General features: G+C 64.3%; 61 protein-coding genes. 27 read left to right on the top strand and 34 right to left on the bottom strand.

Going from position 1 to position 91239, the window contains the following annotated elements; all coding sequences use genetic code 11:
* From LN996_RS05825 to LN996_RS05810, 4 genes are all read right to left on the bottom strand, one after another.
* The coding region (locus LN996_RS05825; protein ID WP_231339497.1) for a LacI family DNA-binding transcriptional regulator at positions 1-545 on the bottom strand (545 nt) is incomplete at its 3' end.
* An 85-nt stretch (positions 546-630) separates the two neighbouring features.
* Positions 631-2289, bottom strand: a complete 1659-nt coding sequence (locus LN996_RS05820) for a sugar ABC transporter substrate-binding protein (RefSeq protein ID WP_231339496.1) — start codon at positions 2287-2289, stop codon at positions 631-633.
* A gap of 82 nt (positions 2290-2371) precedes the next feature.
* Complete coding sequence (locus tag LN996_RS05815; protein WP_231339495.1) at positions 2372-3295, bottom strand: carbohydrate ABC transporter permease; 924 nt, start codon at positions 3293-3295, stop codon at positions 2372-2374.
* 42 nt (positions 3296-3337) lie between these two features.
* A complete protein-coding gene (locus LN996_RS05810) occupies positions 3338-4372 on the bottom strand; it encodes a sugar ABC transporter permease (RefSeq protein WP_231339494.1) in 1035 nt (344 codons plus the stop codon).
* A gap of 216 nt (positions 4373-4588) precedes the next feature.
* Between LN996_RS05810 and LN996_RS05805 the strand changes: the two genes are divergently transcribed.
* Positions 4589-5602 carry a formylglycine-generating enzyme family protein gene (locus tag LN996_RS05805; protein ID WP_231339493.1) on the top strand — a complete coding sequence of 338 codons (1014 nt, stop codon included), beginning with the start codon at positions 4589-4591 and terminating at the stop codon, positions 5600-5602.
* 17 nt (positions 5603-5619) lie between these two features.
* Here the strand turns inward: LN996_RS05805 and LN996_RS05800 are convergent, their stop codons facing one another.
* The 5 genes from LN996_RS05800 to LN996_RS05780 all read right to left on the bottom strand — a co-directional run bounded on the left by LN996_RS05800 (position 5620) and on the right by LN996_RS05780 (position 11731).
* Complete coding sequence (locus tag LN996_RS05800; protein ID WP_231339492.1) at positions 5620-6177, bottom strand: DUF5666 domain-containing protein; 558 nt, start codon at positions 6175-6177, stop codon at positions 5620-5622.
* Positions 6178-6251: 74 nt separating this feature from the next.
* A complete protein-coding gene (gene gatB / locus LN996_RS05795) occupies positions 6252-7760 on the bottom strand; it encodes an Asp-tRNA(Asn)/Glu-tRNA(Gln) amidotransferase subunit GatB (protein ID WP_231339491.1) in 1509 nt (502 codons plus the stop codon).
* Positions 7760-9313, bottom strand: coding sequence for an Asp-tRNA(Asn)/Glu-tRNA(Gln) amidotransferase subunit GatA (gene gatA, locus LN996_RS05790; protein ID WP_231339490.1), 1554 nt, complete (start codon positions 9311-9313; stop codon positions 7760-7762). Before gatA ends, gatB begins: the two co-directional genes overlap by 1 nt.
* Before the next feature lie 4 nt (positions 9314-9317).
* Positions 9318-9614: an Asp-tRNA(Asn)/Glu-tRNA(Gln) amidotransferase subunit GatC gene (gatC, locus tag LN996_RS05785; RefSeq protein WP_026541440.1), complete on the bottom strand. Its 297-nt coding sequence runs from the start codon at positions 9612-9614 to the stop codon at positions 9318-9320.
* Between the two features lie 620 nt (positions 9615-10234).
* Positions 10235-11731 carry a CitMHS family transporter gene (locus LN996_RS05780; RefSeq protein ID WP_231339489.1) on the bottom strand — a complete coding sequence of 499 codons (1497 nt, stop codon included), beginning with the start codon at positions 11729-11731 and terminating at the stop codon, positions 10235-10237.
* Between the two features lie 198 nt (positions 11732-11929).
* Between LN996_RS05780 and LN996_RS05775 the strand changes: the two genes are divergently transcribed.
* Positions 11930-13636 (top strand): sensor histidine kinase, encoded by a 1707-nt coding sequence (locus LN996_RS05775; protein ID WP_231339499.1) that lies wholly within the window; start codon positions 11930-11932, stop codon positions 13634-13636.
* Positions 13629-14288, top strand: a complete 660-nt coding sequence (locus LN996_RS05770) for a response regulator (protein WP_231339488.1) — start codon at positions 13629-13631, stop codon at positions 14286-14288. The genes LN996_RS05775 and LN996_RS05770 overlap by 8 nt, the downstream gene beginning before the upstream one ends.
* A gap of 21 nt (positions 14289-14309) precedes the next feature.
* Here the strand turns inward: LN996_RS05770 and LN996_RS05765 are convergent, their stop codons facing one another.
* Positions 14310-15215, bottom strand: a complete 906-nt coding sequence (locus LN996_RS05765; RefSeq protein ID WP_231339498.1) for a LysR family transcriptional regulator — start codon at positions 15213-15215, stop codon at positions 14310-14312.
* 74 nt (positions 15216-15289) lie between these two features.
* On the opposite strand from LN996_RS05765, the gene LN996_RS05760 reads away from it, so the two are divergent.
* Both LN996_RS05760 and LN996_RS05755 read left to right on the top strand, forming a co-directional pair.
* Positions 15290-16822 (top strand): aminotransferase class I/II-fold pyridoxal phosphate-dependent enzyme, encoded by a 1533-nt coding sequence (locus LN996_RS05760; protein WP_231339487.1) that lies wholly within the window; start codon positions 15290-15292, stop codon positions 16820-16822.
* 117 nt (positions 16823-16939) lie between these two features.
* Complete coding sequence (locus LN996_RS05755; RefSeq protein ID WP_231339486.1) at positions 16940-18388, top strand: amino acid permease; 1449 nt, start codon at positions 16940-16942, stop codon at positions 18386-18388.
* A gap of 73 nt (positions 18389-18461) precedes the next feature.
* Here LN996_RS05755 and LN996_RS05750 read toward each other — a convergent pair whose 3' ends face one another.
* Positions 18462-18857 carry a RidA family protein gene (locus LN996_RS05750; protein WP_231339485.1) on the bottom strand — a complete coding sequence of 132 codons (396 nt, stop codon included), beginning with the start codon at positions 18855-18857 and terminating at the stop codon, positions 18462-18464.
* A gap of 57 nt (positions 18858-18914) precedes the next feature.
* The gene (locus tag LN996_RS05745; RefSeq protein WP_231339484.1) at positions 18915-19427 is read right to left on the bottom strand and encodes a GNAT family N-acetyltransferase; all 513 of its coding nucleotides are present in this window, start codon (positions 19425-19427) and stop codon (positions 18915-18917) included.
* Between the two features lie 469 nt (positions 19428-19896).
* On the opposite strand from LN996_RS05745, the gene LN996_RS05740 reads away from it, so the two are divergent.
* From LN996_RS05740 to LN996_RS05720, 5 genes are read left to right on the top strand one after another with little or no spacing between them, the layout of a single operon-like run.
* Complete coding sequence (locus LN996_RS05740; protein ID WP_231339483.1) at positions 19897-21006, top strand: ABC transporter substrate-binding protein; 1110 nt, start codon at positions 19897-19899, stop codon at positions 21004-21006.
* A 2-nt stretch (positions 21007-21008) separates the two neighbouring features.
* Positions 21009-21923: an ABC transporter permease gene (locus LN996_RS05735; protein ID WP_231339482.1), complete on the top strand. Its 915-nt coding sequence runs from the start codon at positions 21009-21011 to the stop codon at positions 21921-21923.
* The gene (locus LN996_RS05730; RefSeq protein ID WP_231339481.1) at positions 21899-22621 is read left to right on the top strand and encodes an ABC transporter ATP-binding protein; all 723 of its coding nucleotides are present in this window, start codon (positions 21899-21901) and stop codon (positions 22619-22621) included. The genes LN996_RS05735 and LN996_RS05730 overlap by 25 nt, the downstream gene beginning before the upstream one ends.
* A gap of 31 nt (positions 22622-22652) precedes the next feature.
* Positions 22653-24020: an LLM class flavin-dependent oxidoreductase gene (locus LN996_RS05725; RefSeq protein ID WP_231339480.1), complete on the top strand. Its 1368-nt coding sequence runs from the start codon at positions 22653-22655 to the stop codon at positions 24018-24020.
* Positions 24020-25054: an aldo/keto reductase gene (locus tag LN996_RS05720; protein WP_231339479.1), complete on the top strand. Its 1035-nt coding sequence runs from the start codon at positions 24020-24022 to the stop codon at positions 25052-25054. Before LN996_RS05725 ends, LN996_RS05720 begins: the two co-directional genes overlap by 1 nt.
* A gap of 19 nt (positions 25055-25073) precedes the next feature.
* Here LN996_RS05720 and LN996_RS05715 read toward each other — a convergent pair whose 3' ends face one another.
* From LN996_RS05715 to LN996_RS05625, 19 genes are all read right to left on the bottom strand, one after another.
* The gene (locus LN996_RS05715) at positions 25074-26282 is read right to left on the bottom strand and encodes an AAA family ATPase (RefSeq protein WP_231339478.1); all 1209 of its coding nucleotides are present in this window, start codon (positions 26280-26282) and stop codon (positions 25074-25076) included.
* A gap of 10 nt (positions 26283-26292) precedes the next feature.
* Entirely contained in the window at positions 26293-27117 is an 825-nt protein-coding gene (locus tag LN996_RS05710; protein WP_231339477.1) for an inositol monophosphatase family protein, read from the bottom strand.
* Positions 27114-29402: an NAD-dependent DNA ligase LigA gene (ligA, locus tag LN996_RS05705; RefSeq protein ID WP_231339476.1), complete on the bottom strand. Its 2289-nt coding sequence runs from the start codon at positions 29400-29402 to the stop codon at positions 27114-27116. The genes LN996_RS05710 and ligA overlap by 4 nt, the downstream gene beginning before the upstream one ends.
* A gap of 42 nt (positions 29403-29444) precedes the next feature.
* Complete coding sequence (locus tag LN996_RS05700; protein ID WP_231339475.1) at positions 29445-30041, bottom strand: hypothetical protein; 597 nt, start codon at positions 30039-30041, stop codon at positions 29445-29447.
* A gap of 88 nt (positions 30042-30129) precedes the next feature.
* Positions 30130-34584, bottom strand: a complete 4455-nt coding sequence (locus LN996_RS05695) for an FtsK/SpoIIIE domain-containing protein (RefSeq protein WP_231339474.1) — start codon at positions 34582-34584, stop codon at positions 30130-30132.
* Entirely contained in the window at positions 34581-35285 is a 705-nt protein-coding gene (locus LN996_RS05690) for a hypothetical protein (protein ID WP_231339473.1), read from the bottom strand. The genes LN996_RS05695 and LN996_RS05690 overlap by 4 nt, the downstream gene beginning before the upstream one ends.
* Before the next feature lie 45 nt (positions 35286-35330).
* On the bottom strand, positions 35331-37043 hold the full coding sequence (locus LN996_RS05685) for a serine/threonine-protein kinase (protein WP_231339466.1): 1713 nt from the start codon (positions 37041-37043) through the stop codon (positions 35331-35333).
* Positions 37040-38965, bottom strand: coding sequence for an FHA domain-containing protein (locus LN996_RS05680; RefSeq protein ID WP_231339457.1), 1926 nt, complete (start codon positions 38963-38965; stop codon positions 37040-37042). Before LN996_RS05680 ends, LN996_RS05685 begins: the two co-directional genes overlap by 4 nt.
* Complete coding sequence (locus LN996_RS05675) at positions 38952-39887, bottom strand: PP2C family serine/threonine-protein phosphatase (protein ID WP_231339447.1); 936 nt, start codon at positions 39885-39887, stop codon at positions 38952-38954. The genes LN996_RS05680 and LN996_RS05675 overlap by 14 nt, the downstream gene beginning before the upstream one ends.
* A complete protein-coding gene (locus tag LN996_RS05670; RefSeq protein WP_231339432.1) occupies positions 39884-41488 on the bottom strand; it encodes an RDD family protein in 1605 nt (534 codons plus the stop codon). The genes LN996_RS05675 and LN996_RS05670 overlap by 4 nt, the downstream gene beginning before the upstream one ends.
* Positions 41478-43958 (bottom strand): transglutaminase family protein, encoded by a 2481-nt coding sequence (locus tag LN996_RS05665; RefSeq protein ID WP_231339424.1) that lies wholly within the window; start codon positions 43956-43958, stop codon positions 41478-41480. Before LN996_RS05665 ends, LN996_RS05670 begins: the two co-directional genes overlap by 11 nt.
* Entirely contained in the window at positions 43955-45358 is a 1404-nt protein-coding gene (locus LN996_RS05660; RefSeq protein ID WP_231339421.1) for a DUF58 domain-containing protein, read from the bottom strand. Before LN996_RS05660 ends, LN996_RS05665 begins: the two co-directional genes overlap by 4 nt.
* 51 nt (positions 45359-45409) lie before the next feature.
* Positions 45410-46381, bottom strand: coding sequence for a MoxR family ATPase (locus LN996_RS05655; RefSeq protein ID WP_231339420.1), 972 nt, complete (start codon positions 46379-46381; stop codon positions 45410-45412).
* 71 nt (positions 46382-46452) lie between these two features.
* Positions 46453-52641 carry an Ig-like domain-containing protein gene (locus tag LN996_RS05650; RefSeq protein ID WP_231339411.1) on the bottom strand — a complete coding sequence of 2063 codons (6189 nt, stop codon included), beginning with the start codon at positions 52639-52641 and terminating at the stop codon, positions 46453-46455.
* Positions 52642-52798: 157 nt separating this feature from the next.
* Positions 52799-58915 carry an Ig-like domain-containing protein gene (locus tag LN996_RS05645; protein ID WP_231339397.1) on the bottom strand — a complete coding sequence of 2039 codons (6117 nt, stop codon included), beginning with the start codon at positions 58913-58915 and terminating at the stop codon, positions 52799-52801.
* Between the two features lie 322 nt (positions 58916-59237).
* Entirely contained in the window at positions 59238-60416 is a 1179-nt protein-coding gene (locus LN996_RS05640) for an adenylate/guanylate cyclase domain-containing protein (RefSeq protein WP_159708448.1), read from the bottom strand.
* On the bottom strand, positions 60406-60999 hold the full coding sequence (locus tag LN996_RS05635) for a PH domain-containing protein (RefSeq protein ID WP_231339383.1): 594 nt from the start codon (positions 60997-60999) through the stop codon (positions 60406-60408). Before LN996_RS05635 ends, LN996_RS05640 begins: the two co-directional genes overlap by 11 nt.
* Positions 60992-61912, bottom strand: coding sequence for a biotin--[acetyl-CoA-carboxylase] ligase (locus LN996_RS05630; protein ID WP_231339375.1), 921 nt, complete (start codon positions 61910-61912; stop codon positions 60992-60994). The genes LN996_RS05635 and LN996_RS05630 overlap by 8 nt, the downstream gene beginning before the upstream one ends.
* Before the next feature lie 95 nt (positions 61913-62007).
* Entirely contained in the window at positions 62008-62886 is an 879-nt protein-coding gene (locus LN996_RS05625) for an NAD(P)-dependent oxidoreductase (RefSeq protein WP_231339366.1), read from the bottom strand.
* 203 nt (positions 62887-63089) lie between these two features.
* Here LN996_RS05625 and LN996_RS05620 point away from each other — a divergent pair, with 203 nt between their 5' ends.
* From LN996_RS05620 to LN996_RS05580, 9 genes are all read left to right on the top strand, one after another.
* Positions 63090-64673 (top strand): acyl-CoA carboxylase subunit beta, encoded by a 1584-nt coding sequence (locus LN996_RS05620; protein WP_105693983.1) that lies wholly within the window; start codon positions 63090-63092, stop codon positions 64671-64673.
* A complete protein-coding gene (locus LN996_RS05615) occupies positions 64670-64915 on the top strand; it encodes an acyl-CoA carboxylase subunit epsilon (protein ID WP_231339364.1) in 246 nt (81 codons plus the stop codon). Before LN996_RS05620 ends, LN996_RS05615 begins: the two co-directional genes overlap by 4 nt.
* A 66-nt stretch (positions 64916-64981) precedes the next feature.
* Positions 64982-66664 carry a DUF885 domain-containing protein gene (locus LN996_RS05610; RefSeq protein ID WP_231339352.1) on the top strand — a complete coding sequence of 561 codons (1683 nt, stop codon included), beginning with the start codon at positions 64982-64984 and terminating at the stop codon, positions 66662-66664.
* 742 nt (positions 66665-67406) lie between these two features.
* A complete protein-coding gene (locus LN996_RS05605) occupies positions 67407-68840 on the top strand; it encodes a dicarboxylate/amino acid:cation symporter (RefSeq protein ID WP_231339335.1) in 1434 nt (477 codons plus the stop codon).
* Between the two features lie 91 nt (positions 68841-68931).
* Complete coding sequence (locus LN996_RS05600) at positions 68932-69381, top strand: YbjQ family protein (protein WP_231339329.1); 450 nt, start codon at positions 68932-68934, stop codon at positions 69379-69381.
* 141 nt (positions 69382-69522) lie between these two features.
* A complete protein-coding gene (locus tag LN996_RS05595) occupies positions 69523-70248 on the top strand; it encodes a TetR family transcriptional regulator (RefSeq protein ID WP_231339327.1) in 726 nt (241 codons plus the stop codon).
* A 1-nt stretch (position 70249) separates the two neighbouring features.
* Positions 70250-72643 (top strand): MMPL family transporter, encoded by a 2394-nt coding sequence (locus tag LN996_RS05590; RefSeq protein ID WP_231339326.1) that lies wholly within the window; start codon positions 70250-70252, stop codon positions 72641-72643.
* Between the two features lie 27 nt (positions 72644-72670).
* On the top strand, positions 72671-73330 hold the full coding sequence (locus tag LN996_RS05585) for a nucleoside triphosphate pyrophosphatase (RefSeq protein ID WP_231339320.1): 660 nt from the start codon (positions 72671-72673) through the stop codon (positions 73328-73330).
* Positions 73331-73448: 118 nt separating this feature from the next.
* Entirely contained in the window at positions 73449-75317 is a 1869-nt protein-coding gene (locus tag LN996_RS05580; RefSeq protein WP_231339309.1) for a biotin carboxylase N-terminal domain-containing protein, read from the top strand.
* Here LN996_RS05580 and LN996_RS05575 read toward each other — a convergent pair.
* Entirely contained in the window at positions 75256-76665 is a 1410-nt protein-coding gene (locus LN996_RS05575) for an MFS transporter (protein ID WP_231339304.1), read from the bottom strand. The genes LN996_RS05580 and LN996_RS05575 overlap by 62 nt on opposite strands.
* 294 nt (positions 76666-76959) lie before the next feature.
* Here LN996_RS05575 and LN996_RS05570 point away from each other — a divergent pair, with 294 nt between their 5' ends.
* The 4 genes from LN996_RS05570 to LN996_RS05555 are packed head-to-tail and all read left to right on the top strand — an operon-like array spanning position 76960 to position 82907.
* Positions 76960-78372 carry an MFS transporter gene (locus tag LN996_RS05570; RefSeq protein WP_231339302.1) on the top strand — a complete coding sequence of 471 codons (1413 nt, stop codon included), beginning with the start codon at positions 76960-76962 and terminating at the stop codon, positions 78370-78372.
* The gene (locus LN996_RS05565; RefSeq protein ID WP_231339300.1) at positions 78373-80583 is read left to right on the top strand and encodes a molybdopterin oxidoreductase family protein; all 2211 of its coding nucleotides are present in this window, start codon (positions 78373-78375) and stop codon (positions 80581-80583) included.
* Positions 80580-82142 (top strand): FAD-dependent oxidoreductase, encoded by a 1563-nt coding sequence (locus tag LN996_RS05560; protein ID WP_231339294.1) that lies wholly within the window; start codon positions 80580-80582, stop codon positions 82140-82142. The genes LN996_RS05565 and LN996_RS05560 overlap by 4 nt, the downstream gene beginning before the upstream one ends.
* A 27-nt stretch (positions 82143-82169) precedes the next feature.
* A complete protein-coding gene (locus LN996_RS05555) occupies positions 82170-82907 on the top strand; it encodes an MBL fold metallo-hydrolase (RefSeq protein ID WP_231339283.1) in 738 nt (245 codons plus the stop codon).
* A 6-nt stretch (positions 82908-82913) separates the two neighbouring features.
* Here the strand turns inward: LN996_RS05555 and LN996_RS05550 are convergent, their stop codons facing one another.
* Positions 82914-83810, bottom strand: coding sequence for a LysR family transcriptional regulator (locus tag LN996_RS05550; RefSeq protein WP_231339266.1), 897 nt, complete (start codon positions 83808-83810; stop codon positions 82914-82916).
* 120 nt (positions 83811-83930) lie between these two features.
* On the opposite strand from LN996_RS05550, the gene LN996_RS05545 reads away from it, so the two are divergent.
* Positions 83931-85346 (top strand): M20 family metallopeptidase, encoded by a 1416-nt coding sequence (locus LN996_RS05545; protein ID WP_231339265.1) that lies wholly within the window; start codon positions 83931-83933, stop codon positions 85344-85346.
* Positions 85347-85375: 29 nt separating this feature from the next.
* Positions 85376-86707: an MFS transporter gene (locus LN996_RS05540; RefSeq protein ID WP_231339262.1), complete on the top strand. Its 1332-nt coding sequence runs from the start codon at positions 85376-85378 to the stop codon at positions 86705-86707.
* 104 nt (positions 86708-86811) lie between these two features.
* On the opposite strand, the gene LN996_RS05535 is transcribed toward LN996_RS05540, so the two are convergent.
* Positions 86812-88221, bottom strand: a complete 1410-nt coding sequence (locus tag LN996_RS05535) for an NAD(P)H-quinone dehydrogenase (RefSeq protein ID WP_231339257.1) — start codon at positions 88219-88221, stop codon at positions 86812-86814.
* Positions 88222-88343: 122 nt separating this feature from the next.
* On the opposite strand from LN996_RS05535, the gene LN996_RS05530 reads away from it, so the two are divergent.
* Complete coding sequence (locus tag LN996_RS05530; protein ID WP_231339255.1) at positions 88344-89144, top strand: purine-nucleoside phosphorylase; 801 nt, start codon at positions 88344-88346, stop codon at positions 89142-89144.
* A gap of 472 nt (positions 89145-89616) precedes the next feature.
* On the top strand, positions 89617-91215 hold the full coding sequence (locus LN996_RS05525) for a glycoside hydrolase family 68 protein (protein WP_231339253.1): 1599 nt from the start codon (positions 89617-89619) through the stop codon (positions 91213-91215).
* Positions 91216-91239 lie beyond the last annotated feature (24 nt).

The following is a 91239-nucleotide window of genomic DNA, read 5'->3' as shown; positions in this document are numbered from 1 at the left end:
CCGTGGAGCAGGTGCTCCACGGCCATGCGGCAGCCCGGCCCGGCGATGGAACGGATGACGTCGAAGCCCTCCGCTTTTACTTCCTCGTCGAAGACCACCAGCGTGGTTCCGTGCTCGGCCAGTTTCCGCAGGGCGTCCCGCTGGTCGGGACGGACTGCGTCCACGAACACGGCGTCGGCGTTGTGGGTGCCGAGCACTTTGACCCAGTCGGCGTCGCCCAGGATCATCGGAGTGATTCCCAGCGGGACCGCAGCCTTCTGCACGGCCTCGATGACGGACAGGGACCAAGGATCGGACAGCATGGTCAGCGACAGGATGACCGTATTGGTCCGGCCGGTCCGGATGGCCCGGGCCGCCTGGTTGGGGCGGTACCCGAGCCGCTCCGCAGCCGCCTTGACCTTCTCCGCCGTCGGATCCGACACCCCAGGTCCGCCATCGCCGCGGCGCCCCGACAGCACATAGGAAACCGTGGCCGTGGAAACTCCCGCCAACTCGGCCACCATACGTATGGTGGGCCGGATTCCGGTGGTGCTCGCTTTTGCCATGGTTCCCCCTGCTGGTGTTCTTCGTCTTACGCGTTGGTGCGTTCTTGGTCTGGTCCGTGTTGGTTTGGTCCGTGTTGGTTTGAGGCTAGCTCCTGAACACCGGCACGTTGGGGTCCAACGCGGCCTGGTACTCATCGCGCATCTTGTCGCCGCCTTCGCTCTTCCAGCGTTTGACCGCGTCCTTGAGCTCGTCGATCTTGGCGCGGCCGGTAATGATGTCCACTACCTTGTCGCGCAGCTGCTTGGTGATCTTGGCGCCCACCTTGGCGTTGGTGTCCGAGTAGGAACCGTTGGTGGGGTTCCGCCAGGCGAACTCAAGGAGCTTCTCCTCCTGCTGGCTGACATACCGGGTGTCGTCGTCGAAACCGGGGTTGAAGATGACGTTCTCCGGGCTGGACATGATGTTCAACGCCGACACCAGTCCGGGGGCGTTGGTTGTTCCCGTTTCGGTGCGCGCCGGGTTCCCGGAGCCGTCGATCGTGTAGTCCTGGCCGAGCTCGCCGAAGTTCTTCTGCATGTACTCCACGGTGCCGAACGGTGCGGACAGGTAGTTGATGAGCGAGAGCAGCTCGCGGATCTTGCCCTCGTCGGCCTTCTTGAACGGGGTGAAGCCCACCGTTCCGTAGCCCATGTCGTACACCGGTTTGACCTTGCCGTCCGCACTGAACGGAATGAGGACATCGAACTGGGCGGTCTTGTTCAGTGCACGGTAGCTGCGGATGTCGTGCGGGCCAACCACCACCTGGGCGGCCACGCTGCCGTTGGCGACGCGCGAACGGATGTCGGTTGCCTTGGAGTCCGGGTAGAAGACGCCGGCTGCGAACATCTTGGCCGTGAACTCCACGCCGGCCATGTATTCATCGGTTTCGTACAGGTGGGTCAGCGTGCGGTCCTTGTTGACGGCCCAGCTGTTCGGGGCGCCAAACCATTCGGTGACCATGTGGAGTGCATTGATATAGGCAGGTTCGAGCGCGTACTGCTGGTCCCCCGGTCGGGTCAGCTCCTTGGCCTTCTCAAGGAATTCGTCGGCGCTGGCCGCTTCGAAGCCGCCCACCTTGGCCCACATGTCGTGGTTGCCCAGGTACACCTGGCCAAAGGGGGTACTCGGGATGGGAGCTCCCCAGATCTTGCCGTTCACGACGGCGGTCTTCCAGGAATCGGGCTTGAGTGCGGCCAGGTTGGGGTACTCCAGGACGGCGTCACCGGAGAGGTAGGGCGTCAGGTCCTGGAACTTGGCTTCGAGCATGGGTCCGACGTTGGGGATGCCCTGGTTCGGCGGAACCCACATCATGTCCGGGAGATCGTTACTGGCCAGGACGGTGGCGAACTTGGCCGGGTAGCCGTCTCCGATGTCTTCGGCGATCTGGAGCTCCAGGTCGCCGCCGAGCTTGGCGTTGAGTCGCTGCCAGAAGGGGTTGTCCTTCATGCCAGGGCTCATGGTGTCGAAGGTTTCGGTGAGACCGGTGACCTTGCCCTTGAGCGGCGGCGTCTTCACGGACTGCACAGCGGTGGGCAGCTTGAAGTAGCCGGCTTGGAGGCCCTTGGCGTTGCCCGCGATGTCCGGGGTGACGCCAGTGAATTCCTTGTATGTGGGCAACTTGACCGAAGCTGAGGCAGCGGCGCCTCCGTTGCTCGCGGCTCCGCCACCACCACAGGCGGACAAGCCTGCGGCGGTCACGGCCAAGCCTGCGAGGCCAAGGAAACCGCGGCGGCTGAATCCGGCCTGGGAGGTAGTGCTCGTCATGGCATAACCCTTTCTGGTTACTTGCTTTTTGTCTGGGGGTTTTGGGTGTTTGGGCTTGTGGATAGTGGGCTTCGGGGCGGGACTAGCCCTTGACTGCTCCGGTGATGACGCCCTTGGCAAAGTGCTTCTGGAGGAACGGGTAGACCATCAGGATCGGGACGAGCGCCACCACGACCACTGCCATCTGGATGGACTGCGGTGGCGGTGTGGTGGTGATTCCCAGCTGGTCCGCCGCGCCACTGCCCTGGACCACGAAGTTGCGGAGCAGCAACTGGATGGGCCACTTGCTGTGATCGTTGATGTAGAGCAGGGCGTTGAAGAACGAGTTCCAGAAACCGACGGCGTAGAACAGCCCGACGACGGCGATCACGGCTTTGGACAGCGGCATCACGATGCGCCACAGGATCTGCCAGTCGTTGGCGCCGTCGATCCTGGCGCTTTCGATCAATTCACCCGGAATGTTCATGAAGAACGAGCGCATCACCACGAAGTTGAATGCTCCGAAGATGCCCGGGAGGATCAGCGACCAGAGGGAGTCAAGCAGTCCCAGCTGGCGGATCATGAGGAATGACGGGATCAGGCCCGGCGCAAACAGGAGCGTGAACAGGACTGCGAGGATCACAGGACGGCCAAAGAGCACCGTCCGGCTGGTGGCATAAGCCATGGTGATGGTCACGAACAGGGCCAGGATGGTGCCCACCGCCGTGACCAGCATGCTCACGCCGAGTGACTGCAGCACCATGGGGCCTTTGAAGATGGTGGCGTAGGCCTCCAGCGTGGGACGCTCCGGCCACAGGACAAAACCTCCGGCCTTCACGAGTTGCTCAGTGTCGGCCAGCGACGTTGAGACCACCAGGAGGATGGGCGTCAGAATGGACAGGCTGAACACGATCAGGACCACTGCCTTGACCGTTTGGTACAGGGCGGAAGGCTTTTCCTTCCATACCGGGCGCTTGGGGTTGTACGTAAGTTCCCGGGGTTTTCTAGCGAAAAGTGTTGTTGCCATGGGGTTCTCCTTGTGCGGCAGGCGCGCGGGTCAGCGGGGCTTTCAGCGCACTTGTTTTGCGAAGATTCCGTCTTCGCCGAAGCGGTGGGCAAGTTTGTTGGCGCCGTAGATCAGCAGCGCACTGACCACGCCCTTCGCGAGGCCGGCCGCGGCACCTGAGCTCCAGCCGCCTCCCACTACGCCGGTGTAGTAGGTGAAGGTGTCCAGCACTTCCGCGGCTCCAGCGCCCACTGCGTCACGCTGCAGGATGAACTGCTCAAAGCCGACAGAGAGGATGTCGCCGATGCGCAGGATGAGCAGGAGCACAATGACGGGCCTCAGGCCTGGGAGGGTGATGTGCCACATCCGGCGCCAGCGGCCTGCACCGTCAGCCGCCGCAGCCTCATAGAGGGAAGCATCGATGCTGGCGAGGGCCGCCAGGAAGATGATCATTGCCCAGCCCGCGTCCTTCCAGATCATCTGGACGACCACCATGACCGGGAATGTTTCCGGGTTGGTCATGAAGGGAATGGGATCCATGCCCCAGTCCCGGAGAAGGTTGTTGACGAAGCCTGCGCCGCCCAGCATTTGCTGGAAGAACGCGATCACCAGCACCCAGGAAAGGAAGTGCGGCAGGTAGGCGATGCTCTGGAAGATCCGGCGGACCCGGGTGCTGATCAGTGAATCCACAATCAGCGCCAGCACCAGCGGCACCGGGAAAAGGAAGACCAACTGCCAGGCGGCCAGGTACAAGGTGTTCCAGAAAGCGTGGATGAAGTCCGGATTGCCGAACAGATCCACAAAGTTCTGCCAACCAACCCACAAGCTGTCGCCGATGCCCAAGTAGGGCTGGTAGTCCTGGAACGCGATGACGTTGCCCAGGATGGGGATGTAGAAGAAGAGCAGCAGGAAGGCCACACCCGGGACCATCATGAGCAACATCTGCTTGTCGCGTCGCAGGCGGGATCGGAAACTCTGCTGCGGGGGCTTGCTTCGCTTCCGCTTCTTCGCACCGGATCCGGGGGTGTCTCCACCTGCCGGGGCCGGGACTCGGCGAGCTTCGGGCAATGCCGGAGCCTGTTCCGTCGTCGAGTTCATGCTGTCTCCTCAAGTGCTGAGGCCGAATCAGCAATGTGATTCAAGCCACGCTCGTTAACCGTTTAACAAACCATAAGTGACGCGCATCTCTTTTTGCAAGATCATGATCGAAACTGACCGCAGAAATCATTTTTCATCATTCCGACGGCTTCCCAACCAGCCGGAAACGCGGCCCCGCTAAAGTACAAGCAGGTGGAATTCACACAGGAGGTGGAAATGGCAGATTGCTGCAGCCCAGGCGCCGACGCCCGGGAACACTCGACGTCGGGGATGACGCTCCCCCTGCGTACCGTGGGCGGACAGCGGAACGTGCGTGCCGCCGTCGAGCCTTCCGCAAGCAGTCCCTCAGCGTCCAAGGAAACAAACGACGTCGGCATCCCCGCCGGGACCTTCGCGATGGGCGACCCCTTCGGCGAGGGCTATGAAGCCGACGGCGAGTCTCCAGTGCACCACGTGTCCATTTCAGGCTTCCGGATCAGCGCCACCACCGTCAGCAACGAGGATTTCGCGGCGTTCGTGGACGCCACCGGGCATCGAACCGAGTCGGAAACGTTCGGAACATCGGCAGTGTTCCATCTGGCCGTCAGAGCCGCCACGCAGGACATCCTCAACCGCGTCAACAACGTGCCCTGGTGGCTCAACGTCCGTGGAGCCGACTGGGCACACCCTGCAGGACCGCGCTCGCACTGGTCCGAAATCCCGGACCACCCCGTAACCCATGTGTCGCACAACGATGCCCTGGCCTACTGCGAGTGGGCCGGCCGGCGGCTGCCCACAGAAGCTGAGTGGGAATATGCGGCCCGGGGCGGGCTGTCGGGACAGCGCTACCCCTGGGGCAACGAACTGCACACCGATGAGCCAGGCGAGGCTGCCCACAACTGCAACATCTGGCAAGGCGAGTTCCCTTCCCGCAACACGGTGGAGGACGGCTACCTCACCACGGCACCCGTGCGTTCGTTTGCCCCCAACGGCTACGGTCTGTACCAGACCAGCGGGAACGTATGGGAATGGTGCAGCGACTGGTTCCTGCCCAAGTACTACAAAACGTGCCTCGCAGCAGGAACCGTCGAAGACCCCCAGGGGCCCACGATTGGCCGCGGCAGGGTGATGCGCGGCGGCTCGTACCTCTGCCACGATTCGTACTGCAACCGCTACCGCATCGCAGCACGGAGCTCGAACACGCCGGACTCAGCCAGCGGCAACCTCGGATTCAGGACTGTGGCCCTCTAACTGATTGGCGCTGTAGCCTACTTGGGCCCGTGGCCCCTGTGCCCGTGGCCGCCTTTGAGGCCGGCAGGCAACTCGCCCGATACCACCCTGGTAGCCGTGACGGTATCGCCGTCCTTCGTCCCGCTGATGCGCACTGTGTCGCCAGGTTTGAGGTCGGCAGCCGTGGCCGACGGCAATGTGGGCCGGCCCCTGCCATTCCTCAGGTCCGAAGTATCAGCAGGCACCTTGGCGATCCGTGTCTCCGCCTTGAGCACGTACCGCTGGGCAAAGCCGTCCTCGCTCTTCACTGTCACTTCGGAGTCGCTGACGGTCTCGATGGTTCCAAGCTGCGTGACAACGGTGCGGAAGGTGCCGTCCTGTTGCTTGACGACGTGCTCGCCATGGATTGCCTGCCCACGCCCCTCGGTGGACTTGGCTTTCGTCGTCGCGGACGGACTGGGTGAAGCAGAGGTGCTCGACGGCGAAGGGCTGGGTTGGGTGCCCGCCCACACAGCGGCGGCCCCGCCGCCGGTCAGTGCGACGGCGATCCCGCCGGCAAGGAGGCCCTTACGAAGGCCTGGTCTGAGAGTGGCCATGCATCCATTGTGCGCCCAAAGCACAGTAGGCCGCAGTAAAAACTGCGGCCTACTGTGATGCTTGAAGCGGGTGCTTAGCCCTCGACGCCGAGCTTCTCCAGGATGAGCTCGCGGACTCGTCCGGCGTCGGCTTGGCCACGGGTGGCCTTCATGACGCCGCCAACGATTGCGCCGATGGCCTGAACCTTGCCGCCCCGGATCTTCTCCGCCACGTCAGGCTGTGCTGCCAGTGCGGCGTCGATGGCTTCCAAGAGGGGGCCGTCATCGGACACAACGGCCAGGCCGCGCTGCTCGACGATCTCCGCCGGGGTACCTTCGCCGGCGAGGACGCCGTCCAGGACCTGGGTGGCCATCTTGTTGTTGATCTTGCCGTCTTCGACGAGCTTGTTCAGCTCGACGATGACCTGCGGAGTGACGCCCAGCTCGGAAGGATCGACGTCGGCAACCTTGGCGCGGCCAACGATCTCACCCATCCACCACTTACGGGCAACATCTGCGGACGCACCGGCTGCGATGGTTTCCTCGATGGAGTCCATGACACCGGCGTTCACCACGTCACGGAACTCCAGGTCCGAGTAGCCCCAAGCTTCCTTGAGGCGCTTCCGGCGCTCGGCCGGCGGCTCGGGAAGGGTAGCGCGGAGCTCCTCCACCCACTCACGGGACGCGACGACGGGAACCAGGTCCGGCTCCGGGAAGTAGCGGTAATCGTCAGCATCGGACTTGGGCCGGCCCGACGTCGTCGAACGTGTGTCCTCGTGCCAGTGGCGTGTCTCCTGGATGACCGGTTCGCCGGAATCCAGGACGGCAGCGTGGCGCTGGATTTCATAGCGGACGGCGTGCTCGACGGCGCGCAGCGAGTTCACGTTCTTGGTTTCCGAACGGATACCGAAGCGTTCCCGGCCGTGCGGGCGCAGGGAAACGTTGGCGTCGCAACGGACGTTGCCGCGCTCCATCTTGGCATCGGAAACACCAAGGTTCTTCACGATCTCGCGAACAGCAGCGACGTACGCCTTGGCCAGCTCAGGCGCACGGCTGCCCGCGCCCTCGATCGGCTTGGTGACGATCTCAACCAGCGGAACACCCGAACGGTTGTAGTCCACCAGCGAGTAGTCGGCACCCTGGATGCGGCCCGCGGCGCCACCCATGTGGGTCAGCTTGCCGGCGTCCTCCTCCATGTGGGCGCGTTCGATCTCCACGCGGAAGACCGTGCCGTCCTCGAGCTCGATGTCGAGGTATCCGTCGTAGGCGATCGGTTCGTCGTACTGCGAGGTCTGGAAGTTCTTCGGAGTGTCCGGGTAGAAGTAGTTCTTCCGGGCGAAACGGCAGGACTCGGCGATCTTGCAGTTCAGGGCAAGGCCGATCTTGATGGAAGACTCCACAGCCGTCTTGTTCACTACCGGAAGGACGCCGGGCATGCCCAGGTCAACCTCGTTGACGTTGGTGTTCGGCTCGTCACCAAACACGTTCGGCGCGGAGGAGAACATCTTGGTCTTGGTGTTGAGCTCCACGTGGACCTCGAACCCCAGGACGGGATCGTACTTCTCCATGGCCTCTTCGAAGCTCAGGGTTGCGTCGACGGACATTAGTTGGAACCTCCGGCGGTGGTTGAAGCTGATGAAAGCTCAGGCGCCTGCGCAAGCATCGGGCCGCCCCACTTCTCTTCAAGCATGGTTTCGAGGACCGCACCCACGCGGTACAGGCGGGCATCCTGGCGGGCCGGAGCCAGCAACTGGATACCAACGGGCAGGCCGTCTTCATCAGCCAGTCCACCCGGCAAGGACAAGCCCGGGATACCGGCGAGGTTGGCCGGGATGGTTGCGACGTCGTTCAAATACATTGCCAGCGGATCATCCAGCTTCTCCCCCAGCTTGAACGCCGTGGTGGGCGCCGTCGGGGAGATCAGGACATCGGCCTTGGCGAAAGCGGCGTCGAAGTCGCGTTGGATCAGCGTGCGGACCTTCTGCGCCGAGCCGTAGTAAGCGTCGTAGTAGCCAGCGCTCAGTGCATAGGTACCCAGGATGATGCGTCGCTTCACCTCGTCGCCGAAGCCGGCGGCGCGGGTAGCACCCATGACGCGCTCGATGGTCATGGGACCGTCCTTGGGCAGCACGCGCATGCCGAAGCGGACACCGTCGAACTTGGCCAGGTTGCTGGACACCTCGGACGGCATGATCAGGTAGTACGCACCCAGGGCGTACTTCAGGTTGGGGCAGGAAACCTCGACGATTTCAGCACCGGCATCCTTCAGCAGCTGAAGGGACTCGTTGAAACGGTTCTCGACGCCGGCCTGGTAGCCCTCGCCGTGAAGTTCCTTGACGATGCCGATCTTCATGCCGGCCACGTTGCCCACGCGGGCCGCAGCAACAAGGTCATTGAAGGGATCGGTCAGTGACGTGGAGTCAAACGGATCGTGGCCGCCGATGACTTCCTGCAGCAACGCCGAGTCCAGCACCGTACGGGAAACCGGGCCGATCTGGTCCAGCGACGACGCCATGGCAATGGCACCGTAACGGGACACTGCACCGTAGGTCGGCTTCACGCCAACGGTTCCGGTGACTGCACCGGGCTGGCGGATTGAGCCACCGGTGTCCGTCCCGAGCGCAAGCGGCGCTTCAAAAGCGGCGACGGCGGCAGCGGAGCCACCGCCCGAACCGCCCGGAATCCGGTCCAGGTCCCACGGGTTGCGGGTGGGGCCGTACGCAGAGTGCTCCGTGGAGGAGCCCATGGCGAATTCATCCAGGTTGGTCTTGCCCAGGATCGGCATCTTGGCCGCGCGCAGCTTCTTCACCACGGTGGCGTCGTACGGGCTGTTCCAGCCTTCAAGGATCTTCGAACCAGCCGTCGTCGGCTGGCCAATCGTCACGATGAGGTCCTTCACGGCGATCGGCACACCAGCGAGGGCATGCAGCTCTTCGGCGGCGGAACCGCCGGCAGCGCGGGCAGCATCAACCTCGGCCGCAACAGCCAAAGCCTCTTCGCTGTTGACGTGCAGGAAGGCATGAACCTGGCCGTCGACGTCGGCAATGCGGTCAAGGTGCGCCTGCGTTACTTCGACGGCGGTAACCTCGCGGGAAGCCAGCTTGGCAGCGAGATCGGCAGCGGAGTGGCGGATGAGTTCGTTCTTCAGATCAGTCATGTGATTAGCCCTCATCCAGGATTGCCGGGACCTTGAAACGGTTCTCGTAAGCATCCGGAGCACCGGACAATGCCTGCTCAGCCGTGAACGTGTGGCCCACAACGTCCTCACGGAACACATTGGTCAACGGAATCGGGTGCGACGTCGCCGGGACGTCCTCCCCCGCAGCTTCGCTCACGCTCTTCACCGAATCCACGATGACAGCAAGCTCAACAGCCATCCTGTCCAGTTCTTCGGCACTCATTTCAATGTGAGCCAGACGCGCAAGATGCGCGACGTCGTCACGGTTGATCGCAGCCATGGATCTCCCCTGCAAAGTTCAAATGGTTTTCCGAACCAGTCTACTTGTCCATGCGCCCCTGCTGGACGCTGCGCTGGCGCGCAGGGCGAGTGGTTGAGTTCGGTGGCTGCCCGCAGACGATCCTTTGGTCGCTCGCTCGTTCCTCGCTTAGACGCGACCGGCAGGATGTCTCCGGTCCGCCGCCTATTGCCCATCTCACCTTGCGGTCGGCACCCACCCCACTTCTGGACCCAACCACAAAGACGGCTGAGCGGACCATATGCACTTTGCTTTTCCGTTGGGTTGGGCCGTGGGCTGGGTGGGCTTGATCGCGTCACCGGGGTAGACATCCGTGTGGCCCTTCACACGGAACGACCCAGGCATCCGGGTGCTGCGCGGGCTGAAGCGGGCGCCCGGAAGCGTGCGTCCAAGCGAGGCACGAGCGAGCACGCGGAGGGGGGGGGGCCGGGGGGGGGCCCCCCCCGCGCGGCCGCGGGGGGGGCCGCCGGCGCGGGGCCGCCCTCCGGAGGATGTCTGGGTCCTTTTGCACCGGAGGGCGACCATTTCAGGCCGCCCTCCGAAGGATTGTTTGGGCCGGTTTGCGCCTGCGGCGCACCCGGGTTGGGGTGCTGCGCGGCGGGTTAGCCGATGCCGATGGCTCCGGTCAGGACTCCGACTGCCAGCATGACGATCGAGACGACTGCCGTGCGCCACAGGACCTTTTTGTGGTGGTCGCCCAGGTCAACCTTGGCGAGGGATACCAGCAGGAGGATCGCGGGGACCAGGGGGCTTTGCAGGTGGAACGGCTGGCCAGTGATGGAGGCGCGGGCCATGTCTGCTGCATCCACCCCGTAGTGGGCGGCGGTTTCGGACAGGACCGGGAGGACACCGAAGTAGAAGGCGTCGTTGCTCATGAAGAAGGTCATCGGGATGCTGAGCAGGCCGGTGATGACTGCCATGAACGGACCCATATCGGCGGGGATGATCTGGACGAGCCACTCGGACATTGCCTTGACCATGCCGGTGCCATTGAGGACACCGGTCAGGACTGCGGCTGCCATGACCATGCTGACGACGGCGACGATCGAGGGTGCGTGCGCGATCAGCTGGGCGCCCTGGTCCTTAACCTTGGGGAAGTTGACCAGCAGGGCGATGGCGGAGCCGACCATGAACACAAACGGCAGCGGAACGACGTTGGCTACCAGGACCACCATGACGGCGACGGTCAGGCCCAGGTTGAACCAGAACAGCTTGGGCCGGAGGGTCTTGCGGTTGGGGTCAAGTGCGGTGTCAGCCATGGCGGTGTCGTGGTCGTCCACCAGGGTGGCCGGGTCTTCGAGGACCGCGACGCCGGAGCCTCCGCCGGTGCCCGGCTTGCCTGCCGGCGTGGTGGAGCTGTTGCGACCAAAGCCGAAGCGGCCCTTACCCGAGCCCGAACCGGCGGCGACAGATCCGCCGCGGCCAGTGCCGCCGTCGAACGCTTCCGAAGGATCGGCGACGTCGCCCCAGATCTCAGGGGCGGTGGTGCGGAGGCGGTTGCGTTCCTGCAGTCCGAGCAGCCAGGCGAAGACCAACACAACGATGAGGCCAACGATGAGCGAGGGGACCATGGGGACGAAGACATCGTTGACGTCCAAGTGCAGCGCGGTGGCTGCGCGGGCCGTGGGACCGCCCCACGGCAGGATGTTCATGGTGCCGTTGGCGAGGCCGGCGACACATGTGAGGACCACGGGGCTCATCTTGAGCCGCAGGTAGACGGGGAGCATCGCGGCAGTAGTGAGGATGAAGGTGGTGGAGCCGTCGCCGTCCAGGGAGACTGCTGCGGCGAGGATCGCGGTGCCGAGGACAACCTTGGCGGGGTCGTTGCCCAGCTTGCGCAGGATGAACTTCACCAGGGGGTCGAAGAGTCCGACGTCGATCATCAGGCCGAAGTAGATGATGGCGAACATGAGGAGCGCGGCCGTCGAGGTCATGGACTTCATCGAGTCCATCACCATGTCGCCGATACCGAGGCCCGCCCCGGCGAACAGGCCAAAGACGGTGGGGACGATGATCAGCGCCAGAACGGGCGTCAATTTTTTGGTCATGATCAGGACCATGAATACCGCAATCATTGCGAATCCAAGCAAAACCAGCACGGCCGGCTCCTTACTACTGTGAATGGCGCCACGTCGGTGTGATGCGCACTACAGACGATATGGTGGCGCCCGTCACTGGCCGGGGTTTCCGGGAATTGTTGGGAATACTGCTCGTTGCGAACGTTTTGCGCATTGTGCTCAGTGCTTCAATGGAGCTGGACGAAAGGAGCAAGGGTGCCGCGATTCAGCAGGGTCAGTATGCGTTTCTCCACCCAAACACTTCTCCTCCAATTGGGAGTTGTCTTGCTGGTGGTTCTGCTCAGCGGTGCTGTCCACGGCTGGCTGGTCTACGAACGGATCGGCACGGAAGCCGAGAACCAAGCACTCACCCTCGCCAGGACGGTTGCCGCGGATCCGGATATCCGGGCCGGCGTCCAAGAGATCAGCAAGGAACAGGGAACGCCTCCCCGGGAGGTCCTCGCCGCCGGTCCCCTGCAGGCTGCAGCCGAAGCCGTCCGGGTCCGTACTGGTGCCTTGTTCGTGGTCATCACGGACGAAACCGGCCTGCGGCTGGCCCACCCCGAAACGGCGCGGCTTGGTGAACGGGTCAGTACCGACCCGTCCGTCGCCCTGGGCGGCGAAGAAATCACGACGCGCAACACGGGCACGCTGGGGCCTTCTGCCGGTGCGAAAGTTCCGGTCTACGGTCCAGGGGGTTCAGGAGTGATTGTTGGCGAAGTCAGCGTCGGCTATTCCGTGGAGTCCCTCAGCAACAGCCTGGCCCGCGACATCGTGCCCATTGCCCTGACCGCCGGCGGCGCCCTCCTGGCGGGCGTGCTGGCATCGTTCCTGCTCCGCCACCGCCTGCAACGCCTCACCCTGGGTTTGGAGCCCGAGGAAATCAGCACGCTGGTCCACGACCAAGTAGCAGTTCTCCAAGGCGTGGACGACGGCGTGATCGGCATCGCCGCGGATGGCCGCATCTCAGTGTTCAACGCAGCTGCCGCCAGGCTCCTGGATATGCCCGATGCCACCGGACAGGACTGGGCAAGCGCTGCCGTACCCGAACAGCTGAGGCAGCTCACCCAACCGGCAGCCCGCGATGCTGAGGCCGTGGAGATCGTTGCAGGCGGACGCGTACTGGTGGCCAGCGCGCGCAAGGCCTGGCACCGGAAGGAAGACCTCGGCTGGGTTGTCATGCTGCGCGACCGAACGGAACTGCAGCAGCTCACCCGCCAACTGGATGCCGTGGGAACCATGTCCACCGCCCTGCGTGCGCAGCGCCACGAGTTCGCCAACCAACTCCACACCATCGCCGGTTTCATGAGCATCGGACAGTACGATTCCGCCAAGGAGTACCTGGCCCGGACCTCCGCCACGGGACCATTGAAGTTCCCCGTGGAGCAGGCCGAACTCCTCCAGGACACGTATTTGCAGGCCTTTATTGGCGCCAAAGGGGTGGAGGCTTCAGAGCGCGGCGTGACCCTGCGCATCGGGCCAGAGACACTGGTCCGTGGACACGTTGCCGATCCCCAGGACGTGACCACCGTGCTCGGCAACCTGATCGACAACGCGGTGAGTGCCGCCGTCGCCGGTTCCGCCACGGAACGGTGGGTGGAAGTTGAGCTGCTGGACGACTTCCCTGACCACGACGCCACCCAGGACGGCGGCACCCTGCACCTCGTGGTGGGTGACTCGGGCGACGGTTTGGGGAGCCTGGAACCTGAGGAAGTCTTCGCCGAGGGATTCACGACGTCGGAACAACCGGTACGCTCGGGGGCTGGACAAGGTTTGGGGCTGGCTTTGGTGCGGCAGCTTGCGCGGCGGCGCGGCGGAGATGTGCGCGTACTGGAATCGGGCACCGCTGGCGGTCCGGGCGCCGTTTTCATGGCAACCATCCCCGGCGTCATGGATTCCGCAGACGCCGGTGCGGGCTCAACGGTGAGGGAGGACAGCAGTGGCTGATGATCTGAGGGTGTTGATCGTGGATGACGACTTTCACGTCGCAAGGCTCCACGCCGCCTATGTGGATTCGGTAGCCGGTTTCATGGCCCTTGCCCCGGCAGGCTCGGTATCCCAAGCCCTTCAGGCGATCCATAGCCTGCGCCCGGACCTGGTGTTGCTGGACGTGTACTTACCGGACGGCTCAGGCTTGGACCTGCTGGGCCAGCTGGACGTCGATGCCGTGATGCTCACTGCTGCCTCTGACGCGCAGTCCATCAAGGTCGCACTGCGCCGCGGCGCCCTGGGGTACATGCTCAAGCCCTTCACCGCGGAGTCCCTTTCCCAACAGCTCAGGTCCTACGCGCGGTATCGCCGGATCCTCGGCCAGCAGACCGCCGTCGATCAGACAACCATTGAACGTGCCAAGCGCTCCCTGATTCCCGGTGACGTCACGCCGGCCGCCAAACCCCGGTCCGCCACGGAAGCGGCCGTCCTGGAATCGTTGGTTGCCGGCGAGCAATACTCCGCAGCCGAGGTCGCGGAGAGGGTGGGCGTTTCCCGCGCCACAGCGCAAAGGTACCTGTCCTCGCTCGCGGACGATGGCGCCGTCGAAATCCAACTCCGCTACGGAAGCACGGGCCGCCCTGAACACCGCTACGGTGTCCCGGGCTAGCCCAAGTAAGTAGCAGGTGCCTTAGGCTGAGACGGTTCCGGACGTCCGTTCCCGGAGGAGCTTTTCGAGCAAGGTGACCGCCCGGGGCACCCCCCGGTTCAGGGTAATGAACGAGACCCGCCGTTTGCCGAGGTCCTGGACGGTGGGGCGCAACGTCACATCGAATCGTGTATCAACAGCGGTCTCGGTGCTCAGCGCAAGCCCCAGCCCCTGCGCCACGAGCCCATGGATCATGTTGAGGTCGTCCGTGCGCATGAGCTCCCGCGGCCGGTGGCCCACCAGGCTGCACGCTCTTTTCAAGACCCGGTCCGAGGCCTCATTGTCGTTCCTGCTGTGGATCCAGGCTTCGCCTTCCAGTTGCGCGAAGTCCAGCACCTCCTGGGCAGCCAATCCGCTGTTCCGCGACAGCATCACCCTGTAGGGCTCCAGCAGCAACGGCATCACAGCGAGATCCGCGGAGCCGAAGGCGGGATCGTCCGCAGCTTCGTAGATGAGCCCGGCGTGGACGTCCCCGGCAAGGAGCATCCGCACCACCTCCGTGGGCTCGGCCTCAATGACCTCAACACGTACCCGCAAGCGTTCCTGCAGTTCCGCGATAGCCGAGGGCAGCAGCCTGGATCCGATGGAGGCGAAGGTGCCCACGCGCAGGGTGACCAGGCCGGCCTCGCGCTGTTCTGCCACGAGCCGCTCGGCTTGGCCGACCTTTTCCAGGATCTGCGCAGCCTCATCCGCGAATGCCGTCCCAAGGGGCGTCAGGGTGGCGCCGCGCCGGTCGCGTTCCACAAGGCGCACATCGAGGTGGCGCTCCAGGGTATTGAGGTGGTGGGTGACCGTGGGAACCCCGTAGCGCATGGCTTCGGCGGCCTTGGTGAGGCTTCCATGCTCCCGGATGGCTAGCAGGACGCTGAGTTGCTGGAGATTGATCATCACATACTCACTATGTTGAACCGTAAGAAAACATGATATTCCCTAGATGATGTGAACTGACTAACGTTCTGGTCATGCCCTTGATTTCCCCTTCCGACGCCCAAGACGCCGCCGTCGCATCCGAATCCATTTCCGCGCTGCAGTCCACCACCCCGTACGCCGATGCACTGCGTTCCCTGGCCAGCCACGCCTGGCAGCGCCTGCACGTCCCAGCCCACCAAGGGCACGTCCACAACGCCCCCGGGGTCGCAGCCCTGGTGGGCCCGGAGGCCTTGGCACTGGACTTCCCGATGCTGTTCAGCGGCATCGATCAGCATGACTGGCGGCTCGTGTCCTCCGGACGGGAGACTCCCCTCGTGCAGGCCCAGGCCCTTGCCGCCGAAGCCTGGGGAGCGTCCAGGACCTGGTTCCTCACCAACGGCGCTTCCGGCGGAAACCACATCGCCACAACTGTAGTCCGTGCCCTCGGCAAGGAGTTCGTCGTGCAGCGCAGTGTCCACTCAAGCGTGATCGACGGCATCACCCATGTGGACCTGGAGCCGCATTTCGTGCAGGGGGCTGTTGACGCCGGACTCGGCTCCGCGCACGGAGTCACCGCTGAACAGGTTGAGGAAGCCCTGAGGGCCCATCCGGGCAGCGCAGCCGTGTACGTGGTCAGCCCCAGTTACTTCGGCGCGGTGGCAGACATCACCGGGATCAGCGCTGTGGCGCACCGGTATGAGGTTCCGTTGATCGTCGATGAGGCCTGGGGGTCGCACTTTGGCTTGCATCCTGCCCTGCCCGTCAATGCCGTCCGTGCCGGCGCAGACCTGGTCATTTCCAGTACCCACAAGGGCGCCGGCTCCCTGACCCAGTCCGCCATGCTGCACTTGGGGCACGGTCCCTATGCCCGTAAACTGGAATCCTTGGTAGACCGTGTGGTGCGCTCCTTCCAATCCACCAGCTGCAGCGCGCTGCTGCTGGCGTCGTTGGACGAAGCCCGTCGCCATCTGGTCATGGGCGGCCCGGAAATGATCGGCAAAGCCGTGGAATCCGCCGAAGCCATCCGCGCGGCGGTGCGCGCCAGCACCCGTTTCCGGGACGCCACCCCGGACATCCTGGCCAGCCCCGACGCCGTGGCCTACGACCCCTTGAAGATCGTGATCGATACCCGCGGTGCCGGGATCACCGGGACCGATGCGCAGTACCGGCTGATCCGGGACCACCGCATTTACTGCGAGCTTGCCACGCCCGCCGCGCTCCTGCTGCTGGTGGGCGCCACGGCACCGGCCGACGTTGGACGCATCCTGACGGCGCTGCACTCACTGCCCCAGGCGGAAAGCGAGCCGGAGCGGATGCGTGCGCTTCCTCCCGCTGGCGAACGCCGAATGGGCCTTCAGGCGGCCTTCTTCAGCGCAGTGGAGACCGTCCCCTGGCAGGAGGCCGAAGGCCGCATCTCCGTGGATTCACTAGCCGCCTACCCGCCGGGTATCCCGAACGTGCTACCTGGTGAAGTGCTGGGTTCGGGGTCGATCGCCTTCCTGCGTGGCACCGCGGCAGCCCCGTCCGGCTACGTCCGCGGGGCGCACGATCCAGCGCTGGATTACTTCCGGGTCGTCGCCCGCTAAAGCCCCGGCACTCCTTCGAAGCACACCACAGCTGAATCCCGCTCCTCACGGCGCGCACCTGCGTGCCGTGATCCGGCCTGCCCGGAAACAAGGAAATCCCCACCACAGGAGGACACTATGTCCGCATCAACCATCGCCCACGCCCCCCGCGACGAACTCGAACGTGGCCTGAAGAACCGGCACCTTCAGCTCATGGCCATCGGCGGCGCCATCGGCACCGGCTTGTTCATGGGCTCAGGGAAAATGATCAGCGTCACCGGGCCGGCGGTCATCTTCGTCTACCTCGTGATCGGCTTCATGATCTTCTTCGTCATGCGTGCCCTTGGCGAGCTGCTGCTTTCGAACCTGCATTACAAGACCTTCGGAGATATCGCCAAGGACCTGATCGGGCCGTGGGCCGGGTTCTTTGTCTCCTGGACGTACTGGTTCTCCTGGGTGGTGGCGTGCGTGGCGGACATTGTGGCCATCACCAGATACGTGGCCTATCTGGACCCCGGCATCCCCACATGGGTTCCTGCGCTCATCGCCTCCCTTGTGCTGATCGTGCTCAACTTCCAGCCCGTGAAGTTCTTCGGCGAGACTGAATTCTGGTTCGCCGTGGTGAAGATCGTGGCGATCGTCGGGCTCATCGCCACGGGGGTGGTGCTGCTGTTCACCGGCTTCCAGAATCCTGATACCGGCACCCACGCGTCCCTCTCCCACCTTTGGGAGCACGGCGGCATGTTTCCCTTCGGCCTCAGCGGTTTCATCCTGGGCTTCCAGATGGGAATCTTCTCCTTCATCGGCGTCGAGCTGGTGGGCACAGCCGCGGCGGAGACCGAGTCGCCCAGGAAGAACCTGCCGCGGGCGATCAATTCAATCGTGGCACGGATCCTGGTCTTCTACGTCGGTGCACTGACCATCATCATGACCATCACCCCGTGGGACCAGATCGAACCGGGCAAGAGCCCTTTTGTGACCACTCTCGCCTACGCTGGCCTGGGGATCGCCGCCCTCGCCATCAACCTTGTGGTGCTCACATCCGCGGCCTCCAGCGCCAATTCCGGACTCTACTCCGGCACGCGCATGCTTTACGGGCTGGCCAAGGACGGCCACGCCCCGAAGGGATTCGCATGGACCAACAGCCGGGGCGTGCCCGCCAAGGCGGTCTTCTTCACCAGCGTCTTCCTGTTCGCGGCCATCCCCCTGCTGTTCGCCGGGGACAACGTGGTGGCGGCCTTCACCTTCGTCTCCTCCGTCTGCGCAACCTTGGTGCTGTTTACCTGGGGCTCGATCGTTGTGAGCTTCATCCTCTACCGCCGGCGGTTCCCGGAACGCCACGCAGCCTCCGGCTTCCGGATGCCCCTGGCACGCGTGGCACCGTGGACGGTTCTGGTCTTTTTCGTCTTCATCGCAGCAACGCTGTTCGTCGGGGAGGACACCCGACTGCCGTTCCTGGCCACACCGCTGTGGTTCGTGCTGCTGGCCGTACTGTGGCAATTGAAAAAGCGCCGCCTCCAACGCGCCGGGCTGCCCCTGACTTCACCAGTGCCCGTGGTGCCTCACCCGCTCGACGACGAGCGATGAGCTGAGGCCCTGACATCGCCTCGTGATGTCAGGGCCTCAGTTGTACTTCGCAGTGCACTTGGGCGGACGGAACTTAGTCGGCGGACTTCTGCGCCACGAGCTCAATCTCCACGAGCATTTCGGGGTCGAGGAACGGCAGGACGTGCACCAGTGCCAGGGTCGGACGGATCTCGCCGAAGACCTCACCGTGCGCACGGCCGGCGTCTTCCCACTTGCTGATGTCCGTCAGGTACAACTTGGACTGGACCACGTCCTCGTAGGAGAAGCCAGCCTCCTCCAGAACGGCACCCAGCTTCTCCAGGATGTACTTGGTCTGCGAGTAGAAGTCGTCGCCAACAATCCCCGGTTGACCATCAACGACCCCGCTGGCTGCCGTAGCTGAAATGAAGAGGGTGTTGTCCACCTGGACTGCGCGGGAGTAACCAAGGGTCTGTTCCCAGACCGAACCCGTGCCGAATGTCTTGCGCATGCCGCGCCTTTCCTGTCGCTTCGCGCGGTCCGGTGACCGGCGTTTACGAAGGAAACTTTATGACTGTGGGAGGTCCAGCCGGTAAACGAACAGCTTTATGTCGGTGCCCGGGACAAACCAGTCACGGTGCGGCGCGCGGTCAAAGCCCGTACGTGCGTACAGGGCGTTGGCGCTTTCCCACGTGGCGCCCGTCGTCAGGGACACAGCCTTGATGCCGTCCATGGCCTTGGCTTGGTCGACGACGGCCTGCACCAACGCACGGCCCGCGCCGGAGCGCTGGACTGCCGGATCCACCACCAGGGTACGGAGTTCCAGCTCGTCGTCGAGGCCGATGTCCGAGAAGCCGCCACCTGCCGGTGCTGCCGTCACGGAGCCGATGACCTCGCCGTTGCGCTCTGCCACCAGGATCTCAGCGTGCTCCGCGCGGCCGGCCACGTCCTGGAGCTTCTGCAGGTATGGGTGGTCGGCGTCGCCGTAGTACCCCGCGGTGACGTAGGACTCCTGCGTAATGCGGGCAACGGCGTCGTAGTCTTCGGGCAGGGCGGGACGGACGGTAATCGGCGAAAGCACCTACCAATGGTAGTCGCGCCGCACGTGCGCACAGCGCCAAAAGCCCCTTTCCGTGATGGAACTATCAGTCGTGAACGGAACCCACGACGCCGGTTGAGGGCGTCTTGTTGATCAGATGGACAACCGACGGGGTGCTTTTGTGTTGCCTCCCATGGCGTCGGATGGAGTTCCGTTGCTCGCGGTGAACCCCGGTTTCGTGCTGTTGCGGGGACATGTCGAAACGCTGGCGCAGGGCGTGGCGGGCGTGCTTGAGTTGCCACACGGCCAATGACTGACGCCCGCACACCGTGCCGACTTTCGTAGACAGAGAACAGGAGGAACCGATGCCCACCACCGTTTTCCATGCATACGCAACGCAGGCTCACTCCTGCTGTCCATCCCGCCTTCAGAACTAGCGATCTGCACCGCTGCCCCGTCGATACCCTTGGCTCCGGGCTGCAGCGACCCTCCCGCACCTGAAAGGCTTTACATGTCCCCCGCGTCCCTCCGCGCCCAAAAACTCCCCACAACACCCCCGAACCGCCGCCACATTCTTGGCGCCCTCCTCGCAATTCCCGCCCTCGGGCTCCTGACAGCCTGCGGCGGAGCAGCAACCGCCGGCGGCGAGGCCACGCAGGCCGCACAAGTGACGGCCCCGCTGGCAACGACTGTCCCGGAAGGCACCACGCTTGTTGTGGGCGATCCCTCCGTGCAGGTCGCCCTCGAGCTCTCCGGCTTGGACAAGAAGCTCAGCTTCCCCGTGAAATTTGCCAACATCTCCGGCGGCCCCGCCACCACCGAAGCGTTCCGGGCCAACGCCCTGGATGTGGGCTCCGTGGCCGATATCCCTCCCATCCACGCCACGTGGACCGGGCTGGATGTCCGCATCGTCGCCAGCGTCTACCGCCAGGACGCCGTGAACCACCCGTTGTACGAGCTGGGTGTGGCACCCGACGCGGGCATCACGGACCTCCAAGGGCTCCGCGGCAAGAAGATCGCGTACAGCCCAGGGCAGGCACAGGGCGCCCTGGTGCTGCGAATCCTCGAGAAGGCCGGCCTGCAGCAAAGCGACGTGAAGCTCGTGGAACTCCCCAGCACCGGCGACACCTACTCCACTGCCCTGTCCAGCAAGCAGGTTGATGCCGCTCCGCTGGGAGGCGTTCAGATCAAGCGTTACCTGGCCAAGTACGGCGCCGACGGCGGAACCACGCTGCGGCACGGCCTCCGGGACGATCCCGGCCACCTCTACGCTCCGGCCAAGGTGCTGGATGATCCCGCCAAGGCTGCGGCGCTTGCCGAATACGTCGAAATCTGGGGCCAGGCCCAACGGTGGATCCAAGACCACCCCAAGGAATGGCTCCAGGGCTACTACGTCAACAACCAAGGGCTTTCCGTCGAGGATGGCCAGTACCTGATCGATGCCGCCGGCGAGCGCGACCTTCCCACGTCATGGACCGACGCGATTGCCCGGCACCAGCAGACCATCGACCTGCTTGCCCGCGAACAGAAGAAGCCTCAGTTGGACGCCGCCAAACTCTACGACCAGCGCTTCGAGGCCATCGGCGGCACGGCGTACGCTGCCGCAGCGAAGGTGGCGTAGCCATGACCACCACTGCTGCCCTCCGAGCGACGACGGTCACCGCTCCCCCGTTTAAAGGCGACGCCGGCACTCACCCGGGTGCCGCCGTCGAACCCCACCTCGACCCGAACCTCACCGGCCGCCCCGACATCCGGCCCACGAGCCGTCGCCTGGGACCTGGGAAGCGCCGGCGATTTGCAGGCCTGGTGGGTCCCGCCGCGCTGATCCTGTTGTGGGTGGTCGCCTCGGCGACCGGTTTGTTGGACCCACGCATCCTGTCCGAGCCGTGGACCGTGGTTTCAACGGCCGGCGAACTGATCGCAGATGGCCGGCTCCAGGAGAACCTGGCCATCTCGGCCCAGCGCGCTGGTTTGGGGCTGTTCTTCGGCATCGTAGTGGGAGCCGTCCTGGCCGTCCTGTCGGGCCTGAGCCGGGTGGGTGAATCCCTGATCGACGGCCCGGTGCAGATCAAGCGCGCCATTCCCGGACTGGCCCTGATTCCCCTGCTGATCCTGTGGTTCGGCATCGACGAAACCATGAAGGTCCTCACCATCACTCTGGGTGTGTTTGTCCCGATCTACCTCCAAACCCATGCCGGGTTGCGCGGCATCGACCTCCGCTACGTCGAACTGGCACAAACCGTGGGCCTGAGCCGGGCCGGGTTCATCCGGCGCGTTGTCCTGCCGGGAGCTTTACCAGGGTTCTTCCTGGGACTTCGATTCGCCGTCACCGGTGCCTGGGTCTCCCTCGTGGTGGTCGAACAGATCAACTCCACCAGCGGCATCGGCTACATGATGGAGCTCGCCCGCACCTATGGCCAAACCAACATCATCGTCCTGGGCCTGGCCGTCTACGGCGTCCTGGGTCTGCTCTCCGATGCAGCCGTCCGGCTCCTGGAACGAAAGGCATTGTCATGGCAACGCACACTGGCGGGCTAACTACGGCGCGCCCCTCCTACGAGGTCTCCGTCCGGAACCTGATTCGCAGCTTCGGACCCAAAGGTGTCCTCAACGGCGTCGACCTCGATATTGCCCCGGGCGAGTTCGTCGCCCTCCTGGGTCCGAGCGGCTGCGGCAAAAGCACCCTGCTCCGCGCCCTCGCCGGACTGGACCGCGACGTCCGCGGCAGCGGTGTGGTGAAAGTCCCGGAGCAGGTGTCCGTGGTGTTCCAGGATTCGCGCCTGCTGCCGTGGGACACCGTGCTGGGCAACGTCACGCTGGGACTCAAAGATCACGACGCCGATGCCCGCGGTCGCCGCGCACTCACCGAGGTGGGACTCGCCGGCCGCGAAAAGGCGTGGCCTCACGAACTGTCCGGCGGTGAGCAGCAACGCGTCGCCCTGGCGAGGTCGCTGGTACGGGAGCCCCGGCTGCTCCTGGCCGACGAACCCTTCGGCGCCCTCGATGCCCTGACCCGCCTGAAAATGCACACCCTCCTGAAGGAGCTCGTGGCCGCCCATCGCCCGGCGGTACTCCTCGTCACCCACGACGTCGACGAGGCCATCACACTGGCCGATCGCGTCATCGTCCTCCAAGGCGGCCGTGTCGCCTTGGAGCGCACCGCCGGAACCGCCGTCGACCATTCATCGCTGAGGGGCGAACTGCTCGAAGCCCTCGGCGTCCACGCTGCCGCCTGAAACCCCCCTTATCCGAATCAAGGAGAAACCCATGTCTGAACCCCAGCGCCACCTCCACCTCAACGCCTTCCTCATGAGCACCGGCCACCACGAAGCCTCATGGCGGCTTCCGGAAAGCGATCCCCTGTCCTCCACCAAGGTGGAGCACTACCAGCACCTGGCCCGCACGGCCGAACGCGGGAAGCTGGACTCCATCTTCTTCGCGGACTCCCCTGTCCTGTTCGGCGAAGTGGGCCGCCGCCCCGCCGGCAAGCTGGAACCCACAGTGCTGCTGACTGCCATCGCCGCAGCCACGCAGAAAATCGGGCTGATCGCCACAGCCTCCACCACCTACAACGACCCCTTCAACCTGGCCCGCCGCTTCGCGTCGGTGGACTGGGTCAGCGGCGGCCGCGCAGGCTGGAACGTCGTTACGACGGCGGGACCGGACGCCGCGCGCAACTTCGGCGTAGATGACCAACCGGCCCATGCTGTCCGCTACGAGCGGGCCGCAGAGTTCATCGAGGTGGCCCAGAAACTCTGGGACAGCTGGGAAGACGACGCCGTGCTGGCCGACAAAGCCGAGGGTGTCTGGGGCGATGACAGCAAGATCCGCGCCATCGAGCACGAGGGCAAGCACTTCCGCGTCCGCGGACCGCTCAATGTCCCGCGTTCACCGCAGGGCCACCCACTGATCGTGCAGGCGGGGTCCTCGGAAGACGGCAAGAAACTGGCCGCGCAGTACGCAGAAGCCGTGTTCACCGCACACCAAACATTGGCCGACGCCCAGGCCTTCTACACAGACCTTAAGGCGCGCACCGCTGCAGTGGGCCGTGACCCCGAAGGCATCAAGATCCTGCCGGGCATCGTCCCGGTGATCGGCTCCACGGAAACCGAAGCGCTCAAGCTTGAGCGCGAACTCGACGAATTGATCAAGCCTGAATACGCCCGGGAACAGCTGGCCAAGACGCTGCGCTTGAAGCCCGAAGACCTCCCGCTGGACCGCCAACTGCCCGCCGACCTGCCCTCGGAGGATGAGATCGAAGGAGCCAAGAGCCGTTACACCCTGATTGTGGAACTGGCGCGACGTGAGCAGCTCACCGTCCGGCAGCTGATCGGCCGCCTGGGTGGCGGGCGTGGCCACCGCACGTTCTCCGGCACGCCCGAGCAAGTTGCCGACGCCATCCAGGACTGGTTCTTTGCCGGCGCAGCTGACGGATTCAACATCATGCCGCCGGTCCTCCCCTCGGGACTGGAAATCTTCGTGGACCAGGTGGTGCCGATCCTCCAGCAGCGCGGCCTGTTCCGCACGGAATACACCGAGTCCACCCTCCGCGGACACTACGGACTCGCCCGTCCCGAGAACCGCTTCGCCGGATCCGCCGCGCAGCAGCTCACGTCCATCGGGTCGGCCTTCTGATGACCGAATACCGGAACCTTGGGCGGACCGGGGTCAAGGTCAGCCAGCTGACATTGGGAACCATGATGTTCGGAGCGATCGGCAACCCGGACCACGACGACAGCATCCGCATCATCCACCGGGCGCTGGACGCCGGCATCAACCTGGTGGACACGGCCGATGTGTATTCGCAGGGTGAGTCCGAGGAAATTGTGGGCAAGGCCCTGCAGGGACGGCGGGACCAGGTCATCCTGGCCACCAAAGTCCATGGACGCCTTGGCGAGGACGTGAACCAGGCCGGCAATTCCCGCCGCTGGATCATCCGCGAAGTCGAGGACAGCCTGCGCCGCCTCCAAACGGACTGGATTGACCTCTACCAAGTACACAGGCCCGAACCTGATACGGACATCGACGAGACACTCGGTGCCCTCAGCGACCTCGTCACCCAAGGCAAGATCCGCTATATCGGCACGTCAACGTTCTTGCCGGGCCAGATCGTCGAAGCCCAGTACGTGGCGCGGGAACGCCACCGCGAGCGGCCGGTCACAGAGCAGCCGCCATACTCGATCCTGGCCCGCGGAGCGGAGCGTGAAGTGCTCCCGTTGGCGCAGCAGCACGGGCTTGGGGTCCTCCCATGGAGCCCGCTCGCCGGAGGCTGGTTATCCGGCAGGATCCAGCCCAACGGCGGTCATCTTCCGTCGAGCCGCGCGGGACGCCAGCCGGCCCGGCACGATCCGAACCTGCCTGAGAACGCCCTCAAAACGAAGGCCGTCCTCGAGTTGACCGACCTGGCCGAGCAAGCTGGGCTGTCACTGATCCACCTCGCCCTGGCCTTCGTGCTGGAACACCCGGCAGTGACCTCGGCGATCATCGGGCCGCGTACCCTGGCACACTTGGAGGCAGCCATCGGGGCGGACAAGCTCAACCTGTCCCCCGATGTCCTGGACAGGATCGATGAGATCGTACCGCCGGGGACCACCCTGAACACGGCTGACGCTGGGTACGAGCCGGTGTGGCTGACTGACCCGGCCCGGCGTCGCCGTTCCTCTCGGTAGCGTCCCAGCGGGGCGTGTTTCAGCGCTTGGGCCAGCTCCACAGCGGACCTTCCAGTGAGCCGAGGCCCCTGATCCGGGTCTCGCCCACCTCCTTGTAAAGCTCATGCTCATGCGCGGCTCCGCTCTCCCGGAGTGCTTTGAGCAAGGCCTCCGAGTGGGTCACCACGATCATCTGGCTGTTGGCACTGGCCTGGACAATCAGTCCGGCCAGTGCCGGCATCAGGTCAACGTGGAGGCTGGTCTCCGGCTCGTTGAGGACCATGAGCTCCGGGGGCCGCGGCGTCAGCAACGCTGCGGTCAGCAGGAGGAAGCGCAGCGTCCCATCCGAGAGCTCGGCAGCCTTCATGGGCCGCAGCATGCCAGGCTGCCGCAACTCGACACTGAAGCGGCCGTCGTTGACCGCGATCTCCAGCCGGCTCCCGGGAAAAGCATGATCGACGGCGGCATCCAACTGCCGTTCGAAGCCCACTTCCCGCAGCGTCTGCAGAGCGGCCGCGAGGTCCTTGCCGCTGTGGTGCAGTACGGGTGTGCGTGTTCCGAGCTGCGCTTGCCGCGCGGGAGCCTCCGTATCTGTTCGGAAGTGGTCGTAGAAACGCCATGAACGTACCGAGTCCCGGACCCGCAGCACTTCAGGCGCCCTGTCCTGGTCCGAGACTTCCGTCAGCATGCTCTGGAAGGTGTCCAGCCGCCGGGACAACTCCGTCCACTCGCCATCCGGACCCCGCAACTTAGCGAGGCCCCCTTTGCGGTCCACCAACAGGGAACCCGGCCTTGCCACGGGACCGGAGAATATCTGTTCCCGCTTAATTTCAGGATCCAGGCTGAACGCCGAGGGGCGGGGCCGGCCGGTTTCCTGATCAAAGCCGGCACCGCTGGAGGAAGGCATGCCAAGATCAACCAAGTACCCGAAGTCGTCGCCGGAATACCCTAGTTTCAGGTTGACGGACTCCCGCCGGACCGTTCCCTGGACAGGGACGTCACCACGGCGCATGGCCTCGCTGATGGACTCGGGTCCAGCCCAAAGCGTGGAAGCCAGACCACCGTCCCGGGCCAATGAGCCCACCACATTGCCGGAATCGCCTCCGGCACACTCCGCCAGCAGCCTCAAGGCCCGGTAGAGCGAGGACTTGCCGCTCCCGTTCGCCCCGGTCACGACGTCCAAGCCATGCAATTCCATGGTGAGGTCCCGGACGGACCGGTAATTGGCGATGGCGAGCGTTGTGATCACGGTTTGATGATTACAGCGGGAATTTGCCGGACAGTTCCAAGGTGCCGGCACACATCCACGATGCAAGGCGGTCCTCGGCGGTGGGTCCGCCGTCGAGGGGGCTCTCAAGGCGCGGCCGGCGTACCCAGCAACCAGCCTCTTCAGCGATCAGTGCACCGGCGGAGAAGTCGTGCTCGTTGAGTCCGCGTTCGCCGTAGGCATCGAAGGTTCCATCTGCCACCAGGCAGAGATCCAGCGCAGCGGACCCCAGGCGCCGAACATCGGCAAAGCCTTCCATGAGCTCGGCCAAGCCGGCAGATTGGCTCGCCCGGGTCGCGGGGTCATAACTGAAGCCCGTGGCCAGGATGAGTCCTTTGCGACCCGGGACCGGTCCGGCCAGCCGTGCGGTCTCTCCGGCCGCTTCCAACCAGGCTCCTTGACCGCGGGCCGCCGAATAGACGCGCCCCAGCGCAGGCGCGTGAACGACGCCGGCCAACCAGACGCCGTCGGAATCCGCTACCGCAACAGAGGTGGCGTAGTAGACGATGTTGCGGATGAAATTGGTGGTCCCGTCAAGGGGATCGATGGACCAGCGGTAACCCGAAGGCTGTTCGGGCCTCGTGGTGCCGTGCTCCTCCCCCGTAATGGTGTCGTGGGGACGCTCTGCAAGGATGGCGTCGCGGACCGCATTCTCCGCCGCGACATCAAAGGCCGTGACCCAGTCTCCGGCCTCGCCCTTATTGCTGGTTTCCAGGCCATCGCCGCCGGTGCCGCCGACGGACCTCTGCGCGAGCACTGCAGCCCCCGCCGCGGCCGCACGTTGAGCTACGGCCAACAGCTCCGTCACGTCCGTCATTCGGAGACCGCCTCGGCAGCGTCCGCTTCGGGTGCTGCTTCAGTGTCCGCCTCAGCCTTTGCGGGCCCATTGGCAAGGAGTTCACGGAACCCGTCCTCGTCCAGCACGGGAACTCCGAGCTGCTCCGCCTTGTCCAGCTTGGTTCCTGCGCTTTCGCCGGCCACCAGGTAGCTGGTCTTCTTGGAAACAGAGCCTGACGCCTTCCCGCCACGGATGATGATGGCTTCCTTGGCTTCGTCGCGGCTGTAGGTGGGCAAAGTACCGGTGACAACGATGGTGAGGCCTTCCAGTGTCCGGGGCATGGAGGTGTCCCGCTCGTCCTCCATCCGCACACCGGCGGCAGCCCAGCTGTCCACGATCTCGTTGTGCCAGTCCACGGCGAACCACTCTTTCAGGGCGACCGCAATGGTAGGGCCAACTCCATCTACGTGGGCCATCTGGTCTTCCGTGGCGTTGCGGATGGCATCCATGCTCCCGAAAGCCGTGGCCAATGCCCGCGAAGCAGTTGGGCCCACATGCCGGATGGAGAGCGCTACCAGGACACGCCAAAGCGGCTGCTTCTTGGCTTTCTCCAACTCCCCGAACAGCTTCTCAGTGGTTGCCGTTGGCTTGGACGGGGACTTGGCCGTGCCCTTGGTGTAGAAGTACGGAACAAGTTCGTACTCGCCCGTACCCACACCCTTGGAACGCTTCTCCCTGCGGATCAGCACGTCAGCGAGGTCCTCGCGCGTCAGGCTGAAGAGTCCCGCCTCGCTGGTCAGCGGTGGCGTCACAGGCTCGGCGGGCTGAGTGAGTGCGATGGCTGCTTCCCACCCCAAAGCTTCAATATCGAAAGCACCACGGCCCGCGAGGTGGAACACACGCTCACGCAGTTGAGACGGGCACGACTTCGCGTTGGGGCAGCGGATGTCCACATCGCCTTCCTTGGCCGGCGCCAGCGGGGTGCCGCAGGAGGGGCATTCGGTGGGCATCACAAATTCCCGGACCGGTGGGACCTGCTTGTCGCGCAAGGCCAGCACGGGGCCCACGATTTCGGGGATGACATCGCCGGCCTTACGAAGGATCACGACGTCCCCGATCATGACGCCCTTGGCCTTGACCACGTCCTGGTTGTGCAGCGTAGCCATGCCCACCGTGGAGCCTGCCACTTTCACGGGTTCCATCAAACCGAAAGGAGTCACACGGCCGGTGCGGCCAACGTTGACGGCGATGTCCAGAAGTTTGGTGTGGACTTCTTCCGGCGGGTACTTGTACGCAGCAGCCCATCTGGGGACCCGGGAGGTGTAGCCGAGGGCCCGCTGGGTGGCGAAGTCGTCGATCTTGACCACGATGCCGTCGATCTCATGCGCGAGGTCGTGCCGGTGCTCGCCGTAGTGCCCGATGAACTCAAGGACCTTTTCAAAGGAGTCCAGGACCTTAAGGTACGGGCTGGTCGGCAGGCCCCATGCTTCCAGGAGCTTGTAGGTTTCGGACTGGCTCTTGGCCTCGAGTCCTTCGCGGGCGCCGATGCCGTGGACGTACATGCTCAACGGCCGTTTGGCAGTTTCTGCCGGGTCCTTCTGGCGCAAGGAACCGGCGGCTGCATTGCGGGGGTTGGCGAGGGGGGCTTTGCCTGCGGCCACGAGGGTCTCGTTGAACGCAACGAATGCCTTGGAGGGGATGAACACCTCACCCCGGATCTCCACCTCCGACGGGTATCCGGACCCGCTGAGTTCCCTGGGGATCTCTTTGATGGTCAGGACGTTGTGGGTGATGTCTTCGCCAGTGGTGCCATCGCCGCGGGTGGCCGCGCGGACCAGTTTGCCGTCCCGGTAAAGCAGGTTCACGGCAAGGCCGTCGATCTTCAACTCCGTCAGCCAAGCGATGGGCGGGACGGAATCTCCGAGCTTCGCCACAGATGCTTCTGCCTTCCGGACCCAGGCTTCGAGCTCGTCCAATGAAAAGACGTCATCCAGGCTGTACATCCGCTGCAAGTGCTCCACGGCAGCGAACGCCGAGGAGACTTCGCCGCCTACTTCCTGCGTGGGAGAGTCATTCGAGACAAGTTCCGGGTGAAGGGCTTCCAGCTCCTCCAGACGCCGGTACAGTTCATCAAATTCGGCATCGGATACCGTGGGTGAGTCTTCCTGGTAATAGGCATACCGGTACTTGCGGACGAGGTCGGCCAGTTGCTCGTACTCATCGCGCAACGACTCCGAAGGCGGAGTGCCCTCTGCTTCCACGACGGCGGCAGCCGCCTCTTCACCTGTGGTTTCTACCGGATTCGCAGTTTCTGGTGTGCTCACACGTCTATCTTGCCGCAAGCCAACGACATTATTGCGGTGCCGCTAGTGCGACGAGAGCCGGTTCTTGCTCCACAGCGCGAACGCCAGGCCTCCCAGGCCCACAATCAGCACGCCGCCCAGAATGCCGAACAGGCCCAGCATGTTGGGCCCCTCGATGGAATTGCCGGCCAACACGGCGGCCTGTGTTTCCTTGCCCTTGTCCACCGGGGTGTTCCAGTTGGAGGACTTCGACGGACTTGGGCTGGCGGAGGTGGCACTGGCGCTCGGAGCAGCCGACGGCGTCGCTGACGCCACGGTGGCCTCGGGGGTCTGGGCTGCTTCGGACGGGCTCGACGCCGGACTGGCCGGTTGGGGTGCCACCTTCACCGGGGCCTGGGTCACCGCTGGGCGTGGCGCCTCCACCGTTGGCGCCGGTGCAGGCGCATTCTGAGTTTCCCGCACCCGGGTTGGTTCCGGCTTCGGCGTCGGCTTCTTGTCCGCTTCCGGGGCCAGCGCAGGCTGCGTCGGCGACGGGTCGTCGGCCCCTTCGCTGGGAGCGCAGGAAAACTTCCCGTCGCAGGGAGCAGCGTGCGCGGCGGCAGCGGGTGCCAGGAGCAAGCCGGCAGCCAACAGAACGGCAGGGACAACGGAGTGTCGCATGAAAGTAACCTCAGTTGGGGCGTTGGGGCGTCCCGGTTTGGGGGTGTTTCGTGAAATCCTCCTACATCCCCCTGCGCTGCGGCAAATCCTAGCTCCGGTTTTCCGGCGGCATGGCGATTTGCAGCTTACGTACCTTTCCACGTCCCACGATGTATCCGCGACCCGGAATAAAGTCGGTGCTGATGCGGCCCAGGGAGGTGTTGAGGAGGCTGTCGCCCTCCACGTCCCCGGGGTTGAGCAGCAGTCCACGGCGTCCGGATTTGAACGGCTGGGCCAGGGACCAGGCTTGGGACCACGTGGACGTTTCGGACTCGCCCACCACCCACTGGTCGGCCTTGATGGCCGCCGTGACCAGGCGCCCGACACCGGATTCCGCCAACGTGTCCGTGAACTCCGTCAGGCCCTCAATGAAGATGGCCATGCTGCCGGGGTTGTCCGAGGCCTTGTCGATCAGGTCGTCCACGACGTCCGAGACCTCGTCCGGCCCCACGAGCGAGCGGCTCCAGATGTTCAATGAAGCAACAGCGGAGCGGCGTGAGCCGATGTAGATGAGGTCCGTCCGTGGGTTGGAGCGCCGCAAGGCGTAAGCCAGGGTAACCAACGCGACCGTGCGTCCGGCACCCGGAGGGCCGGCCAGGAGGAGCGACCCCTTGGCGGCGATGGCCGCCGAACCCAGCGTCTCGTCGTCGACACCAATGACGGGGTTGTCCGGAGCGCCGGCGGGCAGGATATCCAGGTCCACCAGTTCCGGAAGGCGCTGGATCTGCGGTGCCTGCTCGAGTCCCTGCCTGAGCATCGCCTGGCTGAGCTTGGCCACTTCGCGTGCCTGCAGGGCCAGGTTCGAGTTGCCGCCCAGCACGGCCAACTGGACTTCGAGACCATCCAGCAAGCCACGCCCGGGAGGCGAAGCGGCGTTGAGGACATCCTTGGGGACGTCGAGGGTCATGTAGTCGTCTTCGGAGCTGAGGCGCAGGACCAACCGCTTCTGGATGGAAGCAAGGAGCGACGCCGGAACGGAGTTGGTGCGGTCACCGCTCACTACCAGGTGGATACCCAGGGGACGGCCGTCAGTGGCCAAGGTCAGGAAGATGTCCCACAGCGCGGACAGCTTGCTGTACTCGTACCCTTCGCGGAAGGAGGACATGCCGTCCACCAGGATGAAGATGCGCTTCTCGTCCGGCCGGTTGGCCAGCTGACGGTATTCGACAATCGTGGAGGCCCGTACCTCCGCGAACCGGGCTGCCCGGTCGTCGGCTACTTCCTTGAGCCAGCGCAGCAGGCGGCCCACGCGTTCGACGTCGTCGCCGTTGATGATTTCGCCAACGTGCGGAAGGCCGTCCAGCATCTTCAGGCCTGATGACCCGCAGTCGATGCCATACACGTGCACGGGACCACCGCGGGGCGTGACCGCCGCGGCGATGGCGATGCTGCGCAACGCCGCCGACTTTCCGGATCCACCCGTTCCGTAAACGGCCATGTTGCCGTCCTTGTCCGGTTCATAGAACACGGTGGGCTGGTCCTGGTGCGCGGGATCGTCGGCGACACCGAGCAGGAGCCGCTCGTCCGTCCGCGGGTTGGGGAGCTTGGAGAAGTCGTAGGTGGTCGCGAGCTCGTTGAGCCACGGCTTCCGGGGAGGCTCGATGGACAGGACGTCGGCTGCGCGGATGATGTTTCCGGTCATCCGGGCAATGTCGTTCGGTCCCGCCGGCTCTTCCTCAACTTGGGCCACCAGCGGCGGTTCCCAGGTAGGACCGGAGCCGAAAGCCATCTCCACGATGTCGATCCGGGGACGCTGCGGCTTGTCCGTGGTCCAGCCGCCGGCGTAACCGGTTTGGAAGCCCTGGATGCGCCCTGGTCCAGTCTTCGCGGCGCCGCGGCCCGGGATGGAGGGGTCAAAGTAGGCCGCGGTGGGCACGCCCAGGATGTCGGTTGCGTCCACTTCATCGGCCATCCGGAGCGCGACGCGGAGGTTGGTGTTGGCACGCAGGTTGTCCTTGATGACACCGGCAGGGCGCTGGGTGGCCAGGATCAGGTGCAGGCCCAATGAACGTCCACGGGCAGCGACGTCCACCACGCCGTCGACGAACTCGGGAACCTCGGTAGCCAAGGCCGCAAATTCGTCCACGATGATGATCAGGTAGGGCGGCGCCTCAGGATCGGCTTCACGTTGGAGCGCCAGCAGGTCCTTGGCCTTTTTACGGTTCAGGAGCCGTTCACGGTAGTGCAGTTCCGCGCGCAGGGAGGTCAGGGCCCGGCGGACCAGGTGCGGGGACAAGTCCGTCACCAAGCCCACGGTGTGCGGCAGGTGCAGGCAGTCAGCGAAGGCCGCGCCGCCCTTGTAGTCCACGAACAGGAAGCTGACCCGGTCCGGGCTGTACGCCGCGGCCATGCCCATCACCCAGGACTGGAGGAACTCGGATTTGCCGGCACCGGTGGTTCCGCCCACCAGCGCGTGCGGTCCCTCGTTCTTGAGATCCAGGTAGAACGGCTCCACGCCCTTGGAACCCACCAGGGCACGGAGGCTGCCGTTGTCCTTGCGGTTGGGTACCGCTGTTGCGTGGACGGAGTTGTTCTCCTGCCAGCGCTCCGCCACAGCCTGCGGATTGTCCATGAGCTCCTTGCCGATCAAGGTGGCATAGGAGACGGCCCGCGGGAGGTCGGAGTCGTCGTCGAGCGGGTTTCCGACGTCCACCAGCGGCGACATCATGCGGGCCAGTTGCGTGGCCAGTTCCGCATCGAGGCTTTCGCAGCTCACCGGGTAGGTGTGGCGGCCCAGACGGACCTGGCCTGTGGTGGTGCCGTGGTCGCCGTCGACGGAGAGGAAATCACGGCACGCCGCCGGGAGGGACTGCACGTTGGCGGCAACCCACATAACGTGAACGCCGTAATCGGGTCCGCGTTCCACCAAGCGCGTGAGGCGTCCGCGGTCCACGGGAGCATCGTCCTCGACGATCACCAAGACAGCCGGAACCACGGGGCCGGGGATTTCTTCGTGCTCGTCCTTGAGTCCGGGCCGCGGCTGCGGGCCTGGCTCCTTCGCCATGGATTCGCGCTCTTCCACCAGGTTTTCGAGGCGGGACAGCAACGCGGCACCGGCTCCGGGACCTGCGGCGAGGTGGTCGCCGGACAGCGGACTGTGGCCTGAACCGACGTGCGGGAGCCACTGCAGCCAGTCCCAGCGTTCACGGGAACGGGCAGAGGTCAGAGATGTCAGGACAACCTCGGCCGGCGAGTGGAGGCCTACCAACTGGAGCACCATGCCCCGGGCAACGTCGTCCACCACGCTGCGGTCCCCTGCCACGCCGAACGAACCCGAGGTCCGCAACTGCGAGACGATCGGTACGCCGCCGATGACGCGGACCTCCCGCAGGCAGTCCTGGATTTCCCTCATGTATTGGGGTTCGGTCTCGTTGGCGCCAGGCTCGTCAAAAGGAATCCGCGACGGCGCGGAGCCCAGCCCGAACCGGACACCCAGGAAGTGCTGGTGCTCAGGCCGGTTGGTCCACAGGAGCGGACCAAGCTTGTAGATCGCGTCGACGGTGTCGCTCACGGAAGGTGCTTCCTGCAGCCTGACGGCCCGCTCAATATTCTGCTGCCGGTCGATGTCCTCGCGGAACGCCAGCATGGACGCTTTGAACTGCTTGTGGCCTTCCTTTGCCTGGCGCTTGCTCTGCATCTTGTGGTCCACATAATGGCCCACGATGAACAGCGGCATCATGGCCATAAAGAGGACCGAGAGCAGGTTTTGGGTCACGGCGAAGAGCACGCCGCCCATCAGGAGCGGCGCCACCAGCATGATGTACGGGAACGGCTGGTGCTCAGGTCGCTTGGGACCGGCCGGCGGCACGCGTTTGGGAGACTCGAACCTCGGCAGGACACGCGGTGACCGGTTGAAGTCCACCAATGGCGACGACGGGCCGCCGCTGTGGTTCCGCGACAAGGCAACCACTCCCACGGTGGTGTCGCCCAGTGTCACGGTGTCCGAGGATTGCAGGGTTGCCCTCGTGACGGGCAACCCGTCCATGAGGAGGCCGTTGGCGGAGTTCGTATCCACGATCTCCACGGTCTCGCCCACAGTGACGCGCGCATGGCGCTTGGAGGTCAGTGGGTCGGAGAGACGGATGTCGGCGTCGCGGTCCCGGCCGATGTAGCTGGTGCCGAAAGGCAGCGAAAATTCGCGTCCGACGTCGGGCCCTGACATCACGCGCAACGTCGCCGCTGCCGGTCCCCTGTTGGTGCCGGCCGCGTGTCCGTTCGATGCGAACTGCTCGCTCACCTGCGCGAGCGAAACCTTGGAACCGGGCCGCAGCCCGGACTCGAGCAGGTTGTCGGTGGGCCTCAGGACGTGGCCGGACAGGCCTCCGCCAACAAACGCTTCGTCCACGCTGATGGACAGGTTCGACGGCGGCTCGGTCCCCTTGCGTACGGGGTCCGCAGCCCAAAGCTCCGTGGCAATATCAGCAACCGTGGCACGACCATCCACCGTTACGGCGAGGTCCTTTGCTTCCGCAGGGTCGCGCCGCAAGGTCAGGCGAAACTTCATCCTTCGTCGACTCCAGTCATTTTTTCAAGGAGGTGCAGGTCGGCCGGTGTCACCAGGTGCGATGTCACGGCATGCTCCACCAAGCGTGCGCGGCGATTCGTGGCGAGCTTCCCTGCACCACCTCGCAGCCCAACGACGCCGACGCGGTCCAGTTTGTCGCACACGTTGTCCAGCTTGCGGTTGAAACGGGTCAACGCCCAGCCGAGCCGCTTCGCAGCCTCCGCAGAGGAAGGTATGGCGCTGAAGCCCGTGCCTTCGCGTCGCAGCATCGGTTCAGCCAAGGCAACGATGAGGGCCTTCTGCGAGTCGGTGAACACCACGGGGCCGATGGTGGTGTCCCCCGCTTGGTCCTCGTCACGGGCCTCGTGCCTGAAGGAGGGCGTCTTCAAATGGACAGCGAACTCGTAGGTGGTGGGGCCGGCGGTGAAAATGACGTTGGTATGGCTGAACACCAGCGGGATCCGCGCACCGGGCGCAAGCCAGGCCTGCATCCCGCCGGAACCGTCCGCAATGGTGGCAGAGAGCATGCTGCCCACGTTGCTGAGCCACCACATACCGTCGTAGCGGGCAATCTGCAGGAAGCGTCGGTGCAGGTAGGGGTTGTCGTCCACCTCCAGGTCACCTTCACGGCCGATGTCGAAGATGTCCTCGTCGGATGGTTCGTACCATTCCCCACAGAAATCTATTGTTAGATCCCCCATGATCTGTGCCTCCTCAGTCGGCAGTAAACAAGTTTCATGTGCCGGCTACCCGTCCAGGCAGGCGATCGAGGCCGGGCCCTCAGGCGATGCGCTGCCGTCAGCCCGGACAATGATCACCTGGACGCAAATGGGCGGCTCACCGAATCCGGAGACAAAAGCCTTCTCGGTCCGCGTCGTTTCGTAGGCGCCGTCAGCTTTGGCCGACTTGGTGCGCCATTTGTAGGTATCGCCCTCTTTTGGCTGCGGATTCTTCCAGGAGAAGACGATGATGTTCGGATCCGTCGTGTCGCGCGCCGCGGCCAGGGCTTCGACATCAGGGACGCTGCCGCTGTCCAAAGCATCGGCCGGGGGCTTGCTCGCCGTTTCAGTCGGGGCCACTTTCGGCTGGGCCGAGGAACCGAGAACCATGCCAACCACGACGGCGACCACCAGGACCGCAGCGCCCGTCGCGGCGAGCCACAGGTTGCGTTTGCTGTGGTCCGCTGGTGAGGCGTCGTCTTCCGTCGTCGACGCCCCTGCGGACGCCGCGGAGCGGCTGACGGTTGCGTCGACGTCCGGCTGGTCCGGCGGTGTTTGCCAGCCGCGCAGGACAGTGGACTCTGCCACCGCGGGTTCCTCCACGGGGCTGTGGTCCCGGACGGGCGCGTGGAATTGCGGCGGGGTTTGCTGGGCGTGGGCCGGGGTTGCCGGGACCGTTTGCGGCGCGTCGGCAGGATGGGCGGGAGACCGGGTAGCGCCGGGAACAGTGGAGGGGAAGGTCCGCGCCGGGAAGGTTGGCGCAGAACCCGTGGTGGCAGTTCCTGATGCGTCCGGATCGATGGACGCGATGCTCCGGACCCGGGTTTCCTCGAAATTGTCATCCGGATGCTCATCGACGTGGCCCGGTTCTTCAAGCACTTCGAAGGGCGTTACTGACAGGTTCAGCTCTGTCTGGATGCGCTGCAACGCCAGGGCAAAGGCGTGCGCCGACGAATAACGGGACTCCGGAGCCTTCGCCATGGCCGTGGCCAGGACGAGTTCCAGCGACTCGGGCACGTCAGCACGGCCCAGCCTGGGCAGGGATGAGTTGGTGATGCGCGAAATCAGTTCGCGCTGTGAGTTGTCCTGTCCTGGCAAAACGAACGGCGAGCGACCGGCCAGGAGCGTGTAGAGGGTGGCGCCCAGCGCCCAGATGTCCACGGGAACACCGTCCACGGCGCCACCACGGAACTGCTCCGGCGGTGACCACGGAATGGACATGCCGGCGTCGTCCTCGGTATCCGCGCCGATGGTGCCGGAGATACCAAAGTCCGTCAGGGCAGGCCGGTTGTAGTCGGTCACCAGGATGTTGGCCGGTTTGATGTCCCGGTGGACGATCCCGGCCCGGTGCGCGGTCTCGACGGCGGACGCCACCTGGATGCCGACGGCCAGGACCTCGTCCACGCTGAAGCGCTGACGGCGGTACCGGACATCGAGGCTCGGCCTGGAGCAGTACTCCATGGCGAGGTAGGAGTGGCCGTTCTCCGTGATCTCGGCCTCGAAGATCGTCACGATGTACGGATGCGACGACAGCTGGGCCATCAGGTTCGCCTCGGACTCGAAGCGTCGGCGTGCGCCCTCGGTCTTCAGGTCTGAGAGCAGCACTTTGACGGCCACTTTACGGCGGGGCCTGTCTTGTTCGTACAGGTACACATCCGAGAAACCACCGGAGCCGAGCAGGCTGACGTACTGGAACCCCGGAATGGGTGGAGGCGGCGCGGGGGGCCTCTTGGAACTCAAAGAATCTCCTCGAAACGCAATGAAATGTCGTCACCCAGTTCGGCGATGTCGCCGTCCAGCAGGATGGCCATTTCGTTTTGGGCCAGCCGGCGGGGTGCCTGGCCTTCCCTGATCAACACTGTTCCGTTGGTTGCCTTCAGGTCGCACAGCATGACGTGCCAACCCTCCAACCTGACCTCCACGTGAGAGCGGGAGATGTCCCCTCCGGGACTCTCCACCTGCACCAGCCTGGGCATGGTGCCGCCTTGGACACGGGAAACGGAGGGCTGCCGGCCGATGATCAACGACTGGTCAAGATCAATCAGTTCGCCGGTGGAAAGACGCATGCGGCCAAGGCGCGGACGCGGGACCTGTTCGGCATCGCCGGCCAGGGCGGTGCCGCACACGGAGCATTGCGGGTATGTGGGCGGGTTGGCATGCCCTTGGGAGCACACCCTTGCCAAAACCCGCGGCCCGTTGGGAGCAGGCGACTGTACAGATGCGACGGCAGCTTTGGCGGCGTCCTCATCATCACTGGGGAGGCTGCTTTTCATGATGGTCTGGCCGTCGTGGTCTGAGTCCTCATCCTCGGGAGCAGCCACGGGTGCAGGCGGCCAGCCGGAGGGCATTTGCGGCGCCGGCCCGGCACCAAGTCCGGACGGAACCGCGGGCTGGGCGCTGGCAGCTGCGCTCGTGGACGCGCCGCTGCGCAGCCACGGGACGGATTCAATCAACCCACTGCCGTGAACTGCTGCCGGGGTCTGCACAGCTGGTTCAGAAGCCGGTGGTTCCCCAACCTGCGACTCCTGAACCGGTGGTTGCAGGGCGGGCCCAGCAGGCGCCGGAGCATCCGGCCCTTTGGACACCGGAGCATCGTGGTCATCGGAGTCGTCTTCCACCCGGACAGCAGCGTCTTCAATGTTGCGCATCACCGTCTTGTCCCATAAGTGGTCGTAGTTGGTGGTGTTTTCCAGCGCGGGAACCATGGGGTCCGTGGTGCTGGTGTGGACGGGAGCCCCGGACTCCTCGGGGTCTTCCCGGACGGCCGGTTCCTGCACAGCCGTTTGTTCGGCGTCCGGTTCGCCCTGCGAGGCAGGTTCCGCCACGTCAGCTTCGTCTGCCGGGGACGGTGCTTCGGCGGAGGACGGCTCTTCGGAGGGGAGATCTTGTTCCGCAGCGGATTCATCAGCAGCGGATTCATCGGCGGCAGCGGCGTCATCGGCAGGTTCATCCACCGCAGGCAGTTCCGCCGCAAGCCCCAGGTGGCCGGGTGCGATGGTCAACCCGAGGTCCGCCTCGGTGTAGCCGATCATGGTTTCGTCGGAAACCCTGTCCGACGCGGCGTGCTGGACTTCCTGGGCCGGTGCAGGCTCCCGTGCTGATGCAGGCTCCTGGGCTGGAACGCTGGCGGCAGAAGCAACGATAGCGGCAGGGACCGCCAGCGCGGCGTCGCGTCCTGGCCCGATGGGGGCAACGTCGAGTACTGACAGCAGCACTACCCCCTCGGTCAAGGGAAGGCCGTCCAAAGGCAGGGTGCTTGGTGGCGCTTCGGGGGCAGCACTGCCACCAATGCGGACGCTGTAGGACGAAACACCGGCGAGTCGACGCTCGGTCCAGGTGGTGACGTCACGACCGGTGAGCTGTTCCGGGCCTGATGCCAACTGGACCAGCAATTCGAGATCACCACGGAGGAACACCCGGAGTGCGTCTTTGGAGTCTATGATCCCGAATGGAGGGATGCGGCTCAGCGAAACACCGAAGGCGTCCGTCACCTCATGGAGGACCTCGTGGGCCTCGGGCGCGGACTCCAGTAACTCCCAGACAGTGTCAATCAGGGCGTGGGGCGTGTCCGGCCCCAAAAGCACCACGGTTCCGTTGCGGACAACACCAAACCATTCGCCCTGCTGGTAACGGACTGGCGAAAGGCGGTTATTGCTTGCCATCTATGCCTTCCTCCTGACCTTTGGGGTGGTCTGCGCCAAGGGCATCGGTGCCGTCAACCCAGGCCCGCGGCAGTGTGTCTTCCTCAACTTCGGTCTCCGCCTCCGGGCGGGGCGCGGTGGTAGCGATGCCGGCGTCGTTCAGGACGTTTTTGGCGTCAACCACAATCACGGTGACGTTATCCCGGCCGCCGCTCCTCAGGGCGGCCTGGATCAGTGCGTCAACTGCGTCTTGCGGATGGGCCACTGTGCTGAGGATGCGGAACATGTGGTCATCCCCCAGCTCGCCGTTGAGGCCATCCGAGCACACCATCATCCGGTCGCCTTCCTGAATGGGAAGCAACCAGAAATCCGCTTCGGTTTCGTCGCCCGTGCCCAAAGCGCGGGTGACCACATGGCGGCGGGGATGAACGGCGGCCTGTTCCGGGGTGATGTCGCCGGAATCCACCAACTCCTGCACCTCCGAGTGGTCCACGCTGACCTGGGTGAACTCGCCTTGGCTGAGGCGGTAGGTTCGTGAATCGCCGATGTTCATCACCAGCCAGTAGGGCAGGCCCATCTGCTCCACCACCACCACGCCGGACAACGTAGTTCCCGCACGGGCTCCCGTGGCCTTTCGGATGGCGGCGTCAGCCTTCAACAGGCATGACTGCAGGTCCGCCGCGGAAGCAGTTCGTACACCCGCAGCGAGCTCCGGGGCACTGCCCAAAGTCCGGACACACATACCGCTGGCAATTTCGCCGGCCTCGTGCCCGCCCATGCCGTCGGCTACCGCAAAGACAGGGTCCGCGGCGATGAAGGAATCCTCGTTCAGCTCCCGGCGCAGGCCGCGGTCCGTCCCGTACCCGTAGCTCAGGCCAAAGGATGACGCGCCAACGGCGGCACCTGCTTCGGCATTGGCAGGGGTAGCCGGCTGTGAATTCATGCTTGTCCTAGGTGGAAGGAACGGTCCCCAAAATGAACGGTGGAACCGGGACGGACCAGGACTGCCTGGCCTGGGTGGAGCCGTGTCTGAAGTCCATCGGGCGTGGTGACGGCACTGCCGTTGGTGGAGTTGCGGTCGGTGACCCAGACGCCGTCGCCGTCAACCCGCAGGTGCAGGTGGGTCTTGGAGATGGACCGGCCGGGGTCGGAGACGGGCAACAGTTGCTCCACGACTTCGCCGGGCTGCGGTGCCGGGTTCCGTCCGAGAAGGACAGACCCGCCGAGCTGGACATCCTGCCCGTCATCAATCCGGATGCGGAGAACGGCCTGCGCGCGCGTGGTTCCCGGACGCATTTGGGTGCGCTCCACGTCGTCGTCGGGATGGGCCGGAGCCCCGGTGGCCGCCGACGGAATCACAGCGGCAGGCGGCTGGATCATGCCCCCGGGCTGCTGGGCCCTGGCCGCAGGCTGCTGTGTCACAGGCTGCTGTGTCATAGGCTGCTGGGTCACGGGGGCCTGCTGCGGTGCAACGGGCGTCGGCCGGGGTGCTGCCGGTGGGCGCCACTGGTTGGGATCGTGCGAGGGCTGCGGCGTGGCAACCACAGGAACAGCCTGGGCAGGCACGGCCTGCCCAGCGCCGGAAGAAGTGGCCATGGGCGAAGCCCCGGAAGGAACCGGAGACGCTACCGCCTGCACCGGCGGAAGGTCCATGGGGGCGAAACTGTAAGGACCTTGGATGCCACCGGTGGCAACAGGATTGCGTCCAGCGTTGACATCGAACACCAAGGACTTCGCGGCCTTGTCCTGCCAGCCGCGCAACTTGCCGTTCTTGTCCCAGGCGCTGGAGACCACCACGAGGATGGCCCAGACGACGCCGAGGAACATCAGCGGCAGGCCGATAAACAGGACCAGGTCAATCAAGCCGAGGGCAGAAAGAATGACCGAGGCAATCCCGCCGAGGAGCAGGACCCCGCCAGTGATGATGCCACGGACAAAAACGGCACCGGCGCCGGGAGCATATCCGTCAGCGTCCGAACTCCGAATGCCCATGAGCTGGTTGCCAATGGTGTTGCCGGACTTGGCCTCGAGCGCAAGCAACACGAAGGTGTACACCACCGTCACACCCAGGCCAATGCTGCCCAGGAGGACCAAGAGGCCCGTGTCATAGACAATGAAGCCGTTCCTGCGGGTTTGGGTGATGCCCGCGATTCCGATTGCGAAGCTGGTGGCCAGGACCGCGATGGGGCCCAGCCAGTCCAGCACGGCGGCGCCAAGGCGCTTCCCGGCAGACGCGGGCACCAAGTCGAGCTTGGTAGTCATAGTGGTCCCTCCCCCTGGCCCCGGCATTCCGTCCGGCGTTGTGGTCATTCCCGGATGTACCGGCAGCGTGGGCGACGCCGGCGCCGACACTACCGAGATACTACCGGGATTGGGCAGGCCCTGCCGGGTGGCGAACTCCAAGGCAGCCTTCCGGGCGTGGTTGATGTTCCCTTCCTTGCGGGCTCCGCGATTGTTAAGCGGGGATCCACATTGGGTGCAGAACGCTGCCCCCGGACGGACCGCATGCCTGCAGGCCGGGCAAAGTTCGGCCTCATTGTTCATCCGTGGTGTCCTTCTTGAACGGCAAGGTAAAGCGGCGGCGGACCTTGGGATCCGTGGGTACCTGGTTCCGGCGGCGCAGGGCTGCCCGGCCGTCGGACAACAAGGACCGCGGCGAGAACCGGGCCTGCTGCCGTTTCCAGAATCCGACGCTTCCCGTGATGTCGGTCAGCGACGAATCCACAATCTCCCAGTACTCCTTGACCTCGTCCTCGCTCGGCTGGCCGGCACCGAACACGGCGGCGTCGGCACGGTGGGCGAGAATCGTGGTGGTGCTGCCGGCAGTCGGGAAGGCATCCGCGAGGACCGTGGCCGATTCGCGCCGCGTGGACTTCGTGTCGATCGACGCCCCCATGTCGGTGGCGAGGCTGATCACTTCGTTCCAACCGCCCCCGACCCGCTGGGCGGGATGGCCGTCACGGAAACGCGCCTTCCGGCGTCGTGCTTTCAACAAGATGATGAGCAGCAGCGGCAAGGCGAGTATCCCCAACGGAATCAGCGCAACACCGATGGCTGCCAGCAACGGACCCCAAAACAGCCAAGGGTTGTTCTTCTTTTCGTCCGCATCCAAGGCATCCGGCGTGGAGTCCGGCGGCAGGTCCGCGGGTTCCTGTGGCGGGGGCGGCGGCTGCAGCACCTGCGGCTTGGGCTTGGACTTGTTCTCCGGGTCCGGCGGGATGGGCACATTGTCCTTGGGCGGGGTGGGATCAAACGAAACCCAACCCACTCGGTCGAAGGCCACCTCAACCCAGGCGTGCACGTCCTTACCGGTGATCTTGACGTCGCCGGCACCGTTTTCAGGGCTCTTGGGGTCCGGATAGAAACCCATCACCACGCGGGACGGAATGCCCAAGTGACGGAGCATGAGCGACATGGACACGGCATATTGTTCGTCGTCACCGAGCATCTGTTTGGCGGAGAGCATATTGCGGACGCGGGCCGCACTGTGCCCGGGGAGGCTGGGAAGCTGTCCTTCTGTTACCAAGCCATTGCTGAACGCACCGCTCTTCTGGAAGTGCGCCTCAATCTGCCGGACGCGGTCGATGGCGGTGGGCGCATCAGCCGAAAGCTCGTTGGCCTGCGAGGCGATGATCGGGGGTACTTCCTCGGCTTCCGGCAGCGTCAGCTTCGCAAAGTCGTACTGCGTCAACTGGCCGTGCTCCAGTGTCCCGGGGTCGGAAACCTGAACCGTGTAGTTATCACCCTTGGCCAGGCCCTTGGTGGTCACTGCCGTGTCGGTCCCCGCGTTGAAATAGAGTCCGGACGCAGCACCTGAGGTATCTGCGAAGCTCATCCCGGTGGTGTGCCGTCCGCCGGGAACGAAGTAGCCCTGGTAGTCCTCGATGGTGATGTCCAGAGCGTAATTGGTGCCCTTCACCGGACTCCCCGTGTCAGCCAGCGTGTTCAGCGAGCGGGCATCGCCTACCTTGCTGAAGTTGCCGGAGCTGTTGGGGTCCATGGTGTAGTTCAGTCCATTGAAGGCATCCAGGGCCGCCAGGCGGACGCGGGCATCCTTGGGCAGGCCCTTGACCGTGAACAGCGTGCTGTCCTTCTCGTCCTTGACGAAGTTCCGGAAGCTGGCCAGGGGGGTGATGTAGTCGCGGGGATCGAAGGGCGGGACGATCGTATTGCGCAGCACCTTCCGGTCATCGCTGGCACTGACCAGCGGAGACGCAATGGCGGTGACGCCGACAGCGACGGCGATCACGGCTGCAGCAGTCCCCAGGCGGCGGAGTTGGCCGCGGCGGGCAACACCGGCGTCGGAATCCGGACGGTTGGCCGAGACCGTCTTGGTGCTCCGCTGTCGGAGGACGTCCCGACGGAAGGTCGCCCAGACGATCGAGACGATGGTCAAGGAGACGCCGCGTTCGACGTTGAGGAAACCGGCGTTGGTGCTGAACGCGATACCCGTGACAAACAGGACCAGGACGGGAAGCAACGGCCAGTACGGGCTCTTCAGGCGCCACGTCAGCAAGCCGGCGGCAAGTGCCGTGAGCAGTGAACTGAGGAACGGCACAATCAGCATGCCGTTGGCCGTACCCACGGGCACACCGACAGTCAGCATGTCCTTCCAGGAAAACACGACGCCCAGCAGCAGCGTCCGCAGCGAATCGAGGCTGGGCAGGACGCCGAAGACGGCCGAGTCCGGCACAGCCAAGGCGGAACCGAACAGCATGTAGGCGCCGAAAGCCAGGGCGGCAGTGATCAGCAACCCCAGGCGAAGGTGCGCGTTCAGGACAGCAATGCCCAATCCCAGCAGCACGCCGCCCAGTCCGGCGACCAGGTAGCGCGGGTCTCCCCCAAAGCTCAGGCTGAAGCCAAGGACACCCAGGAAAAGCAGCACCACCAGCGCGCCGCAGTCAACGGCGAAGTGCCACAAGGGGCGGCCGTCAGCGAAAATCGATCCGCCGGTGGCGCGGCGGGTGGGCTTGGCGGCGCGGGGACGCTCGCGTTGGTTCGGCGCGGTGCTCATGCTGCCGCCTTTCGAAGAACAATGGCCAGATCGTCCAGGTCACCAACGGTGAGGACCGTCAGGTCCGCGATGTTGGCCCTCGACGGCGCCGCGCCGGGTTGTACGCGCACTGCCAGGCTGCGGACCCCGGGAGGCACGGAGGCGGCGCAGGTACGGAGTTGGGTTGCTGTCACGTGGCTGCCCACGACGAAGAAGACGACGGAGGCGTTCGGGACGGCGTCGGACAGGTTCCGGGCGAGGTCGACGGCGGTCTTCCGCATCGGCGCCCCGACAATCCGGGTGGCGTCGTCCAGCAGGTTGCGGCCGGTTTCGCAGCGGAGCGGTCCTTTTTGGGTCAGGACGTCGAGGTCGCGCTGTTCACTGATGGCCTGGCGCCCGATGGATGCTGCCACGGAGATGGCCATCTCGAACTCCGGTTCGGAGTCGTATTCATCGGTGTTGGTGGACAGCGCGATGGCGAGGTGCGCGCGGCGTGTTTCTTCGAACTGGCGGACCATGAGCTTGTTGGTGCGTGCGGTGGTCTTCCAGTGGATATGGCGACGATCGTCCCCGGGAACATAGTCGCGCAGGGCGTGGAAGGACACGTCGGCGCTGGAAAGCTCGGTGGTGGGCATGCCTTCAAGGTCGCGGATGAAGCCTGCTGCCGAGCTGCCCAGCGACACCGTGCGGGGATGGACGTACAGGTCCACGGGCTCTGTCCACATCACGCGGCGGCGCAGAAGGTGGAGGGGGTCGGCGCGCACCGAACGGACCGGGCCCACCACGATCACGGCACGCCGGGCCGTGGGGATGGTGAACAGGTCCTCGTGCACCTGGGCCGGCTTCATGCGCGGCAGATGGAACACGGCGGTGTTGGCGCCGACGGGCAGTTCCAGTGATGCGGGCAGCAGTGGCCTGGTGGATACGTTGGATACCGCAATGCTGCCTACGGCGTCGTCGCCCACAGCCACGCGGGTCCGGGCAAGGTCCAACACCACACCGTATGCCGAACGGCCAACGATGAATGCGATGGCCAGGACGAACAGCAGGAATGCCACCATGGCTGCCGACTTGGCCTCCTGCCAGCCCCAGGCCTGCCCGGCCCACCACAGCCCGATCGCAGCGGCGAGGACTACCCAGCCCAACAGACTCACCACGGACAGGACCGGCCACGCGAATTTCAGCCAGACGGCACGGACCTTGCGCCATGCGGGCGAAAGGAACTCGCCGGCCGTGCCTGCGGCTTCGGCCCACACGGCCGCCGGGTGGAGAGCTCCGGATCTGCCTGGTTTCCCGGAACGACCAGGACGGTTGACCGGTGCGTTGCCGGACGTGCGGGCGCCGCGAATCTTGCCGTTCACTGCCGCCGCAGCGCGCTTGAACGAGTCAGCAGCCCTTGTCAGGGGTGTGCTGGAGGACATGTGGAGGCCTTTGTTTGAGCTGGGTGCAGGACTGGCTTATGCGGTTGTGGGTTACGCGGTGGCGCGTTGCTGCGGAGCAGCTACGTCGGCCAGGACCCGGGTGAGCACAACCTCAGGCGTAGCACCGGAGAATTCGGCTTCCGGATCCATCACCAAACGGTGCGTCCACACCACGGGTGCAAGTTCCTTGATGTCGTCCGGGAGCACGAAGTTCCTGCCCTGCCCTGCAGCCCACACCTTCGCAGCGCGGACCATGGCCAGGGCTCCACGAACCGAAACGCCGAGGCGCGTCTCTGAGGCGTTGCGGGTCTCCTCGCACAAGCGCGAAATGTACTCAAGGACTGCCGTATCAACGTGCGTAGTTGCTGCGAGGTCTGCCATGTCGGCGACGGCCTGAGTGGTGATGAGCGGGGTCAGTTCCTTCGACCGGTCCTTCAGGTTCGCCCCACCGAGCAAGCGCACGGTGGACGCGTGATCCGGGTAGCCGATGGACGTCTTGATCAGGAAGCGGTCCAGCTGTGCCTCCGGCAGGCGGTAGGTGCCTGCCTGCTCAATCGGGTTCTGGGTTGCCAGCACCATGAAGGGGCGCCCAGCCTCGTACGTGGTTCCATCCACGGTCACGCGCGACTCTTCCATGACTTCCAGCAACGCGGACTGGGTCTTCGGCGAGGCACGGTTGATTTCATCGGCCAGGACGATGTTGTTGAACACCGGCCCCTTGTGGAACTCGAACTTCTGGGTCTTCTGGTCGTAGATGGTCACACCCGTCACATCGGACGGCAGGAGGTCCGGCGTGAACTGGATACGGTTGTGCGAACCCTGGACCGTTGCTGCCAAGGCACGGGCCAGCGAGGTCTTGCCCGTGCCCGGCGCATCTTCAAAGAGAACGTGGCCCTCGGCCAGCATCGCGGTGAAGGTCAGCCGGATGACGTGCTCCTTGCCGAGGACCGCCTTGCCCACGTTGGCCACGAGCTTCTCGAACGTTTCTGCAAACCACGCGGCCTGCTCGTTTGTCATGGTCATGGGTTGATCCTGTTCCTTATGTATCGGTGGGGTTTGACGTGATGTTGTTTGTTGGTGCTGGCCCGAGCAGGCTAGCAACCGCCCGGCCTGGTTCCGCGGAGATCCACAGTGGTGGACTTCACATACCAACCCGGGTGGCTGCCTTGGGTGACGCGGTACCAGGGCGTGCCGTTGTTGTAGATGTCCTTGGTGCAGTTAACGTTCAACCACCCCTCCGAACTTGAGACCCAGCCAACGCCGCAGGACGGACCGCTGGGGTTGTAGGTGTCTGTTCTTCCTGGCTGGCCAGGGCATGTGTTGTTGTGAGCCTTGACCTCGCCTGCGGGCGGGTCCGGCGGCGGGGGCGCAGATCCGCTGCGGGACGTGTCGCTTCCGACGTTGCCGGCCTGGCCACCGCTGATGGCGCGGACTCTCAGCGTTTTTGTTTCGCTGAAGCCCACGGTCGTGGAGAAACTCCGCTGCCCGGTGTCAGTCCATCCGCCGCCGTCAAGGCTGTACTGGTAGCCGGTAACCGGCCTGCCGTTGCCGCTGGGCTGGTTCCACGTCCAGGACACCGTCTTATCGCCGACGCCGCTGCTCTTGCTGCCGGTAACAGTCGGCGCCGCCGCAAGCCCATAGGGATTCACGGTGTTTGATGCCGGACTCCTGTCGCCAGGCGTGGGGTTTCGCGAGGAGACTGCCCACACCACCACGGCCGTGTCCTGGCCATTCGGTGCCGCTATGACGCCGCCGCCGGCGGGGATGGCTCCACTGCTGGCGCCGGACGTCAGGGCATACCTATAGCTGATCTCGTTGGCGGTGGCTCCGTTGCGTTCCTTCTGTGACAGTGGGTTGAAGGCCACGCGGATCTTGCCACCGGCCGCATTGGTTTCCAGCAGTGCCGCCGTGGGCGCGGCAACAATACCGGGCTTGCCCGCAGCACGGATTGCCGCTGACTGCTGGCTGACCCCACTGACGCCTGCCTTGTTGGTTGCTGAAACAGTGAAGGTGTAGTCAGCTTCGCTGTTGGTCACGGTGACATTTTGCGAGGTCGCCCCCACCGACTGCGTGGTCACTACGGCCCCGCCCCGGTACGTGGTCAACGTGTAGGCGGACACGGCGTCACCGTTGTTGTTCGGCGCGGCCCAGCTGACCTGGAGTTGGCTTTGGTCGCCAAGAGACCCAGCGCCGGACACCGACGGTGCAGCAGGCGTGGCCGGCACGCCAGCGGGAGTTTCCGCGGCGGAGTAGGGGCTCCACTCGGATGGTTCCTTGGCGTCGTTACGGGCAAGGACACGGACCTTGTACGCCACGCCGTTCGTCAGTCCGGTCCACACATGGCTGTTGCCGGTGAGGTTCTGGATCTGGGGATTCTGCCCGGCCGGGGCAGGCGAGATCTCAAGATCGTAGGACTTGATGGGCGAGCCCTTGCTGGCCGGGGGAACCCAGGCAACCGAAAGTTGCTTGTCACCAAACTTCAGTGTGGGAGCAATCGGAGTATCAGGCTTGACATCCGGACGGACCTCGGCAGACACCGGAGAACGCTCGGATTCATTGATCGCATTGGTGGCGGTGACGGCAAAGTGGTACTTCACGTTGTTGGTCAGCCCGGTCAACGTACACGTATTCGCGGGGCAGTCCTGCTTGAAGCCGTTCTCCCCGTACACCGTGTACTTGGTGATGGGTGAGCCACGATCAGCCGGCGCGTTCCATGTCAGCAACGCTGTCTGGTCGCCCACGCTTTGAGCCAGAGGCGTGGTGGGCGGGGCCGGTTTGTCCTTGACGGTGAGGCGGATACGGGCCGTGGCGTAGCGGGAGGTTTCGCCCGTCTTGTCGCCCACGACGTAGGCAACAACCATGGTCCCTGTGAAGCCCGACGACGGAGTGACGGTGACGTTTCCGCCGCTGGCCTCTGCCGTGCCTTCGCCTGTCTCGGTGACCGCTGAGATGATCTTCAGCGGCGTATCCGGGAAGGGGTTGGAGTCGTTCGCCAACGCATTGACCGTGACGGACTTCCCGGATTGTGCATCCGGTTCAACGTCGTCGTTGGCTACGGGCTTCGGACGGTTGGAAGCAGTCAATGACAGTTTGTACGTCGCGACCGCTTCAAGGCCACGAGGGTCCTTCGCCTTCACTTGGACCGTGCCGCTTTGACCGATCTGCACCGAGTCTTCGGCGGAGACCTTCAGGGTCTTGCCATCGATGCTCACCTTGAATCCGCCCGGGGCTGCACCGGCCAACTCGTACTTCATGTTCTGAACGTCGTCGGAATCGGGATCGGAGGTGAGCTTGCCCAAGTCCAGGCTGGCCGAGTCACCCTTGGGAACATCCACGTCGCTGCCCAGCAGCACCGGTGGGTTGTTCTTGTTCGGATCCGGCAGCACCTTGGTGCGGATGCTCAGTGTCGACTTCAAGCCGTTGGGATCATCCGGACCGCTTCCGTCAGTGACTTCGAAGCTGACGGAACCGGGACCAACGTATTCAGCGCCGGCCGTGTATTTCAGGGCTGTTCCATTGCCCGCTACGGGGTCGCTGCCGTCGGCACCGATGAGTTTGATGCGGTCCGCCTGGGTCAGCCGCGGCGACTTCCCCTCGCGGACCTTGACCCATTCGGCCAGGTTCACGGTGACGGACTGGCCTGAAACCAACTCCACCACTTCATCCTTGGCAAGCGTCGGGACCTGCTGGCCGATGCCCGGAACCCAGATGATGGCCGTGGACTTCTGGCCGTCCACATCCTCAACTGTGTAAGGCACCAATTGCGGCTGCTCGGTGAGGTCCACCACCACATTGCCTTCAGAGCCCGGACGGGCTGTCTCCAAGCCTGTGGTGACCTTGAGGTTCTCCCCCACGCCGTCCGGATCCTCGTCGTTCTTGAGCACCGGAACGTCCACGGCGGTCTTGCCCAGCGTTTGGGCTGACGTGACGCGGTCATCGCGGGCGATGGGAGCTTGCAGCGGAATGTCGTTCTTGACGATCACCCTGATGCTGGCATTGCCCACGGCATCCCGGTCGTCAGCCACGGAGTAGCGGACGTTGACGGTTCCCTCGGCGGCCGGAGCTGTGACCAGAACGCGGCCGCTGGTCTTGCTGACCTGGGCTTCGAGGCCTGCGTCAGCTTCGATGCTGTCCGTCAGGATGCGGATGATGTCGCCGTCGGGATCGGTGTCGTTGGCGGTGGCATCCACGGCGATCTGACGTCCAGGACGGACCTGAACTTCGTCGTCCACCGGGGCAGGCTTCTGGTTGTCTTCACCACGGGGCGCGACGCCGACAGTCACCGTTCCGGTGTTGACCGCACCTTGGCGGTCGATCACCTTATAACGGAACGAGTCGGTTCCCGCGCCATCACCAGCGGCGACGAAATCGATGAAGCTGCTGCCCGCCGTCGCGGTTCCCATGGTGGGCGTGCTGTCGATGCCGGTGAGCTGGACCGAGTCGCCGTCGGGGTCGATGCCGTCCAGCGGCACCGGGATCCGGACGCTGCCGCCGGCGACCACGCGTGCGGTCAGGTTCTGCGGCTGCGGACGTGAGTTCTGCGCACCTTCCAGCGGCAGGATGTGGATGGTGACTGCCGCGGCGCTCTTCTGGCCCTGGGGGTCCACCGCGTTGTAGATGGCACGCACGGTCTTCGGCGTGGGCCCGGCGATGAAGCGCAGCGTCTTCTCGGAGACGAAGGCCTTGCCGTCTTCTTCAGGGATGCTCTGCGCCAAGACAGGATCGACAGACAGTTCTTCACCCTGCGGGTGCGTATCGTTGGCCAGGACCGGAATGGTCACGACGTCGTTGACGCGGACGTTGACTTCGTCGGGTTTGGGCTGGGGGGCCTCGACGACGGCGGGGGCCGGCACCGGGACGACGCCCACGGTGCCTGTGGCCGAGCCGCGGCCGTTGGACATGGTGTAGCTGAAAACGAACGGCTCTTTCGCGCCGAGCACGTCGGTAACGCGCAGTACGCTGTGGTCGATCACGCTGACCGAAGCGGACGAGCCGTCCGGGACGGTGACGGACTGGAGGACCAGCACGCCGCCGGATGGATCGGAGTCGTTGGCCAGCGGATCAACCAGCACGCTGCCGCCCACAGGGAGCAGTGCGACGTCGTGGACCGCAACGGGCGCTCCAGCGTCCTTGCCGGATTCCACGTCCACGCGGATCAGGCCCTGGCTGCTTTGGGGACCGTTGCTGGCGATGTACGTCAAGTAAATCGGGCCCGGCGTGGTGCTCCGGAAGGTGAACGTACCGCCGTCGGTCACTGGACCCAGCTCTGCCGGTCCGGCAGCCTCGACGTGCGCCACCCGCAGGGCACCGCCATTGGGGTCGACGTCATTCTTGAGGGGCGCAATGACCAGGTCCTGGCCAACCACGGCCGTGACGTGATCGGCGTTGACCACCGGCGCCAGGGCGCCTGGCGGCTGAACGTTGACGACGATCCTGCCCGTGGTGGTGGCACGGCCGTCCCACACCGTGATGGTGACGTTTTTCTTGCCCGGCGCTGCACCAGAGTCCTGGTACGTGAGCAGGCCGTCGCGACGGACCTTGACCTGGTCCTGGTCGTTGTCCGTCTTGGCGTCCAGGAGGACGAGGTCGTCGCCGTCAGGATCCATCCAGTCGGTCAGGATGTTCTGGCTGACGGATTTGCCCTGCTCCACCAGCATGGTGGTGGGCTCGCCGCGTTTGAAGAAGGGAGGCTTGTTTTCCTCAGGAGCCACGACGCGCAGGGTGACCTGTCCACCGGCGGACAAGCCGCGTCCGTCGGAGGCGTTGTAATCGAAGGTTTCCGTGCCCGTTTTGGCGTCAGCGGGGACCTTGATCTGGAACGCTGAGCCACCGTAGATGTTCTCCAGCGCCCCGGACTTGGGTCCGTTTGCGCCTACCGCAGCGGTGAGGACATCGCCGTCGGGGTCTGAATCATTGTCCAGGATGCTGAGGATGGAGGTCCGGCCCGGCCGGACACCGAACTCGTCCGGTTTGGTTTCAGGCGCACGGTTGGGTTTGGTGCGGTCCGGAAGGACGTTGATGGTGTTGTTGTCCGCGGACTCCTGGTCCTGGTCATCGGACTGGTTCTTGGGCGGGACAACATCGTCCCAGTTGTTGACGAGCTGCATGTTCTGGTTGACCAACCAGACGCTTCCCGAGTTCACGTCGTTGAGGACCACGAGGTCGCGGTTGACCCGGAAAACGTAGCTGGGAGAGGCGCTGGCTTTGGGAACGTCGTTCTTCTTGTCATCGGCGTCGTTGTCGCAGTCGCGGACGTACTTGTTCGCGCCGGACCAGGCGGCGTGGACGCACTTGCTGACCTGCACAGGTGCCGCGGGGACGCCTTCACCGTCGGCATTGACTGTTGCTGCTGTGGAACCGTCCAGGGGCTGCTTCAGGAGGGCTTTGCGGGTGGCGATGGCAACAAATCCGCTGTCCCCGCTGCTCTGCTGGAGCTTGGCTTCCCGGGCGTCCTGCAGCTGGAGCTTGCGGCCGCCGGGCAGGAACAGGTTGCCGGAACCGGCATCAAGGACAACAGGCTTGTCCCCCACTACGGCAATCTGAAGGTCACCGGCGCCTTTGAGCTCATCGACTTTGGTGACCTGGGAGTCTGTCCGTTCACCATTGGCGTCCACCGTGGTCACAGTGATTTCGCCCTTGCCGGGATCCGCGGTGTAGATACGGTTATCGGTTCCCACGGCGGACACCAGGCCCTGGTCCCCTGTCAGGACCGGTTCGGTTCCTTCTTCATCGAAACCGTTGACGGTGGAAGGAGACAAAGCCCAGACCTTGCCGCGGGCGGGATCGGTGACTGAGAGGACGGTGGAACCATAGCTGACTTGCGACGACGACGGCAGTTGCTTATCGCCGCCGAGCTTCAGATTCGCTGCAGAGACCTGGTTGATGGTGGAGCCGGATTCGTCGTCGACAAAGACGTTGCCGTCGTGCTGCAGGACATCGAAAGTGGTGGTTGCCGGAGTCACGGCACCGTCAAGCACGCGGGACGGATAGTTCAACCGGCCCACGGCGTTCTTGGTTTTACTCACGACCCAGACGCCGCCGTCGTTCAAGTCCACCTCGGTGGTCTTGAAGCCCGGATACAGCACTGCCCCGGTGATCAGCAAAGCGCCGGCCGCGGTGGCAGCCGTTCCCGCTATGAACTTCTTGTTTTGACGCCTTGTCAGCCCCAGCTTGCCGAAGAAATTTCTCACAGCCCCAAAATTCCCTTGATATACAGCCGCTCCCCAGCGACTTCCTGGCCAACCGGCACATGCCGGCAGCCGTACATTCCGCAGTACCCCCATACGGCGGCGGAATTTTCAGTCCCTAAGACTATCCCACGCACCCCACGGCCAACCAAGGAAACCCGAGACCGGGCTATCCATTGGCTTTGACAGCCTACGGCCTTAACTACGGCGCGCGCGATGGGGAGATGTGCCCCGCGCTTAACCTTTGCAGCGGTCAGCACGGGGGCGCTCCAATGCCTGCGGGGTCTCCCAAGTGGGTGTGACCTGCGATGATGTACCGGCCAACGTTGCGGTATGACCCGGATTCGATGCGCCACCAACGGTGCATACCAGTCCAGTTATCTGTTTGGTCGATGTAACAACGCACCACAATGGCGCCTTGATCGGCGGAAGCCATCCAGGGTGGAGTGTTGTTACTTTGGCCGTCGCACGTTTTTCTATTGGGGTCGTAGTTGGCTCCGCCCAGCGTAAAGCTGCAGGACCTCACCACCGCTCCGGGGTTCATGGTGGTGGTCCATTCCCCTTGCCGCCCGGACTTGGCACTGGCTGAAGCCACGGCGCCGCCGGTTCCCAGCGAGTTGAAGGTCTGCACGGCGATGCTGTGCGTCTCTTCCCACCCGGCAGTGTTGATGGTCCGGCTGCCAGAGGCGCCCACGGTCTCCCAGCCGCCGTTGTCGATGCGGATCTTCGTCGTCTTGACGTCGTTGGTGGATGGTGAAGGTGACGACCAGTTGAAGGTCACAGATTTCTGGTTCACGGCCCCGTTGGACCCCGACGCCGACGGCGTCCCCGGCGCACCAAAAGGCGTGGCCGTAGCAGCTTTACTGGCGTCGGAACTGGGCGCCACCGTGGAGTGCGCCATGACAGTAACACTGGTGGGCTGGCCGTTGGCAAAGCCTCCTACCGTCTGCCCGGGCTGGATGGCACCGGAACGCCCGCCAGCGGAGTAGGTGTAGCTGACTTCGTTGGCCTTGGAACCGTTGCGCTGGGTATCGCCGAGGGCGGTGAAGTTGATGGTGAGCTGGCCACCGGCGGCGCCGGTATTTGCCGGCGTGGCACTGACGTTTTGAACAGTACCCAGCTTTCCTGTTGCCCTGCGCGGCGCTGAGGCCGCGCTGACCAGGCTCTTGCCTGCTTTGTTCTCGGCCTGAACAGTGAACGTGTACGCCGATTGGTCGGTGGCTACCTCGAAGGTGGCTGTTCGGACGTTCCCCGGAACGGTCTGCGTCTGGGTGGTTCCGCTGCCGCCACTCATGGTGACGTAATAGCTCTTGATGGGGTCACCATTGATGCCCGGCTCGGACCAGTCGACGCGGAGCTGGTTGCGGGACCCGAGGGCGGACAGCACCGTGGTGCTCGGCGGCGCCGGTGTTCCGGGGATGCCGGCAGGGTGGTCCTCGGCGGAATACAGCCCCCAGTCGGACGGGCCAAGGTCGTTGACGGCCTGCGCGCGGACCTTGTACTTCACGCCGTTGGTCAGGCCGGGCCACGTGTAGCTGAGGCCGGTGACCTCGTTCTTGACGGCGATGCCGTTGGCAGGCGGCGGAGAGATCTCCAGGTTGTAGTGCTTTACCGGGGAGCCCTCGGTTTTGGCGGGGGTCCAGGTGATGGCCAGGTCTTTGTCGCCGGCTTTGATGGTGGGGACGTCCGGGGGCGATGGCTTCTCATCCGGAGTGATCTCGTTGGACGGGACGGACGGCTGGGATTCGCCCACCTCGTTGGTGGCAACCACAGTGAAGACGTACTTGACGTTGTTGGTCAGTCCAGTCAGCGTGCACGTGGTGGTGGGGCATTCCTGCTGGAATCCGGCCGCTTTCACCGTGTATTTGGTGATGGCTGCGCCGTTGTCCGACGGCGGTGCCCACTTGAGCACGGCCGTCTTGCTGCGGACGTCGGTTGCGACGGGCGCCGACGGAGCATCGGGCTTGTCCCGCACCGTGATGCGCACCCGACCCACTGCTTGCCGGCTGGGATCATCGGTCTTGTCCTTGATGGTGTACCTGACCACCAGGACCCCCTTGAAACCATCGGCGGGCGTCACGGTGATCGAGTCCCCGGAAATCGCGGGGGCGCCTGATGCAGACCCGGTTTCAACCACGGCAGAGACCACAGTCAACGGTTCGTTGAAGGGGTTGAAGTCGTTGCCCAGCACGTTGACGGTCTCGGACTTACCGGCGTTGGCTTTGTCCACGACGTCGTCGTTGGCTGCCGGCTTCGGACGGTTGGACGAGACCACTGAAACTGTGACGGCAGCCTTCACAGGCTCCGAGCGGCCGTCGGTGACCTTGAGCGGCACCGTCCCGCGGGCTCCCGGGTTGAGCGAACCGCCCGGCGTTATTTTGAGGAGGGTGCCCTCCACCCGCGCGTCGAATCCGCCCGGCAGGTCACCGTCCAGGCTGAAGGCGAGTTTGCCTTGATCCTGTTCATCAACATCTGCGGCGAGGTTGGCCAGGTCCAGTTCCGTCGTGTCTCCCTTGGGCGCTTCAATCGCGGCTCCGCTGAAGGTGGGGGCGTGATTGGCGTTGGGGTTCGGCAGCACCTTGGTCATGATCGTCAGGGTTGATTTCAGGCCCTCCGCGTCGTCCGGACCGCTGCCGTCGGTCACTTCGAAGGTGATGGAGCCGGGACCCACATACTCCGGCTGGGCTGCGTACCTCAGTGCGCTACCGTCACCGGCAATGACATTCGCGGAGTCGCCGCCCAGGACGCGGATCTTGTCCGCGACCGTGATACGTGGCTGGCGGCCTTCCCTGACCTTCACATGGTCCTGGAGGGCCAGAGTGACTTCCTCCCCCGCAGTGACCTCCACGATGTCCGTGGTCGAAAGTGTTGGGTACTGGAGTCCCTGGCCGGGAATCCACATGACTGCGGTAGCCGACTGACCATCAATATCCGTGACCGTGTAAGGAATCAACTGGTCCTGGGGCAGCAGCGTCACCACCACGTTCCCGGCTGTCCCCACACGGGCGTTCGGGTTTCCGTCCGGCAGGGAGAGGGTGAGGTCTTCTGCCACGCCGTCGGGATCGGAGTCGTTCTTCAACACCGGAACGTCGACGGCAGTCTTGCCCAGGGTCTCAGCGAGCGTGATCCGGTCATCCACTGCCACAGGAGCGTGCAGTGGCGCTGTCGGGCTGGTCTGGACGCGGATGACAGCGGACGCTTCGGCCTTCTTGTCGTCCTGGATCCGGTAGCTGATGCTGTCCGTACCGGCTGCACCGGGTGCCGTCAGCACTACCTTGCCCGCGGCAGCTTCAACCTGCAGCTCCGGTTTGGCCTCGAACGTCGACACCAAAGCTATGGGATCGCCGTCGGGGTCTGAGTCGTTCTTCAGGGCATTGACCGCAACCCGGCGGCCGGGCCGGACATCAATGACGTCGTCCACGGCGATGGGTTTCTGGTTGTCGGCTTCAGCGGGCGCAATGCCCACGATCACCGTGCCGGTGTTCTCCGCACCAATACGATCCCGCACACGGTAGCTGAAGGTGTCCGTGCCGGCCGACGTGCCGCCAGCCGTGAACTCCAGGTATCCGTCACGAAGAATCGCTGTCCCCAGTTCGGGAGCTTTGTCGATACCGATGAGCTGAACGGAGTCGCCATCGGCGTCGATGCCGTCCAGGGGGACCGGAATCTTCACCGTCATCCCCGCAACCACCCTGGCAGTCAGGTTCCGGGGCTCGGGCCGGGTGTTCGTGGCGTCGTCGCGGGCGCGGATCCGGATGGTGACTTGCTGCGAGTCGGTCTGGCCCGAGGCGTTGCTGACCTTATAGATCGCATATACAGTGGTGGGCTCCTCGCCGGCGATGTACCGCAGCGTGTTCCCGGCAACGAAGATCCTGCCGGCGGCCTCGTCAGGCTGCTGCGCCAGGACGGGGTCGAGGGTGAGCTCTCCGCCGTTGGGGTCCGTGTCGTTGTCCAGGACCGGGATGGTCACGACGTCGCCGGCACGCACGGATACCTCGTCCGGCTTGGCCTGCGGTGCCTGAAGCTTGGTAGGCGCCGGAACAACCTGTACGGAGATGTCCCCCGTTGCCGACGCCTTGCCGTTGGAGATCGTGTATTTCAGGGAGAGCTGGCCCTGGGCCCGGATGTCCGTGATCTTGACCACCGAGTGATCCAGCACTGCAACGGAAACAGGAAGCCCGTCAGCCGCGGTGACCGACTGGACCACCAGGACGCCTCCGCTGGGGTCCGAGTCATTGCCCAGGACGTCAACCACGGTGCTGCCACCGCTGGGCAGGAGGGCTATATCGCGGACAGCCACCGGCGCACCCTCGCTGTTTCCGGACACGACGTCGACGCGCACCAGTTGCTGCGCACTCGCCGGTCCGTTGGTCACCATGTACGTCACGTAGTGGGGACCCACGGACGCCGAATTGAAAGTAAACGTCTGCTGGTCCGGCCCGACCACCGCGGTCGACTGCGGATCCGGCTGTGCTTGCGCCAGCCGCAAGGTGCCGCCCTGGGGGTCGGTGTCATTCTTGAGCGGGGCGATCACCGTATCCTGGCCCGCCACCGCAACCACGTGGTCAGCGTTCGCGATGGGCGGCAGCGCACCGGGAGCACGGACGTCCACGCTGATCTGCCCTTGGGTGGTCATGGACCCGTCCGAGACACTCACGGTCAGTGTTTTGCGGCCCGGTCCCGCCCCTGAGTCCTGGAAGGTGAGCAGGCCGTCCGGCCTGATCCGGACCTGGTCCGCGGGATCGCTGCTGGAGACGGCTACCGCAAAGATGTCATCGCCGTCGGGGTCCAACCAATCGGTGAGGACAAACTGGCTGGCAATCTTCCCGGACTGGACCACCAAGGCGTTGTTCCGGTTGGGCTTGGGCTGCGGCGCGTTGTTTTCCTCCGCCGGCACGATGCGCAGGTCAACGTCCGCGGCCCCCGTACCGCCCCGGCCGTCGTCGACCGAATACTTGAACGTTTCCGAACCCGTGGTTCCTGCCGGAACCGCGATCTGGTAGCCGGTGCCACCGTAGACGGCGGACAACGCGCCGGACTTCAATGGCTCGCTGGTGCTGACTGTGAGGACATCGCCGTCGGCATCGGCGTCGTTGTCCAGGACAGGCAGAACAGTGGTCTTGCCAGCCCTGACACCAAACGAATCAGGCTTGGCCACCGGTACAGTATTGGGTTTGCTGCGGTCCGGAAGGACTGTCTGCTGGACTTCGTCCGCGGAGTCCTTCTCGGCGTCGTCCGAGGTCTGTTGGGGTGGGATGACGTCGTCCCAGTTATTGACCAACTGCATGTTCTGGTTGACCATCCAGACGTTGCCGGAGTTCACGTCGTTCAGCACCACGAGATCGCGGTTGACACGGAACACGTACGACGGCGATGCACTCGCCTTGGGAACGTCGGACCGCCTGTTATCTGCCTCGTTGGTGCAGTCGCGGACGTACTTGTTGGCACCGGACCACGCGGCGTACGTGCAGGATCCCAGATGAACAGGCGCAGCCGGAATGCCCTGGCCGTCCGCTTGGACAGTCTTGGCTGTCCCGCCGTCCAGGGGTTGCAGGAGCAATGCCTTCGGAGTGGCAACGGCAACGAAATCGGCGGCTGGACCGCTCTGCTGCAACTTGGCATCCCGGGCATCGTCCAGGTGCACCTTGCTGCCGCCGGGCAGCACGATGTCGCCGCTGGTTTCATTGAGCACCACTGCTTTGTCGCCCACCGCGGCCAACTGGACTTCGCCGTCGGCCTTCAGTGCGTCGTCTTTGCGGACTTGCGAATCCACGGCCTGACCGTCGACGTCCACCTTGGTTGCCGTCAGTGTGCCCGTTTTTGGGTCCAGGGTGTGGATGGTGTCATCCACACCCACCACGGACACGACGCCCGGGGACTGTTCGAACAAGGGTTCCGATTCGTCGCTGAAACCGCCGATGGAGGTGGGCGAAACGGCCCAGACCTTGCCCTTGGACGGGTCAGTGACAGCCAGTACTTTGTTGCCGAAGCTCACGTCTGCGGAGCCTGGTAGTTTTTGGTCGCCGCCGAGGCGCATGTTGGCGGCGCTGACAGGGTTGATGGTTCCGCCATCGGAGTCATCAATGAAGATGTCACCGGCCTGCTGGAGGATGTCGAAGTTGGTGCTGGCGGGGGTCACTGCGCCATCCAAGGACTTCGAAGGATAGTTAAGGCGCCCGGCAGCATTCTTGGTCTTGCTGACCACCCAGACGCCGCCGTCGTTGAGTTCCACCTCGGTGGTCTTGAAGCCCGGGTAAAGGATGGCACCAGTCACCAGGACAGCTGCTGCCGCCGTGAAGGCCATGGTTGCGATGGCTTTGCGCCGGCGGTTTTTGGCACGGCGTTTTCCGGACCCATCAGGCAGAGCCATCCTACAATCCCCCACAGTTCAGGCAGCACGAAGCTGCCGGCGCCGACCCCCACGGCGAAATCACGACACAAACAACCCACAGCCTACCGGGTTAATCCATCGATTAGCTAAGTCGCGTCGTTCATCCCCTGAGGACCCACGCGTCAACACCCGTGTCCGGCTCCCCGGTTTACCGCCCGGGCCGCCCCCGATCCCCTATCACCAAACGCCCCCAAAACAGGGACGCCCTCTCACTTTCTTGAAGGAAGTGAGAGGGCGTCGGGCAGAATACGACGGGAGGTGAGAGAGCGTGCGCTTTGGAAGGCGGGCTGTGATCACGCGCCTAGTCCAGCACCAGGCCCTTGCCGCGGCCGCGGGCCAGCATCACAGGATGGATCTCACCGAAGCCACGGACATTCTCCGACTTCTGCGGAACCAGGACAAAACGGTCATCCTGCCCCAGCGCAGCGGCTGTCATCGCGTCCACCAGGACGGTACCGGGCTGGGCCAAGGTGGTGAGCCGGGCGGCGAGGTTCACCGTGGGTCCGTAGATGTCACCCAGCCTGGACAGAATGCGGCCCCAGACCATGGAAACGCGGCACTGCGGAAGGATCTCGTCCTCAGTGAAAGCTTGGGCCAGTGCCAACGAAATCTCGGCCCCGGCCGCAGGCGTTTCCGCGATGTAGAGGACTTCGTCACCCACGGTCTTGACCAGGCGTCCGCCACCCACGGAAATAATCTCGGCGCACTTGTTCTCAAAGCGCTGCACCAGTTGGGCCAGGGTCTTCTCGTTCATGCGACGCGAAAGGCTGGTGTATGAGACGAGGTCCGCGAAGCCCACTGCGCGCGCCAGGGGCAACGGGGAGTCATCTTCGTCGCCCTCGCGGCCTTCCTCACTCGCCTGCAGCCCTGCCTCGGCCCTCACCGCGAGGCGCTGCACTCCTGCATTCAGCTGGCGGCGGTATGAATAAACAAGGATCTCTTCGAGGGAATCCACCAAGGCCGGTAACTGACCCACGAGTTGCTTACGGGCCACCGCATCCGGAATCCCCTGCTCGGACACCATGTCCTCAACCAGGGCTTCGATCTGCCAGACCACCATGCGGTCCGTCATCTGCCCGATGGAACGGGTGACCGAGATAGCAGCTTCCTCGGTAAGGATCCCTGCCCTGACGAGGTCCAGGATGGTGGACAGCGCGGCTTGGTCCCGCTCGGTAAAGGCAACGTCTTCGTCGCCGAAGTTCGGGAACCCGAGGGCACGCCAAATTTTTCGTGCGGACAGAATGGAAACGCCTGCGCCGGCTGCGACTTCGCGACGGCGGAGCTTGCGTTCGCCGCCAAGCAACTTCGACTCCAGCGCCTTAATAGCAAGGCGTTCGGCGGACATCACCCCAGTGGGTGGACCCGTCTGCACCGGTACCGGAGCAGGCCCGGCATCCGTATCCTCATCCACGGAAGGTTCGGGGACGGCGTCGAACTCCTGGTCCAAGTCCTCGCCGGACTGCTGATCCTCAACGCTCATCTCTTCCACCTTCTCTCAGCTCCCATGGCAACTGGTCATAATCCGTCAATACTTGGCCCTCAAAAACCTCACCTTGCGGGAGTTCGTCCATCGCGTCAAGAATGAAGCCCCTGAATTTTCCAACCTCGGGAACGTCCGCCAGAACGGCTGTCCCGGAGTGCCCGGTATCCAAGGATATATTCCCCGAGTGCAATGACCGTTGGAGCATGCTCTGATGAACGCCCACGTTGCGGACCGCCATCAGTGAAACCTGCCAATCGCGACGCCGAAACATTCCGAATTTGGCAAGTATCCGCCTGCTCGTCAAGATGTACCTGATGGAGCGCCAGCGCAGCACGCGCTTGAGGCTGTAGCCAATCAACAACCACGCTGCGAGCACCACACAGATGCCCATCAGCCAAGGAGTCCATTCCACTGTAATGAATGGAGCGACCCGCTGGGCATTGCCCTTCACAATCCAGGCGCAGGCGTAGCCGGTCAGGGCTGGAGCAAGTACGAAGACCAGGACGGGAAAGAAGAGGGAACGCGACTGTTGCCGCGTGATGGTGATGACCTGCTCCCCCGGAAGCAGCTCTTTACGCATAACCGCTTTCCGTGGCGCGCAAGTGCACCACATCCCCGGCCGTTACGACGTGTTCCCTGCCGCCATGGTCCACCACCAGCAACGAGCCATGCTCATCGAGGCGTGAGGCATGCCCCACCAGTTCGTGATCGCCGGGCAAGTGCGCCCGCACTTCGCGGCCCAACGTGACCATGGCAGACTCAACACGTTTGTGCAGCGACGGTCCGCCGTCCAGACCGGCGGAAGGGTCTCCTTCGGAATTGCAGAAGCTGCGGTAAAGCCGGGCAAATCGCGAAAGGTAGCTCTTCAGCAGCGCGGTGCGGTCCGTCGTCGTGGCGCCTTCCAACGCGAGGGACGTTGCTGTTGGAACCGGCAACTCATCTTCCGCCAGGGTCACGTTGAGACCCACTCCGAGGATCACGGCAGGTACCGAACCGTCGCCCAGGGGTGTCATCTGCGCCAGGATTCCGGCGATCTTGCGACCCTTGACCAAGACGTCGTTGGGCCACTTGATCTCAGCGGTCACTCCGGCGGTTTCCTGCAACGCCTCGCGCAGGGCAACGGCCGCAAGCAGGGAAAGCCAGGAGTAGCTCTGTGTGGGCACGGGCATGCCCTCGGCCGTTACCGGACGCAGGACCATGGACACGGACACTGCCGAGCGCTCCGGTGATTCCCAGTGCCGGTCCAACCGTCCGCGCGCAGCCGTCTGGTGTTCGGCGGTCAACACCGCAAGATCAGCCCACTTTTTGGGCTCAACCGTGACGGCGCGCACCAGGTCCTGATTGGTGGAGCCCGTGGACGCGACAATGTTCAATTGGGAGATGCCCGTGGCCGACAGGAAGTCCGGCTGGAGCAGCGCATCGCGGTCCAAGGGAGAACGGGACGGCCCGGACGGGACCTGCGGTTCGCTGTTGTCTGGCTGTTCGGCATCCATAGCTGAATCCTATCCAGTTGCGGCGCTCCGGGATGGCCCGTGAACCGAAAAGCGTCTGGGAATCCGCCCAGAGAAATCCGTTCGGCGAAATCGACTCAGAGGAAGATGTCCGGAACCAGGCGGTCCTCGGGTGCGCCGAGGCTGTACGGCGCAAAGTCCGACACCCCAGCGGCGCGAAGGACTTCCTCGTCCGTGAAGAAATTCCCGGTTGCGCCAGTGCCAGTGAGCACCGCGTGCGCCGCGTCGGCCATGATCTCCGGGCCACGCGCCGCCTGCACGATTTGCTGCCCGCCCGGCATGTTCCGGATCGCGGCAGTATCAATCAAGGTGCACGGCCAGAGCGAGTTGACCGACACGCCGTCGTCCTTCAACTCTTCGGCGAGGCCCAGGGTGGTCAGGCTCATCCCATACTTGGCCATGGTGTAGGCCAAGTGCATGCCGGCCCATTTGGGTTCCAGGTTGAGGGGCGGGGACAGTGTGAGAATGTGGCCGTGAGCGGACTCCCGCAGGGCCGGCAGCGCCAGCTTGGAGAGCAGGAAAGTGCCACGGACATTGATGTCCTGCATGAGGTCGTAGCGCTTCATGTCTACGGCATCGGTGGGGGAGAGGTCGATCGCCGAGGCGTTGTTAACGACGACGTCGATCCCACCGAAACGCTCGACGGCGGCGGCCACCGCGGCAGCAACGTCGTCGTCGTTGCGGACGTCCCCCACCAACGGCAGTGCCTGTCCGCCGGCGGCGACCAGTTGATCCGCTGCCGTGAAGACGGTTCCCTCCAGCTTGGGATGGGGGTCGCCGGTCTTGGCCATGATCACAATGTTGGCACCGTCACGGGCCGCGCGGGTGGCGATCGCCAGTCCGATGCCACGGCTGCCACCGGACATGAGGATGGTCCTGTCCTTGAGCGAACCGGTAGCCACGTAGGGAGTCTCTGCCTGCGAAAGTGCGCGGGAAGCGTCGTTGCTTGAAGTCATGGGGACACTCTAGCCCAACTATGTTACCGACGGGTAACATAGTGAGGGATTTGGCTTGGACGCGGAAAATTGTAGGGTTTCTACAGCGGTTCGCGGCAAAGGCGTCACTAGACTGGCCATCGGGGCCTGTTCTTTGTACGGAAGCTACTTAACCGTGAACGAACTGTGCCAGCGAAAATCAGCTACAGAGCCGGAGACACTTGATGAGCCACGATCTGACAACGACAGCGGGAAAGATTGCCGACTTCCGCGACCGCCAGGCCCGTGCAGAACAGCCTTCCGGCCCGGAAGCGATTGAAAAGCAACACGCCCGCGGCAAGAACACCGCCCGCGAACGCATCGACCTCCTGGTTGATCCGGGCTCGTTCGTCGAGTTCGACGCCCTGGCCGTCCACCGCTCCACGGCCTTCGGCATGGAAAAGAAGAAACCCCTCGGCGACGGCGTGGTATCCGGATACGGCACCGTGGATGGCCGGCTCATCGCCATCTACAGCCAGGACTTCAGCGTCTACGGCGGCTCCCTGAGCCAGGTCAACGGCGAGAAGATCGTCAAGGTCCAGGAATTCGCCCTGCGCAATGGCTGCCCGGTTGTCGGCATCAACGACGGCGGCGGCGCGCGCATCCAGGAAGGCGTCGCCTCGCTGGCGATGTTCGCGGACATCTTCCGCAACAACGTCCACGCTTCCGGCGTGGTCCCGCAGATCTCCCTCATCATGGGCCCGTGCGCCGGCGGTGCCGCCTACTCCCCCGCCCTGACCGACTACGTGGTCATGGTGGACAAGACCTCCCACATGTTCATCACGGGACCGGACGTCATTAAGACCGTCACCGGCGAAGACGTGGACATGGAAACACTCGGTGGCGCCCGGCAGCATAACGCCACCACCGGCACCTCCACCTACCTTGCCTCCGATGAAGCAGACGCGATCGAATTCGTCCGCGAACTCCTGGACTTCCTCCCCTCCAACAACCTGTCCGAGGCCCCCGTCGTGGAGCACGACCAGGAACTGGAACTCAACGACGACGACCTCGCCTTGGACGGGCTGATCCCCGATTCCGCCAACCAGCCGTACGACATGCGCAAGGTCATCGAGCAGATCGTGGACGACGCGCACTTCCTGGAAATGCAGTCGCTGTACGCCCCCAACGTCATGATCGGCTACGGCCGCGTCGAGGGACACACCGTGGGCATCGTGGCCAACCAGCCCATGCAGTTCGCGGGAACCCTGGACATCTCCGCCTCTGAAAAGGCAGCCCGCTTTGTACGCCATTGCGACGCGTTCAACGTTCCCATCATCACACTGGTGGACGTCCCCGGATTCCTGCCCGGCAAGGACCAGGAATTCCAAGGCATCATCCGACGCGGCGCCAAGCTCCTGTACGCCTACGCCGAAGCAACGGTCCCCAAGCTCACTGTGATCACCCGCAAGGCCTACGGTGGCGCGTACATCGTGATGGGCTCCAAGAAGTTGGGCGCAGACCTGAACCTCGCCTGGCCCACCGCCCAGATCGGCGTCATGGGTGCCCAGGGCGCCGTGAATATCCTGTACCGTCGCGATCTTGCTGCTGTTGCCGAAGCTGGCGGCGATGTCGAGGCAAAGCGGGCCGAGATCATCCAGGGCTATGAGGAAGAACTCCTCAACCCGTACCAGGCCGCGCAGTTGGGCTACGTGGACGCAGTCATCGCTCCGTCCGACACGCGCCTCCAGATCATCCGCGGGCTCCGTGCCCTCCGCGACAAGCGCGCGAGCCTGCCCACCAAGAAGCACGGAAACATCCCGCTGTGAGCACTCCGAAGCACCGGGCTGATTCCGCGCCTGATCAGGTACCCGCTGCGCCGCTGTTTTCGGTGGTCAAGGGCGAACCGACGGCCGAAGAGCTCGCGGCGATTGCCGCCGTCGTGGTTTCCCTTGGCGCCCCTGAAGCGACGGCCGCTTCCACGCCGAATGTTCGGCATTGGGTGCGTCGCCAGCAGCTTCGGTTGGACCCGTCACCGGGCCCTGGCGCATGGAAGCGCAGCCGCGGCTAGTTTTCCCGCACATGGAAAAGTTCAACAACCCTTTCACGTAAGCGGCGACGCGGCTAGGCTCTGTGGGTGACTACTGCAAACACTCCTGTACGCCCAAAGTCCGCCATCGATGCCGTCGCTGACGCGTACACAGAAAAGTTGATCGAACTCAATCCCAGTTTCGCCACCACGCTGGGCTTGCCGGGACACGAAACCGAATACCAGGACTATTCCCCTGCCGGTGCCGAGGCCCATGCGGAGGCCACAAAGTTGGCATTGGATGCCTTGGCAGGCCTTGAGCCGTCCGATGATGTGGATGCCGTCACCCTCGACGCCATGCGCGAGCGGCTCGGCCTGGACCTGGAAATCCACGAGTCGGGTTGGGACCTCGCCGACCTGAACAACATTGCCTCTCCTGCCCAAGACATCCGCGCCATTTTCGATCTCATGCCTACGGACACCGTTGAACAGTGGGAGCACATTGCCGGCCGCGCGGCCAATGTTCCCGGGGCGATTGAAGGCTATCTTGAGTCCCTTCGCTCCGCTGCTGCCGACGGAAAAGTAGCCGCCGCCCGCCAAGTCCGGATCGTCGTCGAGCAGACCGGCCGCTACGCCGCTGAGGATGGTTTCTTCGCCAAAATGGCCGCTGCTGCCTCGGTGGGTGATGCGCCGCTGCCCACGGATATCCAGTCAAAGCTCGACGCCGGGACTGCGGCCGCGCGTTCTGCGTACAGCGCCTTGGGCGACTTCCTTCGGGACGAACTCCTGCCCCTGGCACCGGAGAAGGACGCAGTCGGGCGCGAACGCTACGCGCTGGCCTCGCGTTCATTCGTTGGCGCCGAAGTAGATCTGGAAGAGACCTACGCTTGGGGCGTTCAGGAGCTCGAGCGGCTCATCGGCGAGCAGGAGAAGATCGCCAACCAGATCAAACCTGGTGCATCGATCGAAGAAGCCAAGAGCATCCTCAACAACGATCCCGCCCGCCAGATCAAGGGCACAGATGCCTTGAAAGCCTGGATGCAGGAACTCTCCGACCGCGCAGTCTCCGAGCTGGCTGACGTCCATTTCGACATCCCGGACGTCATGAGAACTCTTGAGTGCATGATCGCCCCCACCGACGAGGGCGGCATCTACTACACCGGCCCTTCCGACGACTTCTCCCGGCCCGGACGTATGTGGTGGTCAGTGCCGGCAGGCGAAGACACCTTCACCACCTGGTCCGAAACCACCACCGTTTTCCACGAAGGGGTCCCCGGCCACCACCTTCAGGTCGCCACGGCAACCTACCGCCGGGAACTCTTGAACAACTGGCGCCGCAATGTCTGCTGGGTCTCCGGCCACGGTGAAGGCTGGGCGCTCTACGCCGAGCAGCTCATGCTGGAACTGGGCTACCTTAAGGACCCGGGCGACCACATGGGCATGTTGGATGGCCAACGGATGCGGGCAGCCCGCGTAGTGTTCGACATCGGTGTGCACTTGGAACTGCCCGTCCCCGAACGTTGGGGCACCGGCACCTGGACGCCGGAGAAGGGCTTCGACTTCCTCAAAGCCAACCTCGACATCAGCGAAGGCCAGCTTCAGTTCGAATTCACCCGCTACCTGGGCTGGCCGGGACAAGCTCCGTCCTACAAGGTGGGGCAGCGTCTGTGGGAGCAGATCCGTGCCGAGCTGGAGTCCCGTGAAGGCTTCGATCTCAAGTCCTTCCACAGCAAGGCGCTCAACATCGGCTCCGTCGGTTTGGACGTGCTGCGCCGGGCGTTGCTGGGCTGACTCGGCTCGAGTGCCTCCGGCCAGAGGCTGGGGCCACTCGGTGTGCCGCAAGCACAGCCAACAACTCTCCCGCGGCCGAGGTCAGCGCACCAATCGATAGTCGTGAGCCGACGGAATGCCGTTCCTAAGGTCCTTCATGACAACGCGGGAGAACCAGCCAATATCAAACTCATAATCTTTGCCAACTTCGAAAGAAGAAGCAGTTTCCTGTTGATTTTCAAAAGTTACACCGTGCGATACGGAAATCGTTCCACAGTTCGACGTTTCGACTAAAGTACCAGCGCTCGAAGCGGAGCCTCTGGAGCAGCCCATGCGGCCCCCGCCTTGCCGACAACCCAGGATCCCCCAGCGCCGGTCAAGAATCCGGTTCCGGCCGTGGCGAAGTACCCTCCGATGGTCTGATCTTGTTTATCGTCCAGGGCATAAGCCACGACGTTGCTTCCGGACCCGCCCACGCCGGCTGACAATGTGCTGCGAACGGTCGTGCTTCCCAGCACTGTGTTTGCCCTCGTCCAGAGAGACGACGTTGAGCCCATTGCCGTCGCCACACGGGTTGCGTTGGGAGCCCATGGGCGACCTTCTTCGCGCACGACTAACCGTCGATGGCACGCAAGCTCCCCGGGGGGCCCTCAACACCCTCCCCTGAGAGCAACGTCACAAAGCGGCGGGAATAACTTTTGCGCACGTAACATTTCTCAACGTCCGTTCGCTATGTTATTGGCCATGCACCTAACGTGTTCCGGTGAGCACCTCAACCAACACTTCCCCAGCAGCTGGCAAGAGCGGCTTCCGGCTCCCCAAGTGGGCCGGTTCCTTCGGCGTCCAGATCATCGCAGCCCTCATTGTGGGCCTCATCCTCGGCCTCATCGCCAAGTACACGGGCAGCACCAAGGCCTCCCCAAACGGCTTGGGGGCTACTCTCCAGACGATCGGCTCCAGCTACGTCTCCTTGCTGCAGACCGCCGTCGTTCCTTTGATTTTCACCGCTGTGGTGAGCTCCATTGCCAACCTGCGCCAGGTCTCCAATGCGGCGCGACTGGCATGGAACACCCTGCTGTGGTTCGCGATCACCTCGCTGGTATCGGTGCTGATCGGCATCGGCCTGGGCGTGCTCCTGCAGCCGGGCGCGGCAACCGGCATCACCGAAGAAGCCAAGTACGCCGGCAAGACCGGTGACTGGTGGGCGTTCCTGATCGGCCTCTTCCCGAAGAACTTCCTGGGACTTGGCGCCAGCTCCACTGTGACCGAGAGCGCCAACGCTGCCACCACCGTCAGCACCGCGGTCAACTTCAACGTGCTCCAGATCCTGGTGGTCGCGATCGCCGTCGGCGTTGCCGCACTCAAGGTTGGCAAGCAGGCTGAGGCCTTCCTGACGTTCAACGCTTCAGCTCTGGCCGTCATCCAGAAGGTCCTGTGGTGGATCATCCGCCTTGCTCCGCTGGGCACGGTAGGCCTGATCGGTAACGCTGTGGCCATCTACGGCTGGGACACCATCGGTTCCTTGGGCAAGTTCACCGCCGCCATCTACATCGGGCTGGCTCTGGTGCTGTTCGTCCTCTACCCCATACTGGTCCGCATTCACGGCCTGTCCATCAAGCAGTACTTCTCCGGCGTGTGGCCGGCCGTGCAGCTGGCGTTCGTCTCCCGTTCCTCGATCGGCACGCTGCCGCTCACGCAGCGCGTCACTGAACGGAACCTCGGCGTCCCCTCCGGCTACGCTTCCTTCGCCGTGCCGCTGGGCGCCACCACCAAGATGGACGGCTGCGCAGCAATCTACCCGGCGATCGCAGCCATCTTCGTGGCACAGTTCTTCGGCATCAACCTTGACTTCAGCCAGTACCTGCTGATCGTTCTGGTCTCCGTCCTCGGTTCCGCCGCTACGGCAGGTACCACCGGCGCCGTCGTCATGCTCACACTGACTCTGTCCACACTGGGACTGCCGCTGGCCGGCGTCGGCCTCCTGCTGGCTATCGACCCCATCCTGGACATGGGCCGCACCGCCGTCAACGTGGCTGGCCAGGCACTGGTCCCGGCCATCGTGGCCAAGCGTCAGGGCATCCTGGATGAGTCGCTGTACAACGCACCCCGCAACGGTGCAGCCTTCGCCGACGAGTACGCCGCCGACAAGGCAGCAGCCGAAAGCAACGAGCTCGAACTGGCCGACTCCAAGGCCTAGCTTCAGTCTTTTGACACGGCGTAAATCCCCCGGGGAGTCCTCCCCGGGGGATTTCCCTGTTTAAGAGGCCAAGACTGGATAGGCTCGGACCATGTTGATCGTCACTTCCAATGAAATCCCGGGCCACCGGATCGACGCCGTCTTCGGCGAAGTCATGGGCCTCACGGTCCGCTCACGGGACATCGGCTCGCAAATGCTTGCCGGCTTCCGCTCCCTCGGCGGCGGCGAGCTGCCCGAAATGACCAAGGCACTCTACGAAAGCCGCCAGGAGGTCATGGCACGCATGGTCAATGAAGCGCAGCAGCGTGGAGCCAATGCCATCGTCGCCATGCGTTTCGACACGTCCGAGATGGGCACCAACTGGACCGAGGTCTGTGCGTACGGAACCGCCGTGTATGTCCTGCCGCTGGGTGAGGGTGAGCCCGGGGCTACGGGACAGTCGGTCTACCTGACCAAGACCGCCGCCCAGCAGCCAGCCCAGCCCGCACAGCCGCAGCAGCCGGGCCAGCCAATTCCGCCGGCTCCGCCAACCCAGTTCTAGGCAGCCAGTCTCCAACCAATCCAGGATCCCGTCCTCGCCCGCTCCCCGTTCACCGGTGGGCGGAGCGGACGAGGGCGGGATTCTTTGCACCTACCAAAGCTCAAATTGCGCAGAGTGCAAACTTGCACTTAGTGTAAGTATGTGACCCAAACCAGCAACCACGGTGCCGCTGCGGAGTCGCCTGCCCATGCCGACGCCGCAGTCCCCACACGACGCGAACTCAACAAGGCGGCCACCCGCAGCTCCATCGCTTCCGCAGCCCTGGACCTTCTGCGTAGCAACGGGTCCGGCAATTTCACCGTCGAAGACATCGCAGCCAGCGCAGGGGTATCCCGGCGGACTTTCTTCAACTACTTCCCCAGCCTTGAAGCCGCCCTGGCATCAGTAGCCGACGGCTTCATGGACCACGCCTTGGAGCAGTTCCGGCTACGCCCGGCGGACGAGTCAATTCTCGAATCCGCCCAAGCAGCCCTCATGGCGCTGGCCGATCCCATGTCCGTGGCGCCCATGGCCGAGCTGTTCAGCCTGACCCAGGACAACCGCCAGCTGGCCCGCTCCGAGCTTGAAGCGTGGGAACACTGCACCGAGCAGATTATTGACGCCGCCCGCAGCAGGCTCGGCGCCGGCGTCAGCGAACTCTATCTCCACGCTCTGGCCGGCTCCGTGATTTCGTGCGGCAAAGCCGCAATGACCGTCTGGTTCGCCGACCGCGGCCCGGATCTCTCGGCGGAGTCCCTCGCGGTTCTTCGCCAGCACCTCATCGATGCGATGGGCCTCCTCGGCGCCGGCTTCGCGCCGCCGTCGGACTCTGTCTCCACAGCGGCAGCAGCCTCACCCTCCGTTCCAACCACCACAGATCGGTTCTGATATGGCCTCGTTCCTCTACCGTCTCGGCAAGTTTTCGTATCGGCGCCGCTGGCTGGTCATCTCCATATGGCTGGCCGTCATGGTGGCAGTGGGCGGCTCGGCCGCAGCGTTCCACGGCACCATGTCCAACAACTTCACCATCCCCGGGACCGAAACCCAGCAGATGGCGGACAAGCTCAAGGAAGCCCTCCCTGATTCATCGGGCGGCTCGGCCAGCGTGGTCTTCGACGCCGGAGATGCCGGTTTCGACCAAACCAAGAAGGACGCAGTGGCCGCTGCCCTGACAAAGCTTGAAGCCATGCCTGACGTGCAAGGAACGGTGAACCCGTTCACCACGCAGGAGCAGCTGGACAAGTCAGCCGGCGAGATCGCAGCCGGTGAAGCCAAGGCCGCTGAGGGCAAGGCACAGCTTGACGCCTCCCGCGCACAGCTGGAAGCGGGCGAGACCCAACTCGCCGGGGCGGAACAGCAACTGGCTGCCTCAGGCCTCACACCCGCACAGATCGAAGCCCAGCTGGCTCCACAGCGCGCCGAACTTGCTGCCGGCAAGGAAAAGCTCGACGCCGGAGCCAAGGAAGCTGCCGACGGCGCCGCCGCATTGGCTCTGGGCAAGCGACAGCTCGAAGCCTCCGAAGGCCTCCGTTTTGTCTCCAGCGACAACAAAGCCGCAGTAGCCCAGGTCCAGTTCAAGACCTCGATCAACGCCGTTGACCCCGCCGTCCGCGAAGAGGTCCAGGAGATCGTCCACGGCGTCTCATCGGCCGGCGTCACGGCCTATGCCAGCAAGGAAATCACCGAGGACGTCTCGGAGATTTTCGGGATTGCTGAAATCGTGGGCGTCGCCGTCGCGGCCATGGTCCTGATCCTGATGCTCGGAACCCTCATCGCAGCCGGGCTTCCTCTCCTGATGGCCCTGATCGGCGTAGCTGTAGGTGTGGGCGGAACGTTTGCCCTCACCAGCGTCATCGACATGAGCTCCATCTCCCCGATGCTTGCCCTGATGCTCGGCCTCGCGGTGGGCATCGACTACTCCCTGTTTATCGTCAACCGCCACCGCACCCAGCTGCTGGCCGGCATGGACGCGGAGGAATCCGCTGCATTGGCTACGGGTACTTCCGGTAACGCTGTGTTGTTCGCCGGTCTCACCGTCATCATCGCCCTGGCTGCGCTGGTGGTCCCCGGCCTGCCGTTCCTCGCAGTCATGGGTGTTGCCGCCGCGGCGACAGTTGCGGTCGCCGTCGTCGTCGCTTTGACCCTGACGCCCGCCGTTCTGGCCCTGATCGGCCGCCGACTCATCTCCAAGCGCGCTTGGGCCAAGGCCGCAAAGCACAATGCTGAGCCCGGCCACGAAGCCGCCGACCGCGAGCTCGAAGAGAAGCGCAGCAGCGGCGGCTGGGGCGGCATGGTGACGCGCCATCCTTGGGTTTCACTTATTGCCAGCGTGGTCCTGCTGGGCGCCTTGGCGTTGCCGGCCTCCCAGCTGCGTTTGGCACTTCCCGACGGCGGATCCGAGCCCGTGGATTCGCAGGCTTTCAAGGCTTACGACCTCACCCGCAGCAGCTTCGGGGAAGGCGTGACGGGACCGATCATCGTGGTCGGCGAGTTCCCGGAAGGCCTCAGCGAGAACGACGCCAAGAATAAGCAGTTTGACGTGGCGGACCAGCTTCGCAGTGTTGAGAATGTCGTCGCAGCCGTGCCCATTGCCCTGAGCGAAGACCGCCGCACCACCGTCTTCCAGGTCATTCCGAAGGAAGGTCCGGCCAGCGCCGGCACCGTGCAGGTGGTGTCGGATCTCCGGGCCAAGGGCTCAGCAATTCAGGACGACATGGACGTGACCATCGGCCTGACCGGGCAAACCGCGGGCAACATTGACGTCTCCAACAAGCTCGGGGCTGCCTTGCCACCGTACTTGGCGATCGTCGTCGGCCTTTCCCTGCTCCTGTTGCTCCTGGTATTCCGTTCAATCGTGGTCCCGCTGCTGGCTACCGGCGGATTCCTGCTCTCCCTGGCCGCTGCGTTCGGCGCCGTGGTTGCTGTGTACCAGTGGGGCTGGCTGGGAGGGATCTTCGACGTCGCCAACCCGGGCGCGGTGCTGAGCTTCCTGCCCATCATCCTGATCGGTGTACTGTTCGGCCTCGCCATGGACTACCAGGTGTTCATCACCTCAGGCATGAGGGAATCATTCATGCACGGTGAGTCCGCCAAGCACGCAGTGCGTTCCGGCTTCAGCCATGCCGCTGCTGTGGTCACCGCAGCCGCGATCATCATGGTCAGCGTGTTCTCCGGCTTCATCTTCAGCCACCTCACCATGGTCCGGCCGCTCGGCTTCGCCATGGCGTTCGGTTTAAGCACGCGGAAGGTGATAGGGGGTCGGCGGGATAAGCGCGGGAAGTGAGAGATGTTTGGTATTAGGCTGGGTGGCGTGACCCGATTGATTCTCGCCTCCCAGTCCCCCGCCCGCACCAAGCTGCTCACGGAAGCCGGGATCCAGCACGACGTCCTGGTCTCGGACGTGGACGAGGATGCGGTGCAGGCCAAGTACGGCGTGACGGACGCGCATGACACCGCGCTGCTTTTGGCACGGGCCAAGGCAGAGGCCGTTGCCGCGCTCCCCGAGGCCGAGGGCGCCCTGGTTATCGGTTGCGACTCCGTCTTCGAGTTCGACGGCGAGTCCCACGGCAAGCCTTACACCGCGGACGTGGCACGGGAGCGGATGCTGCGGATGAGTGGCTCGCATGGAGTGCTGCACACCGGACACTGGCTGGTGGACTGCAGGGATACCGAAGCAGATGCGGACGAGAACGAGACTCCCGAAGGAACCGGCGCCACGGTAGGGGCCGTATCCAGCGCCGAGGTCCACTTCGCCCAAATGAGCACCTACGACATCGACGCTTACATCGCCACCGGCGAACCACTCCACTGCGCCGGCTCCTTCACTATCGACGGCTTGGGTGGGGCCTTCATCCGCAAGGTCGACGGCGACCCGCACGCCGTCGTCGGGCTTTCCATCTCTACGCTGCGGGACCTGCTGGTCCACGCGAACGTGGGAATCACCGAACTCTGGGACAACGACGAGCAGTAGACGCCATTTGTAGCAACCCTACAAAGGAACATCGCCTCACACACGGAATCCCCCATCAATATGGGCGGAACCCTCACAATCGCGCTAGGCTCCCTGAAGGACAGAAGGAGTCAACAACTTGTCAGCTAACCCGGCGCAGCCCATTTCCAGCCCTCTTACCAAGGTCTTGATTGCCAACCGCGGCGAAATCGCGGTCCGCATCATCCGAGCCGCCCGGGACGAAGGCATCGCCTCCGTAGCGGTCTACGCCGACCCCGACCGTGATGCCCTCCATGTCCGCCTCGCCGACGAAGCCTACGCTTTGGGCGGCAACACCGCCGCCGAGTCGTACCTGGTGATGGACAAGATCATCGACGTCGCCAAACAGTCCGGCGCGGACGCCATCCACCCCGGCTACGGCTTCCTGGCGGAGAACGCCGAGTTCGCGGCCAAGGTCATCGACGCCGGCATCACCTGGATCGGCCCCTCCCCCGCAGCCATCTCAGCCTTGGGCGACAAGGTCCAGGCCCGCCACATTGCCGAAAAGGTTGGCGCTCCCCTGGTCCCCGGCACGGCTGATCCCGTGGAATCTGCAGACGAAATCCTGAAGTTTGCCGAAGAATTCGGCCTCCCCGTTGCCATCAAGGCAGCATTCGGTGGTGGCGGTCGCGGCATCAAGGTCGCCCGTACCATGGACGAAATCCCCGAGCTCTACGAATCTGCGGTCCGCGAAGCCACGGCAGCCTTCGGCCGCGGCGAGTGCTTCATCGAGCGCTTCCTCGATGCTCCGCGCCACGTTGAAACCCAGTGCCTTGCCGACGCGTTCGGCAACGTCGTGGTGGTCTCCACCCGCGACTGCTCACTGCAGCGCCGCAACCAGAAGCTCGTTGAGGAAGCCCCGGCTCCCTACCTGAGCGAAGAGCAGGTCAAGAGGCTTTACGAGTCCTCCAAGGCCATCCTGAAGGAAGCCAACTACCTCGGCGCCGGAACCTGTGAGTTCCTGGTGGGCCAGGACGGCACCATCTCCTTCCTTGAAGTCAACACCCGCCTCCAGGTAGAGCACTGCGTTTCGGAAGAAGTCACGGGCATCGACCTCGTCCGCGAGCAGTTCCGCATCGCCCGCGGCGAAGCACTCGGGTACGACGATCCCGAGGTCCGCGGCCACTCCTTCGAGTTCCGCATCACCGGCGAAGATCCGGGCCGCAACTTCATGCCTGCTCCGGGCACCATAAGCACGTTGAAGAACCCGACAGGACCCGGGATCCGGATCGACTCCGGTATCGAGCAGGGTGACGTCATCAGCGGCAACTTCGACTCCATGCTCTCCAAACTGATTGTCACCGGCGCTTCCCGCGAGCAGGCTCTCCAGCGTTCCCGCCGCGCCCTGGAAGAGATGGTTGTTGAGGGTATCCCCACCGTCATCCCGTTCGACCTCGCCGTGGTCACCGACCCCGATTTCGCTCCCGCTGAAGGACCGTTCAAGGTTCACACCCGCTGGATCGAAACCGAGTTCGTCAACAGCATTCCGGCATGGTCGGCCACGGGCACCGGTGCTGAAGCGCCCGACGCCGGTGAGCGCCAGCGCGTCGTCGTCGAGGTTGGCGGCAAGCGCCTTGAGGTCGTCCTGCCGTCGGGCCTGGGTGGCAGCGTCGCCGCGGTCTCCAGCGGTTCAGGTGCCAAGGGCGGAAAGTCCAAGAAGCGTTCCCGCTCGGCCGGCGCCACGGCTGCTGCAGCTGGCGGCAACGCCCTGACCTCCCCGATGCAGGGCACCATCGTCAAGGTGGCAGCCGCTGAGGGCGACGTGGTGGCCGAGGGCGACCTGATCGTGGTTCTCGAAGCCATGAAGATGGAGCAGCCCCTCACCGCCCACAAGGCAGGCACAGTGCGTGGCCTCGCCGCCACCGCCGGCGAGACCGTCGCGGCTGGCGCCGTCGTTATTGGGCTACTTAGGCAACGTTGTTCTCGTAGTCCATGTCCTTGGTTTCACGGGTCAGCCAAAGAGCAATGAACGTGATCACCGCGGCGACTGCCATGTAGACACCCACCAGCCAGGTGCTGCCGTTCGCGGCAGACCAGAGCGCGATGGCAACGAACGATGCCGGAGCCGCCCCGATCATGGACGACAGGTTGTACGCCACGGCAGAACCGGTGTAGCGGACGTTCGCGGGGAACAGCTCCGGAAGGATGGCTGCCATGGGCCCGAACGTCAGGCCCATGAGCGTGAAGCCCACGATCAGGCCAACCATCGCCGCTGCCTGGCCCGGACCAAACATGGTGAACCAGAGCGCGCCGAACACGAAGATCCCGGCGGTGACACCCAGCAGGAACTTGCGGCGGCCCCACTTCTCCGCGAGCGGTCCGGAGACCACCGTGAAGATGCCGAAGAAGACGACGCCGATGATCAGCATCCACAGGAAGTCGGACCGGGTGATGCCAAGGCCGGGGACGAACGCCGCGACCTGGTCCGCGGTCATGGGCTTGCCTGCCTTTTCGGCTGCGGCCTGCGCGCCGGCCAAGGTGGGCTTGGTGCCGTAGGACAGCGTGAACGTGGTCATGATGTAGAAGAGCACGTAGGTAGCAAACATGATGAAGGTGCCTGCCACCACGGGGCGCCAGTGGCTCTTGAGCGTGGCAGCGAGGGGCAGCTTTTGGACCTTGTCCTGCTCGATCACCTTGGTGAAGGATGCGCTCTCCACCAGCTTCAGGCGGACGTAGAGTCCGACGATCACCAGCACGGCGCTCAGGATGAACGGAACACGCCAACCCCAGGCCAGGAACTCTTCGGCACTCAGGGCCACGTTCATCCAGATGAAGATGACGTTGGCGATGATGAAACCGATGGGAGCACCCAACTGCGGGAAGGTGCCGTAGATGGCCCGCTTGCCCTCGGGAGCATTTTCGGTGGCCAGCAGAGCCGCACCGGACCACTCTCCACCCAGGGCAAGGCCCTGGAAGAAGCGCAGGATCACCAGCATGATCGGGGCGAGGATTGCCCATCCCGGCATGGATGCCGTGGGCAGGAGTCCAATAAGGAACGTGGCAATACCCATGGTCAACAGCGAAGCAACCAAGGTGCCCTTGCGGCCGATCTTGTCACCGAAGTGGCCGAAGACCACGGCACCGATGGGACGCGCGAAGAAGGCAACACCAAAGATGGCAAACGCACTGAGGAGAGCATTGATGTCAGTGGCGTCGGGGAAGAAGAGCTTCGGGAAGACGAGTACCGACGCGGTGGCATAGGCATAGAAGTCGTAGAACTCGATCGTCGTGCCGATCAGGCTCGCGAAGATCACCTTGCCCCGCGAGTTCACTGGCTTAGTGGACTCGCCTTCCTTGGATGGTGCGGTGGAAGACATGTATTAGCAGCTTTCGTTCACGCCGGCCGATGCCCCAGGAGCCTACCCGGCGAAGGTTTATTCGAGAGTTCAATAATAGTTCCGGCTGTCCATTGACCGGACAACCAAGTCCAACATGCGGACGCGCAGGAAAATCTCATCCTGTGGTCCGGGCCACATTACCTCACCATGGCCTCACGCGCCGGTGACCCCTCCGATAGGGAAATGTCACAGCACGTTTACAAACGGCGCCCGTCCACGAAATGCACGAAACCTACCTTGGAATAACAACGTCCCCCACCAAGGAGCCACTCCGTGACTGTTGACCGCTCCGCAGAAGAACTGGCCCCCGCCCAGTCCACTGCCACCGCAGCCCCCGCCCTTGAACACCGCCCCGGCCGCTGGATTGCCAACTGGGATGCCGAAGACAAGGGCCAGTGGGAAGCCGAAGGCCGGTCCATCGCCAAGCGCAATCTCTACTGGTCGATCTTCGCCGAATTCCTCGGTTTCGTCGTCTGGCAACTGTGGTCCATCGTGGTGGTCCAGCTGCCCGCAGCCGGCTTCACCTTTGATACCAACCAGATCTTCTGGCTCATCTCCATCCCCAGCCTGGTAGGCGCTACGCTCCGAATCCCGTACACCTTCATGGTTCCCAAGTTCGGTGGCCGGAACTGGACCATCGTCTCCGCCCTCCTCCTCCTGATTCCCACCACGGGCCTGGCCATCTGTGTCTCGAACCCGGAAACGCCCTTCGGCGTCATGCTCCTGATGGCCGCACTCGCCGGTTTCGGTGGCGGTAATTTCGCCAGCTCGATGGCCAACATCACCTTCTTCTACCCCGCCCGCGAAAAGGGTTGGGCGCTGGGCCTGAACGCAGCCGGCGGAAACCTGGGTGCCGCCGTCGCGCAGCTCGTTGTTCCCATCGCCATCACCCTGCTGGCGGCCGGAACGGTGAACCTGCCGATGGCTGGCATCATCTGGATTCCGCTGATCATCATCGCCGCCTTTGGCGCCTACAAGTACATGAACAACCTCACCAGCGCCAAGGGTGATGTGGCCGGCTCGCTGGCCGCCCTGAAGGAACCGCACCTGTGGATCATGGCGTTCCTGTACATCGGCACCTTCGGTTCCTTTATCGGCTTCGCAGGCGTCTTCCCCAAGCTCATCAAGGACTACTTCCCGGACTTCTCGTCCATCCATGTCGGCGCAGTTGCACTCTCGTTGGCCTTCCTCGGCCCGCTGGTTGGCTCCCTGGCCCGCCCCTATGGTGGCCGTATGGCTGACCGCATGGGTGGGGCACGGATGACCATTGCTTCGTTCGCCTCCATGGCCGTCATCACCCTGACCATGATCTGGACGTTGCCGCTGAAGAACTTCTGGCTCTTCCTGACCTTGTTCCTGCTGCTCTTCCTGGCCAGCGGGTTTGGAAACGGTGCAACGTACCGGATGATCCCCGTCATCTTCGCAACGTCCAGCCGGGCAGCACGCTCCGGAGCACCCAGTGCCACCACCGCGCGGCTCGCGTCCTCCTCCCTGGGCCTGATCTCCGCGATCGGCGCCTACGGCGGATTCGTCATCCCGCAGGTACTCAATGCCTCCAATACGGCCAGCGGCTCCTACACCCCGGCGTTCTACGGATTCGTTGGAGCCTATGTCCTGATGCTCACCGTCTGCTGGGTCTGCTACATCCGCCCCGCCCAGAAGCGCAACACGATCGGACACATCTAGATGCCCAACGGCGCCGATACCCACTGCCCCTACTGCGCGCTCCAGTGCGCCATGACGCTGACCCCGGCTGCACCCGCAGTTCCGAGGGCAGCGGCAACGCCCGCCGCAGAACCGGCCACACCCGCCGTGCCCTTGGAAGTTTCCGGGCGCGACTTCCCCACAAACCGGGGCGGGCTGTGCCGCAAAGGCTGGACATCGGCGTCGTTGTTGCATCACAACGGCCGCGTCACGGAGCCGATGCTCAAAGGTTCCGACGGCGTGCACCAGCCCATCTCCTGGGACCAGGCGCTCATGCTCATCACCGCAGCCGTCAAGGACACCCAGGCTCAGTACGGAAATGATGCCGTGGGAGTCTTCGGGGGTGGCGGCCTCACCAACGAGAAGGCTTACCTGCTGGGCAAGTTCGCCCGCCTCGCCCTGAGGACGTCCCGGATCGACTACAACGGCCGGTTCTGCATGTCGTCCGCGGCCGCCGCCGGCAACCGCGCCTTCGGCGTGGACCGCGGTCTCCCCTTCCCCGTCACGGACCTCGACACCGCGTCGGTGATCCTCATGCTCGGTTCAAACGTTGCCGAGACGATGCCGCCGTTCGTCCAGCACCTGCAGGGCGCGCGCGATGCCGGTGGGCTGATCGTGGTGGACCCCCGCCGCTCGGCTACTGCAGCGTTCACGTCCGACGGCGGCGGCCTCCACCTGCAGCCGACGCCCGGCACCGATTTGGCCCTCCTTTTGGGCATCAGCCATGTGGTGGTCCACGAAGGGCTCACCGATGCCGGGTACATCGCTGAGAACACCAGCGGCTACGCGGCCGTGGTTCGCAGCCTCTCTGCGTTCTGGCCGGAGCGCGTCCAGTCCATCACCGGCGTCCCCGCCACCCTCATCCGCGAGACGGCCCGACGACTGGCCCAAGGCGCCCGCGCCGGTGGCAGCTACGTCCTCAGCGGCCGCGGCGTGGAACAGCACGTAGACGGCACCGATACCGCTACTGCGGCAATCAACCTCAGCCTGCTCCTTGGACTGCCCGGCTCAGCCCGCAGCGGCTATGGCACGCTCACCGGCCAAGGCAACGGCCAGGGCGGCCGCGAGCATGGCCAGAAGGCGGACCAGCTCCCGGGCTACCGCAAGATCACCGACCCCGCAGCGCGCGCCCACGTCGCCGGCGTGTGGGGAGTCGATGAGTCGCTCATCCCCGGCCCCGGCCTGCCCGCCGTCGAACTTCTCAAGTCGCTCGGACAACCCGACGGCGTCCGTTGCCTCTTCGTGCACGGCGCCAATGTGGCGGTGTCCGCCCCGGACACCAACGCAGTGATCCATGGTCTTCGCAGCCTGGACTTCCTGGTGGTTTGCGACTTCTTCATGTCCGAGACCGCTGCCGAAGCTGACCTCGTTTTGCCGGTTACCCAGTGGGCCGAGGAAGAGGGCACGCTGACCAACCTCGAAGGCCGCGTGATCCGTCGCCGGCGTGCGTTGACGCCTCCCCCGGGTGTCCGGAGCGAGCTGTGGCTCATGGCCCGGCTGGCAGAGCTGCTTGAGGCCCCGTCCACTTTCAGCGACGATCCTGAAACTGTTTTCGAGGAGCTACGGCTGGCTTCTGCCGGCGGCTTGGCCGACTACTCGGGCATCGACTACGCCATGCTGGACCGGGGCGAAGCTGCCTACTGGCCCTACCCTGTGGGCAGCACCGGCACCCCGCGGCTCTTCGGCGATGGGTTCGCCCACGCCGATGGCCGCGCAATGATGGTTCCCGTCACTCCCTCCAAGCGGGCTGTGCGTTCCTTTGCGGACGACTCCCTGGCACTCGCCACGGGCCGGCTGCTGGAGCACTACCAGTCCGGCGCCCAGACCCGCCGCGTGAGCGAGTTGATGGCGTCGCAGCCGCAGGCCCGGCTCCTCATCCACCCGGGCACAGCAGCTGCCCGCGGTATCGCCGACGGCGACTACGCCACCGTCACGAACGAGCGCGGCGAAGTACTTTGCCGCGCTGAACTCAGCACGACAGTCCGACCGGACACCGTCTTCCTGCCGTTCCACTTCCCCGGCCAGGAAAACGCCAACCGCCTCACCGAAGCGGCAACAGACCCCATCTCCGGCATGCCGGAATTCAAGACCAGCCGGGTATGGGTCCGGCGGGCAGTCTCCACAAAGGATCTGGCCTCGAGCACAGTTCCTGCCGGGACGCGACTGCCACTGCACGTCAAGGAGGCATCATGAGCGAACGCATTGTTGTAGTTGGATTCGGGCCTGTGGCATCGCGGCTCATTGACGAACTGCTCCCCGCCGTTCGCACTGGACTGGTGCAATTGCTGGTGGTGGGTCAGGAGATCGAGGCTGCATACAACAGGGTCATGGTTGCTGAGCTCGGCGTTGGCCGCACCACAGCAGAGGCTTTGGCGATGGCCGATGCGTCCGAGTTGACGTCCGACGGCGTTGACGTCCGGTTGGGCATCAAGGTCAAGCGGATCGACCGTGCCCGCCAGCACGTAGTCCTCTCGGACGGCACCACTGAACACTACGACCGTTTGGTGTTCGCCACTGGTTCCCGTCCTGTGATTCCCAACCTGACCGGACTCAACCCGGATCCCTCCCGGCCCGTCCTTCCGGCCGGAGTTACAGCTTTGCGTGATCTGCGGGATGCCGCCGTGCTTCGCGCCGCGGTTGCCGAAGGCAAACGTGTTGTGGTGCTGGGTGGCGGCGTGCTGGGTCTTGAGACCGCCCTCGCGGCCGCCGAAGAGGGTGCCCAAACCACGGTGGTGCACAACGGGCCCTTCCCCCTGGGACGCAGCATCGACCGCGGCAGTGGCTCCGTCCTCACCAACAGCCTGCGCGCCGGTGGCGTCCGGATGGCCGGCAACGCACGTTCCACCGGCGTGGAGACGGCCGGACCCGGCGGCAGTTTCTCGGCCTTGCTGCTGGATGACGGTTCCGCGATCGACGGCGATCTGCTGGTGTTGTCCTGCGGTGTCCGGCCCCGTATCGAACTGGCTGAGGGATGTGGGCTTCCTGTCGCCTCCGGCATTCTGGTGGACCACCATCTCCGGACGTATCACGAGCCGCACATGTTCGCGATCGGTGACTGCGCGGAAGTGCGCTGCCCGGACGCTTCCTGCGTTGATTGCCGTACCGCAGGTGGGCCTTCCGGCTTGGTGGGCCCGGGGTGGCGCCAGGCCGAATGGCTGGCCGAGTACTTGGTGGTTCTGGCCCGTGACGGCCAGGCTGCCGCGGATGCACTGGAGGCGTTGCCCAAGGAGAAGCCCGGAGTGGTGGTCTTGAAGGCGCGGGGCATCAACCTTGCAGTGGCCGGCGACAACCAGGCCGATCCTTGGGATGAGGAGTTGTTGGAAGCCGGCGCTGTTGCCGGACGTGCCCGTCGGCAGATCTCCCAATGGGCAGATCCGGAGCACGGCCGTTACGTGAAGATGACCACGCGCGGCGGGGTCCTGGAGGGCCTCGTAGCTGTGGGCATGCCCAGGACTGCAGCTGAACTCGTGGTGCTGTTCGAGCGTTCCTCTGAGTTGCCTGCCGACCGGTCCTTGCTGCTCCGGCTCGATGGGCCTGACCAGCTTGACGCCGGCGCAACCAGCAACGATCCCCAGCGGACCGTGTGCCGTTGCGCAGGGGTCAGCGCGGCCAGCATCGAGGACTCCGTTGTTGAAGGCTGCAGCACGGTCGGCGAGGTCTCCAAGGCCACCCGCGCCGGAACTGGCTGTGGAGGATGCCATGAGGACATCAAGGGGATCATCGAAAAACATTTCCAAGCGGCTGCCGCCTGACGCCGCGTAGCTCTCTAGACTTCTCGGGTGAACATCTCCGAACAAGCACCCGGCGTCTTTTTCGTGGAGGGACCGGCGTCCAACTGGCTCATTGTCCGTGACGACTCAGGCTTCATCCTGATCGACGGCGGCTACCCCGCCGACCGTGACCTGGTCTTGGAGTCCGTCCGTGGGCTCGGCCTGGATCCCGCGGCAGCCAAGGCAATGTTGATCACGCATGGACACGTGGACCATACAGGATCCGCCGCCTACTTCTCCCGAACCTTTAGCACACCCATCCTCTGCTCCCCCGAGGAACTTGCCCATGTGCAGGGCAAAGAGAAGCATCAGGTCACGTTCGGCCAGGTCTTGGTCCGGGCGTGGCGGCCCAAGGTGTTCCACTGGATGCTGCACGTCATCAATGCCAAAGCCCTCCAAGCAGAGCCGGCCACACGGGCCGAGGCCTGGACCCAGGAGAGGCTCCAAGGCCTGCCGGGAAAGCCGGAAGCGATCCTTCTTCCCGGCCACACCCCGGGCAACGTTGCTTTGCTGCTGCCAACCGCCCGGGCGATCGCCGTGGGAGATTCGTTCGTCAGCGGGCACCCGATCAGCCCTATGTCCGGCCCGCAGATGTTGCACTGGATGTACCACTCGGACCCGGCGGCGGCGTTAGGGGCTACCCATCGGCTCGATGATGTTGACGCTTCAGTGGTCCTCCCGGGACACGGCCCTGCCTTGAATATGCCCCTCGCTGAAGCCCTTTCGGCGCTGCGCAAGCAGTACTGAGCCGGTCTACTCAGCCAAGAGCTCGTCCGCCAAGGCCGAAGCGAAGGCAGTGACCAAAGCCGATTTGCGGCGCCCGGCCATGGTCTGGATTTGTCCCTCCCGCTGGAGGAAGACCGTGTTGTCCACGGGAATGAAGACAAGACCAGCGTCTTCGCGTGCCGGGACCGTGAACCTGCTCATCAGCGCCACTCCAGCGCCGCTCCGGGCAAAGGCAAGAATGGGTCCCACTTGATCCGTTTCCAGGACGATCTCAGGGCTAAGTCCTTCCCGCTGGACGGCGATATCAAAGAGCTCACGCTGGGTAATCCCTCGTCCGGGGAGGGCAAGTTTTTCCTCGCAAAGTTCCTTGAGAGACACCGAATCCCGAGCTGCCAGCCGATGATCGCGCGTGACGGCAGCCAAGGCAGGAGCCGGTAAGGAATACTCCACAGTGACATCACGCTGGGGCCCGAGGGCAAACACCGCGGCAATGTCAGCCTTGCCGTCGATCACTTGACGCGTGGCCTCTGCTGAGGGCACGACCACCAGGTTGAACACAACGTCGCTGTAGCTGGCTACCATCGTTGCGATGGCCGCCGGCACCCTGCAGTGAGCCAGCCCTTCCGCACTGGCAACCTTGATGACGCTGGTTCGCCGAGACTCCGTATCCCGCAGTTCCTGGAGCAGAGATTCTCCTTCGAGTTCGCTCCTGCGGGCATGCGCCAACACCAATCGCCCAGCCTCGGTAAGCATCATGCCCCGCGGGTGCCTGAGGAAGAGCGGAGCTCCGGCCGAGGATTCCAGCTTGCTCATTTGACGGCTGATGGCTGATGGCGAGACGTGGAGGATTTCTGCGGCCTCAGTGATGGATCCGGTACCGGCGACCTCGCGGAAATAGATCAGCGATGTTGGCAACAGCTGCACGTCGCACGCTTCCCTTCGGTTTGCATTCAAGTCAAAGCTTATTGAGAAAAGGATACTGGTTAGTGAGTCAGGCCACATCTAGAGTCGGAGTTAGCCACCACGATTCGAGGAACGAAGCCCATGACTCTACGCACCGAAATCCTTGCTGCAGCTAATGATCACATCGACTCTGGAACGTTTCTCAGTGAACTGCGCACAGCGGTCTCCTACCCGACAGAGAGCGGCAAGCCTGAGGGAAGAGATGCACTGAATGCATATCTGGACGACATCCTCACCCAGTTGTTGGAGGACATGGGGTGCGCCGTGGATCGGTGGGACCGGTGGGACGGCAGCGACAACTCGTTCCTGCTCGGCACCCGCATGGAAAGCCCTGAGCTCCCCACGGTCCTCTGCTACGGACACGCCGATGTGGTGGACGGCCACGAGGGACGGTGGGCGGGAGGCCGTAATCCGTGGGAAGTTTCCGTTCAAGAAGGTCACTGGTACGGCCGGGGCACCGCCGACAACAAGGGCCAGCACTTGGTAAACCTGGCAGCCCTCCGACTTCTGCTTGCCCACCAGGGAAAGCTTGGTTTCAATCTCAAATTCCTGTTCGAATGCGGCGAAGAGATCGGCTCGCCCAACCTGGCCGAGTTCGCGGCCTCGCACCAGGATGAGCTCTCCGCGGATGTCTTCATCGCATCCGATGGTCCCCGCCTCAACGCCCATACTCCGACGATCTTCCTTGGCGCCCGGGGCGGCGCAAGCTTTGAGCTCACGGCCAAGCTGCGGCCCAGCTCTTACCACTCGGGCAACTGGGGCGGGCTCCTTCGGAATCCGGCCACCACCCTGGCAGCCGCCATCGGCACACTGGTGGACGGACATGGCCGGGTTCAGATACCCGGCCTGCTGCCTGTAGCGCTACCGGGCTCCGTCCGGCGAGCCCTTGCCGGCGTCGAAATCTTGCCGGGGCCCGAAGACCCTGCCGTTGATGAGGGCTGGGGCGATGAGAGCCTCAGCCCTGCTGAGCGGGTCTACGGCTGGAACACGCTGGAAGTCCTGGCCCTGGGCGCTGCTGACCTGGAAAACCCCGTCAACGCCATTCCCGGAACCGCGCAAGCAATCCTGCAACTTCGATACGTCACCGGAACAGACACCAACGGGTTGGAGCGCCGACTTCAGGACCATCTGGACGCCAAGGGCTTTGACATGGTCAAGGCCCGGGTCACCACGGTCTTTCCTGCCAGCAGGTTGGACCCGGACAATCCTTGGGTTGCCTGGGCCAGCCAGTCCATCACGGAGACCACGGGCACGGCACCGGCGATCCTGCCCAACATTGGCGGCTCCCTCCCCAACCACGTTTTCGAAGACATCCTGGGGCTGCCGACACTCTGGGTCCCGCACTCCTACCCCGGCTGCCTGCAGCACGCGCCCAACGAACACATGCTCGAGTCCATCGCCCGCGAAGGCCTGCAGATCGCGTGCGGGCTCTTCCACGATCTAGGCCAAGCCCAGGTTCCTGTCCTGGAGCAACGCCGCACAGCAGCCCACGCCTGAATCCCACTACGTATCATCGAGGGAACACCATGACAACAACGCCCAACGCCGGTCCTGCGCAGCAGCCGGCACCTGTTGGCATCAACGACGACGTTAAACGCCCGCAGTCCAGGAAATCGACCACGCGAGGAATTGCCGCCGCGACGGTCGGTAATGCCCTGGAGTGGTTCGACATGGGCATCTATGCCCTGCTTGCCATCTACATCGGCCGCAATTTCTTCCCGGCCGAAAACCCGGCAGTGGAGCTAATCCAAGCCTTTGCCGTCTTTGGCGCCTCCTACCTGATCCGTCCCCTGGGCGGCCTCATCCTTGGCTCGTACGCAGACAGGAAGGGTTTGAAAAAGGGCCTCATGCTGACCATCCGCCTGATGGTGATCGGCACGGCGATGATCGCCTTCATGCCTGGCTACGACCAGATTGGCATGCTCGCCCCGATCGGCATCATCCTTGCCCGCCTGGTCCAAGGCTTCTCGGCTGGTGGTGAGTTTGGTGCCGCGACGTCGTTCCTCATCGCCCAAGACTCCAAGCGCAAGGGCTTCCTGGGAAGCTTCCAGTTCGCCAGCCAAGGCTTGGGATCGCTGATGGCAGCCATCTTCGTCGCCGTCCTCACCTCCGTGCTTTCCGCATCGGACATGACCGAGTGGGGCTGGCGCATCCCCTTCATTTTCGGGCTGTTGGTGGGCCCGGCGGGCTACTTCATCCGGAAGCATGTGGATGAAGCACCGATCGTCCGCAGCGACGACGACGCCGGAGCCTCGGGATCCCCCATCCTGGATGTTTTCAAGACCCAAAAGCTCGGCATCTTCATTGCTGCAGGCGCCTTGGCCATTTCCACGGCAGTGAACTTCATCCTCCAGTACATGCCTACGTACGGGATCAAGCAGTTGGGACTCGACCCGTCAGCTTCGTTCAGCTGCCTGGTGATCACGGGCGTCATCCTCACCTTCGGGACACCCGTGGTGGGGCACCTCTCGGACAAGTTCGGGCGACTGAGGATCATGATCCCCACGGTCATTCTGACCGCGCTGATGGTGATCCCGCTGTTCCTCTGGCTGACTGCTGGAAGGTCCTTCCTGGTTCTGGCCACCACCATGACCATTCTCGGTTGCCTGAAGGCCGCCTACTTCGGAGCACTGCCCTCGGTGATGTCGGACGCCTTTGATGCACGATCCCGGGCAACCGGACTGTCCTTCAGCTACAACGCTTCCGTGGCGGCCTTCGGTGGCTTCACTCCCATGATCGCCGCGTACCTCATCGAGATCACAGGACAGGATGTCGCCCCTGCCTACTACTTGGCCATCCTGGCTTGCCTGAGCCTGGCGGCGTTGGGAGCCGGCCTCAAGTACCGGGGCATCCGCTAAGTCGCTGGACGCAGAAACGCCCGCCTCGATGGCTCGCTGCGCAGGGTGCCGTGCGAACGGCATGGTGCGCAGCGAACCGTCGAAACGGGCGTCGGCGTTTGAACCTACATGTGCACGTGCAAGCGCCGTGCGGCCTCAGAAATGGATCCCGTGAGCGACGGGTACACCGTGAAGGCGCTGGCGACGTCGTCCACGTGGAGCTTCTGGGTCACGGCCACGGAGATCGGGAAGATGAGCTCGGAAGCGTTCGGGCCAACCACCACGCCACCAATCACGGTGCCTGATCCCTTGCGGGCGATGATCTTGACGAAGCCGTCCTTGGTGTTGCGCATCTTGGCGCGGGCATTGCTGAGCAGGGACAGCATCACCACGTCGCCCTGGTACTTGCCGGAGGCGAGATCGGCCTCGGAAACGCCTACGGAGGCGATTTCCGGGGAGGTGAAGATGTTGGACGCCACCTGGTTGAGCTTGAGCGGCTTCACGCCGTCGCCCATGAAGTGCGCGATCGCGATGCGGCCCTGCATGGCGGCTACAGAAGCCAGGGCGAAAACGCCTGTGCAGTCGCCGGCAGCGTAAATGTTGGGGGCGGTGGTGCGGGAAACGCCATCCACCTTGATGTGGCCGGACTCCGTGAGGGTCACACCGGCTTCTTCAAGACCGATTCCGGCCGTGTTCGGTATGGATCCAACACACACCAGGCAGTGCGAGCCTGTCACGACCGATCCGTCACCCAAGGTGACCTTCACGCCGTCGTCCGTCCGCTCGACGGCGTTCGCGCGTGACTTCGACAAAACGCGGACGCCCCGACGCTCGAAGACGCCCTCCAGCAGCTTGGCAGCGTCCGTGTCCTCGCCGGGAAGGACCTGGTCGCGGCTGGAAATCAGGGTGACCTTGGATCCCAGGCCGTTGTAGGCGGATGCGAACTCCGCGCCGGTAACACCGGATCCCACCACGATCAGCTCTTCGGGGAGCTCGTCCAGGTTGTAGATCTGGGCCCAGTTGAGGATGCGTTCGCCGTCGGGCTTGGCCGTGGGAAGTTCGCGCGGGTGGGCGCCGACAGCCAGCAGGATGGCGTCGGCATCGATGGTGCGGGTTCCTTCGAGGGTCAGGACCTCGATGGTGTTGTTGTCCAGCAGTTTGCCGGAACCGATCACGATCTCCACGCCCAGTCGCTCAAGGCCGGCACGGATGTCCTCGGACTGTCCATGGGCCAGGTTCAGGACACGATCATTGATGTGCTTAAGGTCTGCACGGGGCTTGGACGCGGTGCCGTCGCCGTCGAACTTCACTCCCAGCTCGTCCGCCTCACCGACGCGGGTCATGAGGTCGGCGGTGGCAATGAGGGTCTTGGAAGGCACGACGTCGGTCAGCACGGCTGAGCCGCCGAGGCCTGCCCGCTCAACGATGGTGACGTGGGCGCCGAGTGAGGCGGCCACCATGGCAGCTTCATATCCGCCGGGACCACCTCCCAGGATCGCGATACGGGGGGCACTGAAGTCAACTTGGGTGGTCACAATCCTCAATTCTCGCTCATTGCCACGCCGGCTGCCACTCAGCCCACCCTCACCAGCACCCGGGTCCCTACCAAAGTCCCGTGGCCGCAAGGTAGCTTGTACCAGTGAGTAACACTGAGCTGATGAACACAGACCCTTTCGAAGCCGCACAGGCCGCCGCTGACTTCATTGCCGCGGAGACCGGCGTCGAGTCCCACGATGTAGCACTGGTGCTCGGATCCGGCTGGGCGGAGGCCGCGGACCTTATTGGTGAAACCACCGCCACACTCAACGCCTCGGAGGTCCCAGGCTTCCACAAACCAGCAGTCGTGGGCCATGTGGGCACCATCCGCTCCGTCCTCACCAAAGAGGGCAAGCGGGCCCTGGTCCTCGGCGCCAGGACGCACTACTACGAGGGCCGCGGTGTACGTTCAGTGGTCCACGGCGTCCGCACCGCAGCAGCCGCCGGATGCAAGACCCTGGTCCTTACCAACGGCTGCGGCGGTCTCAACGAGGCGTGGACCCCGGGCACTCCCGTGCTCATCAGCGACCACATCAACCTCACCGCAACTTCACCGCTTGAGGGCGCTACGTTTGTTGACCTCACCGACCTCTATTCCTCACGCATCCGCGATCTTGCCCGCGAAGTCGATTCCTCCCTGCAGGAGGGCGTCTACGCCCAGTTCACGGGCCCGCACTACGAAACGCCAGCCGAGGTGCAGTACGCCAAGCGCATCGGCGCCGACCTGGTGGGCATGTCCACCGCGCTTGAAGCGATCGCCGGCCGCCATGCGGGAATGGAAGTTTTCGGCATTTCGCTGGTGACCAACCTCGCCGCAGGTATCAGCCCGGTCCCCCTGAGCCACGCGGAGGTCCTGGAAGCCGGGCAGGCCGCGGGCAAGCGGATCTCCAAGCTCCTGGCTGAGATCATCGCCAAGCTCTAAGACGAACCCCAAAGAATGCGTGGTCACTGGCAGGTGGCCACGCATTCCTGTTTAAGGGTGCGCGTCGGCGTGTGCGCTAACAATCGGGGGCGGGAAGTAAATGCACAGCAGATTCCCAGAATAAATCTGATTTGTTGCGCAACATTTGACCTGCCTGGCCGGAAATGTCACGCGCGCACGTTGGCAATGTAAGCGCTTGCGCATCTACCGGCGGGTAGCCTCCCGGGCAGATGAAATGCCCTTTGATTTGCGACCTAACACGTGTCTAGCGTGGAGAGTGCTCCGGTAAGTCGACGTGCCGGAACACACCGCGACGAGGGCCCCGCATGGACTCGTCGCCACCTCGAAACGATGGCGTCCTTCGAAGACGCTTCCAGCGGATCGACGGACGCCTGAGTAAAAGAACCCCTCATCAGGGGACAGGGCATGCGCCCCACTCCACGAAGTCCAACACTCCGCGAGAAGAGCAAGCATGAACACGCACTCAACCCCTCTACGGCCACGCCGCCGTCTGCGACGGGCAGTAGCCGTCGCCGCTGCAGCCAGCGTGGCAGGCAGCATCCTGCTGGTCACGCCCGCTGCGCAGGCCAACCTGCCGGCCGACCCGCCGTCGAGCACCATGCCGGCACCTACGCCCGGCTTCCCGCTGCCAACCACCCATACGCAGCAGGCCTACGACCCGGCAGCAGACTTCACGTCCAAGTGGACGCGCGCCGACGCCAAACAGATCATGGCCCAGAGCAACCCCAACGTTGCACCGGGCCAGAACTCCATGAGCCCCAACGTCACCATGCCGGAAATCCCCAAGGACTTCCCGGCCATGAACGACGACGTCTGGGTATGGGACACCTGGTCCCTGACCGACGAGAACGCGAACCAGATCAGCTACAAGGGCTATGACGTCATCTTCTCCCTCGTGGCTGACCGGCATGCAGGCTACGGCTTCGACCAGCGCCACTGGAACGCCCGGATCGGCTACTTCTTCCGGAAGACCAACGCCGATCCTGCCAAGGACAAATGGAACTACGGCGGACACCTGTTCCTGGACAACACGTCCATCGGAAACACGGAATGGTCCGGTTCCACCCGCCTCATGCAGGGCAACAAGATCAACGTGTTCTACACGGCCACCACGTTCTATGACATCGCCGAACGCAACGCCGGCGGGGGTGGAATCGCCCCCGACGCGGCCATCGCCAAGGCCCTGGGCACCATCCATGCCGACAAGAACGGCGTGAGCTTTGATGGCTTCCAGCACACCAAACTGCTGGAACCGGACGGAAAGCTGTACCAGAACAAGGCCCAGAACCCGGGCTTCGCTTTCCGTGATCCGTACACGTTCGCGGACCCCGCACACCCGGGCAAGACCTTCATGGTCTTCGAAGGCAACACCGGTGGCACCCGGGGCTCCTACAAGTGCAAGCAGGAAGACCTGGGCTACCAGCCCGGCGATCCCAACGCCGAAACCGTGGCCCAGGTCAACAGCACCGGCGCTTGGTACCAGACAGCAAACGTGGGCCTGGCAGTCGCAGACAACAAGGACCTGACCAAGTGGACCTTCCTTCCGCCGATCCTGTCTGCAAACTGCGTCAACGACCAGACTGAGCGTCCCCAGATCTTCATCCAGAACGAGAACGGGAAGAACAAGTACTACCTGTTCACCATCAGCCACCAGTTCACCTACGCGGACGGCATGCGCGGTCCCGACGGTGTGTACGGCTTTGTTGGCAACGGCGTCCGTTCGGACTACCAGCCGGTCAACAACAGCGGCCTGGCCCTGGGTTCCCCCACGGACCTGAACATGCCGGCCAACGCCCCGGAAGGCCCGGACCCCCGACAGAATGGCCGCCAGTTCCAGGCCTACTCGCACTACGTGCAGCCCGGAGGCCTGGTGCAGTCGTTCATCGACAACGTGGACGGTGTCCGCGGCGGTTCACTCTCACCCACCGTGAAGATGAACTTCAAGGGCGGAGTGACGCAGGTTGACCGCAGCTTCGGCCAGAACGGCCTCGGCCCGTTCGGCTACCTGCCCACCAACGTCCGCGTCGGCGGCGAAGGCCACTACAAGTAGGCCATAAAACCCTGGCCGTGAGGC

Source organism: Arthrobacter sp. AK01, from assembly GCF_021109375.1.
Taxonomy (GTDB): Bacteria; Actinomycetota; Actinomycetes; order Actinomycetales; family Micrococcaceae; genus Arthrobacter.
This window is presented reverse-complemented; position numbering and strand designations above follow the sequence as displayed.

What these genes read in the sequence shown, in the direction of transcription:
- gatC (WP_026541440.1), bottom strand. Translation starts at nt 9,614, where the DNA reads ATGGCTGCGATCAACCGTGACGACGTCGCGCATCTTGCGCGTCTGGCT.
- LN996_RS05820 (WP_231339496.1), bottom strand. Translation starts at nt 2,289, where the DNA reads ATGACGAGCACTACCTCCCAGGCCGGATTCAGCCGCCGCGGTTTCCTT.
- gatB (WP_231339491.1), bottom strand. Translation starts at nt 7,760, where the DNA reads ATGTCCGTCGACGCAACCCTGAGCTTCGAAGAGGCCATGGAGAAGTAC.
- LN996_RS05665 (WP_231339424.1), bottom strand. Translation starts at nt 43,958, where the DNA reads ATGAGCACCGCGCCGAACCAACGCGAGCGTCCCCGCGCCGCCAAGCCC.
- LN996_RS05630 (WP_231339375.1), bottom strand. Translation starts at nt 61,912, where the DNA reads ATGGATGCCGAACAGCCAGACAACAGCGAACCGCAGGTCCCGTCCGGG.
- LN996_RS05590 (WP_231339326.1), top strand. Translation starts at nt 70,250, where the DNA reads ATGGCCTCGTTCCTCTACCGTCTCGGCAAGTTTTCGTATCGGCGCCGC.
- LN996_RS05645 (WP_231339397.1), bottom strand. Translation starts at nt 58,915, where the DNA reads ATGGCTCTGCCTGATGGGTCCGGAAAACGCCGTGCCAAAAACCGCCGG.
- LN996_RS05675 (WP_231339447.1), bottom strand. Translation starts at nt 39,887, where the DNA reads ATGAATTCACAGCCGGCTACCCCTGCCAATGCCGAAGCAGGTGCCGCC.
- LN996_RS05765 (WP_231339498.1), bottom strand. Translation starts at nt 15,215, where the DNA reads ATGATCAATCTCCAGCAACTCAGCGTCCTGCTAGCCATCCGGGAGCAT.
- LN996_RS05650 (WP_231339411.1), bottom strand. Translation starts at nt 52,641, where the DNA reads ATGGGGGTACTGCGGAATGTACGGCTGCCGGCATGTGCCGGTTGGCCA.
- LN996_RS05525 (WP_231339253.1), top strand. Translation starts at nt 89,617, where the DNA reads ATGAACACGCACTCAACCCCTCTACGGCCACGCCGCCGTCTGCGACGG.
- LN996_RS05805 (WP_231339493.1), top strand. Translation starts at nt 4,589, where the DNA reads ATGGCAGATTGCTGCAGCCCAGGCGCCGACGCCCGGGAACACTCGACG.
- LN996_RS05670 (WP_231339432.1), bottom strand. Translation starts at nt 41,488, where the DNA reads ATGAACAATGAGGCCGAACTTTGCCCGGCCTGCAGGCATGCGGTCCGT.
- LN996_RS05640 (WP_159708448.1), bottom strand. Translation starts at nt 60,416, where the DNA reads ATGAGCGTTGAGGATCAGCAGTCCGGCGAGGACTTGGACCAGGAGTTC.
- LN996_RS05720 (WP_231339479.1), top strand. Translation starts at nt 24,020, where the DNA reads ATGACCGAATACCGGAACCTTGGGCGGACCGGGGTCAAGGTCAGCCAG.
- LN996_RS05730 (WP_231339481.1), top strand. Translation starts at nt 21,899, where the DNA reads ATGGCAACGCACACTGGCGGGCTAACTACGGCGCGCCCCTCCTACGAG.
- LN996_RS05750 (WP_231339485.1), bottom strand. Translation starts at nt 18,857, where the DNA reads ATGCGCAAGACATTCGGCACGGGTTCGGTCTGGGAACAGACCCTTGGT.
- LN996_RS05775 (WP_231339499.1), top strand. Translation starts at nt 11,930, where the DNA reads ATGCGTTTCTCCACCCAAACACTTCTCCTCCAATTGGGAGTTGTCTTG.
- LN996_RS05565 (WP_231339300.1), top strand. Translation starts at nt 78,373, where the DNA reads ATGCCCAACGGCGCCGATACCCACTGCCCCTACTGCGCGCTCCAGTGC.
- LN996_RS05735 (WP_231339482.1), top strand. Translation starts at nt 21,009, where the DNA reads ATGACCACCACTGCTGCCCTCCGAGCGACGACGGTCACCGCTCCCCCG.
- LN996_RS05540 (WP_231339262.1), top strand. Translation starts at nt 85,376, where the DNA reads ATGACAACAACGCCCAACGCCGGTCCTGCGCAGCAGCCGGCACCTGTT.
- LN996_RS05655 (WP_231339420.1), bottom strand. Translation starts at nt 46,381, where the DNA reads ATGACCATGACAAACGAGCAGGCCGCGTGGTTTGCAGAAACGTTCGAG.
- LN996_RS05575 (WP_231339304.1), bottom strand. Translation starts at nt 76,665, where the DNA reads ATGTCTTCCACCGCACCATCCAAGGAAGGCGAGTCCACTAAGCCAGTG.
- LN996_RS05760 (WP_231339487.1), top strand. Translation starts at nt 15,290, where the DNA reads ATGCCCTTGATTTCCCCTTCCGACGCCCAAGACGCCGCCGTCGCATCC.
- LN996_RS05620 (WP_105693983.1), top strand. Translation starts at nt 63,090, where the DNA reads ATGAGCCACGATCTGACAACGACAGCGGGAAAGATTGCCGACTTCCGC.
- LN996_RS05660 (WP_231339421.1), bottom strand. Translation starts at nt 45,358, where the DNA reads ATGTCCTCCAGCACACCCCTGACAAGGGCTGCTGACTCGTTCAAGCGC.
- LN996_RS05710 (WP_231339477.1), bottom strand. Translation starts at nt 27,117, where the DNA reads ATGACGGACGTGACGGAGCTGTTGGCCGTAGCTCAACGTGCGGCCGCG.
- LN996_RS05625 (WP_231339366.1), bottom strand. Translation starts at nt 62,886, where the DNA reads ATGACTTCAAGCAACGACGCTTCCCGCGCACTTTCGCAGGCAGAGACT.
- LN996_RS05600 (WP_231339329.1), top strand. Translation starts at nt 68,932, where the DNA reads ATGTTGATCGTCACTTCCAATGAAATCCCGGGCCACCGGATCGACGCC.
- LN996_RS05530 (WP_231339255.1), top strand. Translation starts at nt 88,344, where the DNA reads ATGAACACAGACCCTTTCGAAGCCGCACAGGCCGCCGCTGACTTCATT.
- LN996_RS05800 (WP_231339492.1), bottom strand. Translation starts at nt 6,177, where the DNA reads ATGGCCACTCTCAGACCAGGCCTTCGTAAGGGCCTCCTTGCCGGCGGG.
- LN996_RS05740 (WP_231339483.1), top strand. Translation starts at nt 19,897, where the DNA reads ATGTCCCCCGCGTCCCTCCGCGCCCAAAAACTCCCCACAACACCCCCG.
- LN996_RS05560 (WP_231339294.1), top strand. Translation starts at nt 80,580, where the DNA reads ATGAGCGAACGCATTGTTGTAGTTGGATTCGGGCCTGTGGCATCGCGG.
- LN996_RS05680 (WP_231339457.1), bottom strand. Translation starts at nt 38,965, where the DNA reads ATGGCAAGCAATAACCGCCTTTCGCCAGTCCGTTACCAGCAGGGCGAA.
- LN996_RS05815 (WP_231339495.1), bottom strand. Translation starts at nt 3,295, where the DNA reads ATGGCAACAACACTTTTCGCTAGAAAACCCCGGGAACTTACGTACAAC.
- gatA (WP_231339490.1), bottom strand. Translation starts at nt 9,313, where the DNA reads ATGACTGATCTGAAGAACGAACTCATCCGCCACTCCGCTGCCGATCTC.
- LN996_RS05700 (WP_231339475.1), bottom strand. Translation starts at nt 30,041, where the DNA reads ATGCGACACTCCGTTGTCCCTGCCGTTCTGTTGGCTGCCGGCTTGCTC.
- LN996_RS05810 (WP_231339494.1), bottom strand. Translation starts at nt 4,372, where the DNA reads ATGAACTCGACGACGGAACAGGCTCCGGCATTGCCCGAAGCTCGCCGA.
- LN996_RS05690 (WP_231339473.1), bottom strand. Translation starts at nt 35,285, where the DNA reads ATGGGGGATCTAACAATAGATTTCTGTGGGGAATGGTACGAACCATCC.
- LN996_RS05635 (WP_231339383.1), bottom strand. Translation starts at nt 60,999, where the DNA reads ATGCGTAAAGAGCTGCTTCCGGGGGAGCAGGTCATCACCATCACGCGG.
- LN996_RS05695 (WP_231339474.1), bottom strand. Translation starts at nt 34,584, where the DNA reads ATGAAGTTTCGCCTGACCTTGCGGCGCGACCCTGCGGAAGCAAAGGAC.
- LN996_RS05755 (WP_231339486.1), top strand. Translation starts at nt 16,940, where the DNA reads ATGTCCGCATCAACCATCGCCCACGCCCCCCGCGACGAACTCGAACGT.
- LN996_RS05725 (WP_231339480.1), top strand. Translation starts at nt 22,653, where the DNA reads ATGTCTGAACCCCAGCGCCACCTCCACCTCAACGCCTTCCTCATGAGC.
- LN996_RS05545 (WP_231339265.1), top strand. Translation starts at nt 83,931, where the DNA reads ATGACTCTACGCACCGAAATCCTTGCTGCAGCTAATGATCACATCGAC.